The following is a 112,798-nucleotide window of genomic DNA, read 5'->3' as shown; positions in this document are numbered from 1 at the left end:
CGCAATACATAGGTGGAACAGAACTGATAAATCAACATATCTTTTCGCCTTTACGCAAATTTTTAGAAATTTATTCTCATTAACAAAAGCAGCCCCTGCTTTCTGAGCGAAAACAGGGGTTTTTCTACAGGCTGTCAGCTTGATTTTCATGATAAATCAAGCTGTTTTTTTATGCCCTTTCTCTCCATATTTCTTTTTTATTTCTCTTTTGTAACATTCCTTTTATTTCACCAAACCTTCTATTGTAACGCCGCCTTTTTCCTTGACAAATCAAAAATAGAATTGTATACTTTAAATTATGTATATCGAATGAACAGAAGCGTATTTTCGACAAATTTTTAACATATTACTTAGCGCTCCGTTCATTTTAAAAAGGAGGAAAAGGCATGAAAACATTTCGGGGCGGCATACACCCAGACGGACACAAAAATGCCACCTGCGCCAAACCCATAGTGGATCTTACCCCGCCAGAAGAGCTGATTTATCCGCTTTCCCAGCACATTGGTGCACCGGCAGTTCCTGTGGTAAAACCCGGCGAATCCGTCTTAATGGGACAAAAAATTGCGGAAGCCGGGGGCTTTGTATCCTGCGGTATTCACGCTTCCATATCCGGAACCGTAAAAGCAATTGAAAAAAGGCTGCATCCCAGCGGTACTGTCATGGATTGTATCATTATTACAAACGATGGTAAAGACACCCCTGACCCTGCACTTTTACAGCCCAAACGGGATTATAAATCCCTGTCATCCAAAGATATGATTACTATAATTCAAGAGGCCGGTATTGTAGGCATGGGCGGCGCCGCTTTTCCCACCCATGTAAAATTCTCACCGCCGCCAGAAGCACATATTGATTATGTTATCATCAACGGCGCAGAATGTGAACCTTATTTGACCTCAGATCATCGTGCCATGCTGGAGACCCCAGATGAAATTATAACAGGACTCTGCATCATTCTTCAAATTTTTGGTCTAGAAGAAGGCTATATCGGAATTGAAAATAACAAACCGGATGCCATTGCTGTTCTGAAGGAAAAAACCGCACAATGTACGGAAAAAACCATTCACGTTGTCCCGGTCAAAACCAAGTATCCCCAGGGGGCGGAAAAACAGCTGATCAACGCCATTACAGGCCGAAAGGTCAAGCCCGGTCAACTGCCATGGCAGGTAGGCTGTATTGTTTCCAATATTGACACCTGTGCTTCTGTTATGCGGGCAGTGGTTGACCATCAGCCGCTGATGCGCCGGATTGTTACCATAGGCGGCGATGCATTAAAAAATCCTATGAACTACCGGGTTCGCATTGGCACCCCATTTTCTTACATATTAAATCAGTCCGGCGGCTTCTCAGAAGAACCGCAGAAAATTATTATGGGTGGCCCCATGATGGGTATTGCGGTTCCCAACGCCGATGTACCCGTCATTAAGGGCACCTCGGGGATTTTAGCCTTTGGGGCGGAATCCGCACGGCTTGACAGCGAACTTCCCTGTGTCCGCTGTGCCAAATGCCTATATGCCTGTCCTATGAACCTTCAGCCTAATCTGCTGGATAAAATGGCACGGGCAGATAATTTTGCAGCCCTTGAAAAATTACATATCAATGACTGTATTGAATGTGGCAGCTGTGCTTATGTCTGTCCATCCAAACGGCGGCAGGTACAGCAAATTAAGGTCGCAAAAATCAAAATGAAAAATGCACAGAATAAAGCACAGTAAAACATGTGTTTTGCTCTGTATGAAAGCATTCCTGCATGATCCGCCCACGATCACGCAGAACGGCTTATGATTTGTGGGCAGAAAGGCGTAATGGAATATGGGAGAAAAACTAATTGTATCACACGCGCCGCATATTGCGGGAAAAGATTCCATCCAGCGAATTATGCTGAACGTAGTCATTGCCCTGCTGCCGGCTCTAATTGCAGGCTGTATCGTATTTGGATACCGCGCTTTGATTGTCACCTTAATCTGCGTTGCCTCCTGCGTGATTTTTGAAGCACTATGGCAAAAGCTTTTGAACAAGCCTGCAACCATTTCAGACTTCAGTGCCGTTGTTACCGGTATGCTTCTGGCTTTTAACCTGCCAGCTAGCATCCCCCTTTGGATACCGGTCATTGGTTCCTTTTTTGCAATTATTGTTGTCAAGCAATTCTTCGGCGGCCTGGGACACAACTTTATGAACCCTGCACTGGGAGCGCGGGCGTTCTTGCTGGCTTCCTGGGCACTCGCCATGACCACCTGGCCCCAGCCGGGAACCAGTATTCCCCTGTTTTACACCGCAGATGTTGTCACCGCGGCCACACCGTTGGTTACCGATAACCCGCCCTCATATCTGCAATTATTTTTAGGAAATGTAGGCGGCTGTATCGGTGAAACCTCCACGCTTGCTATTTTGATTGGCGCCGCCTATCTTCTGTTTCAGGGCGTTATTCGGCTTCGGGTTCCCGTGGCCTTCATTGCCACTGTGGCACTGGGCGCCTGGATTTTCGGCGGAGAAAATGGGTTTTTCACCGGCGATTGGCTCTATCAGATTTTATCCGGCGGACTGATGCTTGGCGCCTTTTTTATGGCAACAGATTACAGCACCACGCCTTTTACTCCAAAAGGACAGATTATATTTGGTATCGGCTGTGGCATTATCACGATCCTTATTCGATTCTGGGGCGGCTATCCGGAAGGCGTTTCCTATTCCATTCTTCTCATGAATGTTGCCACGCCGCTGATCGACAAACTGACGGCACCGCGCCGGTACGGTACGTCCAAACTGAAAAAGGAGGCGGCATGACATGAAAGAAGTTCTTACACTTACCACCAAGCTTTTATTGATCTGCGCCATTGTCGCTGCCCTTTTGGCTGGCGTCAACATGGTAACCGAGCCCATCATTGCCGCAAATAATCAAAAAACCTTTGAAGCCTCTATGGCAGAGGTTCTGCCAGGCTCCAAATCCTTTGAAGAAATTGACTGTTCTGCGTTTACCCCGTCTGAATCAGGTGTAAAAGTGGATTCCGTTTATGCATCAGACAGCGGCTTTGTGGTCACAGCAATATGCTCGGAAGGCTATGGCGGCGACATTAGCGTTATGACAGGTATTACCAAGGATCTGGAAATTAAACAGGTCAAAATCATGAGCATGAGCGAAACCCCCGGACTGGGCGCAAAATCCACCGAACCAGAATTCTTAGATCAATATAAAGATCTCACAAAGGGAATTCAAGTCATTAAAAACAGTACCCCTTCCGGCAATGAAGTGGAAGCCATTTCCGGCGCCACCATTACCTCAAAGGCAGTGACCAAAGCGGTCAATACCGCGCTGGAAGCCGCCGCGTTCGCAAATACGCAAAAAGGAGGCAGCGCATCATGAAAACCTCACCGTTTAAAACCTTTCTCAACGGACTGATTACCGAAAATCCGACTTTTGTTCTTTTGTTGGGAATGTGCCCGACACTGGCAGTCACCACCGGTGTGACCAATGCTGTAGGGATGGGACTTTCCACGACAGCAGTTCTGATCTGCTCCAATATGGTCATTTCCCTGCTTCGGAATTTTATTCCCAACAAAATCCGGATTGCCTCTTATATTGTCATTATAGCAGGATTTGTCACCATTGTACAAATGCTGATGAACGCTTATGTACCTGCATTATCCGGCAGTCTTGGCATCTATATTCCTCTGATTGTGGTAAACTGTATTATTCTTGGCCGTGCAGAGGCTTTTGCTTCTAAAAACAACGTCCTGCATTCCGCCTTTGACGGTTTGGGCATGGGATTGGGTTTTACCTGCGCTTTGATTTTGATTTCTTCTGTCCGGGAAATTCTCGGAGCAGGAACCTTTGCAGGCATTCCCTTGTTCGGAGACAGCTTTCAGCCGGTTTCTATCATGATTCTTCCGCCGGGCGCATTCCTGACGCTGGGGATTCTCTTAGCCATCATCAACAGCATTACCAAAAAAATAAAAAACGCAAAGGAGGACGCAAACCATGGTTCGTGATTTACTTATCATCAGCATCGGCGCTATTTTGATCAATAACTTTGTTCTGGTGCAGTTTCTTGGTATCTGCCCCTTTTTGGGTGTTTCCAAAAAGGTAGAAACCGCTGCCGGCATGGGTTTTGCCGTCATTTTCGTCATGCTTTGCGCCTCTGCCATTACCTGGGTAGTGCAGGAGTATTTGCTGGCGCAATTCCACATTGAATATCTCCAGACCATTGCTTTTATCCTGGTCATTGCGGTATTGGTTCAGTTTGTGGAGATGTTTCTGCAAAAAAGTATTCCTTCCCTTTATAATGCTCTTGGGGTATACCTTCCACTGATTACCACAAACTGCGCTGTGCTGGGCGTCGCCATTCAAAATATCTCCAAATTTGGCGGGACCGAAATGAGCTTTTTAAAATCCCTGACCTATGGCACCTCTGCGGCCATCGGTTTTACCGTTGCCATTGTTCTATTTGCCGGTGTCAGAGAGCGTCTGGAAGGCGCCGACATTCCTTCTTTCTTAAAAGGAATGCCTATCGTACTGATTACCGCCGCCCTGTTATCCATTGCGTTTTTGGGATTTTCCGGGCTCAGCTTTCAATAAGGGAGGCAAGAAACTATGAATCAGATTATCATTCCTATTCTTATTATCGGCGGCATGGGCCTGCTGTTTGGCGCACTCTTGGGCGTTGCCTCCAGAGTTTTTGCCGTAAAAACAGACGAGCGCGTTCCTAAAATTCTAGATGCGCTTCCCGGCGCCAACTGCGGCGGCTGCGGCTTTGCCGGCTGCAGTGCCTATGCAAATGCACTGGTGAAAGGCGGTGTTCGCCCCAACATGTGTCCGGTGGGCGGCGAAGCGACTGCCCAAAAAATTGCGGAAATCCTGGGCGTAGAAAATGAAACCAAAGAAAAAATGGTTGCCCGGGTTCTCTGTAATGGTACACCCGAGCGTGCTCTTCAAAAGTATACCTTTGATGGTCCGCGTGACTGCCACAGCGCCGCACGTTTGGGTGGCGGAGAAAAAATGTGCCCTCACGGCTGCCTGGGCCTTGGCTCCTGTGTAAAGGTATGCAAATTTGACGCCATCTCCGTAGAAACCGGAGTTGCCGTGGTTGACCCAGACAAATGTGTTGCCTGCGGCGCCTGTGCGGCAGAATGTCCTAAAAAAATCATTAAAATTTTACCGGCAAAAAGCAAATATACCATTACATGTAAATCGGTGGAAAAAGGCAAGCTGACACGGCATGACTGCCAAGTTGGCTGTATCGGCTGCGGCATCTGTGCAAAAAATTGTCCCAAGGAAGCCATCACGGTCAAAGACAATCTTGCGGCGATTGATCCCTTAAAATGCGTAAACTGTGGCATTTGTGCGAAGAAATGTCCTCAGCACGCCATTAACCACGTGGATCAGCTGGGTGTTCATTTTGTGATACCGCCCAATCCAGCCGCATAGACATCTCCCCGCGCTTAGCCGCGGGGATTCTAATTCTATATAATTCAAAAAGAAAGCAGGAAAAATTATGGACGCATTAAAAACCTATGAAAAATGGATTGCCTGCGCAGATGAAAAAACTGCCGCAGAGCTTTCCGCTCTTACAGATCAAAATGAAATAAAGGACCGCTTTTATCGCGAACTGGAATTTGGTACCGGGGGCTTGCGCGGTGTCATGGCCGCCGGTACCAACCGGATGAATTCCTATGTGATTGGAAAGGCTACGCAAGGTCTTGCAGAATATATTAAGGAACAGGGAATAGACGCCCGCCGGCGTGGCGTAGTGATTGCACACGATTCCCGCAATCACTCCCGGGAATTTGCAGAACATACAGCGGCTGTCCTGCAGGCCAACAGTATTACCGTTTATCTGTTTGACAGCCTGCGCCCTACGCCCATGCTCTCCTTTGCGGTACGGTATTTGCACGCCTTTGCTGGAATTGTCATTACCGCCTCTCATAATCCCGCAGAGTATAACGGTTATAAGGTCTATTTTGAAGACGGAGGCCAACTGCCCCCCAGCGTTTCTGACCGCATTATTCATTACATTGACCGCATTGATCCTTTTACCGTTTCAGTAGAGCCGCCAGAAACGCCGGAAGAAGGTATTAAATTTCAGCTGATTGGCAAAGAAGTAGATGATGCCTATATTGCAGAAGTAAAAAAACAGGCGGTACACCCTGAACTCAGCAAAACTGGATACCGTCTGATTTATACCCCACTCCACGGTTCCGGAAACATTCCGGTTCGCCGTATTTTAAAGGAAACAGGCTTTGATCAGGTATTATTGGTACAAGAACAGGTAGAACCGGACGGAAATTTCCCTACTGTCAAATCCCCGAACCCTGAAAACAAAGAATGCTTTACCCGCGCCATTGCTCTTGCAAAAGAAAACAGCTGTGATTTAATTATTGGCACCGATCCCGATTCTGACCGTGTAGGCATTGTGGTCAGAGACCAATCCGGAGATTACATCACTATGACCGGGAACCAGGTCGGCGCACTCCTGACCAATTATATGCTTTCTCAAAAGCAGGCCATGGGTACGCTACCGCCAAACGGCGCGGTGGTTTCTACCATTGTAACCACAGGAATGCTAAAATCCATCTGCCAAAAATACGGCGTCACCTTCTTCCAAACACTGACTGGTTTTAAATTTATTGGTGAGAAAATTCATGAATTTGAACAGGAAAATTCCTACACCTTTTTGCTGGGGCTGGAAGAGAGTTACGGCTATTTGGCAGGCACTTATGCCCGGGATAAGGATGCGGTGGTTGCCTCTATGCTAATTGCCGAGATGGCCGTTTACTATCATCAGCAAGGGAAAACGCTGTATGATGTGATGCAGGACCTCTATCAGGAATATGGATATTATCTGGAAGAAACGGTATCCATTACCTTAAAAGGAATGGACGGCGCAGAAAAAATACAAGCCTTGATGTCCCAATTCCGAAACGCTCCTTTCAATTCCCTGGGCGACTATGAAATATGTGGACACAATGATTATTTGACTGGAAAGGGAATTCAAAACGGCACATCTTATTCTCTCTCTCTGCCCCAATCGAATGTACTTGAATTTCTCTTTGCCAATGGTTCCACCTTTGTCATTCGACCCTCTGGCACGGAGCCAAAAATCAAATTATATTATATGATTCGAGACAAAGATGCCAATGCCGCACAAGCAATGCTGCACGCGGTGCAGGCAGAAATGCAAAGCATACTAGGGCAAGCATAAAAAAGCCGATGCAGAGCAAGCGCTCTGTGTCGGCCTTTTTTTGAGAAGAAACAGAACAAATTTTCCGTCTCTAAAATCTAAAATTAATATCAGCAAACCGTAAGCCGGGTTCTGTCGCGGATGGTCATCTATCTGGGACGCATGTCGCCACACGCCTCAAGCCGCCTTCTCGGGAGATGCCGGACCAGCTTAGCCTCCCATTCAAGCGTTGCTCCGAGTGGGGTTTACAGCGCCCGTATGTCACCATACGGGCGGGTGAGCTCTTACCTCGCCTTTCCACCCTTACCCGCCAAAAGCGGGCGGTATCTTTCTGTTGCACTTTCCTTAGAGTCGCCTCCACAAGCCGTTAGCTTGCACCCTGTCCTATGGAGCCCGGACTTTCCTCACATAACAGCGACGCCGCTATGCGCGACCATCTGGTTTACTGATCTTTCTTACAGCACTGTAATCTTAATAACACCGTCAATTTTTTCCATATCAGCGGCTACTGCCGGAGAACAGCTGCCTGCAATATCAATAATGGTATAGGCATTATCGCCCTTGCTCTTATTAAGCATATTCTCGATATTAACGCCCTTGCTGGCAAGTGCATCTGTCAACTGTTTCAGCATATTAGGTACATTCTTGTGAAGAATGGTAATTCGCGTTCCAACTGCTTTCCCCATGTCGCAAGCAGGAAAATTCACGCTGTTGGTAATGTTCCCGTTTTCCAGAAAGTCCTTAATCTCGTCTGCGGCCATGACTGCACAATTTTCTTCACTTTCCGGAGTAGATGCACCAAGATGCGGCATACAAATAACATTGTCATGGGCAAGAAGCGCTTCACTTGAAAAATCCGTAATATAACAAGCCAGTTTTCCGCTGTCCAGCGCCGCAATCACATCGCCTTCGTCCACCAAGGTATCCCGCGAGAAGTTCAGCAGACGCGCCCCCGGCTTCATAGCCGCAAAGGCTTCAGAATTAAACATCCCCTTCGTCTCCGGTGTTGCCGGCACATGAATGGTAATATAATCTGCCTTTTCCAACAAAGTTTGAAGGTCATTTGCTTTATGCGCAAATCTGGTTAAATGCCATGCAGCATCTACTGACAAATACGGATCAAAACCGATTACATCCATGCCGAGATGATGCGCCGCATTGGCTACCCGAACGCCAATAGCTCCAAGGCCAACCACACCGAGGGTTTTCCCCTCAATCTCCGGTCCTACGAAATTGGACTTTCCCTTCTCTACCAGACCGGAAATAGCATCGCCCTGGCCAATCAATGTTTTTGTCCATTCGATTCCCTGCACGATCTTTCTGGAAGAAAGCAGAAGCGCTGCAATAACCAATTCTTTTACCGCATTGGCATTTGCGCCCGGTGTGTTGAAAACAACAATCCCTTTTTCTGTACATTTGTCAATGGGGATATTGTTAACGCCTGCACCGGCACGTGCCACAGCCCGCAAGCTCTCTGGCAGCTCCATATCATGCATTTTAAAGCTTCTTAAGATAATTCCGTCCGGATTGGCAATTTCGTCAGCACAAGTATAATTATCACCCAGACGCGCCAAACCCTTTTTGGAAATTTTATTTAATGTTTGAATCTGATACATAGCACTCAAGCCCTTTCTTTTTCTTTATTTATTGTTGGCTTCAAATTCCTTCATAAACGCAACCAAAGCTTCTACGCCCTCCAGCGGCATTGCATTATAAATGCTGGCGCGCATTCCGCCGACGGTTCTGTGGCCTTTCAGGTTCACAAATCCCTTTGCCTTTGCCTCTGCAATAAATTTGGCATTGAGCTCATCTGAATCGGTCACAAACGGTACATTCATCAAAGAACGATCCTCCGGAACCACTGTGCCTTTAAACATGGAAGACTGGTCCAGAAAATCATACAACACCTTCGCTTTTTTCACATTCTTTTCGTGCATAACAGGAATACCGCCCATGTTTTTGATCCATTCAAAAACCAGCTTACAAATATAAATTGCATAGGTCGGAGGTGTGTTAAACATGGAACCGTTACTTGCATGCGTTTCGTAATTTAACATGGTAGGCGTAAACTCCATGGCATTACCAATCAAATCTTCACGGACAATCACTACTGTTACGCCGGCAGGTCCCATATTCTTCTGCGCGCCTGCATAGATCAGACCAAACTTGCTGACATCCACTTCTTCAGAAAGAATACAAGAAGACATGTCGCTGACTACCACGGCATCGCCGAAATCCGGCATGGTGTTAAAGTGAGTTCCGTATATGGTGTTGTTATAAGTGATATGTACAAAATCCGCACCTGGAGTCAACATGGATTTATCTACCTTGGGCAGATAGGAAAAAGTCTTATCCGCGCTGGATGCAATATCATGCGCTTCCAGATAACGTTTTCCTTCCGCAAAAGCTTTTTTTGCCCACTGACCAGTAATTACATAGTCTGCCTTTTTATTCTTATTTCCCAGATTCAAGGGAATCATTGCAAACTGTGTAGATGCGCCGCCCTGCAAAAACAGTACCTTGTAATTGTCCGGGATATTCATGATTTCCCGCAGCAAGGCTTCAGCGTCATCAATGATTGCCTGGTATTCTTTGGAACGGTGGCTCATCTCCATAACGGACTGGCCGCTGCCGTTACAGTCCAGCATCTCCTTTTGCGCCCTCTCCAGTACTTCAAGCGGAAGCATGGAAGGTCCTGCCGAAAAATTGTAAACTCTACTCATGATAAACTCCTCCATTTTATTTAAACTTTTTATAATACGCCCAACCATCCTCTTTGATTCCCTGCTTTATGCGGAAAATCCCACAGTTTGGGTACGTTCTGTATAAAAAACTATAGAATGAACCTTTATATTATATACTTAATTTTTAAAAACGTCAACTGCTTTCGTCAAAAACCTCCCTGGCTTTTCTTATTTTTTCTTTTGGCTGTTGAAATTTGACAAAAAAGTATTGTATCTGTAAAAACAAAATTTTATTAGTTGACATCACCGCATAACTGTTATACAATAAAATTTATGATAAAATATTTCGCGGTATGCGGAAGGAGAATGTATATGCGGATTTTAATGGCAACCATGCAGCTTGACATCGGCGGCGCGGAAACCCATATTGTTGAACTATCCAAAGCGCTGGCACGGCGCGGCGTAGAGGTAATTGTCGCCTCCAACGGCGGAGCCTATGAGCAAGAATTAAAAGAAGCCGGCATCCGCCATATCAAGGTGCCGTTTCACAGCAAAAGTCCTCTCTGTCTCCGCCGCGCTTATCAGCTGCTGAAACAAATTATTTTTGAAAACCATATTGATGTGGTGCATGCACACGCAAGAATTCCCGCATTTTTGTGCGGCTTGCTGCACAAACGGTACCATTTTCGGTTTGTTACCACCGCCCATTGGGTATTTTCCACCCGCTTTCCCTATAATCTCCTGACCCGCTGGGGCGACCGCTCTTTGGCTGTCAGTGATGATATCAAAGATTATTTAGTGGAAAACTACGGAATTGATCCGGAGCATATCCGGGTTACCATTAACGGCATTGATACCGAAAAATTTTCAAGGGATACGGACTATTCTGCCGTAGCGCAGGAGTTTGGGCTTCAGAAGGGACGGACGCGCATTGTCTATGTTAGCCGCATGGATATTGACCGCAGCTTTGCCGCCCATAAATTGATTGAAATCACTCCGACGCTAACGGAAAAAATACCGAATCTAGAGGTCGTTATTGTCGGCGGCGGCAATGATTATGAAGCCGTCAAAAATGAAAGTGAAGCGGTAAACCAGAGGCTTGGCCGGCGGGTCATTATTACCACCGGAAGCCGCACCGATATCAACCGTTTTGTAGCCAGCGGCGACCTTTTTATCGGTGTCAGTCGGGCGGCACTGGAAGCGATGGCATGTGAAAAGCCCGCCATTATTGCAGGAAATGAAGGATATATTGGAATCTTTGATAAGGACAAACTACAAATTTGTATTGATACAAACTTTTGCTGCCGCGGCTGCGAAGCAACCTCTGCCGCTAAGCTCCAGGAAGACGTCCTTGCTGTTTTAACTGCCTCTCCGGAGCAGCAGGCACAGCTGGGCGCTTACGCCCGCCAAACTGTAATAGAACGGTATTCGGTGGAGACTATGGCAGATGACGCCATGAAAATGTACATTTCCATCATCAAAAACAGTAAAATTAATGAGGTTTCCTCCCAGGAGTTTGAGGATATTGACTCTTATTTGATTACAAATCCGATCCGGGAATCCAAAGGGAAAATCGACATTATGATTTCCGGCTATTACGGCTTTCACAACAGCGGCGATGACTCTATATTAAAGGCTATGGTAGACAGTCTCAGTGCCAACCGGCCTGAACTGCGAATCCTCGCGCTTTCCAATGACCCGGCAGAAACCCGAACCATTTACGGCATCGATGCCATTCACCGGTTTAACCTGCCGCGGATTTTATGGAACATGCGCAAAACCCGCCTGCTGATCAGCGGCGGCGGTAGTCTGATTCAAGACATTACCTCCGATAAATCACTGACTTATTATCTCAGCATCATTTATCTGGCCAAAAAGCTGGGAGCCAAAGTCATGCTCTATGCCAATGGTATCGGTCCCATCCGGCACGAAAGCAACCACAAACGAATCCGTAATGTGTTAAACCGGGTGGATCTCATTACACTGCGCGAGCCTTCTTCCCTGGAGGAATTAAAACGCTTTGGTGTCACTAAACCCAAAATCCTGGTAACTGCTGACCCAGCTTTTAATTTGGTAGCAGCTAGTCCTGAGGAATCGGCGGTTCTGACAGAAAAAGCAGGTCTTCCTTCTGGCAGTCGGTATTGCGGAATCGCTGTTCGGCCCTGGAAATACGCCGATCCCGATCTTGAAAAATACATTGCCCAGATTGCTGATTATATTAAAGAAAAACATCAATTGGAAATCTTGTTTATTCCCATGCAGGAAGCCAAGGATCTTCCCATTTCCCAAAGGATCTGTAATCTCATGAAAGAGAAGGGATATATTCTCAAAGGCCATCCCACGCCCTCACAGCAGCTGGGTGTTGTGGGCGGCGCCAGCCTGATTCTTGGCATGCGTTTGCATACTCTTATTTATGCGGCCAAAATGGGAACACCGGTCATTGGGCTAACTTATGACCCCAAAATCCAGGCAACCATGCATTATATCGGACAAGAATATACTGCATCGGTGGAGCACGTCAATCCACTGACCGTTTGCCGTTATGTCGATAAAATTACAAAAGAATATGAAGAACTTACTGCCAAGCTGAAGGAAGCCGGAAAAATATCCGGGGAAAAAGCGGTCGAAAACACACAGCTTGCTTTAAACCTTCTTGACAGCTGTAAATCATAAATTAATTTAGACTATAAAAAGAAAGGTATGACCATTTTATGAATCTTTTTATTTTTGACAACCTGACCCGTGATAGCATTATCCAATCCCTGCTCACCTTTCGCGAAACCGGAAGCCAGGAGGCTTATTATACCGCAGCACGGGGGTTAATTTCTTATGCCAGTCACAGAATTACTAAGCAAAGTATTATCCGTGAATATGTTCTGCGCACTATGCTGGAACAGGATGGGCTTCCGGACATTGTTCATTTGAGGGACTTTCTTCGCCAGGATATTAAAACCATTTACACCGAGCTTCTTGACATTGATTGGGATGCCTTATTCCATCGGCAAGGCCTTGTTTCACTGGACAATATTTGTACCCAAACCTTGCACACCGGTTTAAAAAGCTATGTTCTCTCGCTGCAAAGCATGATTGAATGCCAGTCCAACGAAGCGCTGGGCGGCGCTATCCTTGCCCACGCAGAAAGCTTTGGAACTGGAAAGGCCACTGCATATGCGGCACTGGAATGGGATGGCTCCGGGTTGATTGGCATCAACCGTCCCGATCCCATTCAGTTTGAGGATTTGACCGGTCTCCAGCATCAAAAGAAGGTGTTGATTGCCAATACCGAAAGCTTCCTCTGTGGGCAAAGCGCCAACGATGTTCTTCTGACAGGAAGCAGCGGAACAGGAAAATCTTCTTGTGTGAAAGCCTGCCTGAATATGTTTAAAGACCGTGGTCTTCGCTTGATTGAACTAAAAAAATCATACTTAAATGATCTCCCTCAGTTATTTACCACCATTAAAAATAACATATTAAAATATATTATTTTTATCGATGATCTCTCCTTTGAACCAGACGATATGAGCTATAAACTTTTAAAATCTGCTTTGGACGGCCAAGCGGAAATGCGCGGCAGCAACGTCTTGATCTATGCTACCTCCAACCGCAGGAGCCTAATCAAAGAAACCTGGTCCGAACGCGAGGGTTATCTCAGTGATGAAGTCCACCGCAATGAAGGCCTCAGCGAGCGCAAATCTCTGGCGTCACGATTTGGCATTAATCTCAGCTTTTTAACACCGACACAAAACGAATATTTACAAATTGTGGAAAATATGTTAATGAGCCGCGGAATTGAAATGACAGAGGAAATTCGTTCTAAGGCTTTGACATGGGAAATTAATTACAATGGTTTTTCGGGAAGAACAGCAAAACAATTTGTTGCCAGCATTTTAAGCAACCAATAAACATATACTACAATTGTATATCATTATTTTGCTGCCATTTCGAAAAAGCTTTTCTGCAAATTACATCCTCTCCTGACATTATTTTCAATTTTTCGGCATGAAAAAAGAAAGGATAGCAATATTTTGTAATTTTTAATTGCTTTTTCACAAAATATGTGGTATGCTGTAAGAGTTGATGAATGAATCGGAGGAGTGAATGTATGGACGCGCAAAAAGAAACTAAGCGCTCATCTACCAATGCACAAGCACCACCGCCGGATATGGGGAATTCCGGCCAGGATGCTGAGAAAGAGGCGCTTTCTAATATTAAGCAAAACACCGGCGACACTGCTAAAGCAGATGCGTCTGCCACATATGACGGTCATACTGACATCAGCAACAAAATTGACAAAAAGTCTGCTCCAAAGAAAACTGTTGGAACAAAGCGTAAAACCTATGGTATTATAATTACTGTGTGCGTTTTGATTGTGCTCCTGCTTCCTCTCTCCCTATTTGCCGCATATATTAAAAATTATGACCGCATTTTTCCAAATGTTTATGTAGGGACCGTTGCATTGGAGGGCAAAACGGCAGAGGAAGCCCTTTCGCTCCTCAATGACCAATATTATTCCGAAAAAATCAAAGATTTGACGATTCCTTTTATATGTGAAGATTCCAGGGAAGAAATTCCGGTCAATGATTTGGAAGTGGTATATAACAACAAAGAAACCGCGGCAAATGCACTAAGCGAAGGAAATTATACCAATTTATTTGCAAAAATGGGCGCGTATCTGTTTCACGCAGCCCATCGAACCGATCTGGATCCGGTCATCCAATATCATACGGTTGCTCTCAATCAGGCGATTGATGCCATTACTGCCCCTTATGAAATCGAACCGGTAGGTTATACCTTTAAACTGGAGCCAAATCAGGTTACTCTTTATGGGGAAGTGGATGGAATCAAGGTAGATCGTCAGCCAGTCATTGAGGAAGTGGAACGGCAGATCAAGGCCATGCAGTTTTCTGATGTGGTTATGGTTCCAAAAGATACTCCGCCAGCTCCTTTGGATTTCGATACCTTTTATGCCTGGCTGACCAATGAAGCCCAGAATGCATATTATGTAAAAGGAGAAGACGGGAAAATTACCGTTGCTCCGGAAAAATTGAAATGTACCGTCGATAAAGAAACGGTACAGAACGCCATTGATGCAGTAAAAACGGCGCCGAACAATACCGTCGTTTTTCCGGTCACTACTACGGAGCCCGAAATTACTTCGGCGTTTTTACAGGAAGTTTTATATAAAGATAAATTGGGAAGTTATAGCACAAACTTTTCAGGATCAGCGGCGCGGATCAACAATGTCCGGCTTGCCACCAGCAGAATTAACGGCTATGAACTCATGCCAGATGAAGAGTTTTCTTATGACAAAACCATTCTTCCCCGGACCTACGCCAACGGCTATCAAGCTGCGCCGGTTTATGTGGGAAATAAAGTAGAAAGTGGTCTTGGCGGCGGTATCTGCCAACCTTCTTCTACCTTATACTGTGCAGCGCTGTATGCCAATCTAGAGATTGTGGAGCGTCATAATCACAGTCTAAAAGTTGGCTATATGCCGCCCGGACTGGATGCAACCATTGCCCAGGGGGTTTTGGATCTTCGGATTAAAAATAACACCGGATATCCAGTTAAAATTGCGGCAGATGCCTCTGGCGGCGTGGTTACCTTCAGTATATGGGGATATAACCCGGAAAACTATTCCGTAGATATTCTGCGAAGCGGCGGAGGCAACACCTTTCATGTTACCCGGGTTGTCAAAAAGGACGGCGTAGAAGTACGGCGGGAAAAAATGCCTTCCAGCCAGTATCAAACACCTGCTCCTAAGGAAACTGACAAACCATCTGAATAACCAATTGAAAAAAAATAAAATGAAATATATCACTTCAGGGATCGGTGAAATTCCGTACCGGCGGTACAGCCCGCGAGCGAGAAATGTTCCCGCAGATTCGGTGAAATTCCGAAGCCGACAGTATAGTCTGGATGAAAGAAGTTTTTGTGTTTTTTGGTATGCATCCCTGAAGCAAATGCTTCAGGGATTTTTTATCCAAAAAAATCTTACTTCCTCCATCATCTTGAAGCGCTTCCCTAAAAGCTTTTATGCACCATGGGAAGAAACCACCATGGGAAACCATTGGTGGTAAAAATCTTTTATCCTATTTTTCTGTGTAGATAAGAGATTTCCTTCAAAATTATTTTATGCCGAACACAGCGGCGGATAGGAGCTTTTTATGAAAACATCAACAACTACCAATCAACTTGCAGCACCCTCAAACACACGGCGGCTGGTAACCATAGCAGTTGCCTCCGCAGTCTCTTTTGTACTGATGCTTTTGGAATTTCACCTTCCCATTGCGCCAGATTTTATCAAACTAGATTTTTCAGACCTTCCATCGGTCATTCTGGCTTTTACTTTTGGTCCTCTTGCCGGCGCCTGCACAGAGCTGATTAAAAACCTGCTGCATCTGTTTATCACCAAAACCGGCGGCGTAGGTGAACTTTCCAACTTTCTGCTGGGGTGTGCTTTTGTCATTCCCGCAGGCTTGATCTACAAAAAACATAAGACCCGGAAAACAGCACTACTCGCCATGCTTGTGGGCACCCTTTGTTTTTCAATCATGGGGATTCTCTCTAATTACTACATAATGTTCCCTTTTTATACTAAGGTATCCGGTATACCCATGGAAGCAATTATTGGTATGTGCCAAAAGATCCTTCCCTTTGTGGACAACCAATGGAAGGTCATTTTACTCAGTGTAACGCCATTTAATCTACTCAAAGGCATACTGGTATCCGTTGTCACTTTTCTGCTTTACAAACGGCTTTCGCCCATTCTTCACGGTATATCCAAACACGCTTAAGAACCAAAAATGGCCTCTTTTCAGCGTTGCTGAAAAGAGGCCTTTTTCATTCCTTTAAAATTTCGGCCGTGCATGATAATGCGTATGCAGCAATTCATGTGCTTTATGACTTCCGGGTTCGCCCAAGAATTCTTCATATAATTTTTTAATATCCGGATTTTCATGACTCTTCCGAATCGGCGCATTTTTATCTTCCTGATAAAGCGCCTTTGCCCGCTCTGCCTTCAGGTTCACATCCATCTGTACCCGGGCGGATACAATCGGCTGCCCACCGCCGGTCACACAACCGCCCGGACATGCCATGATTTCAATAAAGTCATATTCAGCTTCACCGTTACGAATGCTATTGAGCAAAGCCCGTGCATTGCCAAGGCCATGCGCAACAGCGACACGGACATTCATATCACCTACTGGTACGACTGCCGTTTTAATGCCTTCGGTGCCCCTTACCTGTTCAAAATCAATCGATGGAAGTTCTTTTCCGGTAACAACCTCTGCCACTGTGCGCAGAGCAGCCTCCATAACACCGCCAGTTGTACCAAATATAACGCCTGCGCCGGTTGCTTCTTCAAACGGATTGTCAAATTTCTCATCTGGAAGCTCGGTAAATTTGATACCAGCCTGCTTAATCATCCGCGCCAGTTCACGAGTGGAAATAACAATGTCCACATCTCTAAGACCAGCGTTTTCCATTTCTTCCCGGCCGGACTCAAATTTCTTTGCAACGCACGGCATAACAGACACGTTAACAATTTTTGCAGGGTCTATACCGTTCTTTTCCGCATAATAACTCTTCAAAATAGCGCCAAACATCTGATGCGGCGATTTACAGCTGGATAAATTATCCAGGAAATCCGGGAAATTATGCTCACAGAATTTAATCCAGCCTGGACTACAAGAAGTAATCATCGGCAGTTTACCGCCGTTTTTAATCCGGCTAAGCAGCTCGGTTCCTTCCTCCATAATGGTCAGATCCGCACCGGTATCCGTATCAAACGTTTTGTCAAATCCAAGACGGCGCAGTGCTGCTGCCATCTTGCCAGTAACAGGCGTGCCAATAGGCAAGCCAAATTCCTCACCCAAAGCTGCACGGACAGCCGGGGCCGTCTGCACAATCACTATTTTATCCGGATCTGCCAAAGCATCCCAAACCTCATCTGTATTATCTTTTTCACGCAGAGCGCCTACCGGACAAACAGCAATACACTGGCCACAATTAACACACGGAACCTCTGCCAGTGACTTTTCAAACGGGGAAGCAATGGTTGTTTTAAATCCACGCTGTGTCGCATCAATAACCGCGACCGTTTGAACATTCTTACAAACACTGACACAGCGGCGGCACAAAACACATTTGTTGTTATCCCGAATAATCGAAGGAGAAAGATCGTCTACCTCATACTGATTCCGCTCTCCTTCATAACTAATATTATCAATACCCAGTTCCTCTGCCAAAGTCTGCAATTCACAATTACGGTTTCTGACACAGGTCAGACACTTCCGTTCATGATTAGACAGCAGCAATTCCAGCGTTACCTTACGGGAACGGCGAACTTTTGGGGTATTGGTAAACACCTCCAAGCCTTCGGACACCGGATAAACACAGGCTGCCTGTAAATTTCTAGCGCCCTTTACCTCCACAACACACATCCGGCAAGAACCGGTCTGACTGATATCTTTTAAGTAGCACAGAGTCGGAATATCAATTCCAGCCTGCCGCGCCGCCTGCAAAACCGTATAATCCGCAGGAACGGTGACCTCTATGCCGTTAATTTTTAATGTTACATTTTCCATGTCAATCGCTCCTCCTTCCTATTTCTTAATGGCGCCAAACGGACATTTTGCGATACATGCGCCGCATTTGATACACTTATCCGGGTCAATATGGAACGGCTTTTTAATTTCACCGGAAATGGCTCCCACAGGACATTCCTTGGAACACAGGCTGCAGCCACGGCATTTGTCCGCCATAATCTCATAATGTGAAAGCGCTTTACATACACCCGCAGGACATTTCTTATCCCGAACATGTGCAATATATTCATCACGGAAATACCGCAGAGTAGAAAGCACCGGATTAGGCGCTGTCTGTCCCAAACCGCAAAGCGAACCTTCTTTAATACTATGGCACAGCTCTTCCAAACGATCAAGATCCTCCATGGTTCCCTGTCCCTTGGTAATCTTGTCCAGAATTTCATAAAGCCGTTTGGTACCAACCCGGCACGGTGTACATTTACCACAAGATTCATCTACCGTAAACTCCAGAAAGAATTTTGCGATATCCACCATACAGTTGTCTTCGTCCATAACAATAAGACCGCCGGAACCCATCATGGAACCAATCGCCATCAGGGAATCATAATCAATCGGCGTATCAATCAGGCTTGCAGGAATACATCCGCCGGACGGGCCGCCGGTTTGTGCCGCCTTAAACTTTTTACCGTTGGGAATTCCGCCGCCGATTTCCTCAATGATTTCACGCAGAGTGGTACCCATGGGAATCTCCACCAGACCGGTATTATTAATTTTTCCGCCGAGCGCAAACACCTTCGTACCCTTGCTCTTTTCCGTACCAATGCTCTTAAACCAGTCCGCACCCTTTAAGATGATTTGACAGATATTCGCATAGGTTTCCACGTTGTTTAACAGGGTGGGTTTTGCCCAAAGCCCCTTATTGGCCGGGAACGGAGGCCGGGGACGCGGCTCGCCGCGTTTTCCCTCGATCGAAGTCATCAAAGCGGTTTCCTCGCCGCAGACAAAAGCGCCTGCACCCAAACGTAGTTCCAAATTGAAATGAAATCCGGTATCTAAAATATTTTCGCCAAGCAACCCATATTCTTTTGCCTGGTCAATGGCAATTTGCAGCCGCTGAACAGCAATCGGGTATTCAGCGCGGATATAAATATAACCCTGATCCGCTCCTACTGCATAAGCAGCAATGGCCATTGCTTCGATAATACTATGGGGATCGCCTTCCAGAATACTTCTGTCCATGAACGCACCCGGATCCCCTTCATCGGCGTTACAGGCCACATATTTTTGATCGCCTTTTGCCTGGGCAGTAAACTGCCATTTCATACCGGTGGAAAAACCTGCGCCACCGCGGCCGCGCAGTCCGGATTCCTTGATTTCCGCAATGACCTGTTCCGGTGTCATTTCTGTCAAAACTTTTCCCAAAGCCCGGTAACCGTCAAAGGCTATGTATTCATCAATGTTTTCCGGATTGATGACACCGCAATTACGCAGCGCAATACGCATTTGCTTTTGATAAAATTGTACTTCATTCAGGCTCTTGATATTATCCGTGCCTTCATGAACCGTTTCATCGTATAATAAGCGCCGGACAATACGGCCTTTGAGCAAATGCTCTTCTACAATTTCCTTAACATCTTCCACTTTGACCCGGCTGTAAAAAGCTCCCTCCGGATACACAATCATAATCGGCCCCAAAGCACACAAGCCAAAACATCCGGTTTTGACAACCTTAATTTCTTTTTCCAGCCCGTTGGCTTTTAACTGGGCTTCCATTTCTTTGATAATCTGTTCACTTCCTGAAGAGGTACACCCGGTACCGCCGCAAATCAGGACGTGCCCTCTGGCAAACTCCATGCTATTCAATCCTTTCTTCACAATCATCTGCTCTTAAAACACGTGCCGCAATCTTTTATTCTGCCGCACCTATGGTATATTCCGCAACGGGATTTCCGTTGACAATATGTTCATTAACAACCCGAACGGCTTTTTCCGGACTCATTTTTACATAAGTCACTTTTTCCTTTCCGGGTACAAAAACCTCAACAATCGGTTCCAAACGGCACATACCAATACACCCTGTCTGGGTAATAGTTACATGCTCCAAACCACGTTTTGCAATCTCTTCCATAAACGCATTCATCACTGGCCGTGCTCCCGCCGCAATACCACAAGTAGCCATACCAACTACAATTCGGGTACCTTCGCTGTCTTTGCGCAGAATAACTTGATCCAGTGTTTTCTTTCTGATTGCTTCCAAATCCGCTAAACTTTTCATTATCCTTACTCCTTTCGGGTATTCATTTCTTCACCGTAAAGAGCCGCTTCGTTTTCTTTCAAAAAATCAGACAGCCATAGCATGACCTCCGGCTCCTTTAAAGATACTTCCCCTAAAATTGATTTTATTTCCCGGGTATCCATTGTAAATTCTTTTTCATTCACCTTATGATGATATACAAAATCTATGCTGTCATAGCCGGTAACCAATCCCAGCATGGTTTCTGCCATATTCCCCAGCGGCTGGCGGTCAATATGACTATAACCGAACCGTGCCTCAAGCACCGTCCCCCTGCCGGGTTCAGACGAAATGCAGATACCACCGCCAGTATGCTCTGCCGCCGCCTTTAAAAGCGGAATGCCCAGCCCCACCTTCCGGGTTTTCCGGCTTGTGGTAAAAGGATCCATCACCTGCCTGACCATTTCCGGCGGCATGCCGCAGCCGTTATCCGTAATCCGAAACATCAGAAGATCTGAATTGCTGTCCTCGGTTAAATCCAGCTGAATCAATGCGGCACCTGCCGCAATGGAATTTTGTATAATATCCAGAATATGCAGTGATAATTCTTTCATATGGACTCTCGCTCCATTTCCGGCATTGGAAAAATATTATTCATACTTTTTCAAAATATCTTCTACCTGATCCACCGTCAGCCGACCATAAACATCATCATTGATGGTCATAACCGGCGCAAGGCCGCAAGCCCCAATACAGCGGGTTGCATCCAAAGAAAATTTCCCATCGGCAGAACATTCGCCCACATCAATATTTAATAATTCCTTTACTTTTTCCAAAATATCGCCGCTGCCCTTAACATAGCAGGCAGTCCCCAGACAGACACCTATCTGGTACCGGCCCTTGGGATTCAGGGAAAATTGGGCATAAAACGTGACAATACCATAAATTTCTGCCAGCGGAACATCCAGTCCCTCTGAAATCATTTCCTGGACCTCTATCGGCAGGTATCCGTAAATATCCTGGGCTTCGTGAAGAACAGGAATCACCGCGCCTTTTTGGCCTTGATGATTTGCAATCACCTTTTTCAGCTGCGCTTCCTGCTCCGGCGTTCCCTGAAAGGGGAGCGTATTGTGTTTCATCTGCTGTTACCTCCTAAACAATATGCATTTTAGCGGAAAACCCGCCGTTTCATTTGAAACTATATGCCTGACTTTGTTATATTTCTAACATAACCCATATATTATATCATGAAAACCATCAAAAAACCAGAGAAATCAACAAATTTTCTTCGTCAGTTTTTCCAAAATTTCTTTTTCGGATTTAGTCGTTATGTCCATATACCAGACCGGTTCGGAAATATCTCCCAAATAATGTGCGTCTGAACTGGTCAATATATACTGCTCCTGATAGTCCTTCTCCATTGTTTTCCGGTTCACTGCCGTAATCTCTACCGCACTCGTTTGCAGTTCCGGGGGCAGAAACCCCAGATTAGATAATACGCTGTAGCTGGTTCGGTCAATATGCGCTGGCACCGGAATACCTCCGATTTTGCGGGCATAGGAAAATACTTGCTCAATGCTGAGTCCCGAAGACGCAACCAGAAGTGTTTCTTCCTCGCCAACAATGCGGTCCTGCGTATCAAAATAAAGCTGACGGCCGAAAATATCCGGCCGATTCTTGATCACCGGCCGGTTTTCCCGAATCATCTTCTCCATTTGTTCCGCCTGCTTTATGGATGGAAAATAGCAAAGAATATGTACTTCTTCCGTCGTTTCCACCTCCATACCTGGAAGCACCAAAATCCTGCCAGCTGCCGCTCCCATCACAGCGCGCACATTACCACAGGAATTATGGTCTGTAACCGCAATCACATCGAGTCCTTTTAACAAGGACATATTTACAATATTATTGGGTGTCATATCCTCATCGCCGCAGGGAGAAAGAGCAGAATGAATATGCAGATCATAAAATACCTTCATATTCCCAATTCTCCAAGCTTTTTGGCCAGTGTGTAAGCGGAAGCTTCGGATGACAAAATCGGTATCCCTTCCGCATTTGCTTTTACGGCAGTGTTTTCATCCGGTAAAAAACCGTCCGCCAAAATGACACAGCTTGCTTCGGTCAACGCTGCAACTGCAACTACATTTAAATTAGTCTGAATGGTAATCCAGATACTTCCCTCTTCAATTTTGGCCATTGCCAAGCTCATCAAATCACCAATATAGCAGCCTTTTGCCTGTTTTTCCATTCCTGCCGCCCCAGCTGTTACTTTTAATTCCAGTTTCTCAGCTATTTCCTTTATTTTCATGATTCTGCACCTCGCTTTTTTGCGGTTTCTCTTTTCGGTCCGAAGGTCGCTTCCACCCTTTTAAAACCTCCGGCGGAAGCTGTATATTATTTTCCGAAACATGCCGCAGTAATTCCCGCAATCTTTCCCGCATGACAAAAATACAATCTGTCTCCTGGGCATAACCCCGCACAATATCTTCTGCCAGTGCACGGCAGCTGGGGGAACCGCAAGAACCACAGTCAAGCCCCGGAAAATGTTCCAGGATCTCTTCTATCTTCATCGCCATCTGCATTGCAGTACCCAGATCATCATTCAGCTTTAAAATCGGCCGATATACCGGAGCTTCATCCCATGTCCGCCGAATGGAATCGGGAATACTGCCCTGTTCCTCCGGCAGGCTTTTGCTCATCCGCTTGATCCTGGATCTTGCCACAAAATTATTTTCTGCCGCCAGGGGGCCTCCCACGCAGCCGCCCGGGCATGCCAATGCCTCTACATAGTCAATGTCGATCAATTTATCATCTTCAATGTCCTCCAATACTTTGATGACATTGTGGATACCGTCCACTGAAATCCGGCGTTCCGCCCGGGTAGCATTGGCCTCACCGCCGCTGGTTGCCCATAACGCCCCTAAACTTCCAGCGCAAGATAAATGCTTGACTTCCTTTATATTTCCTATTTTCTGTGCCAAACGCAGATATACATCCTTAATAGAAATCACACCATCTACTTCCGATTTTTTCACAGTCAGCCCGTCTTTGACTGCCGTTGCCTTTGCCGCACATGGACTGATAAAAAACAGTCCGATTTCCTCCGGTAAGAGGCCCGTCTTCTCTACCGCCTCCTTGCGGGCGGCCTCCGCTGAAAGCTCCATGGGTGACCGCAGCGGAATAATATGATTGATCAGGTTAGGGAAGCGTACCGCAATTAATCTGCTAACTGCCGGACATGCAGAAGAAATGGCTGGTTTCATCAATTCGCCGCTTTTTAAAAATTCTCTGGTCGCGGCGCTGATTTCCTGCGCTCCCCGTGCCACCTCATAAACATCATCAAAACCCAGCTGCAAGAGGGAGGTAAGTATCAAATTGCAGTCCTCTGTCCGCGAAAATTGTCCATAAAAAGCCGGCGCCACCAGCGCTACCGTATACTGGTATTCCTCCAGCCGTTCAAAGCCATCGGTGACCGCCTTTTTCGCATGATAGGGGCAGACACGGATGCATTCCCCACAATCAATACACCGTTCTTTTAAAATTTTAGCTTTCCCGTTCTGAATCCGAATTGCCTGTGTGGGACACTGCTTCAAGCAATTTGTACACCCTTTGCAGGTATCCCGATCCAGGGTAACCGAATGCCAATAAGGTTCCTTTTCCATTCCCATGCCTCCTATGCAATTCTGATGATTAGATCAATGGTTGTACCAACTCCCACCTTGGTGTCTATTTTCATCTCATCGGAATTCTTCTTAATATTGGGAAGACCCATTCCGGCGCCAAATCCCAGTTCACGTACCTCGTTCGATGCTGTGGAATATCCTTCCTGCATAGCTTTTTCTATATCCGGAATACCGGGGCCGGTATCCGCAAAAACAATATGTATCTCCTGAGGGCTGATTTCCACATCAATGGTGCCGCCGTTAGCATGAATCACCATATTGATTTCCGCCTCATACATGGCGATGGCCACCCGGCGAATCACCTCTGGCGGCAACCCAAGCTGTTTTAAATGTTTTTTCACCTTGCTGGAATTTTCCCCGGCCAAGGTAAAATCATTTCCATCCACCTGGTAGTGAAAGGTCATACCATTACTCACCAAAATCCCCCGCCTTTCCGCCCGCAAGCCCATTTTGATATAAAGTCCCGCAGGCCGTAAACATAGGCAATCCCGTGGACATCAGTACGATTCCTTTTTTTTCCGCAATCTGAATCATCTCTTCTGTAGGCATCTTACCCCGGACAAAGACGATCGCTTCCATATCCATCATTTCTGCCGTGCGAACTACCTGTAGATTCTGAAGCCCGGTGAGAAGCAGCCCCTGTTCTTTTACAAACGCCAAAACATCACTCATTAAGTCGCTTCCGCAGGCTTCTTTCACTTCCAATTCCTGCATTCTGCCTTCTCCGGCGCAAACCTTTGCATCTAAAAGCTCCCGCACTTTTGATAATTTCATATCTTATCTCTCCTTGCACTGGATTTCCTCTATTATGATTGAATATATCATATTTCTATTTATTTTGCAACCAAAAATATAGTACTTTTGCATAAAAATATTTGGATATTTTCTCATGCTGATTTCTCAATACCCTATTGCAGAATCAAAAGAATATGTTATACTGAAACCATAACACAAGGAAAGGGGAATTTGTATGCTTCAGCAAGCAAAACAACCTGCTTTTTGGAATAAAGTACGCACCGCAAAAGATTATCAAATGTTTCGTGATGATCTTCTGGCTATGTATAAAAAAACACACAAAAATACTACTCCAGCTGTATCGTACCAGAAGTACACCCGCTACTACCGTGACGGCAACAGGCTGGAATTTGAAAAAGCCTATTTCAGCAAGCGTATCCGAATGAACATATTGGCACTGCTGGCGCTGATTTATCCGCAAGAATCGGTCTATATGGATGAGCTCAAAGAAGTGATTTGGGCTGTGTGTGATGAATACACATGGGCGCTTCCCGCCCATGTTCCCTATGATATGTGGGATCACAGTATCCAAATTGATCTTTTTTCCTCTGAAACGGGCTTTGCCCTCAGTGAGATCCGTGAACTTTTGGGGAACAGGTTTGATCCCCTCATTTATCGCCGTATTGGCTATGAGGTAGAACGCCGGATTATTGAGCCGTTTTTAACCCGAACCTTTTTTTGGGAACAGGTAGAAAACAACTGGTGCGCCGTATGTACCTGCGGTGTCGCCGCCGCTTTTTTCTATATTCGGCCAGATCTGGCAAAAACCCAAATACCCAGATTTAACAACAATCTACCGTCTTTTTTCCACAGCTTTCAGGCCGATGGCGTTTGCCGAGAAGGGGTCGCTTACTGGAACTACGGCTTTGGATTCTTTGTTTCCTACGCCTCCATGCTGAAAGAGTTCACCAATGGAGAAATCGATCTGTTTGCCAATGACAAAGTAAAGCGCATCGCGGCCTTTCAGCACAAAGCCTATCTTCGGGCGGACATTACCGCCAGCTTTGCGGACGGTAACGTTCGAGGTCGCCACATTATCGGCATCACACACTTTCTCAAGCACCTGTATCCGGATGATATTCAAGTTCTGCCTACAAAATTCCGGGATAACCAGCCGCTTGACATCAGTGATGTCGCGTTTCGAGCAAGATGGACCTTTGAGCTTCGTTCCATCCTATGGTATGACCCGGTGCTTTCTACGGAAAAAACAGAGATCGCTGCGGAATATTATCTCTCAGATTCGGCATGGTATATTAAAAAAAATCCAGACTATTCCTTTGCCGCCAAAGCCGGCAATAACGATGAACCCCATAATCACAATGATGTCGGCAGCTTCATTTTTGCCACCGACCAGGGACAGCTGTTATGCGATTTGGGCTGCGGCGAATATACGCGGGATTATTTTCAGCCAGACACCCGCTATCGCATCCTCTGCAACCGCTCCGGCGGACATAGCGTTCCTCTCATAGACGGTCAGGAGCAAAAGCCCGGTGTAGAATTTAACGGGACAATGTCATTGCAAAACGGTAGCCTACTCCTTGAAATCGGCAGTGCTTACGGTATCGATGAACTGCTTTCTCTTCAACGTCAGTTTTCTTTCCAAGACGATGGCATAACGTTGTGGGATAAATTTTCCTTCCGGAATGCCCCTCTTTCGGTCATTGAACGCTTTATCACCCAGGTCTGTCCCGAAGAAGAGGGCGGCGGACTGCGCATCGGCCAGGCATTTCTTTCCTGTAACGATGGATGGATGCCGACGGTAACACCTGCCGTTTGGGCAAATCATGCCGGCCAGAACGAAACAGTTTATTTAATTGACTTTCTTGCAAAAAAACCGGCAGATGAATTTCGGCTGTCTATTCAGCTTCAACCTTAATCTCCGGATAAAATCACAGTCCCCGAAACATGGTCTATCATGTTTCGGGGACTGATTTTTATTTTTTTTCTTCTTTTTTCGTTTTACTATCTTTCTCTTTCGTCGAAGAGGGTTTTGAATCCTTCTCCTTGTTTTCTTCGGTTTCGTCCTGAAGATCCCGCTTCAAGCAAACCACCGCTTCTTCAATCCTATGTTCTGCCACGGAGGTAACTTTGATTTGCATGGGACCAATTTCCGTTTCCACCGTTGCTCCATCTTTTGGCAAGGTCTCAATAGCATCCAAAACCAGTCCTGCAAATGTATTGTAATCCCCCTCCGGCAGAGTAATGTTTAACGCTTTTTCCACGTCCTCTATTTCCGCAGAGCCTTTGATCCGCCAGGTATTTTCATCCAGATAGGTAATTTCCTGATCAGGATCCGGCTCGTCATATTCACTGTACAGTTCTCCAACAATTTCTTCTAACAGATCCTCTAAGGTCACCAATCCCTGGAAACCGCCGTATTCATCCATCACAACCACAATATGGGTATGTTTCTGCTGCATTCGGGAAAACAATTCATCTGCCTTCATGCTATCCGGGATAAAATACGGTTCGCGCAAAATAGAACGCAATGTATTTTTCTGCCCGCCGTCCAACAGGAATTTATAAAAATCCCGCGTATTCACTACACCAATCACATTATCCACGTCTTCATCACAGACAGGATACCGGGTATGCCGTGTTTCATCGATAAAGCGCTTCCATTCCTCTATGCTATCTTCCATCCAAAGAATACACGCTTCGGTCCGATGGGTCATAATATCCGCTACCGGCTTATCATCCAGCTCAAAAATATTATGTATCATTTCTTTTTCATCATCATCAATGGTACCATTTTCCGAACCGATATCTACCATCATCCGAATTTCTTCTTCGGTGACTTCTTCTTCCAAATCATGCGGGCGAACACCAAACAGTCTTGCAATCAGATTGGAGATCCGTGTAGGCAGCCATAAGAAAGGTCTTCCTATGACCGTCACCGCTTTGGTATAACCAGATAATCCAACTGCTGCAGATTCAGCGTATTTCGCCGCCAGCCGACCCGGAAGCAAATCCCAAAACACCTGATATAAAAACACCAGAATCACAGTTAAAATCAACAGTGTCAGTATATGTACCAACTTACCGTTTTCTTTGACCCCTGCCAAAACCAGCACATCACCCAGCCGGCCCGAAAAGCCAAATACGGTCAGTACGGCGAACAAAATTGCCAGCACATATCCAAACATCTCCATAGCGCCAACAACAGCTGAAGGCTCCTGCTCCAGCATCTTAAACAAACGCTTTGCTTTTTCGTTTTCCTCCGACAAAGTGGCAAGCCGGGTATCGCTGATATCAACACTTGCAGCTTTGGCAAAAGCAGTTAAAAATCCAAGTAACAATATAACGCCAAGTGAAAATAACAACAGTTGCGGGGGCAACGTGTCCAAAATACCATCATCCTTTCAGAAAAGCATATATTTTTTACCAGAATAAGTATAACAGATTTTTTGTCCTTTGTCAAAGTATTCTTTTTACAACAAAAATTTTACTTTATTTTCACCTTATTCCAAATAATCTTTCAGCTTTCTGCTCCTGCTGGGATGACGAAGCTTGCGCAGCGCCTTTGCTTCAATCTGCCGAATGCGCTCACGGGTTACGTTAAATTCCTTGCCTACTTCTTCCAAGGTCCGGGCACGTCCGTCATCCAGCCCAAACCGCAGCCGTAACACCTTTTCCTCTCTGGGAGTTAAGGTACTTAAAACATCAACCAGCTGTTCCTTTAAAAGGGTAAAGGTAGCCGCATCAGAAGGCGCCGGAGCATCATCATCCTGAATAAAATCTCCCAAATGGCTGTCTTCTTCTTCTCCAATAGGCGTTTCAAGGGAAACCGGCTCCTGGGCAATCTTCATGATCTCTCCCACTTTATCCACCGGCATATTCAATTCTTTGGCAATTTCCTCTGGCAGAGGATCTCTTCCCAGTTCCTGCACCAGCTGACGGGAAACCCGCACCAGCTTATTGATCGTTTCCACCATATGCACTGGAATCCGGATGGTTCTGGCCTGATCCGCAATCGCCCGGGTAATTGCCTGACGAATCCACCATGTGGCATAGGTGCTGAATTTATAACCTTTGGTATAATCAAACTTTTCTACCGCCTTGATTAACCCCAGATTTCCTTCCTGAATCAAATCCAAAAACAACATTCCCCGTCCTACATACCGTTTCGCAATGCTGACCACCAGCCGAAGATTGGCTTCTGCCAATTTCTTTTTTGCTTCCTTGTCGCCGTTTGCCATTCGCCGCGCAAGCTCCGTTTCTTCGGCGCCACTTAAAAGGTCTACTTTTCCAATTTCTTTCAGGTACATGCGCACAGGATCGTCAATGCTTACTCCGTCCGGCACGGACATATCGTCCAAATCTTCCTGGGTGATATGCAGATCATCGTCCAGAATTTCCAGCTCATCATCCAAACTCCCCACAATCTCTATGCCCTGTTTTTCCAAGTATTCATAAATTTTGTCAATCTGATCGGGATCTAATGCCATTTCTTCCAGTTTATCACTGATATCTTTATAATCTAATACACCCTTCTTCTTTCCCTGCTCCAAAAGCTGCTGAAGCACCAATTTTTTGTTGACGGGTTTCTTTTCGTTATCCACGCCGGTTCCTCCTCTTATCCTGTTTTTTTTCTTTCAGCATTTTGTCAAGGGCGTTTAAATCACCCTGTTCAAGTAACTTTGCTTCTGCATTGCGGCGTTTTACCTCCAGCATAATCGCAAGAGGCTGAAGATACGCCTGTTCTTTATGCGCGGTATTTTTATCATCCAGCAAAATGGCGGCCACAGCACCCACCTTTGCGTCCGGAAAACGTGCAAGCAGCGCATGAATATCCGCTGTGCCGTCTTTTGCGGCCTCATACATCTCCTGCGCCAAAGTCCGGTATAATCCATCATAAAAATCCTCAGGCACAATACCAGCTTCCTGCACTTTTTTCAACACCACAGGTTCACTCATAAAATTCAGCAGCAGCCGCTGTGCATTTTTCAGTTTCATCTCTTCAAGATCTCTGCGGCCGCCGGTTCGCTGTTCAAACTCTCTCCTCTCCCGGCGCTCTTCTCTCTGCATCTCGGTTTTGACCTGCTTTCGCTGCAAAACCTTTACTCTTGCCGCCAGCGTATCCGGCGCAAGTCCAGATTCCTGCGCCACGCGTTTGATATAGAGCTCCTGCTCTACCGGATTTTTCACATCCGCCAAAAGTGTGGCAGCCTCTTCCGAAAATTCCAGTATCTGTTCCGTATCTTCTAAATCATATTTCTTTTTAATCTCGTCAATTCGGAAAGTCAAAAGCGGTTTGGCTGATTCTACCAAAATCTGAAACATCTCTGGTCCCCGGGCCTTAATAAACTCATCCGGATCCTTTCCGTCCGTAATCGTCAGTACCCGTGTTTTCATATCCTCATCCGTAAGAATCGCGCCGGCACGAACTGCCGCTTTGCGCCCGGCCTGGTCGGCATCATAGCAAAGCACCACCTTATTGGCATACCGCTTGATCAGCCGCGCCTGCTCCGGCGTAAACGCCGTCCCCAAAGAAGCGACCGCATTCCCTATTCCTGCCTGATGCAGGGAAATCACATCCATATATCCTTCCATTAGCAGCAGCTTACCCGAATTGTCATTCTTAGCAAAATTCAGGCCAAACAGGTTTTCTTTTTTCTTAAACACCAATGTTTCCGGTGTGTTTAAATATTTGCCCGTATTGCTGTTTTCCGTAATAATTCTGCCGCCAAAGCCAATAATATTTCCCTGCACATTGATAATGGGAAACATGACACGTCCATCATAAAAGGCGTCATAATACGTTCCGTTGTCGCGCGCCTTTGCAAGCCCCGCTTCATATATATCATGTTCTTTATACCCTTTTTGTGTCAGATACTGCAAAAGGCCTGTCCAGCCTTCCGGCGCAAACCCTAAACCAAATTTTTTGATGGTAGCATTGCTAATGCCCCGCTCCTTTAAATAGGCATAAGCAACTTTGCCGCCTTCACCTGCCAGACAACGATAAAAATACCTTCCAGCCTCTGCATTGATTTCATATATCCGCTTCTTTTTATCCGCCGTTTCCTCTCGTTTTTGTCGGTCTGCGGGAGACCCCGGCTCCGGCATGGAAAGATGCGCCCGCTCTGCCAGATATTTTAATGCATCCATAAAATCCAAATGCTCGATGGCCATGATAAAATGTATGGCATTTCCGCCAGCCCCGCATCCGAAACAGTGAAACAACTGCTTGTCCGGCGCAACGGACAAAGACGGGGACTTTTTATCATTGTGCAAAGGGCAAAGCGCCGCATAACGGTTTCCCACACGCTTGAGGCGGGTATATCCGGAAATGATTTCCACAATATCATTACGCTGAAGGACTTCATCAATAAAATCCTGAAAATCCTGGGATGCCATCGCTTCGCCCCTTTCTTTTTATGTACTTATTGTTCCGCTTTATAAATATTCGACATTTCCCGTCGATTTCCTTTTTTATTTTGTAATTTACCGCTGCCAAAAAGTTGGTATGTATAATTCTGTAAACTTTGCCACAGCATACCGATCGCTCATGCCGGCAATATAATCCCGGGTCAAGACATGCACGTCCTCAGATGAACGCAAGCTCTTGCTGCTCTCTGGAATCCGCTCCGGATGGCAACTATACATCCGGTACAGTCCCTCAATAATCCCTTCTGCTTTTTTCTCTTCTTTTTGAGGTTCTGACGCCACATACACATGTTCAAACATATACTGCCGCAGTCCCATCATTGCCTCATATACCGGCTCTGTCATTTGAATATCTTCCTGATCCATGCTGGCCTCAATCACCGCACGGATCATGGTATTGATCCTCTGCGAATGCTTATGCCCCAAAACTTCGGCATACTTTGAAGGAATATCCGTTTCAGTCAAAATTCCGCCGCGAATGGCATCATCAATATCGTGATTGATATATGCCACTTTATCCGCAAGGGCGACAATCTTTCCTTCCAGAGTAACCGGCCGCACCGCCCCCGTATGGTGCAAAATGCCGTCACGCACCTCAAACGTGAGATTCAATCCTCCCGGCCGCTCCAGAATATCCACCACCCGCAGGCTCTGCTCATTATGTTTAAATCCCAAAGGGCAGATACGGTCAAGCACCTTTTCCCCCATATGTCCAAACGGCGTATGACCCAAATCATGTCCCAGCGAGATGGCCTCCGTTAAATCCTCGTTCAGCCGAAGCGCCCGGGCAATGGTACGGGCAATCTGAGATACCTCCAGCGTATGGGTCAGCCGGGTACGGTAATGATCTCCCTCCGGTGACAAAAACACCTGTGTCTTGTGTTTCAACCGGCGGAAGGCCTTGGAATGCACGATCCTATCCCGATCCCGCTGAAAATCCGTCCGAATTTCACAAGGTTCTTCCTGTCTCTGCCTTCCTCGGCTTTGTGCGCTTCGTGCCGCCGCTGGGGCAAGCAACAACTCTTCTCTCTTTTCAGTAAACTGACGCAGATTCACAATGATCAGCTCCTTTAAAAAGCTACGAAATTAACATTCATTATATTTATTTCTACAAAAACATTTTCCTTCCTCTTTTATATTGACAAAATTTCTTTTTTATTATAACCTATTCTTGTCACAAATATCAACAAAAGACATCATGTCTTTAGAAAGGACCAGTTATGAGTGTCTTAACGCTATCACCGCGTCTTACACAAATTGCGGCATGTATTTCTCCCTGCCGCTGCGTTGCAGATATTGGGACCGATCACGCCTATCTGCCCGCCGCGCTTTGCCTTGACGACATCTGTCAAACAGCAATCGCCGCAGATGTCCGGCCCGGTCCTCTGCGGCGCGCCGCCGCTACTGTAAAGCGTTACGAACTGGAAAGCAGGATTTCTTTGCGGCTGGGAAATGGCACAGCGCCCCTTTCACCCGGTGAAGCCGATACGATTGTCATTGCCGGCATGGGCGGGCTAATGATTGCGCAAATTATCAGACAAGGTCTTCCCGTCATCCGCTCTGCCAGCAAGCTTATTCTTCAGCCTATGACAGCGGTTACGGAGCTTCGGGAATTCCTATCTGTATCCGGCTTTACCATAACTGGAGAATATCTTGCCAAAGAAGATACCAAAATATACAACATTCTTACCGCCGATAACACCCCAGCTTCACGCCCTCTGACACCGGCGGAGTGTTATCTCGGCCGAGAACTGATCAAAACACGTCCGCCGCTTTTTGATACCTATTTTCAGCTTCGCCGGCGAAAGCTTTTAAAAATGCTCGCCGGACTAAAAAAAGCGTCTGATGCCGCATCTGTAGAAAAATACAAAGAATGTGAAAAACTTCTCAAATCCATAGACGAAATCTGTCCGCCCGCAGCAGAATAAACCCCATGCGGGCAGAAAGGTGGAATTTTTATATGCTGAAAGTCAAAGATATTGTTTCTGCAATTGAACAACTGGCACCGCCGGAACTGGCAGAAAGTTGGGATAATGTTGGTCTGATGACCGGCGATCTGGATCAGCGTGTCACCACAGTGTTTTTGTGTCTGGATGTCACCTCTGACAACGTTCAGCAGGCGATTGCCTGCGGCGCCGACCTTATTGTTTCTCATCATCCTCTTATCTTTTCACCTGTAAAACGGATCATTGAGCAGGATGTATCAGGCAGTATTCTCCGCAACCTGATCCGCCATGATATTTCCGTTTACAGTGCGCACACCAACTTAGACCATGCAGACGGCGGCATGAATGATATGCTGGCAAAACGTCTTAGTCTCCAGCAAATCCGTCACTTTTCAGACGAAGAATGCACCGACGGCACCGGCCGCCCCCTTGATGCCATTGGCCGTGTAGGAGTCCTGCCCGCTCCCATGGAAATGGGCGATTTTGTGGAATTAGTCAAAGATTCTCTGGGCTGTCAAACCATCCGCTCTGTCGGGAATCCAGAAGAAGTCATAAAAATTGCCGCCCTGTGCAGCGGCGCGGGCGGCGATGGCATATATGCGGCCTATCATGCAGGTGCGGACGTTTATGTCACTGCAGACGTCAAACATCACGAAGCCCAGCTGGCTTTTGAGCTGGGTATGAACCTGATTGATGCCGGGCACTTTGAAACCGAAAATATTATTTGCTCTTTTATGGCAGACTTTTTAGAATCCCGGTTTCAGTCTCTTAACATTATTGCTTCAGACGCCCAGCCTTATTTTAAATAGCGTTTAAAACGGAAGATCAATATAATCAGAAAGCAATACATAGAGCAAAGCATAAATCAGCATATTGTTTTCACTGTCCTCCTGTTCCATCAAAAGAAGAATCAGCGCCACAAGAAGCATATCTTCTGCCGAAAAAAAGCCCAGCACCTTTTTGGTTTTGGGGTCATATACCGAAGAAGGAATCAGTCCCAACAGTGGATTTTGAGGCAGTTTCAGCTTTTTTGAATGGTTTGATTGATTTTTTTCAGCCGCCGGCTGTACCGGCGGCCGATTTTTATTTTCATTTCTTCTAAAATCTCGGGAACCATTCCTGCCGCTTTGATTCGGGGATTGCGGGGTATGTACATTGGTTCTCTGCCGTTCCGGTAAAACCGGCGGCTTTCCGGAAACCCCCTGAACAGCAGGCGTCCGGGGTTTTGGATCATAACGCCGATACATTCTTATTCCTCCCCGTTTTCCCGCATAACAGCAAAGACACGGGTTAAATTCAGCAGCTTCACAGCGCTGTCTACCTTCTCTCTTCGGGCAGGCTTTAAAAATGGCTTTAGCGCCATGAGAAGCTGTGACTGACTGCTATTCCTGCCGCTGTTCATGGCGGACATAGCTTTCTGAATCTTCAGCATCATTGCTACGCTTTCCGGATCGATCCCGCCTGTGGCCTCCCCAGGAGATTCTGAAGTATCCGGCGCACTACCGCCGAACATATTGAGGATATTCTGTATCTGCTGCTGCCCTTCTTCATTATCCAGCATATTTTTTAACATATCCACCGCACCGGATAAATCTACAGATTCTTCCACAGGCCTTCCCCCTTTCTAAAGCTTATATTCTGCCCCCCTATTTCTTCCCCAAAATACGGTTTAGCTGATTCATAATTTCCGGATTGGCCGCCAGCTGCCGAGCCAGTGCAGGATTTTTTTCAAGTTCACGCTTTAGATCCTCTGCACTGCACTGCTTCATTTTCTGCTGCACCGCCGCAGGATTCCCTCCCTGCACCGTCTGCCGCACCTGCTTCATCTGCTGCGGGGTCAATACCCCTTCCAGCTTCTGCAGCATGCTGTTTAGTTTATTCGGATCCACATTTTTCAGCATTTCTTCCATATTCATGAAAATCCCCTCCTGTTACAGTCTGCTACTTATACTTTATGCAAGGAAAAGAAAATTCGTGACAAATTTTTCATATTATGCTATAATGTTTCATACAAATTTTTTATCTTGGGAAAGAAGGTCTGCAATGAAAGCGATTGTACTGAGTGATTCCCACAAGAATTTTAACAGTATCCGCCGTGCCATAGAAAAAGAACCGGATATTAACCTGATCATTCACGCAGGCGACGTACAGCGGGACGTAGACGATATTCTTGACGCATGGCCCGAACTGCCCTGCGAATTTGTGCTGGGAAACAATGATTTTAATGTATTTAACGTGCCAACGCAGCGGGTATTCGTCTTCGGCGGCAAAAAAATTTTTTTAACGCACGGACACCTATACGGCGTCCGCCATTCCACTTTCCGGCTGGTACAGGAGGCGAAAAAACATCATGCCGATATTTGTATTTTCGGCCACACCCACCTTCCTTTGCTAACCGAACAGGACGGCATCCAGATTCTCAATCCCGGCAGCAGCTGGCAAAGCTACGGAATCATTGAAATCACAGACGGGAAAGTAAAAATCTGTCTGAAAGAAAATCAATAAAAGAAATAAGGTGAAAATATGCTGATGGCCATTGATGTAGGCAACACCAATACTGTAGTTGCCTTATATAATGAAACAAAAATGCTCCGGCACTGGCGGATGGCAACCGACAAAAACCGTGCTTCGGATGAAATCGGAATGCTCCTGCTGCAATTTCTGGGAACGGAGCAGATTACAGCCAAAGACATAGAGGCCGTGATCATTTCCTCCGTTGTTCCACCAATTATGCACGCTTTAAATAACGCTGTCCGGCGGTACGTAGAATGCGAGCCTATGATTGTTGGTCCGGGAACCAAAACCGATATGCAGATTCTCTACGACAATCCCAAAGAGGTGGGCGCCGATCGGATTGTGAATGCGGTGGCAGCCATACACAAATACGGGAAACCGTTGATTATTGTTGATTTTGGAACCGCCACCACCTTCTGTGCCATTGACCGGCAAGGTGATTACTTGGGCGGCGTCATTACTCCGGGCGTGAAAATCGCCATGGACGCCCTGTTTGAACAGGCCGCCAAACTGCCACGGGTGGAGATTAAAAAACCGCCTCGAGTCATTGGGAAAAATACCGTAGCTTCTATGCAATCCGGCGCGGTCTTTGGCCAGGTTGCCCAGGTCGATGGTATTGTCGGCCGAATGAAAGCGGAACTGAATGCACCAGACTGCAAAGTCATTGCTACCGGCGGCCTTGCAGGAACCATTGCGGAAGAATCCCAAACCATTGACGTGGTTGACCGTATGCTGACACTGGATGGGCTCAGAATCTTATACGAAAAAAATTGCTGATGAAGGAGAGATAACAAATGAATTACAACGAACAGGCACTGAAGCTGCACAAAGAACTGCGGGGAAAAATTGAAGTATCTGCACGGGCACAGACCCAGACCACGGACCAGCTTTCTGTTGCCTATACCCCCGGCGTAGCAGAACCCTGCCGAGAAATTGCCAAAGACAAAGGGAAAGTATATGACTATACCAGAAAAGGGAATCTGGTTGCCGTAGTCACCGACGGCTCTGCCGTTCTGGGGCTGGGCAACATCGGTCCTGAAGCAGCCATGCCCGTCATGGAAGGGAAATGCGTGCTGTTTAAAAACTTTGCAGACGTAGACGCTTTTCCCATATGTCTTGCCACCCAAGACGTGGACGAAATTGTAAATACCGTAAAAAATATTGCCCCGGGTTTTGGAGGGATTAATCTTGAGGATATTTCCGCCCCCCGGTGCTTTGAAGTGGAACGCCGCCTGCAAGAAGCACTGGATATCCCGGTCTTTCATGACGACCAGCACGGCACCGCTATTGTGGTCTGTGCAGGTATACTCAATGCCCTCCGTGTGGTAAACAAACAGATCGAAAACGTGAAAATCATCGTTAACGGCGCCGGGAGCGCGGGAATTGCCATTGCTAAAATGCTTCTAGCCATCGGCGCAAAAAATCTGACGCTGGTAGACAAAGCCGGTGCCATTTTCCGGGGAATGGATGGGGTCAACCCGGAACAAGCCAAAATGGCTGAAATCACCAATCCGGAACTGCAAAAAGGCAATCTTTCTGATGTTCTCAAAGGCGCCGATGTACTGATCGGCGTTTCAGCCCCCAATATTGTTTCGGAAGAAATGGTGCGTTCCATGGCAAAGGATCCCGTTGTCTTTGCCATGGCAAACCCCATACCCGAAATTATGCCCGAAAAAGCCCTTGCCGCCGGTGCGGCCGTCGTCGGCAGCGGCAGAAGCGATTATCCCAACCAGATCAATAACGTTCTGGTCTTTCCAGGGCTGTTCCGGGGTGCACTGGACGCCGGTGCCAAACGGATCACAGAAGAAATGAAAGCCGCCGCTGTTTATGCCCTGGCGGCGCTGATTCCACCGGAAGAACTCTCGCCCCAAAATATTATTCCCAAAGCGTTTGATCCCCGGGTTTCTCAAGCGGTTGCCAAAGCCGCCGCAGACGCCTGGAAGGCGCAAAACTAAAACCAAAAAGCAAAGGCTGTACGCAATCTTAAATGCGTACAGCCTGCAGCGTGTCGATAAAGTATCGACACGCTGACAGATGTTGAAAAAAGAAGTTAGATTTTCCGCAATCGCTTTCGTCGGCGTACAAAGGTACGGTAGAGAGCGATTGCGGGAAAAGCAAGCAATGACGCCGGTTTCTCGATGAATCCGGCGTCATTTTTTCGCAAAAGTTTAAGTTTTGATGAAAAAGAAAGGTATGTTATTTTTCATTCCGCTTGCGGTATAACGACTTTTTCGACAGTCTGAAGGCTGTACGCATTTAAGATTGCGTACAGCCTGTCTTATTTCTCAATTCTGTAAAACCGCAGAGCATTTTCGGTGGTGATCCGCACCATTTCTTCATAAGACACTCCTTTGATTTCCGCCATTTTTTGGGCTACATATTTCACATATCCGCTATAATTCCGCTCTCCCCTGTGGGGCTCCGGCGCCATATACGGACAGTCCGTTTCTATCATCAGCCGGTCTATGGGAACTGCCGCACAGGCTTCCACAGCTTTTCGGGCATTTTTAAAGGTCAAAACCCCGGTAAAGGAAATCATGAAACCCATTTTTACCAGTTCCTTGGCCGTCTGCGCACTGCCGGAAAAACAGTGCATGACCCCTTTGGAGATTTTCATCTGACGTAGGATTTCAATACACTGTCCCTTTGACTCCCGATCGTGGATGACCACCGGCATGTCCAATTCCTGTGCCAGCTGAAGCTGGCGGATCAACCATTTTTTCTGCACTTCCGGTTCTGGTGTATCGTAGTGATAATCAAGGCCGATTTCTCCAATGGCACGCACCTTTGGATTTTCCATAGCCATACGTTTTAATGTTTCCATATCCTGCTGGGTTAAATTTTCAACATCGCTGGGATGCACCCCCACGGAGGCATAAAAAAAATCATACCGATCGGCAAGGTCAACCGCCCGGCGTGAGGTTTCCATATCCGCACCAATATTCATAACGTATCCCACTCCGCAATCTGCAAGACTGGCAATGACCTGTTCCCTATCTTCATCAAAACGCGCATCATCATAATGCGCATGGGTATCAAACAACATGATTTTCGCTCCTGTCTTTTCCAAGTTACTGCTTGATTATACCATAAAAATATGCTATAATCAACCCAAAATCAATTTTCAGGGGGAGATGACCCATATGAACGCAGTAGAAGAATTAAACAGAAAAGGACGTCAGGCAAAAGAAGCCTCCTATCAGCTTGCCGCGCTTTCCACCAGGGTAAAAAACAAGGCTCTCTTGGCCATGGCCGCAGCTCTGCGGGAGCAGACCAGTTTTTTGCTGCAGGAAAACGCCCGCGATCTGGAGCAGGGGAAACAAAACGGCATGCGCCAGGGGCTTCTGGATCGGCTGATGCTGAATCAACAACGGATTTCGGGTATGGCAGAAGGTATTGAACAGATTGCCGCACTGCCGGATCCCATTGGGGAAATGATCTCCCAGGTCAAACGGCCCAACGGATTGAAAATAGGCAAGGTACGAGTTCCTCTGGGTGTAATCGGTATTATTTATGAAGCTCGGCCTAACGTGACGGCAGATGCGGCAGGGCTATGTATCAAGGCCGGAAATGCAGTGATTCTCCGAGGCGGAAAGGAAGCCGCTTTCTCCAACCGGGCGATTGTAAAGGTTATGCAGGAAGCCGCATACGCCGCAGGGCTTCCGGAAGGCAGCATCCATCTGGTAGAAGATACCAGCCGGGAAAGCGCCACCGCCTTGATGCGGCTAAACGAATACCTTGATGTCATCATCCCCCGGGGCGGTGCGGGATTGATCCGCGCCGTAGTAGAAAACGCCACGGTACCCGCCATTGAAACCGGAACCGGAAACTGTCATGTTTATGTAGATTCTTCCGCAGATCTGGAAATGGCAAAAAGGATTGTCATCAATGCCAAAACCCAGCGGCCATCCGTCTGCAATGCGGAAGAAAAACTTTTGGTGCACCAGGCCGCAGCCGGGGCATTTCTGCCCATGATTCTACCTGAATTGGCAAAGCGCGGCGTGGAAATTATTGGTGACCAGCGTGTCTGCTCTCTCTATCCAGATGCGATTCCCGCCAGTGAAGATGACTGGGGACAGGAATATCTCGACCTTAAGCTCGCTGTCAAAATTGTAGACAGTCTGGAAGAAGCCATTTCCCACATCAACCGTTATAACAGCCGACACAGTGAAGCTATCGTCACCCGGGACTATGCGGCGTCCCAGAAATTCCTGGACGAAATTGATGCGGCAGCCGTATATGTAAACGCTTCCACACGGTTTACGGACGGTTTTGAATTCGGCTTTGGTGCAGAAATCGGCATCAGCACCCAGAAAATTCACGCCCGCGGCCCCATGGGTCTTGCCGAGCTCACCACCACCAAATATATTATTTTTGGAAACGGACAAATTCGAGAATAGACATAAAAAAAGCCGCTGACGGTGTTTTGCACCGCCGCGGCTCTTTTTATTTATCCCTTTACAATAATATCTCTAAACTCCGCGCCAATCAAATCGGTCAAAAGCCGAGGATCCATGGCGATCTGCGCCCCAAGCCGGCCGCCGCTGAACATAATTTCCTCATGAGCGAGCGCGCTTTGATCAATTACGGTCGGAAACTGCTTTTTCATTCCCAAAGGACTGCATCCTCCCCGGACATATCCGGTCACTGCCGTAATCTCCTTCACATGAATCATTTCCACCGCTTTTTCTCCCACTGCTGCGGCCGCTTTCTTCAAATCCAGTTCCTCAGCTACCGGCACTACAAACACATAATGATTCCTGCTCTTTCCCACCGTAACCAAAGTTTTAAAAGTCTTTTCCATTGGTTGTCCCAGTTTTTTAGCAATGGATACACCGTCCATAAAACCGTCGCTCTCATATAACAGCTCCCGATGGGCCACCTTATGCTTTTCCAAATATCGCATGGCGTTGGTTTTGGGTGCTTTTTTCAATTTCAGCCACTCCTTTTCTGCCTTAAATGGAATTAAAAAACTTCAATCAAATCGGCGTCTTCTTTCCGCAAGGTCAATGCATATCCCCGCAGGGTGATTTCCAAGGGATCTCCCAGGGGCGCCACCTTCCGCACCTGGATTTCCGTCCCCTTGGTAATACCCATATCCATGATCCGCCGCCGTAAAGCGCCGCTCCCCCAAAGTTTTTTTACTACTGCTGACTGACCACAGGGTACATTTTTCAGGGTTTTCATCATTTTCGCCTCCGCCTGTTTTTATTTATTCTATCATCTTGCCGCCGCTTTGTCAACTGCAGCATCATCTTCCTATTAGGTTAAAATATTCATATATTTGTTAAAAACCTTTCGTTTACATTCGAAGATTTTCTTTTATAATGAACTTAATTAGGCGGCAAAAAGCAAGCCGCTTTACCATTTTAAAGGAGGTCTCTATTGATGCGTGAATATGAAAATCTTTCCACGTTACATACAAACCGGGAACCGGCGCGAACACACTATATCCCCTATGACAGCTTCGAAAAAGCAGTTGCCGGCAATCCTGCAGATTCCGCTTATTACCAGCTTCTAAACGGTGTCTGGGACTTTGCCTATTACGCCCGTGATATTGACGAAAACGAATCAGCACCTTTTACCGAAAGCATTCCTGTTCCTTCCTGCTGGCAATGCTATGGCTATGAAGATCCCAATTATACCAATGTAAACTATCCTTATCCGGTAGACCCGCCTTTTGTACCTGATGACAATCCAATGGGGGTATATCACCGAAACATTACTATTTCTGAATCTTGGGCACAGCGGCGCACCTATATTGTTTTTGAAGGCGTTAGTTCTCACCTTAGCGTATTTGTCAACGGGACCAAGGTAGGAACCAGCATGGGCTCACATCTACCTGCAGAATTCGAGCTGACCCCGTACCTTCATCAGGGAGAAAACGACCTGACGGTAAAGGTACGCAAATGGTGTCTTGGCAGTTATCTTGAGGATCAGGACTTTTTCCGTTTTAACGGAATTTTCCGCGATGTGTACCTGCTCTCCCGGGATCAGGACCGTCTATGGGATATTGAAATCAATGCCGATGACAAAAATATTGTTTATACCGGCGAAGGGACCTGCACGATTCTCAACCAGAATGGCACAGAAGATGACCTTTCTTCTCCCATCCTCTGGAATGCGGAAAAGCCCTATCTATATACCGCTATCATTCACCACGGCAGTGAATTTATTGCACAAAAAATAGGCCTGCGGAAAATTTCCGTCTCTCCTTTAGGGGAACTGCTGATCAACGGTGTTGCGGTGAAATTAAAAGGGGTCAACCATCATGATACCCATCCAGAACACGGCTATTATGAAACAAACGACGAACTGTTGCAAGAATTAAAATTAATGAAATCCCTGAATATGAACTGCATCCGCACCTCCCATTATCCGCCTACGCCTTATTTCCTGGAGATGTGTGACCAGCTAGGTTTTTATGTTGTAGATGAAACCGATATTGAAACCCACGGCTTCTGCACCAGATTTCCCGGCTACGTTGGTTATGACACAGAAAATATGGATTGGATCTGCCGTAGACCGGAGTGGCAGAATGCCTATGTAGAACGAGCAGTGCGCATGGTGGAGCGGGACAAAAATCACCCCTGCGTCATCTTCTGGTCTTTGGGCAATGAAAGCGGCTATGGTGAAAATTTTGCCGCAATGAGCCAATGGATCCATAACCGGGATAACAGCCGGCTGGTACATTACGAAAGCGCAAACACAGTCGGTAATCCAGATACCGTAGATGTGGTTAGTTATATGTACCCGGATCTCAGCCGTACCGATGGATTTGCCCAGTCCGATGATATGCGGCCTGTCTTTCTCTGCGAATACAGTCATGCAATGGGCAATGGGCCCGGCGATCTGATGGATTATTGGCGGCTGATTTACAGCCGGCCCAAGCTCATCGGCGGCTGTATCTGGGAATGGGCTGACCATACCGTGCTGCGAAACGGAGTGGGCCTTTACGGCGGTGACTTTAATGAAATGACCCATGACGGAAACTTCTGCTGTGACGGATTGGTCTTTCATGACCGCAGTTTCAAAGCCGGTACGCTAGAAGCCAAACATGCTTACCAGCCCATGTGGTCCAAAATGGAAAACGGCCAGCTGAAAATACAAAACTGCTACGATTTTACCAATCTTAATGAATTTACACTGTTTTGGGAGATTGAAACAGATGGGAAAATAACAGACAGCGGCAGTCTGATTGTGGATATTCCTCCACATACTGCAAAAACCGTTGCACTCGATTATCAGCTTCCAGAGCAATGCGCCCTTGGCTGTTTCCTAAATCTGCGTCTTGTCAAAGGAGAAACGGAATTTGCATCCGATCAGCATGACCTGGAGATTCGCCGCGTTTCCTCCCCGCTCTGTGACTCCAGCAACACGCTTACTTTGACGCAGGAAGCAGAATACATTCTGATTCACGGCAACGGCTTTACCCATAAATTCAACACCCACTACGGTTTACTAGAAGACGTCAACGGCCTCACCTGTGGCATGACACAGCTTTCCGTATGGCGTGCTCCCACTGATAATGATCGACGCATCAAAAGCCAGTGGGGCTATCTCAACAACGATAACCAGTCTGGTGAAAACTTTAACCGGCTTTTCAACAAGGTCTATGACTGCAAACTTGAGGGAAATAGCATTACCGTAACCGGCAGTCTGGCAGGAGTATCCAGACTTCCATTCTTCCGCTATACCTGTGTTTACCGGTTCTTTGACGATGGCTCTATTGATGTAAACCTGTCCGGAACCGTAAGGGAAAACTGCATTTGGCTGCCCCGACTGGGCTTTGAATTCAAACTTCCAAAGTCCGCACAGCATTTTTCCTATTTTGGTATGGGTCCCGGTGAAACCTATTGCGATATGCACCATTACGCCAACACGGGAATGTATCAAAGCTCGGCAGAAGTCGAATATGTTCCGTATATCGTACCGCAGGAACACGGTAACCACTATGATACCCGCCTGCTGAAAATGGACAACGGACTTACCTTTGCCTCGGACACCCCCTTTGAAATCAATGTTTCAGAATACACTTCTGAAATGCTGACTGAGGCAATGCATACCAACGAACTTGTCAAAGCAGATTATATCACCGTGCGAATCGATTATAAAGTATCTGGCATTGGCTCTGCCAGCTGTGGACCGGAGCTTATCGAAACATACCGCTTTAGCGAAAAAGAAATCCAATATGGATTCCGTATTTCTATTGATTAAATATGCAAAAAGCTCCCAGCCCTGCAAAAAGCAGTGCTGGGAGCTCTTTTTCATTCTTTTGTTTCTTCTTCCATAGGGGCAAGCGTAAATCCCATCTGCTCGATTCCCTTATCCTCTTGCCGGATAACAGATCCCGCAGCCGGGATATTCCGGCTCCTGTAATGCTCATAATTCAAAAGCCCACAGTTTTCAGCAAGTTTTGCTTCTTTCACCACAGCATTCTTCCGCAAGGTCATGGTCTGTACACCCTGGCTGGTTCGAGTCGTTTTTACTGGAATTTTTTCCGTCTTGACCGTAAGCGCCTTATCCGCTGTACTCTTTAGCACAATCTCCATATCCTCCGGCAGGAAGATCATGCTGACCAGCGGTGATTGTACCGCAAATCCGCCGGTAAGCCTGCGCCGGTTTGACTTGGTTTCATAACTTTTAAGCGGAATCTTGGCACATTTTCCGTTTGCAAAGCAAAACAGAATATGACCGCTATAATCGCCGCTGAGCACCATTCCCACGATATTTTCCTTGCCGTCGATTCCCAAAAGGTTGGGAATAAACTCTCCCAACTGGCTAGCCTTACCGTCAGGGATTTCATGGGCACGGAGCTTATATACATCCCCGCTGCTGACAAAAAACAAAATTTCTGCTCGATTGGTTGTCTCTTCTTCTTGAAGGATCACATCATCCTCCTTCAGCCGTTGTTCTCCGCTGGAACGCAGTGAAACCAGAGAAATTTTCTTAATATAATTTTGTTCGGTCCGAAACAACCGGACAGCATAATCTTCTATCATCTGCTCCGGTTCCACCTCCTGCACACTATCCGGTGAAATCAGTTCCGTCCGGCGGTCAGTACCGTATTTTTTTGCCGCTTCTTTTAACTGTTTTTCAATTACCTTATTAATGCGGGCTTTGCTGTTTTGAATATTCTGAAGTTCTTCAATTTCCTCTTTCAGCTGCTCGATTTCAGCCGTACGCTTTAAGATATAGTCCTTGTTCAGATTCCGCAGTTTGATTTCTGCCACAAACTCTGCCTGAACCTCATCGATTCCAAAGCCATCCATTAAATTGGGAACGACCATGGCATCTTCTTCCGTCTCCCGCACAATTTTGATCGCCTTGTCAATGTCAAGCAGTATCAGCTCAAGCCCTTCCAGCAAATGCAGTTTTTCCTGTTTTTTTCCAATATCAAAAGCAATACCTCGAAGCACACAGCTCCTGCGGAATCTCAGCCACTCACAAAGCAGATCATTGACGCCCAAAACCATGGGGGATCCTTCTACCAAAACATTAAAATTGCAGCCAAAGCTATCCTGCAAAGGCGTCATACGGAACAGCCGTGCCATCAGCTTGTCCGGATCGGTACCCCGCTTTAGGTCAATGGTCAGCTTCAAACCCGTTTTATCGGTTTCGTCTCGAATATCGGAAATTTCTTTCAGCTTTCCGGCTTTCACCAGATCTACGATCTTCTCCACGATTGCTTCTACCGTTGTGGTATAGGGAATTTCTTTGATATCAATACAATTCTGTTTTTTGTCATACGTATATTTTGCCCGAATCTTGATACTGCCGCGCCCTGTCTGATAAATCTCCCGCATTTCATTGGGGTCATAAATAATTGCGCCGCCCAGCGGAAAATCCGGTGCCGGCATAACTTCCAGCAAATCCGCCTGCGGATCCTTCATTACCAAAATGGTCGCTTCGCACAGCTCTCTGAGATTAAAACTACAAATATTGGACGCCATTCCCACAGCAATCCCCTGATTCGGGTTTGCCAATATATTGGGGAACGTGGTGGGAAGCAAAACGGGTTCCTTCATAGTGCCATCGTAATTATCCACAAAATCAATGGTATTTTTGTCCATATCCCGGAAAATTTCACTACAAACCTTGGCAAGCTTCACCTCGGTGTATCTTGAGGCGGCATAAGCCATATCTCTGGAATACTGCCGGCCAAAATTTCCCTTAGAATCCACCAACGGCAAAAGCAATGCTCCATTACCTTCTGTCAGACGCACCATGGTTTCGTATATCGCCTGATCACCATGAGGGTTCAGCCGCATGGTCTGCCCCACCACATTCGCGGACTTGGTACGGCCGCCGCTGAGTAATCCCATTTTGTACATGGTGTACAACAGTTTACGGTGAGAAGGCTTAAAACCATCTATTTCCGGTATGGCACGGGAAATAATAACACTCATGGCATAAGGCATATAATTCTGCTCCAGTGTATCCGTAATCTGCTGTTCTTCTATAATCGGTTTTTTCATCTATTTTTCTCCTTCAGTATTCCATCATTACATTACATCGGTCAGCGCAAGAAATTCATGTCCAAAATTAGCAATGTGTTCTTTCCGCCCAGACAGGTTATCCCCCAGCAGTAAATCAAACATTTCTCTGGTCTTTTCCATGTCATCCGGCATCACCTTAATCAGCCTACGGGTTTCAGGGTTCATAGTGGTTTCCCACATCATTTCTGGCTGGTTTTCACCCAACCCCTTGCTTCGCTGCAGCGTATATTTTTTTCCTTCCAGCTTTTTTATAATTTCTGCCTTTTCCGCCTCGTTAAATGCAAAATAACTCTTATCCCGACAGGTAATTTCATATAGCGGAGATTCAGCAATATAAACATATCCCTTCTCAATCAACGTAGGCGCCAACCGGTAAATCATGGTCAAAACAAGGGTGCGTATCTGATATCCATCCACATCGGCATCGGTACATATAATCACCTTGCTCCAACGCAGATTTTCCAAATTAAAGGAATTAAGGTCCTTATTATGTTTGCTGTTAATTTCTACACCGCAACCCAAAACCTTCAATAAATCAATAATGACATCGCTCTTAAATATTTTGTCATACTCGGCTTTTAAACAATTTAAAATCTTTCCACGAATAGGAATAATTGCCTGAAATTCACTGTCCCGACCCAGTTTACAAGCCCCCAGTGCAGAGTCACCCTCCACAATATACACCTCGCGGCGGCTGACATCCTTGCTGCGGCAATCCACAAACTTTTTTACCCTGTTTGCGACATCCAGATTACCACCCAATTTCTTTTTCACATTAATACGGGTTTTCTCCGCCGTTTCCCGGCTTCGCTTATTCACTAAAACCTGCTCACAAATCTTTTCCGCATCCATCTTGTTTTCAATAAAATAAATGCCCAGCTGTTCCCGTAAAAATTCCGTCATGGCTTCCTGGATAAATTTATTGGTAATGGCCTTTTTCGTCTGGTTTTCATAGCTGGTCATAGTGGAAAGGGAATTGCTGACCAGAATTAAACTGTCTTCAATATCGGAAAACTGAATTTTGCTTTCATTTTTGGTATACTTTCCGTTCTGCTTCAAATACTGGTCTATAGCATAAACAAAGGCATTGCGCACCGCTTTGTCCGGAGAGCCGCCATATTCCAAAAAGCTTGAATTATGATAATACTCTAAGGCATTATACTCGTTGTTAAAACAAAAAGCAAAACTCATCTTAACCTTATATTCGTCCAAATCCTCCCGGTCCCGGCCCTTACGTTCCGCTTCCATAAAATGTATAGCTGTCAGTTCCTTTCCATGGGAAAGCTCTTTCACATAATCCACAATGCCGTTTTCGTAATAATATTCAAAGGTTTCAAATTCTCCCGGCGATGTCTCGTTTTTCAGCACGAACCGTAGGCCGGAATTGACCACGGCTTGCCGCTTCAAAATACTCTGATAGAGCTCCAGGGACAGATTGATGTCCGTAAACACCTCAAGATCCGGCTTCCAGTGAATTTTACTTCCCGTATGCCGGTGCCGGAACTTGGTTTTCATCAAACCGCCAATATTTTCTCCTTTTTCAAAGTGCAGATTAAACTTATAGCCGTCCCGGAGAATTTCTACGTCCATATACTCCGAACTATACTGCGTAGCACAGGCGCCAAGCCCGTTCAGTCCCAAAGAGTATTCATAGTTTCCGCCGGCATTGTTATGATATTTTCCGCCGGCATACAGTTCGCAGAAAACCAATTCCCAATTATATTTTTTCTCCCGTTCATTATATTCTACCGGAATGCCCCGGCCAAAATCCTCAATCTCAATGGATTGGTCCATATAACGGGTCACATAAACTACGGTTCCAAATCCTTCCCGCGCTTCATCAATGGAATTTGAGAGAATTTCAAACATAGAATGTTCGCAGCCTTCAATCCCATCAGAGCCAAAAATAACCGCCGGCCGTTTACGCACTCGGTCTGCACCCTTTAGGGACGAAATGCTGGAATTATCATATGTGCTTGCAGACATTTGCCTACCTCCAAATCAGTAACATATTGCGGGCAAGGCACAATAAACACCATACCTACCCAGCATAATTTTTATTGTACCACAAAATATTGCGGTTGTCAAAACAAAACATCCGTCATTTTCCGCTTTTACACCACAACACAAAAAACCCGGCAGATTGTTCTGCCGGGTCATGTTTTCTGTTTTACTGCTTGTTGTTATTATTCCGATTGCGCAAAAATACCGGAACATCAATGCCGTCATCTTCACCAAATTTGCTAAACAAATTGGTAGAGGAAGGTACTTTTTCCACCGGCCGCGAGGACGCAGAAGAAGGAGAGGCGGTTGCTCCGCCACGGTTCATATTGCCGCCGTTGCCAAACCGGCTGAGAAAGCTATCAAAAGGATTTTCCTGTTCCGCCTGCTGCTGGGGAACATTTCCTTTGAACCCAGTTGCAATCACTGTGATCTGAATCTCATCGCCCATATCTTCATCAATAATAGCACCAATGATAATATTAGCATCCCTGTCTGCTGCTTCTTCTACCAACTCCGCAGCAGTCTTGACCTCCAGAATACCCAAATCACTTCCGCCGGTAACATTGAGAATAACGCCTTTGGCGCCTTCAATGGTGGTCTCCAGAAGAGGGCTATGTATCGCCTTCTTGGCAGCCTCTTCTGCACGGGTCTCACCGCTGGCACGGCCAATACCCATGTGTGCAAAACCAGTATCTTTCATAATCGTCTTAATATCCGCAAAATCCAGACTGATCAAGCCAGGACGGGAAATCAAATCAGAAATACCCTGAACGCCCTGCCGCAGAATATCATCCGCCATACGGAAAGACTCCACCAGCGGTGTACGGTTTTCCGCAATCTCCAAAAGCTTGTCATTGGGAATTACCACCAAGGTATCAACAGCATCCATCAAATTTTTAATACCTTCATCGCTGTTTCTCTGACGGGTCTTTCCTTCAAACCAAAACGGCTTTGTCACAATACCAACGGTCAAAACGCCCATTTCTTTGGCAACCTCAGCCACAATCGGCGCCGCACCAGTGCCGGTCCCGCCGCCCATGCCAGCAGTGACAAATACCATATCCGCACCCTTGATCGACTGGGCAATCTCATCACGGCTCTCTTCTGCCGCCTTTTTCCCAATTTCCGGGTCTGCACCCGCGCCTAAACCTTTGGTAATCTTTTCACCAATCTGTATTTTCTGAGAAGCCGCAGATAAGGTCAGATCCTGCTTGTCCGTATTTACGGCAACAAATTCCACACACTTAACCTGCGCTTCAATCATTCTATTTACTGCATTGTTACCGCCGCCGCCAACGCCAATCACCTTAATCTGGGCAGGGTTAACATTTTCTGTATCAAACTGAAACACGCTCTTTTCCTCCTTACTTCCTCTGGTCGCTCTTCCAAATACTTGTTTAGCATAGTTAAGTATATTATACCATGTATTTTTATTTTGTAAAGATAATTTTTCAAATTTTTTAAAACAATATTACATTTTTGTTACAAACACCAAACATTTTTTTATCAAAATAATTTCGTTTCCTTTATCTGACATTCTTTACTAATTTTATAATTCTAGTCAATTAGACTCATTTTCACTTTGTTTTGCGTCCACAGAAATATTGGGTGAGGCACTGGATTTTGCCGATGCAGATGCTGTGCTTTCAGGCTTTGCAGAAGCCGATGCGGTACTATCCGGTTTTGTGGAAGCCGATGGCTTCGGAGAAGCGCTCGGCTTTGCCACCATCCGTGCCTGCCCATCTTCCGGCTGACGTACATAAATATCTTCACCGCGGTAATCCATGATAACCTGTTCCGTAGCGGAAATCTTTTCATTAATTACCTTTGCCAGAAATGCACTGCGATATTCCATATTCTCCAGATTTCCCAGTTCTACTTCCAGACGATTCTCTATCACAAGGATAACATCATGGATACTAGTAACATCGAAATAGGTAGCGCGCTCCAATAATCCTACTTTTTCCAAACAGCGCAAAGTTTCCAGCGTACTCGATAGCTTTTCATTTTCCTTGCTTTCTGCATTTTTTCCAGCGGTCGGCTTTTCCAGCTTCAACCCCACAATCAGCGGCGCCTGATAAGGCAAAGCAGTAGTTTCTTCCTGCTGGGTATTGGCATTTTCCATATTTTCCTGTTTGTCGTCCTCCGGCACAGCAGAACCAGTCGGCTTAGCCGAATTTGTCGGTTGGGCCGAACCAGTAGGCTTCGCGGAAGACGTCGGTTTGGCTGAACTCCCAGGCTTAGCCGATGCGGTTGGTTTGGCCGAACCGGTAGGTTTGGCTGCGCTATCCGGATCCTCTGCTTCATCCTTTTCCGCATTTTCCTCTGCCTGCTGTGTATGAACCGGCGTATAGGTTTTGACCCATTCTTCTACACGGCCGTCCGTAATCATTTCCAGAATTTTTCCATCCAGATCCACAATGGCACACTGGTTGTCTGTATAAATATAAGCAGCGGGAATGCGTTCTCGCACCCATATTTTAATTTTATTCGGGAAAACTCTCCGCACTCCTGCTTCCTCTACCATAGGCAGTTCCAAAACCCGCTTTTTAATTTGGGAAAGGTTTTCCGTCAGAATATTTTTTCCTGTCTGCACCTGCGCCGCCGCAATGATATCCTCAGAAGCAAGCCGGCTGTTTCCCTCACAGTATACCTCCTGAATATGAAAAACCGGTGTAAACAACATTCCGGCTGCTACACCGGCACATACAATTAAAGTAAACAAGATAATCAATTTCAGCTTTGGATTCATCCAGCTTTTTCTGCGACGCCGCATATCACCACTCCTCTAAGGTCCAAATAGCTTGTCCATTGCGGCGGGTGTAAACACACCGCCGTTATTCCTGATAACAAATATTTCCTCCCAGACTCTGAAATGCACCAGCAATATCTTCATATCCACGGTCAATATAGCAGGTCTGGCGCACCACCGTTTTACCCTCCGCACTAAGGCCGGCAATCACCAACGCGGCTCCGCCGCGCAAATCTGCAGCATTCACCTCTGCACCGTGCAAGCGGTCTACCCCCCGCACGATTGCATTCAGTCCTTCAATTTGAATATTGGCCCCCATGCGCAGGAATTCACCCACATGCTTAAAGCGGTTTTCAAAAATGGTTTCACTGATCACCGAACTCCCCTCTGCTTTTAACAAAGCTGCCATCAATGGCGCCTGATCATCAGTAGGAAAGCCGGGATACGGCAAAGTTTTTACCGAAGACACCGCGAGGGGACGCCGGTGCATCCGCATCCATATTTGCTCGCCTTCTTCTGTAATCTCTGCGCCCATATCCCGCAATACCGACAGTAAAATACGCATATGTACCGGTTCCACTCCGGTCAGCAAAATTTCTCCGCCGCAAGCCGCAGCTGCACAGGCATACGTCGCCGCCGCAATTCGATCGGGAATCACCGCATAACTGCATCCATGCAGGCGGGTTACTCCGCGGATACGGATACAGTCTGTTCCTGCCCCCACAATATCAGCGCCCATACAGTTTAAAAAATTCTGCAAATCCACAATTTCCGGCTCCCGTGCCGGGTTGACCAGTATCGTTTCTCCTTCGGAAACCGCACAGAGCATCATAATATTCTCTGTGGCCCCAACACTGGGGAACATAAAGGTAATCGTCCGAGGGACAAACTGTTCCAGACAGCAATGGATATATCCACCTTCCTCCAAAAGCCTGACTCCCAGGCTCCTCAAAGCACGCAGATGAATATCAATCGGTCTGGCTCCCAATTCACAGCCGCCCGGATAGCTGATGCATGCTTTGCGGCATCGGCCTAAAACAGCACCCAAAAACATCACAGAAGACCGCATCCGCCGCATCAAGTCATCCGGTATGGCAGTTCCCTGCGCACCGGAAGGGTGAATCACAGCGGTGTGCCCGTCATAATCCGCACGGCAGCCAAGACTTTTTAAAATATCCAGTGCCGCATGAACATCAGTAAGATCCGGACAATTTCTGATTTCACAGGGTTCGTCAGTAAGGAGGGTTGCCGCCAGAATCGGCAGAACAGCATTTTTGGAGCCTTGAACCCTTAGCTGCCCCGCAAGCGGCTTCCCGCCGTATATAGTAAGCTCACGCAAGGTCAGCACCTCCCAATTCTACACCTTATTGTATGTCATTGGGCCAAAGCTGTGCATGACCGCGCCTGTCCATATTATTTCCGGGACGCTTCCCGGGCACGGACCAGCTTTATAATTTCCTGATACAGAACTTCCGTTGCATTGATATGTCCAAGTGCACGGGAAGCTTTTTTCATTTCTATCAATATTTTTTTATCTGATGTAAGCTGTGATACAGTTTCTTCCAAAACATCCGGCGTAAAGTCTTTTTCCAATATCACCTTTGCGCCGCCGCCGCGTTCTACTGCCCGGGCATTGTGTTCCTGATGGTTTCCTGTCACATAGGGAGATGGGACCAAAACCGCTGGCTTTCCCAATGCCGTTAATTCACAGAGCGTACTTGCGCCGGCACGGCTGATAACCAAATCCGCTGCCCGCATCACCACATCCATATCATAAATATATTCACAAATTTTAACCTGCTTCCATGCCGAGGGGTCCACGCCGTTTTGATGGAATCGTTCCATCACATCATCATACTGATGCAGTTTTCCTGTACCCATCAAGATCTGATATTTTTCAAGCGGTGCAGTCTGGCATATCCAATCCACTACGGTACGGTTAAAGTCCCTGGCACCCAAGCTGCCGCCAAAAATCACCAAAAACGGTCTGTCGTCTAATTCCAGCTTTCGCCGGGCCTCAAACTCTCCTGCCGCCAGCAGCGATGGCCGCAGCGGTGTGCCCGTTACCACCAGATTTTTGGCTTTGCTTAAATATTTGCCGGCATCTTCCACACCCAGCGCCACGGTGTCCACATACCGGGATAAAATACGGGTCGTAATCCCAGGAAAGGCATTGGATTCGTGAATCAGCGTAGGGATATGCCGCCTTGCCGCGGCATACAGCACCGGTCCGGCCACATAGCCACCGGTTCCCACAACAACATCCGGCCGAAATTTTTTTATAATTTTCCCAGCATGAATCACCGCTCCCGGAAGTTCACACACATTTTTGAGATTTTGCAGGGTCAAACTCCGGTCAAATCCGTGTACACGAATCAAATCCAGCGGGTAACCGCTTCGGGGTACCAGTCCCGTTTCCAATCCTTCTGCCGTACCTACAAACCGCACCTGCGTATCAGCAGCGTGCTGGCAAAAATAATTTGCAACCGCCAATGCCGGATTGATATGTCCGGCAGTTCCGCCGCCCGCAAAGAGCAAACGCATATATCTCACTGCCTTTCTGGCTGAATTTTAATACTTTTCTGCCTGCCGCAGAGATTCCCTGCCCCGATCAAAGCGGGGCATGCGATTGTCTGGAAACGTTAAGCACAATTCCCATTTCTGCCATAGTAATACAAAGGGCGGTACTTCCATAACTGAAAAACGGGAGCGGCATACCGGTAACCGGAACAGACGAGGTTACCACCGCAATATTGATCAAGGCCTGAAAGGCCACAATGCCTACAATTCCTGTCACCAGCAGGGTACCAAATAGATCAGGAGCCTTGGCCGCAATTTTAATTCCCCGTACAATAAGAAAAATAAAAAGCGCAATCAAAATAATTGCTCCCAAAAGCCCCAGTTCTTCCGCAAGAACCGAAAAAATAAAATCATTATGGGGCTCCGGCAAAGACTGATATTTCTGCCTGCTCTGTCCCAAGCCCACACCAAAAATGCCGCCGGAACCAATCGCATACAAAGATTGCACAATCTGCCATCCGTCTCCCTGCGCATCCGCAAAGGGATCTAAGAACGAGACCACTCTGGCCATACGGTACGGTTCTTTAACAACCATAAACACGGCCCCAATGACCGCCGGAAACCCGACAATCAAGAAATGCTTGATTTTCGCTCCTGCCACATACAAAATAAGGCAAGAAGAAAGACCCATCAATACAATACAGGAAAAATGCGGCTCCAGCGCCAACAAAATGACAAACACACCCAATACCGCCAGATATGGACAAAATCCCCGAAGAAAATCTGGAAGCATTTTCTGATTTTTGGATAAACTGAAGGCAAAAAAGAGAATTACCGCAAATTTAGCAATTTCAGAAGGCTGAAAGCCAAACAGCCAGCGGGTAGATCCATTGGTGGTTGTTCCTAATCCCGGAATCAAAACCATGACCAGCAAAATTCCGCTTAGAAGGAGCAGACCAAAAGAAAACTTTCCCAAACGATGGTAATCAAACCGTGCCAGAACAATCATACCCACAACACCAAGCACTGCTCCAAACAGCTGCTTCTTAAAATACCACAAGCTGTCCCCAAAATTAGAAAACGCTTTTGCACTTCCCGCACTGAACAGCATGACAAGGCCAAAGGCCAAAAGCAGAATCACCGCCATCAAAAAAGGGTAATCCACATCGCCCATGCCGGGGCGTAAAAGCTCTGCCAGCCAGCTGCGCTGCTGATTCCGCGGCCGCCGTCCTGCACCTGCCGGAGCATTTGGCACCGCTCTGCCGGAATAGCGGCTTCTGGAATATTTATTTTGATAAGCCACGCCATTTCCTCCAATCCAAATACCGCTGTTATCCAAAGAAATACATCAGCGCACACAGCGCCGCTGTAATCAGGGTGAATACAGCAACTATCTTCTTTTCGCTCCAGCCGCACATCTCAAAATGATGGTGGATGGGGCTCATCTTAAATATTCTTTTTCCTGTCAATTTATAGGAAGTAACCTGCATAATTACCGATAACGACTCGATTACATAAATAAAACCAACAATCAACAGCGCCAGCGGTTCTTCCAGAAGAATTGCCATCCCGCAGACAGCACCGCCCAGGCACAAGGAACCGGTATCTCCCATAAATACCTTGGCAGGGAATTTGTTATAAATCAAAAATCCGGCCAGTCCTCCCAGCAAAACCGCAGCAAACAAAGCAACTGCCGGATTGGGAAACTTTCCGATTGTAGTAATCAAAAGATAAAAAACTGCCACCGTCATAGTTACACAGGTTGCCAGTCCATCCAAACCGTCCGTCAAATTTACGCTGTTTACCGTCGCCAAAATCACAAGAACCGCAAAGGGAATAAAAAACCAACCCAGGTCCCAGGCAAGCTGTGTGAACGGAATCCGAATCCATGTAGTAATATACCCTCCAAAGACAGCCCAGCTGACAAAGGCCAGCGCAACCAGAAACTGAAGGCCAAATTTCTGACTTGCCGTCAGTCCTAAATTCCGTTTTAATATTACCTTGATATAGTCATCTACAAAACCAATGGCAGCATAGGCCAGCATCACCACAGTCAGCATACCAATTTCTAATATGGACGGTGCTTCTATGTTTAAAATGCCACTTAAGGCATAAACCAGAATCAGTCCTGCAAGAATGCCTACAATAAAAATAAATCCGCCCATAGTAGGTGTTCCTGACTTTTTTTCATGCCATTTAGGGCCTTCTTCCCGTATTTCCTGCCCAAACTTCAGCCGGTGTAAAACCGGGATAAAAAATTTTCCGCAAACAGCGGCAACTACAAACGCTGCAATGCCGCCGATGAGTAACTGCTGCATATGTATATCTCCCCTCCGCCGTCCTTAGGACAGCTCCGCAATGGCGTCTGCAATTTCTTCCATACGCATCCCCCGCGAACCTTTTACCAAAATCACATCGTTTTTCTTCAACAAGTCCGGCAAACGCTCTATCAATTCCTCGTTGTTATCAAATTCATAAATATCTGCCGGATTCATTCCTTCCTCTTCTGCGCCCTGGGCAATGTAGTGCGCATCCTTTCCTACGGTAATCAGACAGTCTACACCATAATCCACCACGAGGCGTCCTACGCTGCGGTGTGCTTCCGGAGAAATGTCTCCCAATTCCAGCATATCCGCCAGACAAGCTACCCGCCGCCCTTTTACCTGCGCCAGAGACAATACTTCTAGACCGGATTTCATGGATGCAGGGCTTGCATTATAGCAATCCCGAATAATTTTATAGTTAGGTAGTTCTACAAAATTCTGCCGCAGCCCGCTGGGGACAAAGCTGCGAATTCCTTTTCGAATATCATCAATTTCCACATCGTATTTGAGTCCCGTCAGAATGGCTGCCAGTGCATTATAAATGTGATGTTCACCGGGAGCACTTACAAAAAATTTATACGGTTCACCATCAATTTTGCAGGTAAATTCACTTCCATCTGAATAGGTGCGTACATCGTATGCCGTCAAATCACAGTTTTTATTTCTGATACCGTAATACAGGGTTTCAAAATTAATCTCCCCCCGGGCACTCCACAGTAAATCGTCATCCCCGTTTAAAATGACTGTACCGTCCATAGGCAGTCCTTCCAAAATCTCAAACTTCGCCTTTTTGATTCCCTCCCGGCTGCCCAAATGCTCAATGTGGGAAAGACCAATGTTGGTAATCACTGCTGTGTCAGGCCTGGCTATCCGTGTCAAATTGGAGATTTCCCCCCGGCTGCTCATACCCATTTCCAAAACCATGATTTCATCTTCTTTCATCAGGTCAAAAACAGTCAGCGGCAAACCAATTTCATTATTAAAATTTCCCTGCGTCATATGGGTCTTGTAGCTCCTGCGGAGCACCGAAGCAATCATTTCTTTGGTAGAGGTTTTTCCCACACTTCCGGTAATGCCCACTACCGGGATCTGAAAATTCATTCGGTAAAATGCCGCCAAATCCCTCAAGGCTTTATGGGTATCTTCAACCGCAATAACTGGAAATCCGTTAAACGGCCCCTCTTCTTTATTTACGACACAGCACACAGCACCGCCTTCTACCGCCGCGGGTACAAATTTATGCCCGTCAAACCGGTCGCCCTGCAGTGCAAAGAACACAGCGCCATCCTTAATCGTCCGTGTATCTGTTGAAACAGACCGTATCAGCTCATCACCGTCACATCCGCAAATCTCCCCATTCATCGCATTTGCAGCACAGCTGATATTAAGTATCCATTCCACAATGCATCACCCCATTACTCTCTTTCCGTTTGTTCAATTACCAGAAGGCGCATCCAGCAGTTTCCTGACGATCTCCCGTTCATCAAACGCAATAGTCCGATCTGCTAAAATCTGATAGGTTTCATGCCCCTTTCCGGCAAGTAATATTATATCATCTTTTTCCGCGTGGTCAAGTGCATATTCAATCGCTTCGAACCGGTTTGGAATGACGATATAATTCCCGCCGCCTTCTTTTACACCCACCAGCACATCTTCAATAATTGCCTCCGGGTCTTCGGTCCGCGGATTATCGCTGGTTAGTACAGAAAAATCTGACATTTCCGATGCAATTTTCCCCATTTTGGGACGCTTGGTTTTATCTCTGTCTCCGCCGCAGCCAAAGACAGTGATAATGCGCCTTTTTGCAAAACCACGTATGGTCTGAATGACATTTTTTAGTCCGTCCGGTGTATGAGCATAGTCAATGATGACGCCAAAATCCCTGCCAGTTTCCACAACCTCAATTCTGCCCTTCACGCCACGGGCGACCTTCAATCCTGCCACAGCCTGATCCATAGGGATTCCTGCCGCCGCAAGGCAAGATAATGCCGTCATTGCATTATATACAGAAAACTTGCCCGGTATTCCCAATTCCACCGGATAGGTTTTTCCTTCATAGGTCAAGGTAAAGAAAACGCCATTTTCGTTTAGTTCTACCTCAGATGCCTTTAAATCACAGTCGGCGTCAATCCCGTAAGTCAACATTTTTTCACAGGAAGCATGCTGCATCAAATATTCTGCTCCCTTATCATCAGCATTCACCGCCCCAACTTTGGAAATCTGAAACAAAATTGCTTTTGCTGCCAAATACTCTTCCATTGTTTTGTGAAAATCCAGGTGATCCTGGGTGATGTTGGTAAACGCACCCACATCAAACGTACAGGCCGTAACCCGATCAAGTGCCAGGGAATGAGAGGAAACCTCCATGACCACATAATCTACCCCTTTGTCCGCCATTCGGGTAAACAGCCGCATCAGCTCCAATGAATCCGGCGTCGTATGTTTGGAAGGAATAATCTCAGTTCCAATCATATTTTGATTCGTCCCAATCAGCCCAACCTTCTTACCCATAGCCTCTAGCACCGACTTTACCAAATAGGTTGTGGTTGTTTTCCCGTTGGTACCTGTAATACCGATCAGACAAAAACGCCTGTCAGGGTGCTGATAAAACGCGGCAGAAACCTGCGCCAAAGCCCGGCGGGTATTTTCTACTATAATACATGTCACGCCCAATTCATGCAGATCCTGCTCTGCAATAATAGCAGCTGCCCCTTTTTCAATGGCATCCGGTGCAAACCGGTGACCGTCTGTCTGGAAACCGCTGATACAAACAAACAAATTTCCCGGTTTTACCGCCCTTGAATCAAAAGCGATTCCGGTAATCCCCACCTGCACGCTTCCCAGCACCTGTTTTATTTCAATTTCTTTAAGTAGTTCGGAAAGATTCATTCTGCTTCCTCCTTAGTCATTTGCTCCCTGATATTGAAAATCAATTGTCACCACGGTTCCCGGTTCCACAATGGTTCTGGCCTCCGGCGACTGTGATGCACATACGGCGCTACCTTCTCCCGGGATTCCCCGGATACGGGCATTGAGTCCTTCACTTACCAGCATGGCCGACGCATTTGCCGCGCTTTCTCCAATCACGTCAGGAACTTCTATACTACGTTCCGCCTTTGTGCCATCCATATAGGCCACCACCGTAGAACCACTGGATAGTCTGGTATGTGCTTTGGGTATCTGGTCTGTCACTGTGCCGCCCTCGCCCTTGACCCGAATTTCAAAGCCAGCTTCCTTCAGAACCTGTGTTGCTTCTTCCACCGATTTGCCGGACAAGTCCGGCACCTCAATATCCACATATTCTTTCTCATTTTCGTTATACCGAGGCTCTACACCCAGGTACTGAAGCGTTTCTTCCATAATATTTTTTACTACGGGGGCTGCAATTGTACCGCCGTAATACGGCATACCCACAGGCGGCTGATCCAAAATCACCAGGCATGCTACCTGCGGATCGTCTGCCGGCGCAAAAGCCAGGAAAGACGCAATATAATGCCCGTTTCCACGAGGCAATTTTTCAGACGTACCTGTTTTTCCTGCGATACGGTAACCAGCCAGATAAGCATTCTTTCCGCCGCCTTCCGAAACCACCGATTCCAAAATACCACACATGGTGTTGCTGGTTTCTTCCGAAATAACCTGACGCACCAATTCCGGCTCATTTTTTTCTACCACAATGTTATCTGAATTAATGATTTCCTTTACCAGGTGTGGCTTATATAACTTTCCGCCGTTAGCCACAGCGCTGACCGCCGTAATCATCTGCAGTGGCGTTACCGTTACCGACTGTCCAAAGGACGATGTGGCAAGGTCTACGTCTGTAAAATTATTCAAAGTAAAACCAACGCCCGCCGTCTCTCCGGGAAGCTCAATGCCGGTTTCCTCAAAAAAGCCAAAAGCACGCAGCCCCTCTAAAAACCTTTCTTTTCCAATCTTTTGACCAATTTGAATAAATGCCGGGTTACAGGAATTCCGCACTGCTTCCGCAAAGGTTTGCGTACCATGTCCATTTCTGTTGGCACAGTGAATGCTCTCAGTGAGCACCTGTTGAACACCGGTACAGGTAAAGGTATCTTCCAGCTTAACGGCGCCGGTCTCAAGCCCCAAAGACGCCACCATGGCCTTAAAGGTAGACCCGGGTTCATAAGAATCGACTACCGCCTTGTTCCGCCGCACTGTCTGGATGACTTCATTTAATCTCTCTGTATATTCTGTACCTTCCAGCTGTTTTAATTCCTCATCGATTCCGTCATATTTTTCACGAATCGCATCCGTGATCTCAAACGGCGCATTTAAATCATAATCTGGCTTGGAACTCATGGCCAGAATATCTCCGGTATTCACATCCATTACAATCGCCGCGGCACCTGCTTCCAGCTGACTGGCTATCCGTGCATTTTCCAGATGTTTTTCCACATATCCTTGAATGACCTCGTCAATCGTCAAAACCACGCTACAGCCATCCTGCGCCTCAATATAATTTTCATAGCTGGTACCAGAGTCCAGGCCAGTGGTCTGCTGGGTCGTTACCACCCGGCCGGGAATCCCGCTGAGTTCCTCATCGTAAATACTTTCAATTCCTTCCAGGCCCTGATTGTCACTCCCCACAAAACCAATCACATGAGATGCCAGATTATTATAGGGATAAAAACGCTTGACATCTTCCACAAAATTAATTCCTTTCAGGTTTTTTTCCTCAATGTATTCCCGCACAGAATCCGCTGTCTCTTTTTCTACTTTCTTTTTCAAATATTCAAAGCTGCTCTGCTTATTAATGATAGTTTCTATATTCTCCGCGTCCATTGACAACCGGTTTCCCAGTTCCTCTGCTACCTTTGCAGCAGTAAGTTGATTTTTCTCAATGCTTCCCCGCAATTCCGCAGGCGCAATACTAATAGTTTCTACCGTGGTATTACTGGCCAGCACCTTATAATTCCGGTCATAGATCTTGCCTCGCTTTGCACTTACGGTATTATCACTGGTCTGTTGCTGCAGTGCCTCCCGGGATAGCTTTTCCCCTTGCACAATCTGCAGCCATGCGGTTTTCCCCGCAAGCAGGCCAAACCCTATAATAAATACCGTCAAAATGATCATGATACGTTTATTTTGCTGCAAACGACTCTTTTTCATTCCTTTTTTGCCTCCATCCTTTCTCTGGTGTCTGAAAATACGTAAATAGCGGAGCTTCTCCCTGAGAAATCCCCGCTATCTGTTTCCCAAACAGCACACATTTTTTCTATGTCCTATTTGGAGTATATTCAACATTACGTCAGTTTAAAACCTGGATTGCATGCACCAACGCTCCCGGTGTTCCCTGCAGCACAGGCTTCTCTTCCGAATCTCCCTCATTTTTTTCATTCGCTGATACATCATCCATCTGCATATCAATATAAAAAATCTGTGAGCTGTCAGGCCGGATCATTCCTAGCTGTGTGGTGGCATATTCCTCCAGTGCTCCCAGTTCCAGTCCCCTGTCGATCTTGGCTTGAATCGCCTGGTTATTGGCTTCTATCTCGGCGCATTCCTCTTTTAGCTTGGCAATCTGATCATTGGTTTCTAAAATCACTGCATACCGGTAAATCATCAAACAGCAAAGGATAAACACACCCGCAAGCTTCAGACAATTCCGGATAAAAACAGCTTGTCCACGAGACCGCACAGCTGTACGGGTCCCTTTTTCTTTCCGGGCTTCCTGGTGCTGCCGCAAATCTGGCATTGGCTGAATACCAGGAACCGGACGAACCGCCGAACGGGAATATCCCGCAGAAAGCCGAGAGGGGCCTCCGGAAACAGGCTGGCTCTGCCGCAAATTAGCATATCTATTTTGCGTCCTGTACGCAGAAGTTTTTCTGCGGGCTGTACTCATTTGTCTTTGCGGTGTTGATGTAGCCACAGCCTGTCATCCTTTCTCTATTTTTTCTATCACTCTCAGCTTTGCACTGTGAGCCCTAAAATTCTTATTCAGTTCCTCCGCCGAAGCGGTAATCGGTTTTCGATTAACCAGCCTTCCGGCAGGCTTTCGTCCACAGACACAAACCGGAAAATCAGGAGGACACACACAACCTTTTGCAAGGTCAGCAAATGTATTTTTTACAATCCTGTCTTCCAGGGAATGAAACGTAATGACCGCCAAGCGTCCGCCAGGCCTGAGTACTTGTACAAAATCCCGAATTGCCTTTTCCAGTCCATCCAGTTCCCCATTCACTTCAATTCGTATCGCCTGAAATGTCCTCTTGGCAGGATGCTTGTCCCCATACCTTGCAGACGGCGGAAACGCCTGCTTGATAATCTCTGCCAACTGGGTCGTTGTTTCAATGGGTTTCTTTTCCCGCTCCCGGCTGATAGCCGCCGCAATTTTGCGGCTAAAGCGCTCTTCTCCATAACGGTATATCAAGTCCGCTAATCGTTGTTCATCATATGTATTTACTACTGTATAGGCATTTAGCTCCGCCCCTTGGTCCATACGCATATCCAGAGGGGCCTCCTGATGATAGCTGAAGCCACGTTCCCCTTCATCCAATTGCGGCGAAGACACACCCAAATCCAATATAGCACCATTCAATTCTTCTACTCCGGCTTCCTGAAGGATTTGCCGAATGGAGAAAAAATTCCGGTGAAAAAACAGCTTTCGGCATGCAAACGGCTGCAACCGTTTCTGCGCCGCGCACAGTGCCTCCTGATCCCGGTCAATACCAATCAGCATTCCGTCCTTTGACAGCTGATCGCAAATCAACGCAGAATGTCCTCCTCCTCCCAAAGTCCCGTCTGCGTAAATGCCGGACGGCATTATTTGGAGCAAGTCAATACTTTCCTTCAGCAAAACCGAAATATGATGAAACGCCATTTTCTTCTCCCGGACAAAACCTAAATTCCTAAATTCTCCATAACCTTTGCAATTTCTTCTGCATCAAAGGCTGGATTTTCCATATACTCTTCCCAGCGGCCCCGATCCCAAATCTCCGCTTTATCCGAAACGCCGATTACAACTATTTCTTTGGTCAGGCCGGCATATTCTCGAATTTTGGGCGGAATGACCACGCGCCCCTGGCTGTCCGTACTGCATTCTTCTGCACCGCTGAAAAAGAACCGGTGCAGCATTCTTCTCTGGGTGGGCTGCACAGAACATAATTCCTGTTCAAACCGTTTCCACTCTTCCTTCGGATAGATGTAAACACAGTTATCCAGCCCTTTGGACACGACAAAAGACTCACCCAAATCTTCCCGGAACTTGGCCGGAACGTTAATGCGCCCTTTGGCATCCAAATTCTGATGATATTCTCCGATAAGCATTTTGCCGCCTCCTTTCGCTCCCGTTTTAAAAAACACATTGCGTGGATTTCCCGAATCATTTCATCCATTTCAAACCACTTCAATCCACTTTGTGCCACTTCTTTTATATTCTAATCTATTTATCTAAATATTGCAAGTCTTTTTTTGAAAAATTTTAAAGATTTTTTTACAAAAATATGAGTTATTTTTTACCAATTTGTAAATTTCGATTTTCTTCGACACAAACGCAGGTGCAATTTCTATTTTTTTCCTTATTTTTCACCCTTTGACCTTTCCCGTGTCAATGGCCGGAGGTTTTACAGATTTCTCCGAAAAAAAACAGCGGTTTTCTCAAGGGAACATGATTTCCCCTTAGAAAATCCGCTGTTTCGCCAATTCTAACACAAAAAAAGCTTCTTCGGATTTCACAGGCCGAAGAAACTTTTTTTAAAGAATTCGCTCTGCAACAAACACCACAAGGCACGCAGCCGCTGCCACAGTTAAAAGGCTGCGCTCCATATACGCCAGCGCTGCGGCTGCAATCAACCCCACCACTGCCGACCCCATACTGCCAGTCGAATACAATACATCAGGCAAAGTCATGGTTCCCAATACAGCATACGGAATATATTCAAGAAAAGAACGGATATACACATTGGTAATCTCGCGCCGAAACAAGGTAAGCGGCAGGCACCGGACCGCATAGGTCACCAAAGCCATTACCGCAATATAACAAGTCATCTGTATCCAATCCATCACAGCCCACGCTCCTCTCGTTTCGGAAACAGTACGGCTCCCACTATAGCTGCGGTAACGGAGCATATAATAATCACAAAACCACTGGAGACCTGGTTTAAAACCGGAGCCCACCGGAACACACAACTCATCGCTACCGCAATCAAAATCACCACGAACACCGGAAAACTCTTCTTCGCCGCTGGAACAATGATAGCAAGAAACATTCCGTAAATAGCAATGCCCAGAGCGGAACGGATCGCCTCCGGCAGAAAAGTCCCCGCCGCGGCACCTAGCAACGTCCCAACCGTCCAGCCGATATATGGTACAAAAATTAACCCTGCCATATATCGCTTACCCACCTTGCTTTCTTTGGTGGAAGCCACTGCAAAAATTTCATCTGTAATCCCGAAGGAAATTCCCATTCTCCCCATGGTTTTTACCGTTTTTTCCAACCTTTGAGACAAGGATAACGACATCAATGCATAGCGGATATTGATTACCAGCTGGGTTAATGCTACCTCCAGAAAAGAAGCCGAAGCCGCTATCATTGAAATACCCGCAAATTGTCCCGCAGAGGTCAAATTCGTCATAGATATGGCCACCGCCGCCCACACCGGAATACCGCAGGACACCGCCATCATGCCAAATGTAAAAGAAACAGACAAATACCCCAGACCAATCGGGATCCCATCCCGGATGCCGTCCGCCCAGCGGTTCATCACCGCTTTTTCCATTTTCATCTCTCCTTATCAAAAACAAAACGTTTTTCTAAAAAATATTATTATTTTGCACCAAAATATGTACGATTCAGCGTTTTTACTGTAATATCCTGTCGTTATTGCTTCAATTGTAACAAATTTGTGAATCCTTCGTAAAATCTTGTATTTTTCTATTTACAAAATCGTAAAATTATGTTATACTAAAGTAAAGATTTTATAAAGGGGTGTTTGGGTTGTTTATTCAAAAAGATTTAACCAAAATCAAGTCCAGCCTTTCTGATAATGTGGGGCATAAAGTGAGGCTTACCGCAAAAAAAGGCAGAAAGCAGACAGTAACCCGCGAAGGTGTGATTGAAAGCACCTACCCCAGTATTTTCATTATCAAGCTGAATACACCCAACGATTCCGGCTCCAGCGAACGCCGGGTTTCTTACAGCTATACCGATGTGTTGACCCGTACAGTGGAGTTGATTATCTGCGACCCCGATGACACAGAAAAAGATGCATAGTTTTCTTTTTCTATTTTCCGGGACAAGCTGTCTATACAGGTAATTGATATCTGACACAAAAAACTAGGATACTTTGAAAGCCTAAAACTGTTTTTGTTTTTGGCTTTTTTTATGCCTAAAATCGCATCAAGTACGCTCAGCGACTTTCATTATACAACCCATAACCGTAAAATGCAAGCCGCAATCCTAAATTTTCGTCTTCCGGCAGACATATTGTTGATTCCATAAAAATTTTTTAATATTGAAAAAAATTTTTTGTCAAAAATATTGAAACCTTTGTCATATTATGGTACAATCAAAAAATGAGAGGCTTTTTCCTTTTATCATTTATAAATTGTTTCAGCCCTTTTGCATTGGGTCTGAACATACGGGGAGTTTTTCGGCGGACTGTAACATCTGTCGTAAAAAAATAAATTTAATATAATATTTTAATTTTTCCGGGAGGGAAACAAATTGGAAAAGCTGTTTAAACTAAAGCAAAACGGCACAACCGTAAAAACCGAGATGCTGGCCGGGTTGACCACCTTTTTATCCATGGTGTACATTCTGGCCGTCAATCCCAACATTCTGTCTGCTGCCGGCATGGAAGCCGCTGGGGTATTTACCGCCACCGCAGTTTCCGCAGCCATTGCCTGTCTGTGCATGGCGCTGTTTGCCAACTATCCGGTAGCCCTTGCCTCCGGTATGGGTCTTAACGCATACTTTGCCTATTCGGTCTGCGTTCCCATGGCTGAGGCCGGAATCCAAAACCCTTATCAAATCGCGCTGACCGCTGTTTTGGTTGAGGGTATCATTTTCATTATCCTGTCACTTTTTAAATTCCGTGAAACGTTGGTAAACAAGGTTCCTGCCAACCTGAAACTTGGCATTACCGCCGGAATTGGCCTGTTTATCACGATTGTTGGCCTCAAAGGCGCCGGCATCGTCATCAGCAGCGAATCCACACTGGTTGACCTGGGTAAAGTTGTTTCGCCCCAGTTTGCCTTGGCGTTTATCGGACTGATTATCATCGGAATCCTTCATCATTATAAGATTACCGGCTCCATTCTGTGGGGTATTCTGGCAACATGGGTGCTGGGTATGATCGCCGAAGCAATCGGCTGGTATCAGGTTGACGCCGCGGCCGGCGTATATTCCACCTTCCCCAGCTTTGCCGGAAATAACTGGATTCCTGCAGGACCCTACCTGTTTGATTTTGACTTTAGTTATGTTACCAACCATATCATGGAATTTGCTGTGATTGTCTTTTCCTTCCTGTTTGTCGATTTATTTGATACGGTAGGAACTTTGATCGGCGTGGCGGACAAAGGCGGCCTGCTGGATAAAGACGGCAATCTCCCCCGTGCCGGCGGTGCCTTGATGGCAGATGCAGTTGGTACTGTAGTGGGCGCCTGCCTGGGTACTTCTACCGTTACCAGCTATGTAGAATCCAGTACCGGTGTTATGGCTGGTGGCAGAACCGGACTCACTGCAGTAACCACCGGAGTACTCTTTATCGTAGCACTCTTCTTGTCGCCTATTTTCCTGGCCATTCCCGGATTTGCGACCACACCTGCCCTGGTGTTTGTAGGACTGCTGATGCTGACCTCCGTTCAGAAAATGGACTTCACATCAGATATTGCTGATACCATCGGCGGTTTTACGGCACTGGTCATGATGCCATTTACCTATTCCATCGCAAACGGCATTATGTTCGGTATTTTGACCTGGATCATTTTGAAAATATGCACTGGTAAGATCAAGGATATTCACCCTGTTATGTGGGTCTCGGGTGCACTGTTTGTTCTTCGTATCATCACCATGGCAATTCAGTAATCAGGAGGACGTTTTATGTCTATGACCTATGAACTGCAGGTTGCGGGTTTAACCCGCAACCTGCCCCTTTGCAAAGTAAACAATCAATTATATATTGCGGCTTTCGTCATGTTTGGAGATGTGGAAATGACTGTGACCGCCGCAAAAGAACTCTTAAAAATAGCACCGCCTTATGATATTATGATTACTGCGGAAAGCAAGGGCATCCCTCTTCTGCATGAAATGGCGCGCCAGTCCGGTGCGGATAATTATATTGTGGCCCGCAAAGGTCCAAAACTTTATATGCAGGATCTACACACGACATATGTTAATTCCATCACAACAGAAAGCCGTCAGATGCTCTGCATCAGCGGCAAGGACAGCCAAGCCATGAAGGGAAAACGTGTTCTGATTGTGGATGATGTAATCAGTACAGGTGAATCCGTAAATGCGCTTGAAACACTTGTTAGCGAAGTAGGCGGCATGATTGCCGGGAGAATGGCTGTCCTAGCCGAAGGCGAAGCAGCCGCGCGAGATGACATCCGATTTCTCGCCCCGCTTCCCCTCTTCCATCCAGATGGAACACCTATTCTTTAACGATAAAAAAGACAGGAGAAAGGCTTTGCCAATGCTCCTGTCTTTTTTGTTTCGCGGCAGTCACCGCTGTCTGCTTCTTTCATTGATATGACACGTCCGGCGCTGTGCTAGGACTTTTTCTTATTTTACTGGGCCGCTTCCTCGCTGGGCATGGTCATGCCAAAATGAGCAAAACCTGCTTTCAGCTGATCATCAATTTCAATTTTGGCTTTACTCAGGAAATTGTGCAGCTGCAGCTGCGTGGTCAGATCCAGCACTCCGTAAGGAAAAATCTGCGCCTGCGTCTGGAATGCATAAACTGCATAGTAAAGATCCTGGTCAAAAACATCATTCATTTCACCCTGATAGATATTAAAAAGTTTTAAAATCTCTTTGGCCAGTCTTACTTCCTCTCCTGTATCTCCCACTTGATAGGTACGGGTATATTCAAAACTCCCAAATTCCTCTTCATTTATAGGCTGAAGCTGGTTTTCTACATAGGCATCCGGCACAAGTCCCACGCCATTAATATTATTTCCGCTGGGTGTAAGATAAAAACCGCTGGTGTATTTTATCATGCCGCCAGTTTGCAGTCCATTAATCGACTGAATGGTACCCTTGCCGTAAGACCGGGTGCCAATCAATGTGGCAGCACCATTTTCATGCAGGGCGGCCGCAAAAACCTCGGATGCGCTTGCGGAATTTTCATTAATCAAAACAACTGTGTTATATTTAGATTTTACCACCTTAGTTCCTTTATACACCTTATTAAATATCTCGTTCTTATGATCTTCGGTGGTAATAATGCTGTCTTTGGGCACAAAATTATTCGCCATTTCCACTGCTTGATCTAAAATACCGCCGCCATTATCCCGCACGTCAATAATCAGATTTTCGATTCCTGCAAGGTCTGCTTCTTTCAAAGCTTCCTCAAATTTTTCAGCTGTATTTTTTACAAATCCGTATACTCTGATATACATCAGCTTTTCGCCGCTGTCCTCAAATATTTTTGACGTTACAGAAGTTCCAATAATAGCATCACGAACAATATCAAAACCCATCACTGCGCCGTTTCGTTCTACATCAATATGAACGGTAGTCCCAACAGCGCCTCGAATCAAGCTTAAAATAGATTCGGACTGCATCCCCCGAAGATCAACTCCATCAGCGCCTACCAGGAGGTCGCCTACTTGTATGCCCGCCTTGTCTGCGGGTGTATCCGGAATTACAGAAACAATCCGGGCTGCTTCCGGATTGGTAAAATCAATACTGACACCGATACCGTTGACCTCGCCGTTCACCGTCTGCATCAGTTTTTCGGCTTCCTCTGCCGTATAATACTCCGAATGCTCATCCACCGATTCCAGCATCGCCTTGAGCACTTCGTGATACAAATCTGGATTCTCTTCTACCAACCGCTCTACTGCAGTTTTGTAAAGACTGCGCTCTGAAATATCCTCATAACGCGCATAAATACCCAACTGCATAGCCACTGCCTGGATTAAATCCTGTGCGTCCTCCGCGCTCAGTACCTCCGGATCCGCTGCTGCCTCTGTTGCCTGTACATCGGTATCCGCTGCCGCCTCTTCCGCCGCCGCAGGAACTGCAAACGAAAGTACTACCATTACAAAACAAAGAAATCCTGCCAATCTGCGAAACTTCATCTTTCCTACCTTCATTTATAGATTCCTCCTTTTCGCCTTTCCCGTTTTCGGAAAATTTTCTGCACGCGGTCCCCCAAACGCCCCGTTTTTTATAAAAATTTCAAAGTCACTACACGAATGCCTTCTGCCGCACTGCGGGTGATGATTACCCGCACATTACTGTCAGCATAGCGATTTAAATCCTCCATGGGCACCAAACTCCCGTCTCCCAATGTTCCACCGCCGGAAACCCATATCTCATTGTATTCCGCTTCAGCTGCTGTAGCTGTATTTTTTTCATCAATGCTTCCTACCGGTTGGACGTTTTTCAGGACAATTTTGTTCCGTGCCGCGTCACAATAATAAAGGGTGCCGGTATAAACATAGGCCTCTGTCACCAGCTGTTCGGGTGCCTGAGCGAAACAAGTCAGCTGTACCATCACGGCACAGCATATCAAAGCCGAAAGAATGATTTTTCTCATATAGCCTCCTTACATCTTTTCCGGTGCCGTAATTTTCAGCATAGTCAATACGCCTTTAATCACGATCCGGGTACTGTCAATCAGTTTCAGCCGCGCATTCATCAAATCGGTATCCTCTACCTTAACCCGGCAGGCAGTATAAAAAGTATGAAATGCTGCCGCCAAGTCCATAACATATCTGGTAATCTTTGCCGGCTCTAATGCTTTTGCCGCCGCTTCAATCTCTTCAGGAAGTTCACCCAACTTTTTCAAAAGATCAAGTTCCGCCTCTTCCTTCAAAAGCTCCGGATGCATCTCGCTGTATGGCAAAACCTTCACGCCTTCCTCTTCCAAAAGCCGCAGAATACTACAAATCCTTGCATGGGCATACTGGACATAAAATACAGGATTATCATTGCTTTGTTCCGCCGCCAGCGTCAAATCAAAATCAAGATGGCTGCCAGCACTGCGCATATTGAAGAAGAACCGCGCCGCATCCACACTGATGTCCTCTAAAAGATCGGAAAGCGTGATTGCTTTACCGGTACGCTTTGACATACGCACTACCTCGCCGTCACGCATCAGCCGAACCAGCTGCATTAACACCACATCCAGCCGGTTTCCGTCCAGGCCAACGGCATCCAGCGCTTTTTTCATCCGGGCTACATGTCCATGATGATCAGCGCCCCAAACATTGATTGCCCAGTCATAGCCGCGGGTTTTTAATTTGTTAATGTGATAAGCAATATCTGCTGCAAAATAAGTAGGGATGCCATTTTTTCGAACCAAGACCTCATTTTTTTCAAGACCCATTTTTTCACAGTTGAGCCATACCGCTCCATCTTCTTGATACGTAAATCCATTCTGGGTGAGCAGGTCAATGGCTTCCTGTACCGCTCCTGACTCATGCAGGGTACTTTCCCGGAACCACACATCATACACAATCCGGTATTGCTCAAGATCCCGTTTCAGCGCCGCAATATTCTTTTCCAGTGCATAATCTACCAACGCCGCCTTGCGCTCCTCCTCCGTGCAGGAAAGATGCTTGTCCCCGTAAAGGGCAATGAAATCCTTGGCATGCTCGGTTATATCTTCGCCATGATAGCCGTCCTCCGGAAAAGCAATGGCATCTTCCCCCTTTAACTGCTGGATATACCGGGCATTTAAGGAATTTCCAAACTTCTCAATCTGATTTCCAGCATCATTAATATAAAATTCTCTGGTCACATCAAAGCCTGCGTACTCCAGCACCGACGCAAGGCAATCCCCCAGCGCGCCGCCACGGGCATTGCCCATGTGCATAGGGCCGGTAGGATTGGCAGATACAAACTCTACCATGACCTTTTTCCCTTTTCCCATATCAATTTTACCATAATGCTCTCCCTGCTGTTCAATATTCAAAAGAATTTCATACAGCCAGTTAGCGCTAAGATAAAAATTAATAAACCCGGCTCCTGCCACTTCAATTTTCTCTATATCCCGGTCTGGCGCAATTTCTGCGGCAATGGCTTCCGCTATTTTCCGCGGCGCAGTACGCAGCGGCTTTGCCAGCACCATGGCAATATTGCAGGCAAAATCCCCATGCTGTTTGTCTCTGGGCACCTCCAGCCGAATCATTTCCGATACGCCTTCCACTTCTGTATCCGGCAGTGTTTCCTTTTGCCGTGCCGCCTGCAAAGCGTTCATTACCACGCCGGCAATTTTATCTTTCATCTTTTCCTGTATGCTCATCTACCTCTATCCTTTCTTCTACTTTGAATAGGCCACAATCGGCCGAATCTCCACATGCAATGAATTTTGTATGAAATTTTCGTTATCCGCATCCAAAGTATAATCCACCTTCAGCTTTCCTTCCAATCCGGAAAAAGCATAATCAATTTCCGAAGTATAAATTGCCGCGCCAATATCACCATAGGGCGTTGGATACAGACACAAATTACATTCCCCGGCTTCATAATGCATTTTCATATTAAATTTACCCCGTCGGGTCACCACAACATTTCCCGGCCAAATCTTAATGGTGGTAGTGGTGTCTGCAAAACCGGTCATTTCACTTTCCTTATACATAATATAATATTTCTGATTCAAAATCCCGAATTTACCGGGAGTTTGCAGTTCAATCGGCTCCAATATCTCACCATCGGTCTCCTGAATGGTCTTTATACTGATCAATACATTTGCATCCATGCTTTACTCCGTTTCTGCCGCTTAGTAATTTTCAATATTCACAAGGTGTACACTTCCGTCAACGCTTTTTTCCAAAAACATGCCGGCGATTTCCGTAAAATTATCCACTGCATCACTGACATAATACTGCGCTGCGCCGTAGCCTCTGCTGCAAAGCAAATCCTTTTCCTCCAGCTTTTGCTTGGCATACACAGCCGCCTCTGCCCCAGCATCCACCAACTGTACTTGTTCCCCCATGATGTCATGGATCACACCCCGGAGCAACGGATAATGCGTACAGCCCAGAATCAGAGTGTCCACACCAGCATCCTTTAACGGCTGCAAATATTCTGCGGCGATCAGCCGGGCAACCTCTCCGTCAGTATATCCATTTTCCACCAGGGGCACAAACATGGGACAGGCTTTGCTGTACACTTCCAGTCCAGAATCTATCCTCTTCAATGTCTGTAAATATTTCCCGCTCCGCACCGTTCCATGGGTACCGATCACCCCAATTTTTCCACTTTGGGTCAGAGCCGCCGCCTTTTTACAGGCAGGATCCAAAACACCTTCGATGTCCATATCAAATTCACTGCGGATAAAGGGCAGCGCCGCACTGCTGGCCGTGCCGCAGGCAATAATAATAAATTTAATATCAAAAGTCTCCAAAAACCGAATGTCCTGCCGCGTATATTTTAAGATGGTATCGGCGCTTCGACTTCCATAGGGAACACGGCCCGTATCGCCGAAATATATAATATCCTCGCCGGGCATGATCTCCATCACTTTTTTCACACAGGTCAATCCGCCCAGTCCGGAATCAAAAATTCCAATGGGTCTATTGTCCATAGATCCCCCGCCTCCTCTCAGCGATTATCAAGGGCCAGTGCAATCAGACGGTCAATCAGTTCGCTATAACTTACACCACTGGCTTCCCACAGTTTGGCATACATGCTGATAGAAGTAAATCCAGGCATAGTATTGATTTCATTAAGGAAAACCTTTCCAGTTTCCTTTTCCACGAAAAAGTCTACCCTTGAAAGGCCGCGGCACTCGCAGGCACGGTATGCCTTCACCGCGTTCTCCCGCAGTTTTTCAACAATCTCCGGCTGAAGCTTTGCAGGAATCGTCAAAACAGATGCCGCATTATTATATTTGGCATCATAGTCATAAAACTCTGCCGCCGGCGCAATTTCTCCTACCACGGGGGCACAAACTGGATCCAGATTTCCCATCACACTGCTCTCAACTTCGGTTCCGGTCATCATTTCTTCCACCAAAAGCTTTTCATCATGCAAGAAAGCCAGCGCAATTCCCTCTTCCAGTTCGCTCCGGTTATGCGCCTTAGTAATTCCCACCGACGACCCTGCGTTCGCAGGTTTTACAAAACAGGGATATCCCAATTTTTCCTCTACTTCATCGATCTTTTTCTCGCCTTTCTTCATTTCTACCCAGGCAGCCTGCGCAATACCGGCGCGTTCAAATAAAGCCTTTGCAATACATTTATCCATACAAGCCGCACTGCCAATTACGCCAGAACCTACATATGGAATACCCGCCAGTTCCAACAGGCCCTGAACAGTGCCATCCTCACCGTTCTTGCCATGAAGCACAGGAAAGACCACATCAACAGGATAGGTCTTCAACCCCTCTGCTCCGAAACGCAAAATGGTCTTCTGCGTCCGATCAGGAGAGATACAGGCACGGTCAAAATTCCACTGCGCAGGATCGTTAAGGTTCGAAAGTCCCTCTGCATCCCCGTCGTAGTAGTACCAGCCTCCCTCTTTGGATATAGCCAGTTTATGTACTTCATATTTATCCGGGTCAATATTGCGAAGCACCGAAGCCGCAGAAAGCAAAGATACTTCATGCTCACTGGATGCACCGCCAAAAATGACACACAGGTTGATTTTTGCCATAACTATTTACACTGCCTTTCTGCCCGCAAAGCTATCTCTGTCCGCTCAGCCCTGCCTGCGGGCAGACAAGGCTTTTTTCTGCATAGAAAAATACAATTATACATTGTACCTCAAACCCAATAAAAAATCAAGATGTATAAAGCACAAAAATCCGGCAAGAATATAACTGATATTAAGTTGTCCCGTAGCAAGTTCTCTTGTGCGGGGCGGAAGGAGCAAAATCAAATGAACAAAACTTTCTTTTTCAGATACATAATCCCCGGGCTTTTCTGCCTTTTCAGCATCGCCCTTATAGCTGGCATCCTGCTATGCAGTTCTGTCCTACAAAATCAAAAAGAGATTGCCTCCCACGTCCTGCGTCTTCACATCATAGCAAATAGTGACCAAGCACAAGATCAGAGAATCAAACTTCAAGTAAGGGACCGGATTTTGTCCGATTGCGGCTTTTTGTTTCAGAATTGTACCAACGCGCAGGAAGCAGCAAAGCGAGCCAAAACCTATGCGCCGCTGCTGCAGAGGACAGCGCAGGCAGAATTAAAAAAGCAAGGTTTTTTGGGTCGGGCTTCCGTCACCATAGAACCCTGCCGGTTCCCCACCCGGGATTACGGAGGGGTCCGTCTTCCGGCTGGAACTTATACCGCTGTTAATATCCGTATTGGTGCTGCCGCAGGTCATAACTGGTGGTGTGTCATGTATCCGCCTCTCTGCCTGACCGGAGATGCTGTAAAAGCAGATGATGAAACGCTTCAAGATCTCCGCCAGGAACTTTCTGCCGAAGAATATGCCATGGTAACCCAGACAGGAGAAATTCGGATTCAAATGAAATTGAAAATTGCGGAAATTTTGAGTCAATATTTTCCTATCTTTAAATAAATTTTAGATATTTTTACCAAAAATTTCTGGACAAATCTTTCGCAATATGGTATAATAAGCACAAACAAAAAAAGTATTTTGTCATTTTATGTTGTTTTGGTTTCCCTAACGGGAAAGCTGATTCTTTTTCATCCGGGGACGACAACTTCTGCCAGAGAATAAAATAACTCTGCCGTGGATTATTCCGGGATTCTTTTGATTTGTGCATACTTTGCTTTCTGCGGCGGCTTGATCCAGCCCGATATGACCCTGTATAAAAATTCATTTTTAAAATAAACACAAAGAAAGGAGCCTTTCCATGAAAGATAAGATTTTCGGTGTACTGCAGCGTGTCGGACGTTCCTTTATGCTACCCATTGCCATCCTGCCGGTAGCCGGGCTATTTCTGGGGATCGGCGGCGCATTTACCAATGAAACCATGCTGAAAACCTACAACCTAATGAGCGTAATGGGGCCTGGAACTCCCATTCATGCGGTATTGCAGGTCTTAAACAGCTGCGGCGATATTGTATTTTCTAACCTGCCGCTGATTTTTGCCATTGGTATTTCCATCGGCATGGCAAAAAAAGAAAAAGAGGTTGCAGCCCTGGCGGGCGCGATTGCATTTTTCGTCATGCACGCTGCCATTGGTGCTATGGCGCTTAACGCCTATGGGGCGGACGGTGTTGCCGAACACATAAAAGAGGGTGCCATGGCGTCCGTGCTAGGTATTAATTCCCTGCAAATGGGCGTTTTCGGCGGAATCATTGTAGGCCTTGGCGTTGCGGCATTGCATAACCGCTTTTATAAAATCCAGCTGCCGCAGGTACTTTCCTTCTTCGGCGGCACACGGTTCGTACCTATTATCTCCTCCGCCGTATATCTCGTGGTCGGTATTCTGATGTTTTTTATCTGGCCACCCATTCAAACCGGCATTACCTATATCGGCAAATTGGTACAAAATTCGGGATACTTCGGCACATGGGTATACGGGCTGACCGAACGGGCACTGATTCCCTTCGGACTGCATCATGTCTTCTATCTGCCTTTCTGGCAGACCAATGTAGGCGGAACCATGGAAATTATGGGAAAAACCTGGGAAGGAGCCCAGAATATCTTTTTTGCCCAGCTTTCTGACCCCTCTGTAAAACACTTTGCGGTTTCTGCCACCCGGTTCATGTCCGGCAAATTCCCACTAATGATTTTCGGCTTGCCTGGCGCGGCCCTTGCCATGTATCAGTGTGCCCGCCCAGAAAAACGCAAAATCGTAGGCGGCCTTCTGCTTTCCGCGGCACTAACCTCTATGCTGACCGGAATTACCGAACCGCTTGAATTTACCTTTTTATTTGTTGCGCCCATGCTCTATGCGATTCACTGTGTATTTGCCGGCCTTGCCTATATGCTGATGCATATACTAAATGTGGGAGTTGGCATGACCTTCTCCGGCGGTCTTATCGACCTGTTTTTGTTTGGTATTTTGCAGGGCAACGCCAAAACCAGCTGGATCTATATTGTTATTGTCGGTATCGGTTATTTTATCGTTTATTACTTCCTGTTCCGGTTCCTGATTCGCAAATTTAACCTGAAAACACCGGGACGCGAGGCAGACTCGGAAGAAACCAAGCTCTATACCCGGGCGGACGTCAATGCGAGAAAACAAGAAAGATCTGGAAAAGGACAAGACGCTCAAAATACCGATTCCCGTTCCGCTTTGATTACAAAAGGCCTGGGTGGAAAAACCAACATCAGCGATGTGGACTGCTGTGCTACCCGACTCCGAATTACAGTGCATGACAGCAGCAAAGTAGATGATGGCTTACTGAAATCCAGCGGTGCAGCAGGAGTTATCCGCAAAGGCAACGGCGTGCAGGTCATTTATGGCCCCAGTGTCACCGTAGTAAAATCGAATCTAGAAGACTATTTATCCTCTGCACCGGATATTCCGGAAGATAACATTACCATACCAGAATCTGCTGGAGAAACGCCAAAGCCCGCGACAGCGCCGGAGGGGAAAACTGTTCCCTTATACGCGCCTCTGTCTGGAAAGGTAATTCCACTTGAAAAGGTACCGGATGAAGTATTCTCGCAGGGCATATTGGGGCAGGGCATTGCCATAGAACCAGAAGAAGGTAAACTTTACGCCCCAGCCGATGCCACGATTGAAAATGTTTTTGACACCAAACACGCCATCGGGTTGTTAACCAAAGACGGAATTGATCTTCTGCTCCATGTGGGGCTGGATACAGTCAAGCTGAACGGAAAACACTTTACAGTGCATGTGCAAAACGGTGATACCGTCCGGCGGGGAGACTTGCTGGCCGAATTTGACATCGCAGGCATTCAAAATGATGGCTACCCCACCATAACACCAATGATTATTTGCAACACGGACGAATGCGGCGAAATTGTTCCCGCCTACGCCAGTGACCAGGTTCAGCACGGCGATCTCTTGCTTACCATTCAAAAATAAGTAAAAAACGGCCGCGGCTTCTTGTTTGAAGAAGCCGCGGCCGTTTCCTAATTATACGCCAGAATAAGCGGAAAAACCTCCATCTACCGGAATGACAATTCCATTGACAAACCCAGACGCCTCTTTGGACACCAAAAACAGCAGAGCGCCCAATAATTCCTGGGCTTCCCCAAATCGGTTCATAGGCGTGCTATTTAAGATTTTCCCAGTACGCGGTGTGGGCGTACCGTCATCATGAAACAGCAGCTTTTCATTCTGCTTGGTCACAAAAAAACCGGGAGCAATGGCGTTGCAGCGAATTCCCGTCCGCGAAAAATGCACTGCCAGCCACTGGGTAAAGTTGGATATGGCCGCTTTGGCACCGCTGTATGCCGGAATTTTGGTCAGCGGCGTGTAAGCATTCATGCTGGAAATATTGATGATGCTTGCGTCTTCTTTTTCCAGCATATCCTTGGCAAACACCTGCGTAGGCAGCAAGGTTCCCAAAAAATTCAGATTAAATACAAATTCAACGCCAGACTTGTCCAGATCAAAAAAGGTTTTCACCTTTCCCAAATCTTCCGGCTCAAAATATTCATCATCCGTGGTGGCTTTTGGATTATTGCCCCCCGCACCGTTAATAAGAATATCACAGCTTCCGAAATCCTCCAAAACCTGGGCATGCGCCTTTTCCAGACTATCCTTGTCCAGTACATTGCAGCAATAGCCTTTGGCAATGCCGCCGTTCTTTACGATTTCCTGTGCAAATGCGTTGGCAGCCTCTTCGTTTAAATCCAGCAGTGCCACCTTCGCGCCGGTCTGCGCCAATGCTTCAGCAAACATGGAACACAATACGCCGCCAGCGCCGGTCACCACTGCCACCTTTCCTGTTAAATCAATTTGAAACGGCAGTTTCATTTCTGTATCTCTCCTTTCAGTTTATCCAGGGTTTCCCAGATTCCAGTCATATACATAGCGCCCAAAGCCCGGTCATATAATCCATAGCCGGGTTTTCCGGTCTCGCCCCATATCATCCGTCCATGATCGGGACGCAAATATCCTTTAAAATTTACCTCATGATATGCCTTTAAAATCTCCACAATATCCAAAGAACCACAGGGAGAATAATGGGCGCTTTCCTCAAAGGAACCATCCTCTAAAATTTTTACATTCCGCACATGGGCAAAGTGGATCCTTCCAGCTTTGCCATATTTTTTCACCATATGTACATAGTCATTGGCTTTGGTACACCCAAGGCTGCCGCTGCATAATGTCAGGCCATGATGGGAATCATTATACAAAGCCAAAAACCTGTCAATATTTTCCTCAGAAGTGATAATCCGGGGAATACCAAAAATGGACCAGGGCGGGTCATCGGGATGAATCGCCATATTCACATCGCACTCTGCCGCCACAGGCATGATCTCTTGGATAAAATATGCCAAACTTTCCCATAGGCCCTCTTCTCCCTGCTTTTGATACGCCTCAATTAATCCGGCAATTTCCTTGGGTGAATAGGATGCGTCCCATCCCGGCAAAGTCAAACGGGTTGGATCCATCTTCCCCACATCTTCCTTATAATAGACAAGCGCATTGGATCCGTCCGGCAAAGGTTGATCCAAACGGGAACGGGTCCAGTCAAAGACCGGCATAAAATTATAGCATATGCATTTCACTCCCGCTTCAGCCAAAGAACGGATATTCTCTTTATAATTTTCGATATACCTTTTATAGTCCCCTCGGCGCAGCTTAATATCCTCATGCACCGGAACGCTTTCAATGACCTCCATCTCAAGTCCTTTGGCTTGGACCAGCTCCTTCATATGGGCAATTTCCTTCCGCGGCCAAATCTCTCCCGCCGGCACAGAATATACCGCCGTAACCACTCCGGTCATACCTGGTATTTGCCGAATATGATCCAGTGTTACCGGATCCTCTTCTCCGTACCACCGAAATGTCATTTTCATCTTTGTGCACATCCTTTCTGTTTTCCTAAGATAAAACAGCACTTTGTTACCATTATATCACGTTAAAACAGAAAAACATTTCATATCTTGCTCAATTATATAGCAAAGATTGCCCCTCCACGCACAAAAAATCAGGATTTTACCTTAGGTTTAAAAATCAGCGCCGCTAAAAAGCCAAACACAATGGATGCGGTGATTCCTCCGGCGGCAGCCTCTGCACCTCCGGTCAAGATCCCCAAAATACCGTGTTCCTGCACCCCTTTAATCACGCCCTGCGCCAGTACATTTCCAAATCCCACAATGGGAATGGATGCCCCGGCCCCCGCGAATCGCACCAAAGGATCATACAGGCCAAGCCCGCCAAGCACGGTTCCAGTTACCACAAACAAAACCAAAATTCTGGCTGGCGTCAATTTTGTTTTATCAATCAAAACCTGAGCAATGGCACAAATCAATCCACCTACCCAGAATGCATTTACATACTGCATGCTTTCTCCTTTCTTCACTCTGCCGATAAAACAGCCGCATGGGCAATGCCCGGTACCGATTCGCCCTGTAAACTCGAGGTAGTACTGAGCATGGCGCCCGTTCCAATTACAAGAACCTTTTTCCATTCTTTCTGCCGCAGTCCCTCTAAAATTCTGCCGCAAAGCACGGATGCGACACAGCCGCAGCCGCTTCCGCCCGCATGGACATCTACCTTTTCCCGATCATAAATCATACATCCGCAGTCCTGATAATTTTTAGAGATATCATAACCTTCCTTTTCCATCATTTCAATCAGAATTTCACGGCCTATCACGCCCAAATCTCCAGTTAAAATCAGATCATAATCCGCCGGGCCTCTGCCCAAATCCCTAAAATGCGCGCAAAGAGTATCAAATGCCGCCGGCGCCATAGCGCCCCCCATATTGTTAGCATCCTTCACTCCCATATCCATAATCTTACCAGTGGTGATGTGCGTCACCTTAGGTCCAGCCCCTTGCTTTGCCAGAATCACTGCTCCAGCGCCAGTCACTGTCCACTGAGCGGTGGGCGTCCGTTGCCCGCCGTATTCCAGGGGCATTCGATACTGCCGCTCTGCGGTACAAAAATGGCTGGAAGTCACCGCCGCCGCATACTCGGCAAATCCGCCATCTATCAGCATAGCTCCTAAACTCAGTCCCTCGATCATAGTGGAACACGCCCCGTAAATCCCCAGAAAAGGAACTTCCATTTCCCGAAGGCCAAATCCAGCGCCAATGCACTGATTGAGCAGATCTCCTGCCAAAATGTAGTGAAGATCTTCCGACTTTAATTCCGCTTTCCGCAATGCAGCCTTTAAAACTTCTTTCTGCATTTTACTCTCTGTTTTTTCCCATGTCTCCTCATTCCATTCCGCATCCGGCATAACAATATCAAAGCACTCCCCCAGCGGGCCTTCTTTTTCCTTTTGCCCTGCCACCGATGCATAAGCACAGATTCTGACATCTCCTTGAAAACCAACTGTCTGCCTGCCATGTCTTTTTTCCATGTCCTATCCCCCTATAAACCGTATAATATAATATATTATTCCAACACCCACCGAAGCCGTAATTCCATATACCAAAACCGGCCCCGCTATGACAAACATTTTTGACGCAAGCCCCAGCACCAATCCTTCTTTTTTAAACTCCATGGCAGGAGATACAATGGAATTGGCAAAACCAGTAATGGGTACCAGCGTTCCTGCTCCAGCATACTTTCCAATTTTGCAGTACACATCCATTCCGGTAAGCAATGCTCCAAAAAAAATCATGGTAATGCTCGCCGCAGTCCGTGCCGTAGACTCCTCCAACCCGGCAATGGTTTGATAAAAATCCGTCACTGCCTGACCTATGGTGCAAATTGCCCCGCCAATTACAAAAGCAAATAAAACATTTTTTAACAGCGGACTGTTCGGCGATTTCTTTTCTAAATATTTCTGATATTCCTGTTGATTATACTGCATGATTATCACCTCTTCCTTGCACTTTAGTATTTGCCATATTGCGGATTTTATGCCGAAACTATCTTTTTATAAAAATAATAACTTTATAATTCGACTTTTAAATGTCAAAAAATAAAAAATATACGTTTTTTATTTATTTTTTTGAAAAATTTTACCTGGTGTCCCAATTATAGGACACCTGTCGTGCTATAATGAAAACAGCGAAACATTCAAGAGTAATTCTTAGTGTTCCGCATAAATTCTTCTCGATCCCCGTTGCGAAGATCCGCGCAATGGGGGCTTTTTTTGTATAATTTTTAAAACAAAAGCACAAACTGTTTTCGGATATACTACAGCATATTTTCCTTTACTTATTAGAAAAAATAGATTATACTGAAAGAAAAAAAGGATTGGGGGACACAGGTATGAAAAAAGAAGCAAACAACGAAAAAAAAATCATGTGGTACACACTTGCATTGATGGCCTTTTCCACCGTCTGGGGATTTGGAAATGTGATTAACGGCTTTGCCGTTTACGGAGGGCTTCGCTCTATTGTTCCGTGGATTATGGTATTTGTCCTGTACTTTGTCCCCTATGCCTTGATGGTTGGCGAACTTGGTTCTGCCTTTCGCAATGCGGAGGGGGGCGTCAGCTCCTGGGTACACGAAACCATCGGTCCGCGCATGGCTTTTTATGCCGGCTGGACATACTGGATCGTGCATATGCCGTATATTTCCCAAAAACCTACCACTGCACTGATCGCGGCAGGCTGGGTTATTTTTGGCGACGGCAGGGTCAGTCAAATCAGCGCCGCCACGCTGCATTTAGGTGGGCTTGTGCTATTTTCTCTCTGCCTTTACATGGCCAGCCGGGGGCTTTCCTGGATTAAAAAAATTGCTTCCGCGGCCGGCACTTCCATGTTTGTCATGTCCATTTTATTTATCTTGATGATGCTTGCCGCCCCGGCAGTAACCAGCGGACAGGGAATACAGCCCATCACCTGGTCATGGGACAGCTTCCGGCCCAGTTTTGACCTGAAATTCTGGATGAATATGTCTATCCTGATTTTAGCTGTTGGCGGATGTGAAAAAATTTCTCCCTATGTCAATAAAATGAAAGATCCAGGACACGGGTTTCCCAAAGGAATGATTGCCCTTGCAGTGATGGTAATGATCTGTGCTGTTTTGGGCACGCTTGCCCTTGGCATGATCGTCGATTCTTCCAATATTCCCGATGACTTTATGACCAACGGCGCATACTTCGCATTTCAGAAGGTAGGAGAGTTTTACGGCGTAGGTAATTTGCTGATGATCATTTACGCAATTGCCTATTTCATCGGTCAGGTTTCGGTTATCATTGTATCCATTGATGCACCGCTGCGCATTCTGCTTGACAGTGCAGACAGCAGCTATATTCCACCGGTTTTGATGAAAAAAAATAAATACGGGGTGTACATCAACGGCTATTGGCTGATTGCTATTATTGTAAGCATTCTGCTGATTCTTCCCGTATTTGGCATTGGCAGTGTCAATCAGATTGTGAAATACCTGATCCGGCTCAATGCCATCTGTATGCCTCTGCGTTATCTCTGGGTTTTTGCCGCATATGTGGCAATGCGCCGCCGGGATTGCTGGGATCCTGCTTACCGGTTTGTCAAAAATCGCTGGCTTGGCATGGCAGCCGGCGCCTGGTGTTTCGTCTTAACTGCCTATTCCTGCATCAGCGGAATACTCAACGCCGAATCCGCGTTTGAGCTTTTTATGAATATTTTAACCCCGTTTATTTTGCTGGGGCTGGGATTTCTTCTGCCTCTGGCCGCACGGCGAAAACAGCAACAATCAATAAAATAACAGAAGGGCTGTGATTTTATGTCTCAAGAACAAACCAAAGAATTGCTGGAATTTATCAAACAATGTCCCAGCAGCTATCATACCATCTCGGCGGCAGGGAAACAGCTGTCCGATGCAGGGTATATCCATCTTTCCGAAGGAGAGGAATGGAACATAGAAAAAGGCGGACGATATTTTGTGACCCGCAACCTATCTTCGATCATTGCCTTTCGGATTCCAGAAAATGATTTTTCCGGCTTTATGCTGACAGCAAGCCATAGCGAATCCCCTGCCTTTAAAATCAAGCCAGATCCAGAAATGAATGCGGAAAACACTTATATCAAGTTAAACACTGAAAAATACGGCGGTATGATTCTCTCCTCCTGGCTGGACCGTCCTTTATCTATTGCCGGACGGGTCATCATAAATACTGGAAAAGGCGTTGCCACAAAACTGGTTCATATTGACCGGGATCTTCTTTTGATTCCCAGCCTTGCCATTCACATGAACCGGAGCATCAACGAAAACGGTGCCCTCAATCCTCAAAAAGATATGCTGCCCCTGTTTGGCGACCAAACTGCAGAAAAACAATTTTGGCCCATGATCGCCAAGGCAGCTGGTACACAGCCAGAGAATATCCTAGGGTCTGACCTGTTCGTCTATTGCCGAAATGAAGGTACCCTATGGGGACATCAAAACGAGTTTGTCTCCGCACCGCGGCTTGATGACCTGCAATGTGTGTTTGGCACCCTAAAAGGATTTCTTGCTGGAGAAAATCCTCGTTCTTTACCGGTATTTTGCGTATTTGACAATGAAGAGGTAGGATCTGGCACCAAACAGGGCGCCGCCTCCACCTTTCTTCAGGATATTCTTCAGCGAATTTGTGCCGCTCTGTCACTAGACCACACTGAATATTTGCGGCGGCTTTCCTCCAGCTTCATGCTGTCCGCGGACAATGGCCATGCCGTCCACCCCAACCAGCCGGACAAGGCAGATCCGGGACATCGTCCCAGGCTGAACGGCGGTGTTGTCATCAAATATAACGCCGCGCAAAAATATACGACAGACGGCGTCTCGGAAGCAATTTTCCAGAAAATCTGCAAAACCGCAAATGTGCCGGTTCAAAAATACGTCAACCGCAGTGACATCCCCGGCGGTTCTACTTTAGGCAATTTATCCGCCGGAAAGGTTTCGGTTAATTCCGCAGATATTGGCCTTGCTCAATTGGCCATGCACTCCGCCTTTGAAACAGCCGGCGCTATGGATACCCTCTATCTGATTGAGGCCGTAACTGCTTTTTACAAAACCGCGCTTTTCTCTGATGCCGACGGAAATTATTCTTTTGTTTAAGTTTTATGGACTGCCGATTTTTGCGGCAGTCCATGAATTTTTCGTGAATTTTGACGTAAATTGTTTACAACCTATGCAAGGTGTGATAAGATAATAGTTACTGACACGAACGAGGAGGGTTTTGTATGAAAACGGATATCGAGATTGCCCAGTCGGCCGTTATGAAACCGATTGGTGAAATCGCAGCAAAGCTGCAGATTCCGGAAGATGATTTAGAATATTATGGTAAATACAAGGCCAAATTAGGGGATGATGTCTGGAACACCGTCAAAACACGTCCAGACGGAAAACTGATTCTGGTCACCGCCATCAATCCCACGCCCGCAGGGGAGGGAAAAACCACTACTACGGTGGGTCTGGGTCAAGCTATGGCCAAAATTGGAAAAAATGCGATTATTGCCTTGCGGGAACCGTCCATGGGTCCCGTCATGGGAGTGAAAGGCGGCGCAGCAGGCGGCGGCTATGCGCAAGTTGTTCCTATGGAGGACATCAATCTACATTTTACTGGGGATATGCATGCAATTACCGCTGCCAATAATCTTCTTTCTGCCGCCATTGACAACCACATACACCAGGGCAACACTCTTGGACTGGATCCCCGGCGGATTACCTGGAAACGCTGTCTGGATATGAACGACCGTGCACTGCGGCAAGTGGTGGTCGGACTGGGGGGAAAAACAAACGGATTCCCCCGGGAGGACGGTTTTATGATTACCGTTGCCAGTGAGATTATGGCAATTTTATGTCTTGCTGATAACATGGAGGACTTAAAGCTGCGTCTTGGAAGAATTGTCATCGGCTATAATTATGACAATCAGCCAGTAACTGCAAAACAGCTGCAAGTGGACGGCGCCATGGCACTGCTGCTTAAAGACGCCTTAAAGCCCAATCTGGTTCAAACACTGGAAAATACCCCTTGTCTGATGCACGGCGGTCCCTTTGCCAACATTGCCCACGGCTGCAATTCCATTCAGGCAACCCGGCTGGGACTTAAGCTGGCTGACTACTGCATTACAGAGGCCGGCTTTGGCTCTGATCTGGGAGCGGAAAAATTCTTTGACATCAAATGCCGGTTCGGCGGATTAAAGCCTTCTCTTGTGGTACTGGTGGCTACTATCCGCGCTTTAAAATATAACGGCGGTGTTCCCAAAGCAGAGCTTGGTACAGAAAACCTTGCTGCGCTGCAAAAAGGAATTGTCAATCTGGGCGCGCATATTGAAAATATGCAGAAGTATGGTCTGCCCGTAGTGGTCGCTCTTAATCGTTTTGCAACCGATACCGATGCCGAACTTGCTTTTGCAGAAAACTACTGCAAAGAAAAGAATGTCCCCGTTTCTTTATGTGAGGTCTTTTCTAAAGGTGGCGACGGCGGCACTGACCTTGCCCGCAAGGTAACCGAAATGATAGAAACCAACGACGGCAGCCAGCGCTTTGCGCCCATTTATGACGCACAGCTTCCCATCAAAGAAAAAATTGCTGCTATTGCTGAAAAAATTTACGGTGCTTCCGGCGTGGTTTACACCGGCAAAGCAGAAAAGGAAATTGCCCAGCTGACCCAGCTTGGCTTTGATACCATTCCGGTATGTATGGCCAAAACCCAATATTCCCTTTCAGACGATCCCAAACTTTTGGGACGGCCCTCGGATTTCTCTATTACCGTCCGTGAGGTTCGGGTTTCTGCCGGCGCCGGGTTTGTCGTCGCTTTGACCGGCGATGTCATGACCATGCCAGGCCTTCCCAAAGAACCTGCGGCAAACCGGATGGATATTGACGCAAACGGAAAAATTACCGGTCTTTTTTGACATAGCTTCCGATTTTTTTCGGAAAAAGGAGTGAAAGGTTTGTTTATTGCAGATACTTATGATATCGCCGTTGTAGGCGGCGGTCACGCTGGAATTGAAGCGGCCTTTGCGGCTGCACGGCTGGGAATGAAGACCTGCCTGTTTTCGATTTCTCTTGACAGTGTGGCCAACCTTCCCTGCAATCCCAGCATCGGCGGAACCGCAAAAGGACATCTTGTGCGGGAAATTGACGCGCTGGGCGGCGAAATGGGAAAGGCAGCGGATGCCACTTTTATTCAGTCACGGATGTTGAACCGTGGAAAAGGTCCCGCAGTGCATTCCCTGCGTGCGCAAATTGACCGGCGGCATTATCAGACAGAAATGAAACACCGGCTGGAATTGGAACCAAACTTAGATGTACGGCAGGCAGAAATTGTCGATGTGACACTGAACGAAAACGGTTCTATTCGGTCTGTCATTGCCAGAAGCGGTGCCGAATACCTGTGCCGCGCCGCAATTATTTGTACTGGCACATATCTGAAATCACGAATTATTATCGGCGAATTCAGCATGGAAAGTGGTCCCGACGGCGTTTTCCCCGCCAACGGCCTATCTGGGAACCTGCAAAAAATTGGCGTAGAATTGGTACGCTTTAAAACCGGAACTCCCCCCAGAATCAATCGGCGAAGCATTGACTTTTCCAAACTGGAAGAACAACCCGGCGATGCGGAGATTACACCCTTTTCCTTTGAGACAGAACAAACACTGGAAAACCAGGTATCCTGCTATATTACCTACACCAATGCAAAAACCCATGAGATCATCCTAAACAATCTGCACCGTTCCCCCCTTTACGGCGGCGATATTAAAGGAATTGGGCCAAGATACTGTCCTTCCATTGAAGATAAAATTGTGCGTTTTAAAGACAAGGAACGACATCAGCTGTTTGTAGAACCCATGGGGCTTGATACCGAAGAAATGTATTTGCAGGGCTTTTCCAGCAGTATGCCGGAAGATGTGCAGATTCAAATGATTCACTCTCTGCCGGGCTTTGAGCACGCACAGGTTATGCGCAATGCCTATGCCATTGAATATGACTGTGCCAATCCGCTCCAGCTGCAACCTACGCTGGAATTTAAAAAAATTCCGGGGCTATACGGAGCGGGTCAGTTTAATGGTACCTCTGGATATGAAGAAGCGGCGGCACAGGGACTGATGGCCGGCATCAACGCTGCCCGGAAGCTTTCCGGGAAGTCCCCGGTGGTGCTGGACCGTTCTGAAGCCTATATTGGAACCTTGATTGACGACCTGGTCACCAAAGGCACCAATGAGCCCTACCGCATGATGACCTCCCGGTCTGAATACAGGCTCTTGCTCCGGCAGGATAACGCGGATCTGCGGCTTACCCCCTTAGGCTATGAAATTGGCTTAATCTCTAAGGAACGGTATGCCGCCTTTCTGCAAAAAAAGCAACAAATCGAAGAGGAAACCCAGCGGCTTGCAACGCTTAGTTTTTCTCCTTCGCCTGCATTGCAGGCCTATTTGCAGGAAATAGGCAGTACGCCGCTGAAATCGGGAATACGGGCATGTGAACTGCTTAAACGCCCCCAAGTCACCTATGAAGGGTTACTGCCCTTTGATTCCCAGCGGCCAAGTCTTCCCCGCCCAGTATGGGAACAGGCAGAAATTTCCATTAAATATGCAGGTTATATCAAACGGCAAATGGCACAGGCCGAACAATTCAAAAAACTGGAATCCAAAATGATTCCTGAAAACATTGATTATCTGCACATGGACGGACTGCGGATTGAAGCACGGCAGAAACTGGATAAAATACGACCCCGCTCTTTGGGCCAGGCATCACGGATCTCCGGCGTTTCACCAGCGGATATTGCCGTATTAATGATATTTTTAAAAACAACACAACAAAGTAAGGAGGAATCCCAATGAAGGAAAAACAAATCTGTGTTCTTCTGTTAGCAGCGGCAGTGCTTGCCGCATCCTTAACCGGCTGCGGAAAAGAAAAAACCCTAAGTTCTACCGGAGATAACATTGTTCCAAAAGCCTCTGCCCAAGCAGATTCCCAACAAGAAGAAAACAGCGAAGATTCCACTACCTCCCCTGATGCCAATTATGAGGTTCAGCTGGACGAACGCAGTGAGGAAACCAAATATCAGTATGGTATGGACGATCTTTCTTTGGTAGACACCGTCAGCGGACAGAAAATTTCTATCGGTATGAACGAAGTAGAAGTGGAAGCCATTGCAGGCACACCGATTTCCACCGACCGAAATTACCGTGTCTATGAAGGTGTGGTGGTTTCCTACACAGATGATTTAAAGGTAAATGCTCTGATTGTATCCAGCGGCCAGTTCACTGACGCCAGCCAGGCTGTACGTTATAAATCCAGCCGCGGTGTGGGTTTGAATACCAGCTTTGATGATTTTGTCAAAGCATACGGTGATCAATACAACCAGCGCACAGAGGGCAGCACAGAAGACGGTACGCCTTCTGAAACGCCGGCCAACGCAATCCGGTATTTTAAACTGGATGGAAAAAAAGTGGAGTATCTTGGCACTTCTTTGACAGATGATATGAAAAAAGACGGTACAGAAAATATTTACATGCAGGACTTTATGTTTGATAAAGAAAACAATCAAGTAACCACCATGCGTGTCAGCGCGCTTGATGCCGTCGGAAGATAAAAAAAGTAAAATAATCCAATGAAAAACAGCGGAGCAAATACACACTCCGCTGTTTTTTATGCATATTTTTTTCAGATTGACAGAACCTATTATTTAACGATAATAATCGTTGCCTCAAAAATACCATTGTTTTCTGCACCGGTAATGGATACCGTTGCGCCTTTTTCAATGGATTTGGCTGTTGTGGTATCGCCGGAACTCTTTAAGAACGTGGTTTTCGTATTATAATAAATACTCTGAGAATTGCCGTTGCTGTCTTCTACCGTGATCACTTTGTAACTGGTATTGATGCCTGTCACCGTTCCGGTTACTTCCCCTTTTTCATTGGTAGAAACGGAAGACGCCATCAAGGTTCTGATTTCTGAACTGTCCAGCGTACCGGAAACCGTAATATTCGGCCGCAGGTCATAAATAGTAGCTTCTTCTCCCGAAATCAAGATCCGGGCATCGGAACGCAGCTTAAAGTTCTCGGCTTTACCATCGATCAAAATAGTAACCGAAGGCTGGGTGGCAATAACAATCTCACTCAAAACGCCGGTAAAACTTTCTGTGCTGCTGGTTGCCTTCACCTTGGTTATTTTCCCCTTATACAGCTCCATTGTCACCTTATCACCGGCAGAAAGCTCTCTGTATTCCGCACTGCTTCCATCCCGTGTCACCGTGGCACCTTTGCTGGAAACCACATACTGCTGTTCATCGCCTTCACTGTCTTCTACATAAAGGTAAACGTGATCATCTTCATCAAATTCCACTTCTGTCAATGTACCAGAAATGGTCAAATCCGTATCTTCAACAGAGATGGCCACAATTTTTCCACCAGAAATCGTTGCCTTAACAAAATCATTCTTCTTTAAACTGCTGAAATTGCCCTTGGTGCCGTTGATGGTGTAAGTACAATTAGAAGCCGCCGTATAAGTAGCATTATTGGAGCTATCCTCGGAATCCGCCAAAGTAATCCGCTGTCCATCAGCAGATTCTGTTAAGGAAGAAATCAATGCATAAACAACCGTGCCCTTCTTATCCGATACACTACCGCTGCCCTCAGAGACGACTTCAATCAACTGAATATGGCCATTAATTTCTACTGCAGCAATTTCACTGCCTTCCGCCAAAGTATTCAGCTGAATGCTCTTGCCATCCTGACGAGCGACCGTATCATCATTCACGTTCCGCTCACTGACGTCACCGTTCCTGTCAATGGCAATAACATCATTATTCAAATCCAGCGTATCAATGGTGCCGGTATAGGTCATCTTGTCCAGCTTATCAATCATCCGGGCAAGCAAGGTTGCCATCTGTGCACGAGTCAATGAAGTGGTCGGAGAAAACTGCGGATTGCCGTTTGCATCCTTGTCCATACCGTTCATGATTCCTTCCTCAGTCACATATTCTACATACGGCTTTGCGCTGGAAGGAATTTTAGCATCATCTGCATAAGTTGCCGGAGATACAGAAAACGCCTTTGCCTCACTGTCCGCACCCATCAGCTTTGCCATAAGCATTGCCGCCTGGTATCTGAGAAGCTCCGTATTTGCGTTGGCGGTAGAGGCATAGTCCACCAAATCGCTTTCTGTCAAAATCCCCATATACAGCAGGAAACACAGCTCATCCGGATAGGTGGTATTATATTTGGCAACAGTAGTTCCATACATTGCCTTTGCATTCGCCGTAAAATCCGCATATTCTTCCTCTTCCACACCCAACATTCTGGACATTAAAAGCAGGCACTCTATTTTGGAAATTGCCCGGTACGGTTTAAAGGTTCCTTCTTCATAGCCTTTAATGTACCCTGCCTCTGTCATTTGCGTAATGGAATCTTTTGCCCATGCAACTGTGGGATCATTGTCTACATCATTGAAACTGAGCGCAAAAACTGACGCCGAAAGAGTAGAAAGCGCCATACTCAGACATACTGCACATGAAAGGATCCTATGTTTTTTCATAATTGTTCCTCCTGTAATTCATATTTATCTTTTTCGTTTTGCAGAGAAATTCCTGCCGCAAAACCACATCATGTTCTAATCCTCTACACTAAATATACCATATCTGCTTTTATAATTCAACTGGTTCTGAAAAAAAATTGTAATAAATTTATTACAATATCGTTACAAAAATACCGTTTAAACACATTTTGCCATTACTGCCATAATGTTAACGGTGTAATTTTTCTTCCTCCGCACAAAATAAATGCGTAAATAAACAAAAAACAACAAACACAATAGCAATTCACATGAGGAGGAAAATAGTATGTTAAAAAGATGCATCTCCCTGCTTATCGCTGTTTGTCTGATTTCAGGCTTTGGCATATCTGCGGCCTTTGCAGAAGAACCCGTAGATGAAGCTTCTGTTTATTTAGAAGAAAGCCAGTCTGTTTCAGGCGACGGCGAAGGCTATGGTCCTGCTGCACCGGAAGCCGTTACGGTTCCCGAACCCACCAGCAGTACCGGAAAATCCGCCGGAACTAATACGGCGTCACCATCTACAGCAGGCACAGTTTCGCCGGCATCATCCGATGCCAATACAGGCAGTCTGCCCCAGGTAAACCGTCAATCCTTTGACGGTACCAATGCAGACGGAACTCTGAACGCCGCAGATGGGATTAACACCAATTTAATTGAAAACAGTTCTAAGTATAACGGCATGGCTTCACTTCCGATTCCGGAACAGCCCGCCCTTTCCCGCTACAGCACCAGCCGCATCACTGTGGCGCCGGACATTGCCGGCACACAATATGAAGAGGCCGCTGAACTGCTGGGCGCTTTAGGAATTATGGTAGGTGACGCAGAAGACGGCGCATTCCGCCCCAGCGATCCCATTATCCGAAGTGAAATGGCAAAGGTTGCCGTCTACTCTGTTGGACTGGAAGACATTGCAAAAAGTTCCATGGGTACCACCCGTTTCCCCGATGTTCCTGTTGATCACTGGGCAACCGGCGCTATCAACGTAGCGGATCAGCAAGGCATGGTCATCGGTGATGATGTAGGAACTTTCCGCCCCAACGACAACGTGCTTCTGCAGGAAGCCGTAACCATCATTGTACGCGCTATGGGCTATGAACCCGCCGCTGAAGATAAAGGCGGATATCCTTCTGGATATATGTATATTGCATCCAGCAACCAGCTGCTGCGCGGTCTGTCCGGCTCTGCCGCAGAACCCGCCACCAGAGGAGATATTGCACAGCTTGTTTTTAACGCTCTGACAGTAAACTTGATGGAGCAGGTAGGATTTGGAACTAACGTTTCCTATGAGGTTGTAGACAAAACCCTGCTTTATGATAAATTAAATGTAGAAAAAGGCTATGGTCAGATCACAGGTACTGCCGAAACCGCTCTTGACGGCGGAAGCACAACCGATGAAGACCGCATTGTGATTGACAAAAAACAATTCCTCGAAGGCGATACCAATGCAAAACAGTATTTAGGCTATAACGTACTGTACTATGCACGCATTGATAAAACCACCGATGAAAAAACCTTAATTGACGTTCGCCCGCAGTCTAATAAAAATAAAACCATCACGGCAAATTCTGATGACATTGTTAACGTAACCGGCGACAGCGGACAAAACAAATCCTTTGAATACTGGGCAAACCGGGATGACAGAACCACCAAAACTGCCACTATTGCTGCTGATGCAGTTTATATCTACAACGGCAAATATAAGACAGGCGTTACCAACGAGGCGTTAAAGCCCACTTCCGGAAATGTGATTCTGCTGGATGCAGATACCAATGGTATTTACGAGATCGTATTTGTTAACCACTTCACCAACCTGGTTGTTGATACCGTATCTACCGTAACCGGACGTGTCACCGACAAATATATGAACGGCTCTCTTGTTTTTGATGAAGAAAGTACCGATGTGATGTACAGTCTTGTAAAAGACGGCGCTGAAATCGGCATTGAGGATCTGAAGGAATGGAATGTCATTTCTTATACTATCAGCGATGATAAGACTTTGATCAAAGGATATGTTTCTGACGCTTCCATTAACGGTATGGTGACAGAAGCTACTGAAGAAGGTTTCCGCATCGGAAACAGCAAAGAACTTCACAAGAAAGCAGACAGCTATCCTAATGAAATTCAGCTGAGAGACAAAGGAACCTTCTATCTGGATATCGAAGGGAAAATTGCGGCCGTTGATACCAACGCAAACGTTAATAACGGTGAAAACCTGAACAAAAAATACGCTTACCTGGTAGGGGCAGCAATGAACGACGGTTTTGACACCACTGCACAATTCAAGATCTTCACCATGTCTGGTGAAACGCAAATTTTAAATAGCGGAACCAAAATGCGTCTGAATGACAAATATGGTATGGAGCCTAAAACCGTAGTAGACACCTTAGGCGGCGCAGGTCTCACCCCGCAGTTGATTGTTTATGAAACCAATAGTTCTGATAACATTACTGCAATTGAGACCGCTAAGGATAACACCAGCACAGGAGCGCCCAATGTAGGCGAATTCACTATGAATATAAAGAAAGACGCCATGGTTTATAAGAGCGCATCTGGTAAACTGGACAACGTAGCTATTACCGATGATACGGTTATCTTTGACATTCCAAAAGATGCCGCAACAGACACCGATAAGTATTCCATTCGAAACAAGGCAACCCTTTCTAACGATTCCGAATACAATGCTATCGTTTATGACTTGCAGGAAAATTATACCGCAAACGTTGTCATTATTACCAGCTCTGCCGGTGTAACTGCTCCTGAATCTTCGATTTTAGTGGTTGATTATATCAGCGCCACACAAAATGAGGAATATGAGGATACCGACCGGCTGTACGGCTGGCAAGACGGCAAGGAAATCAATCTTTTAGCGGCCGACAAATCCATTTTGCTGAAAGGTGAAGGAAATGACACACCGCTTGCAAAGGGTGACATTATCCAATACCGCACTAACATCAAAGGTGAAATCGACGGCATCAACGTACTGTTTGATATCAGCGAGAAAGAAACCGAATTCATCGAAGACGTTACAACCGAACTGACTACCGTCTATGGTAAAGTAACCAAGAAGTTCAGCGGAAGCGTTAACATGAGTGTAAACGATGCCGTGCACAACTATGCTACCGGCGATGCAACCGTTTACCTGTATGATTCCGCCCGAAACAAGGGCAGCATTCAGGTTGTTTCCCCCGCAGACATCGAAATCTATGAGGAGGGCAATGAAGCGAGACTGTTCCTGAAGATTTATGATGATGTGGTACAGGAAATGGTAATCATCAAATAACCTGAACACGAAAAAAAGCAAAAATGAGGACTTCTGCAAATGCAGTTGTCCTCGTTTTTCGCCGAAATTTTCTAAAAAGAGTTTCTTGCCAGAACGCCGCTTGTGTGATATAATGAATGTAATTGTACTTTAGCTATAAAAAACACCGCACCGGCCATGCCGGCCATGCGGTGTTCTGGCGTCCCCGAGAGGATTTGAACCTCCGGCCTACCGCTTAGGAGGCGGTCGCTCTATCCAACTGAGCTACGAGGACAAATTGATGCCTGTATCGTATCTTCAAGCTTTTTTATCATACGACATTTCTGTTATTTTGTCAAGGGAAAACTTGGATGTTTCCCTTTTTGCCCAGAGGAGCAGGCATCTTTTAATATAAATTTTGATTGCCCTTTTCAAGCGGCAGAACGGAGTTTTCCTATGAACTTGTCACATCCATCTGAATTAAAAGAACTGCTGGCCCGGCATGGGTTTGCTTTTTCCAAATCACTGGGACAGAATTTTTTAATTGATGAAAAGATTCTAAAACAGATCGCCGCGGCGGCCGCAGACAACAAAAACGCTTGTGTGCTGGAAATCGGTCCCGGGGCGGGCACCTTAACACAGCAGCTGGCAAAAAACGCGGAAAAAGTATTGGCTGTAGAAATTGACAGCGCCCTGATTCCCATCTTGCAGGAAACCATGGCAGACGCAGATAATTTCACTTTGGTTCACGCCGACATTATGAAAACCGACATCCAAAGTCTGACCCAATCAGTGTTTGGCAGCAGTCCTTTTTGTGTTGCCGCCAATCTGCCTTATTACATAACCACTCCTATTATTATGCACCTTCTGGAAAGTCATCTTCCGGTCACTGCAATGACCTTTATGGTGCAAAAAGAGGTGGCCGCCCGTATGTGTGCCCGGGAAGGTACGCCAGATTACGGTGCGCTTTCTGTCGCTGTTCAATACTACACACAACCCCACCCTGTCTGTACGGCAGAGCCCCACTGCTTTATGCCCCAACCTAAAGTTGCATCTGCCGTCATTCATCTTAAGGTACTTCCCACTCCTTCTGTGCAGGTTTCGGATGAAAAATTATTTTTTAAAATTGTTCGTTCCGCTTTTGGCCAACGACGCAAGACCCTTTGCAACGCCCTCTCCAAAAGCCCCTATCTATCCATTGAAAAAAGCCGGATTGAAACTGCACTTTTGCAAATGAACTTAGACCCGTCTGTACGCGGCGAACGTCTCAGCCCCGCACAGTTTGCTCAGCTCAGTGATTTACTTTCCTAAAAAGGAGGTTATCTTATGTATTGTCCCAAATGCAAAGCCGAATACAGAGAAGGCTATACCCACTGTACCGAATGTGGATGTCCGCTTACCGACACACCGCCTTCTTCAGAGGAATCACTCCAATCCCACCCGGAACCTGCTTTTTTATGCGATGCGGCTAACGAATTTGAAGCTGATATTATTGTGTCTAAGCTGGCCGCAGAAGGAATTCGGGCATTTAAACGCTATCGCGGCGCTGACAGCTATAACCGGATTCTGCTGGGCCGTACCATTTTAGGCGTAGAAATCTTGGTGGCAGCAGATGATTTTGAGGAAGCACAAAATATTCTCTCCCCATTTGGCCATTCTGAAACCGACAAATAGAAAAATCTGTCCAAGTTATGATTACAGATTTTTCCGCCATTGTCAACTCTAACAAACCAAAGATGGAGATTGTTAAAAAATTGTCCAAATTAGATATTGTCAAAAATTCATTTTTGCGGTATATTATATTTTAGTTGTATTATGTTTAAAATGAATTATTTAAATACAGGAGGAATGATCATGACTGAAAACAAGTTTGTTTTAAACTGGCTTGAAGAGATGAAAGCTATGTGCCAGCCCGATGAGGTTGTTTGGATTGACGGCAGCGAAGACCAGTTGGAAGCGCTTCGTGCAGAAGCGGTTTCCACCGGCGAAATGATTAAACTGAATCAGGAAAAGCTTCCCGGATGCTATTATCATAGAACCGCAGAAAACGATGTTGCCCGTGTGGAAGACAGAACCTTTATCTGTACCCCCACACAGGAAGAAGCCGGTCCTATCAACAACTGGATGGCTCCTGATGAAATGTATGCAAAACTGAAAGCACTCTATACCGGTTCCATGAAAGGACGTACCATGTATGTCATTCCTTACTCCATGGGTCCTGTTGGGTCTCCTTTCTCTAAAATTGGTATTGAATTGACCGACAGCATCTATGTAGTATTGAATATGGCGATTATGACCAGAGTGGGACAGGCTGTTCTTGATATTATTGATGGTGATGATTTTACCAAATGTTTGCATGCGAAAAAAGACGTTGATCCGGAAGAACGTTATATTGTTCACTTCCCGCAAGACAACACAATTATGTCTGTCAACTCTGCTTACGGCGGAAATGTTTTGCTGGGTAAAAAATGTTTTGCGCTGCGTATTGCCTCTTACCTTGGAAAACAAGAGGGCTGGATGGCTGAGCACATGCTGATCTTAGGCCTGGAAAATCCTCAGGGCGAAGTAAAATATATTGCAGCGGCATTCCCCAGCGCCTGTGGTAAAACCAATCTGGCAATGCTGATTCCGCCCAAATATTTACAGGAAAAAGGCTATAAAGTTTGGACCGTAGGCGATGATATTGCATGGCTGCGGATTGGACCGGACGGACGTCTGTATGCAATCAATCCAGAAGCAGGTTTCTTCGGCGTAGCACCAGGCACCAGTGAAAAGACCAACTTTAACGCTCTGGAATCCACCAAGAAGAACACCATCTTCACCAATGTTGCAATCAACAATGATGATATGACCGTTTGGTGGGAAGGGCTTGACAACAACCCGCCTGAGAACTGCACCGAGTGGACCGGTAAAAAGGTAAACGGTAAGACCTATGAAGGCAAACTGGCACACCCCAACTCCAGATTTACTGCTCCGGCCATCAACTGCCCCTGCATTTCTCCTGAGTTTGAGAATCCCCAGGGTGTTCCGATTTCCGCTATCGTATTCGGCGGCCGTCGTGCAAAGACCGCTCCGCTGGTATACCAAGCAAGAGATTGGGAGCATGGTGTATTTGTTGGTGCAACCATGGCTTCTGAAACCACCGCCGCTGCAGCTGGTGCTGTTGGTGTGGTAAGACGTGACCCCATGGCAATGAAGCCTTTTGTTGGTTACAATATGGCAGACTACTTTGGCCACTGGCTGGAAATGGGAGAAAAGATGGATGCAGACAAAGCCCCGAAGATCTTCCATGTAAACTGGTTCAGAAAAGATGAAGACGGCAACTTCCTGTGGCCGGGATTTGGCGACAACATGAGAGTTCTGCTTTGGATTCTTGACCGTTGTGAAGGCAAAGCAGAAGCGGTAGAAAGCCCCATTGGTCTGCTGCCAAAAGCGGATGCCATTGATACAACAGATCTTGATATTACACCAGAACAGCTCAATGAACTGCTCAGCGTAGACAAAAAGGTCTGGATGGAAGACGTAGAAAATCAGAAAGAGTATTTTGCTCAGTTTGGTGACCGTCTCCCTGCCGCTATTACAAAACAGTTGGAAACCTTGGAAAACAACTTGAAATAATTGATATTTTGCCGTCCGGCTTTTTGCCGGGCGGTTTTTCTTTAAAAATTTTCAAATGAATTGCTTTTCTCTTTGCTTTATGCTATACTTTTTAAAACTACAGGATATAGGAGATTGATGAATATGATAGAACAAAAAATGCATCAAGGCGATCTTTATCTGCCCAATGATAAAAAACTGATGGAAATGCAGATGCGGTGTCTTGACAAGCTATATGATTACAATGCCACCCGTCCTACCGAAGAGGAAAAACGGACAGCCCTGCTTCAAGAAATGTTTGCCCAAATTGGGGAAGGCTGTTATATTGAACCTCCGTTTCACGCAAACTGGGGTGGCCGCCATGTTCATTTTGGCAAATATGTTTATGCAAACTTTAACCTTACACTGGTGGATGACACACATATCTATGTGGGGGATTACACCATGTTTGGTCCCGGTGTTATTATTGCTTCTGCTGGGCATCCCGTGCTGCCGGAACTGCGGGAAAAAATTTATCAGTACAATATGCCGGTACATATTGGAAAAAACTGCTGGCTGGGAGCAGGAGTAATTGTGCTTCCCGGCATTACCATCGGCGATAATACTGTGGTTGGCGCCGGCAGTGTCGTAACCAAAGACCTTCCCGCCAACACCGTGGCAGTTGGCAATCCGTGCCGGGTTCTGCGCCCCATTACCGAACATGACCGGGAATATTATTTTAAAGACAGAAAGATTGACTGGTCTTCCATAAAATAAAACCAAACACCATATCACAAAGAACCGTGCAGCAATGAATCTGCACGGTTCTTATATTTTCTATAGCATATCTGGTTTTGTATCTCCTGGATTTTGACCAGCATCCAGTACATGCTCTGCCTTCGCAGCAGCATCGGGAACAGGCACCGGATCCATATGAATGACAATGTCTACATTTAACTCATTGAGAATTTGATGTTCAATTTTATCAATGACCGAATGCACCTCAACCAGTGTCAAATTCTCCGGGACCTCTGCATGAACAGAGGCAATGGTTCTTCCAGGACCATAATCATGCACCATCAACCCGTGCATGCCCAAAACGATAGGATTGCTTAAAATCCTCTTCTCCAACTGCCGGCGCAGCGTCTCTTCCGGCTTTCTTCCCAGAAGTTTATCAATGGTATCCCGTGCCACACCATATCCGGTCCAGATAACCAGACAGGATACCACAAGTCCCATAAATCCATCCAGAGAAAAGGGAACAAATGGGGATAAAAAGGTAGAAACAATGACCGCTGAAGTAGCAATCACGTCATTTAAACTGTCCCGTGCCGCCGCCAAAAGGATCGGCGAATCAATGGTTTTTCCCATAAACCGGTTATAACTCCACATCCAAAGCTTCACTAGCACCGATAAAACCAAAATCCCCACCGTCATCGGACTGATTGACAACGCTTCCGGGCGAAAAATCTTTTCCGCAGAAGACTTAAGCAGCTCCAAACCAAACAGTATAATTAAAAATGCCACAATCAATGCGGAAACATATTCTGCACGGCCATGCCCATATGGATGCCCCGAATCCGGACGGCGGCTGCTGAGTTTAGCGCCTACTACCGATACCACCGAGGAACCCAGATCGGACAAATTATTAAAAGCATCCGAAACAACAGCAATACTGCCCGCTGCCAAACCAGCCAAAAGCTTAAGCAGGAATAAGAGACTATTACAGAGGATTCCCAATACACCGCCCAGCACACCATATTGTTTTCGCACCTGAGCATCCTTGGTCTGCATATAATTTGGAATAAATTTATGAACCAAAAGCTGTATCATATTGTCACCACCAGATCAAAAATTAATCATCCTGCATCGGTACCGGACATTTAATACCAATCCAATTGCCAACATAGTAGTTACCAGCGAGGATCCGCCATAGCTGAAAAACGGAAGGGTAATTCCGGTTACCGGAAACAATCCCAAGCACATTCCTATATTTTCAAATACCTGGAAAATCAACATAGCTGCCACACCGGTACAAATATAAGTACCCAAACTGTTGCGGGCATTCATTCCAATATAAATGCACCGCAGAATAATCAAGGTAAGCAGCAAAATCACCAGAACTGCTCCTATCATGCCAAGCTCTTCACATACCACCGAATAAATAAAATCCGTATGTCGCTCCGGGAGCAGATTGTTTACCTGGCTGGAGCCTTTATATAAGCCTGTTCCAAAGATTTTGCCTGAGCCTACCGCAATTTTGGATTGAATCACATGGTAACCCGTACCCATAGGATCCTGTTCCGGGTTAAACACACTGATGATTCGGCTTTTTTGATAATCCTGAAGCACAAAAAACCACAGCAGCGGACAGGCTGCGGCCACAACCGCCGCACCGCCTGCTACATATTTCCAGCTAATTTTTGCAGTAAACAGCATGACAAGCGCAATACAAATAAATACAGACGCCGTACCAAAATCCGGCTGCAATAAAATCAGAACACATAATATTCCCAAGTGAGCAAGCAGCTTCAGCAAGGTCTTTGGCTGGTTAATCGTACTGTCATTTTCTGAAAGTTGCTTGGCAAAGGTAATGATAAATGCAATTTTAATCACCTCTGCCGGCTGAAAATTCACCGGGCCAAGCACAAACCAGCTTCTTGCTCCGTTTCTGACCGCTCCCAATCCGGGAATCAGTACCAAAATCAGCAAAAGCACACTGGCCGCATATAAATACAGTGATATTTGTGCCAAATATTCATAATCCAAAATCATCAGCGCCACTATGCCGCAAATTCCAATGAAAAAAGCCGCGGACTGTATGATAACATACCGGGTTCCGCCGGCACTTGAAATCATTAAAATTCCGAATAGCGCAGTAATCACTGTTAAAAACACCAGCGGAATATCCATGTTCCGGAGGACACCCCGCAGCCGGTTAGAATCATTGAACATGTTTCTATCTCCTATTTTGATAAAATATCTTTAAGAAAGATTTTCGTGTGGTTCTTCCGCGCATTTCACACTTAGCGCAACACCGTCACCCACTGGAAGTACCGATGTTTGAAGATATGGCAGCGAGGACAGCATATCAAGATACCTTCGCAGCCGCCGAACTATGGTAATTTTCCGGTGCTGAAGCAATTCATCCGTTGCGGTCATGCCCTTATAGAGTACATTGTCAGACACCAGCAAGCCACCTATTTTCAGCATACGCATACAATGAGGAAAAAATTCATGATACTGCGCTTTTGCCGCATCAATAAAAATCATATCATAGCTTCCCCGCATCCGTGCCAGCACCTGCTTTGCATCCCCTTCATAAAGGTGAATTCTTTTGGAAAGCCCTGCCCGCTCAAAATTTTCCCGTGCAATTTTCGCCGCTTCCGGGGAAATTTCTATGGTATCAACGTGGTTGCAGCCTGCCTGTGCCATACAGATCGCACTATAACCAATAGCCGTTCCCACTTCCAATACAGTCTGTATCTTTCCCAGGGCAATCAAAACCTCCAGCAGTTTCATGGTCTCCGGCTGAGAGATGGGCACATCGTGCTCCGCCGCATACAGCTCCATCTCCCGGGGAAGGCCGCTGCGCACCGGCAGCAAATCCCGCAAATAACGGATGATATATTCATGATTAATATTATCGTCAATCAACCAAAGCGCTCCTTCCGGCTCAGTTTCCCTGAACCTCCTGAATTTTTTGATTGTGTTCCTCAAAAGTCTCCGAAAACAGGTTCTGACTCCCGTCTGCTGTAGCAACAAAATACAAGTAATCTGTATCCGCAGGCTCTAACACCGCTTCCACCGATTTTAAGCCCGGAGAAGCAATGGGTCCAACTGGAAGCCCTTTATATTTATAAGTATTATAGTTAGAATCAATAGCAATATCCTCATTGCTTAAAATTTCTTTCCGCTCTTTAAGGATATACTGCACTGTTGCACAGGATTCTAGCTTCATACCCCGGTCAATCCGGTTATAAAACACGGATGCAACAATCGGCCGTTCCTCATCATTTGCCGCTTCCCTCTCTACGACAGATGCAAAAATAATAACCTGATCTAAAGAATACGGTGTTCTGACCGCCTCATAGGCAGGCACTACATTTTCCTGAAATGCATTTAGCATTTTCTGGATAATATCATGGGGGGAATCCTCCACGGAAAAGAGATAAGTGTCGGGATACAAATATCCTTCCAGCCTGTTTTCCTTCCGCGGTATTTTCTTAATGAAGTCAAAATCAAAATTGCCATTTTCAATCTCGTCCATAAACTCCTCATGCGTTCCAAGGCCTTTTTCCACCAGCAAATCCACGATCTGCCGCAGCTCATAACCCTCCGGAATTGCCACCCGTTTTGTTCCGGCATCTTCCTGATCCGGAGCGCCCGATAATTTCTCGCACAGCTGCGCATAACTCATTGTCGGATTGAGCGTATGCCTGCCCTTTTGATACGCAGGCTCTCCTGTCATCCTGGTATACAACTTAAACGCAAATGCATACTGAATAATCCCCCGGTTACGAAGAATATTCGCTATGCTGGAAGATCCTGCACCTTCCGGGATTTCAATGACATAATTCTTATTATCCCCATTTGCACCAGTCATGTCCCGGTACACCAAAACACCGGTTACCGATCCTCCGGCTACAATGACCACCAACAAAAAAATTAAAAAATAAAATCCGCAACCCCGTCGCTTTTTCCTTTGACGTTTTTCCCTTTCCATTTCGGTATCCTTTCTTTCTCTGTTTTTGCTCAGAGAATATAAAATTTAGGCATTACCATCCGTTCAACTAAAATACCAAACCGCAATAATTCCTGCCAGACAAAGCAAAACGGGTAAATTAATAAAGCTTTGTCCCAAAAAATCCACCGTTTTAATCTGACGGATCTGCGCAGGACGCCGGGTAGCCAGCAACAATCCCATCACACCCAAAATGAATATCAGAATTCCTGCCACAAATATCCAAATTGTAGCGGCGGGTGTTTCAAACAGCCCACTGCTGAAATAGGAAAGCAACAACGCCGTTATGTTATTTACCATATGGAAAATCATACATGCATACAAAGAGCCGGTTCTCTGGAGAACTATCACCAACACAGCCCCCAGAAATAAATATCCCAAAAGTCCAGGAATGCTTCCGTGCATCAGCGCAAACATCACAGTACTGAAAATCCACGCCGCTTTTGTATTCAGCTCAGCCATAACACCATAAACAATACCGCGAAGCAAAAATTCTTCAAATACCGCAGGAATGACCGCAATCACTATGATGGCCGCAGCCAGCTCCATGGGCGTCTTAGGAATGTACCCATCACTTTGTCCCATCAACAGACTGATTGGAAGATCCAGAATAATCATAAAAAACTGACAGCCGATCCCCGCAAGCAGGATCAGCGGCAAAAGTGCCGGCCGGAACGATTTTAGTCCCAATTTCTGCTGGGCATCCCGCACTGTCAGCACTCGGTTTTCCCGGGCATACAGTGAAAGCGGCAAAAGATATGCAAATAGCTCAATCACAAGCATTTGCAGATAAACCGGCGGCGGTTCCGGCAAAAAACTTGCGGCAATCTTTGCCGCTACCGTCACCGCAGTCTGCACAATCACCACAAAAAACAGCATCCAGCGAATACTGTACAGTTGGTGCTTTCCCTCCCGATAAGAAGACCGGTGTGTAGATTCTTCTACAGTCATAGGCAACTCCTTCCTGTCTGAACCACTGCACGGTTGGTAACCACACAATCCACCGGCAGGTCAAACTCCTCCCTGGGCAGTCTCCATACCATACAGTTTTCAAACGCCATCCCCATTTTATAGCCCAGATAACCCTTCAGATATCGGTCATAATATCCTGCACCATATCCCAATCGATACCCATCCGCATCAAAAGCAAGTCCAGGCACCAAAACCAGGTCAATTTCTTCTTTTGGTATGGTTAGCACGTCGCTCTGCTCTGTCTTTGGTTCCAAAATACCATAGCTGCCCGGCACCAGGCAGGAGAAATCCTTGATTTCCACAGCCTTCATGGTGTGACTCGCTTTATCGCATACCGGAACCGTCACCCGCTTTTTCCGGGCAAAAAGTTCTTGAATCAACTCTTTGGTTTCCGGCTCGCTGCGAAAAGCTAAATAGACAAAAATAGTTTCTGCAGCTTGTAACGCCGGATATGCCAAAACATTACGGCATATCTCCCTACTCATTTCTTGCCGCAAAAGCAATGGAATCTGATTTCTACGCTCTTGCCAGCGGCGCCGTAGTCTGTTTTTTTCCTGTTTCTTCATAAGCCCGGTGTCTGCATCTGGGCAAGAATTTCCTGACCTTTACCGCTTTCCGTCTCCCCGGCAAAATAATTCACAATCTCTGCTCCAAACGCCAAGGCCGCTCCTGCTCCTTTGGCCGTAATAAACTGGCCGTCCCGAACCACAAATTTTTCAGAAAGGATTGCGCCTTCCAGCTTCTCCTCAAATCCCGGGAAGCAGGTTGCCTGCCGCCCTTTCAGCAGCCCCATGCCACCCAAAACCATCGGCGCAGCACAAATGGCAGCAATCATCCGCTCCCGTTTATAACAACGCTGCAAAATAGCTGCAACTTTCAGGCTTTTCTGCAAATGCAAAGTCCCCGGCATACCGCCAGGCAGAATGACCCCGTCCATATCCTTTCCAAAAATATCATCAATCTGCAAGTCCGCATGTACCGCTATTCCATGGGATCCCGTCACCACTTCACCGGTAACGCCAACCGTTTTAATCTCCATCCCCGCTCTGCGGATAACATCAAGAGGCGCAATGGCCTCTGTTTCTTCAAATCCGTCAGCAAGCAATAAATACAGCATATATTATCCTCTCCTGTCTTTTTTACCGCTGCTCCCGACGCACCGTCAGCATAAACTTCGGCAGCGCAGCAAATCTGCCCAGCCGGCTGGGCTGTTTGCAAAAGCGGTAGAACCATTCCAAATTACATTTAATAAAAAACTCCGGCGCACGTTTCACATTGCCGGCAAACACATCCAGCGCACCGCCTATACCCATGCACAGGTTTACCCGCAAACGTTCCCGATTCCGGTGGATCCATTTTTCCTGCTTAGGCGCACCCAGGCAAACAAACAGCAGACTGGCACCGGAAGCATTGATTTCTTCCACAATTTCTGCTTCCTCCTCCGGCTTGAAATACCCATGATGCGTCCCTGCCACCTTAAGGCCCGGATACTTTTCTTCTAGCCTCGCCTTAGCTGTTTCAGCCACGCCCGGCGCCGCGCCAAACAGGAAAACGCTCTCTCCTGTCTTGCTGATACTCTCCAGCAGGCCGCAGGCCAAATCAAAACCTGCCACACGCTCCGGCACAGGATTATGAATCATCCGCGAAGCATATACCACACCGATACCATCCGGCGTGCACATGTCAGCCTCATTCAGCACTTTACGAAATTCCGGATTCTCATACGCCGCCATCACAATTTCCGGATTTGGGGTATAAATTACCGAAACCCCGGGGGTACGCACATAGCGCTCTGCCTTTTTCAGCGCATATTCTGCAGTAATTTTATCAATATTTACACCAAGTATGTCAACCGTTTCACGCATCGTTCTGACTCCTTTTTTATCGTTCTGCACATACGCTTTTTATTTTAACATATTTCGCTTTTTTTTGCAACTGCTATATTCCATCATACGCCCACTAGAATATAAACTTTTCGTAAATTTTTCCGCCCTTGCAATAAAAGAAAAAACATGCTATGATACCAATATACATAGAGGAATTAAAAATGGGTACAAATCGTGTCCGCTTTGATATATATCAAAAAGATTTTCTCCGGTTTGATTATCAGTGAGCCTCATTCACACGAACAGAAAAATGTATATTAGCATGAGCAATTTAAAAGATTGCATGATGAAGAAGGGGAAGGAAACCATGTGGATTTTTATGGCCGTTTTGTCTGCTTTTTTTGCAGGGATAACAGCAGTTCTTGCCAAATGTGGCATTAAAAAAACAGATTCTGATTTTGCAACTGCGCTGCGAACAGGTGTTGTCTTACTTTTTTCTTGGATCATGGTTTTGATTGCAGGATCACAAAACACCTTGACACACATAAGTCCCAAATCTCTTCTTTTCCTAATTCTCTCTGGTTTGGCAACAGGAGGTTCCTGGCTTTGTTACTTTAAGGCACTATCTTTAGGAGATGTAAACAAAGTCGCTCCCATTGATAAATCAAGTACCATCTTATCTGTTTTAATCGCCATGATTTGTTTTTCCGAAACAGATCATCTGGTTTTCAAATTAACCGGTACAACCCTGCTTGCAATTGGCATTTTCCTCATGACAGAAAAAAAAGATGTCACAACTGAATCTCAAACACATAACAATTGGTTTATTTACGCAGTTGGTTCTGCCATATTTGCAGCACTTACCTCTATACTCGCAAAAATAGGAATCTCTAACATAGAATCTAATTTAGGCACAGCAATTCGTACCGCTGTAGTCCTTATTATGGCATGGGCCGTTGTATTTGCAAAAGGTAAGCAAAAACAATGCAAACATCTTGAAACAAGTGAAATTATTTTTATTATTTTATCCGGCATTGCAACAGGCGCTTCCTGGTTATGCTACTATTATGCAATTCAAAAAGGGATTGTCAGTGTAGTTGTTCCTATTGATAAGATGAGTATTCTTGTCACAGTTGCATTTTCTTATTTCTTTTTAAAGGAAACACTTAGCAAAAAAGCCATTGCAGGTCTAGGATTGATGCTGATTGGCACATTGATTATGGCAATATGGCATTAAATAAAATTTTTTTCTATTCATCACATTATCTATTTTTCCCGTTCTATCGCTTTCTATTTTCATATATTTTGTATTTTTATCCTTGCAATTTCAATTTCCCTTGCAATACTGAAAAAAACATGCTATGATATCCGTACATAAAGGAGGACAAAGCATATGGGAAAAACTTTAGTCCTGGCAGAAAAGCCATCTGTAGGCAGGGAACTTGCCCGCGTATTGGGCTGCAAACAAAAAGGCAATGGCTTTCTTGCCGGGAATCAATATATTGTTACCTGGGCGCTGGGGCATCTTGTTACCCTTGCAGATCCAGAGTGTTACGGTAAACAGTATAAAACCTGGAGCCTTGATACCCTACCCATGCTCCTGGACAAAATGGAGCTGGAAGTAATTCCTCAAACTGCGCACCAGTACAGCATCGTGAAAAAACTTCTGCACAGCAAAGAGGTCAGCGAATTGATCATTGCCACTGATGCGGGGCGGGAAGGGGAACTGGTTGCGCGATGGATTTTGGAAAAAGCCGGCTTTCATAAACCAATCCGGCGGCTGTGGATTTCTTCCCAGACTGATAAAGCAATTCGGGAGGGCTTTAGACATCTGCGTCCTGGAAAAGACTATGAAAACCTTTACCACTCTGCCCAGGCACGGGCTGAAGCTGACTGGCTAGTGGGGCTGAACGTTACCCGCGCCATGACCTGTAAATTTAACGCCCAGCTATCCGCCGGTCGGGTGCAGACACCCACACTGGCCCTGCTGGTAGCCCGGGAAGAGGAAATCAAGCGATTCGTCCCCAAAGATTTTTATACCCTCCGTGCCGATTTAGGAAATCTCTCTGCCCTGTGGACCGGAAAGAACGGAAGCTCTATTTTTGACCGCGACCGAGCCGAAAGTCTTGCCGCTCAAGTCAAAGGCAAACCATTCCGCCTGGTTTCTCTGCGTACGGCAGAAAAGCGGACGCCGCCTCCACTTCTTTACGATCTGACTGAATTACAGCGTGATGCCAACAAACGTTTTGGCTATTCTCCTAAACAGACCCTTAACATTATGCAAAAGCTGTACGAACAACACAAGGTACTGACCTATCCACGCACAGACTCCCGATACCTTACCGGGGACATTGTCCCTACCTTAGCAGAACGTATCCGTGCCTGTTCCGCCGGAGAAAGCGCAGAAGCAGCCAGCACCGTCCTCAAGCACGGCTGGAAAATCACCTCTTCCTGCATCAACAACGCAAAGGTCAGCGACCACCATGCTATTATTCCTACAGAAGAAAAGATTCGCTTTTCTGTTTTAACCTCGGAGGAAAAGAATATTTATCAACTAGTAGTAAATCGGTTTTTAGCCTGCTTTTATCCCCCGTTTATCGCCAAATACATCAAAGCAGAGTTTGAAGCGGAGGGTCAGCGGTTTTTGGCCTCTGGTCAGGAAATTGTTCAAAAAGGCTGGCGGCAGATTGAACTCCCGCCAGATGACGAAACGGAGGAAGAAACGCAAAACCTTTCCGGCCTGAAGCAGGGAACGGAATATCTCTGCCGTGGGGTACAAATCAAACAGTCCAAAACCAGCCCTCCGCCCCGGTACACCGAAGCCACCCTGCTCTCTGCCATGGAAAATCCTGGCCGGTTTGTACAAGACAAAGCCATGCGCGAATATTTGGGCGGCGGACTTGGTACACCAGCCACCCGGGCAGATATTATAGATAAACTCTACTCTGCTTTTTATGTGGAAAAACACGGTAACAGTATGGTGCCCACCTCCCGGGGAAGACAGATTATCCAGCTGGTTCCGCCCGAATTGAAAGAACCGGTCCTCACAGCAAAATGGGAACAGCGTCTGACGGCTATCAGTCTCGGAAAGGAGAGTAAAGAAAAATTTGTTCGGGAAATCCGCAGCTACGCTGCCGGATTAGTAAAAGAAGTAGTCGCCAGCACGGCACAGTATACCCATGATAATATTACAGGTAATATTTGTCCAGAATGCGGCAAATTTCTACTGGAGGTCAACGGCAAACACGGCAAAATGCTGATCTGCCAGGATAGGGAATGCGGTTACCGCAAAAACGTCAGCATCAAAACCAACGTTCGATGCCCCAACTGCCACAAGAAAATGGATCTATACGGAGAAGGAGATAAAAAAACCTATATCTGCCCTTGCGGTTACCGTGAAAAACTAGACGCATTTAAGAAGCGTATGAACGGAAACCAAAAAGGAGCTTCCAAACAAGATGTGCGTAGTTACCTGAAAAAACAAGCACAGCAGGACGCTGTCAACGATATTTTTGCTGCTGCCTTAGAAAAAGCTTTGGAAAAAAAGAAAAAATCTTGAAAAACACTTGCTTTTTTTGAAAGATCGTGGTATAATAGTTTGCGTTCCGGTTAAAACAGGAGCAAAAACTTGCCGGTGTGATGGAATTGGCAGACGTGACGGACTCAAAATCCGTTGGTAGCGATACCGTGTCGGTTCGAGTCCGACCACCGGCACCACTTTGGAACAAGCAAAGCTTGTTCCTTTTTTTTGCTCACAAATGAGTTCTTCTCTTGCTTTTCCCAAATTTCAGGAGCCTTAAAGAAAAGCACGAATGCAAAGAAGCCGACAAACAGATAAAACCTCTTTCGGTCTTTCTGTTTGCCGGCTTCTTCGATCTTATTTTATGCACTAGTCGCTGATTTTAACCAACTTTCCCTGCAGCTCATCTACCTTTGCCAGTTCCTCGTCTGTTAATTCCCGTGAACGCAAAGCCCTCAGTATCATATTGGCATCATCATACATGCCTTCCTCAATCAAATCTTCCGCATCCTTAAGGCTCTGCTGGATTTCTGCACGCACCGCGTCTTCATCATCCCGCGGATCCGGAGTCTGCACAGGTGCAGTCGTTGCGGGCGCCGCTGTTTTTTCAGACGATGACGTAGCTGATGCTGACGGAACAGGAGAAGCTGTAGCCGAAGCAGCAGGTGTCGATGTCGGCTTCAGCGTAGCTGAGGTTTCTGCAGGCTCATCCCCGCTGCATCCCGCTAAAAGCATTGATACTGTCAATAAACCGGCGAAAAGCATAATCTTGGTTTTCAAAACACATTCTTCCTTTCCAATCGAAAGCTGATAAAATACGCTTACACAGCTTTTTTCTTATCTTAAGTATCTTTCAGAGGATTCTATTTCAATACCCCTGTGTCTGTATCGTATGCTTCGAACACAGCTTTTTCCAAATGCTATATAAAATCTCATAAACTGCACTGTACTTATCCACCAGAGATACCACATAAGATTCCGGATAACGCGGAATTGCTTTTCCGCAAAGCCACATGTGCTTTACGATAATATCTTTTTCCAGCTCCGAAAGTTTTGTCAACCGTTCTGCGTTCCGCAAAGCCAGCTTTGGATGAATGGCCGCATGACGCAGAATGCCAAATTTCTTTTTGGAACACTCATAGTGAAAAAGATCGTGCAGCAACCCCGCCCGGGCAACTGCACGGTAATCCATATGCAGTTTTTTGCATATAATAAAGCTGTAATAAGAAACATTAATAGAATGCCGCATTCTTGAAACCCCATAATGATGACGGCACCAATCCAACCGGCGAACCGCCGGTGCGTCCAGCAAATCCTGTACAAGCAATACATACTCCGCATACTTTTTACTGGATTTATTTACCATATTTTTACCACCTTATGCTTTATGTGCGGTTTTTCCATTCTATCTCAGTCACATCGACAGCTTTCAAAACCGCCTTATATATTATACGATATATATTTTAAAAAATCAAGATGAAATATTTATCAGATTTACCCTTTACTACAGAAGAAAAATAGGTTATAATAATAGCATTCCTACCATTTTGTAATAAAGGAAAGTTGCTTATGGGCATTATATCAGAAATTAAACAAGATGTTAATGTGGTTTTTGAACGTGATCCGGCTGCCCGTTCCAGGGCGCAGGTCTTTTTTCTGTATCCGGGCGTTCGAGCCATTATTAACCACCGGATTGCACACCGGCTGAACCAAAGCGGGCATCATTTTTTGGCTGACTGGGTATCCAAGCGCACCCGAAAAAAAACAGGCATCGAAATTCATCCCGCTGCTAAAATCGGCAAAGGAGTCTTTATTGATCACGGCATGGGTGTTGTCATTGGGGAAACTGCCGTAGTAGGTGATTACTGCACCATTTATCAAGGTGTGACTTTGGGCGGTACAGGAAAAGACAAAGGCAAACGCCATCCTACCATTGGGCAGAATGTTACCATTGGCAGCGGCGCAAAAATCCTGGGACCGTTTACCGTAGGAGATAATAGCAAGGTTGCCGCAAACGCCGTAGTACTGAATGAAATTCCACCCAACAGTACCTGCGTAGGCGTACCTGCACATATTGTAAAACGGGATAACAAACGGATTGCTCCCGCAGCACCGCTTCTCCACCCCGTAGCGGATTTGGATCAAATTCACATTCCAGATCCAGTTTCCATGGAGCTTTGCACGCTTCGCACCGAAATAGACCGAATTAAGAAAAAACTGGAGGAATCAGAGCATGATTGATACAAAATTATACCTGTATAATACCCTGACCCGAAAAAAGCAGGAATTTATACCCATAGAACCGGGAAAAGTGAAAATGTATTCCTGCGGGCCTACCGTATATAATTTTTTTCATATTGGCAACGCACGCCCATTTATTCTGTTTGATACGCTTCGCCGTTACCTGGAATATAAAGGCTATACAGTAACTTTTGTACAGAACTTTACGGATATTGATGATAAAATGATTAACAAGGCAAACGAACTTGGAATCAGTGTCAAAGAACTGGCAGATCAGTATATTGCAGAATATTTCACCGATGCCAAAGGACTTGGAATCCGTCCGGCCTCCGTTCATCCCCGTGCCACAGAAAACATTGACGCCATTATTGAAATCATTCAGACATTGGTGGATAACGGCTACGCCTATAACGTAAACGGTGACGTCTATTACAGTACGAAAAAATTTGATCAATATGGCAAGCTGTCTCATCAGCCTTTGGAAGAGCTGGAAAGCGGCGCACGCATTGATGTCAATGAGGATAAAAAAGATCCCATGGATTTTGCGCTCTGGAAAAAACAAAAACCCGGGGAACCGGCATGGGAAAGTCCATGGGGTATGGGTCGACCCGGCTGGCATATTGAATGCAGCGCTATGGCCAACACCTATCTTGGCAAAACCATTGATATTCACAGTGGCGGTCAAGATCTAATCTTTCCCCATCATGAAAACGAAATTGCACAGAGCGAAGCGGCTAACCATTGTGTTTTTGCCAATTATTGGGTGCATAACGGATATATTAACGTAGATAACCGGAAAATGTCAAAATCACTGGGAAATTTCTTTACCGTCCGGGACGTTGCAAAGGAATTTGATTATGAAGTGATCCGGTTCTTTATGCTCTCCGCCCACTACAGAAGCCCCATTAATTTCAGCAAGGATTTGATGGAAGCGGCCAAATCCAGTCTGGAGCGGATTTATAACTGCCTGGATGCAATGACCTTTTTCGCCAAAAATGCGCCTGCACGGGAAGCGTCAAAAGATGAACAGGATTTTTTGCAAAAACTTAAAGGTTATAAAAATAAATTTATCAGCGCCATGGATGATGACCTAAATACCGCAGATGCCATTTCGGTTATTTTTGAAATTGTGGCGGATGCCAACAAAACCATTACTGCCGAAAGCCAAACCGCACAGTCTGTTATACATTCGGTCATTAGCCTGATCCGGGAACTGGGCGGCGTTTTGGGCTTGCTCACCCGCAGCGAAGAACAATCCATTCCCGCAGAAGTGCAGGCACTGCTGGATCAACGCGCCGATGCCCGCAAGGCCAAAAACTGGGCAGAATCAGATAAAATCAGGGAACAACTAAAAGACCTGGGCTACGCTGTAAAGGATACGCCCCAAGGACAACAGCTAACACAAATATAACCAAAAGAGGATTGCTATGCTGGAAGAAATTAGAAAAAGCTTTGCCGGCCGGTTTTTAAAGCCCAGCCAGTACAGTGCGCTGACGCTGGCATATATCGGAGATTGCGTCTATGAACTGTATGTTCGCAGTTATCTGATTCGTCAAACCGATTACAAAGTCAATATGCTGCACAAAAAAGCTACAAAATTTGTCTGTGCAAAGGCGCAGGCAGAATTTTATCATAAAATTGAGGGAATGCTAACCGAAGAGGAATCCGCCGTCTTTCACCGTGGCAGAAACACCAAGTCCCAGCCGCCGAAAAATGCCAATGTTTCCGACTACCGCATTGCAACTGGTGTAGAAGCCCTAATCGGCTATCTCTACTTAAAACAGGAAGATAGCCGTCTATCACAGCTGATGGAGTACTTATTTGTTTGAGGTTTTTCCGTACATAAATAAAATAGGAGCATTCCTGTTAAGTAACAAAAATGAGGTTTGACAAAAAGGAGTTCACTCCCTTAGAATGTAACACAGGGTCAAAGCCCTAATAAAAAGAAATCCACTAAGGGAGGAACTCTAAGATGAGTAT

Annotated in this window: 99 protein-coding genes, 2 tRNA genes, 1 other RNA gene and 1 riboswitch; of the genes, 40 read left to right on the top strand and 62 right to left on the bottom strand. The window is 46.3% G+C overall.

Annotated elements, in window-relative coordinates:
- The first annotated feature begins 386 nt into the window (after nt 1-386).
- The 7 genes from rsxC to INF28_RS05950 all read left to right on the top strand — a co-directional run bounded on the left by rsxC (nt 387) and on the right by INF28_RS05950 (nt 7,193).
- On the top strand, nt 387-1,715 hold the full coding sequence (gene rsxC, locus INF28_RS05980; protein WP_226392555.1) for an electron transport complex subunit RsxC: 1,329 nt from the start codon (nt 387-389) through the stop codon (nt 1,713-1,715).
- Between the two features lie 97 nt (nt 1,716-1,812).
- On the top strand, nt 1,813-2,781 hold the full coding sequence (locus INF28_RS05975) for an RnfABCDGE type electron transport complex subunit D (protein ID WP_226392554.1): 969 nt from the start codon (nt 1,813-1,815) through the stop codon (nt 2,779-2,781).
- A 1-nt stretch (nt 2,782) separates the two neighbouring features.
- Nucleotides 2,783-3,358, top strand: coding sequence for an RnfABCDGE type electron transport complex subunit G (locus INF28_RS05970; protein WP_226392553.1), 576 nt, complete (start codon nt 2,783-2,785; stop codon nt 3,356-3,358).
- A complete protein-coding gene (gene rsxE, locus INF28_RS05965) occupies nt 3,355-3,984 on the top strand; it encodes an electron transport complex subunit RsxE (RefSeq protein ID WP_226392552.1) in 630 nt (209 codons plus the stop codon). The genes INF28_RS05970 and rsxE overlap by 4 nt, the downstream gene beginning before the upstream one ends.
- Nucleotides 3,974-4,570 (top strand): electron transport complex subunit RsxA, encoded by a 597-nt coding sequence (gene rsxA, locus INF28_RS05960; protein WP_226392551.1) that lies wholly within the window; start codon nt 3,974-3,976, stop codon nt 4,568-4,570. Before rsxE ends, rsxA begins: the two co-directional genes overlap by 11 nt.
- 15 nt (nt 4,571-4,585) lie before the next feature.
- Nucleotides 4,586-5,419: an RnfABCDGE type electron transport complex subunit B gene (locus INF28_RS05955; protein ID WP_226392550.1), complete on the top strand. Its 834-nt coding sequence runs from the start codon at nt 4,586-4,588 to the stop codon at nt 5,417-5,419.
- 67 nt (nt 5,420-5,486) lie between these two features.
- Nucleotides 5,487-7,193 carry a phospho-sugar mutase gene (locus INF28_RS05950; protein WP_226392549.1) on the top strand — a complete coding sequence of 569 codons (1,707 nt, stop codon included), beginning with the start codon at nt 5,487-5,489 and terminating at the stop codon, nt 7,191-7,193.
- Nucleotides 7,194-7,278: 85 nt separating this feature from the next.
- On the opposite strand, the gene rnpB is transcribed toward INF28_RS05950, so the two are convergent.
- The 3 genes from rnpB to serC form a co-directional block, all read right to left on the bottom strand.
- Nucleotides 7,279-7,621: RNase P RNA component class A (gene rnpB / locus INF28_RS05945), an RNA gene on the bottom strand.
- Between the two features lie 6 nt (nt 7,622-7,627).
- Nucleotides 7,628-8,788, bottom strand: coding sequence for a phosphoglycerate dehydrogenase (locus INF28_RS05940; protein ID WP_226392548.1), 1,161 nt, complete (start codon nt 8,786-8,788; stop codon nt 7,628-7,630).
- Between the two features lie 24 nt (nt 8,789-8,812).
- Nucleotides 8,813-9,895, bottom strand: coding sequence for a 3-phosphoserine/phosphohydroxythreonine transaminase (gene serC, locus INF28_RS05935; RefSeq protein ID WP_226392547.1), 1,083 nt, complete (start codon nt 9,893-9,895; stop codon nt 8,813-8,815).
- 333 nt (nt 9,896-10,228) lie between these two features.
- Between serC and csaB the strand changes: the two genes are divergently transcribed.
- From csaB to INF28_RS05915, 4 genes are all read left to right on the top strand, one after another.
- The gene (gene csaB / locus INF28_RS05930; RefSeq protein WP_226392546.1) at nt 10,229-12,529 is read left to right on the top strand and encodes a polysaccharide pyruvyl transferase CsaB; all 2,301 of its coding nucleotides are present in this window, start codon (nt 10,229-10,231) and stop codon (nt 12,527-12,529) included.
- A gap of 38 nt (nt 12,530-12,567) precedes the next feature.
- Nucleotides 12,568-13,758 (top strand): ATP-binding protein, encoded by a 1,191-nt coding sequence (locus INF28_RS05925; protein WP_226392545.1) that lies wholly within the window; start codon nt 12,568-12,570, stop codon nt 13,756-13,758.
- Nucleotides 13,759-13,958: 200 nt separating this feature from the next.
- A complete protein-coding gene (locus INF28_RS05920) occupies nt 13,959-15,644 on the top strand; it encodes a VanW family protein (protein WP_226392544.1) in 1,686 nt (561 codons plus the stop codon).
- A gap of 26 nt (nt 15,645-15,670) precedes the next feature.
- A riboswitch (FMN riboswitch) is annotated at nt 15,671-15,791 on the top strand.
- 232 nt (nt 15,792-16,023) lie between these two features.
- Nucleotides 16,024-16,653, top strand: coding sequence for an ECF transporter S component (locus INF28_RS05915; RefSeq protein WP_226392543.1), 630 nt, complete (start codon nt 16,024-16,026; stop codon nt 16,651-16,653).
- A gap of 54 nt (nt 16,654-16,707) precedes the next feature.
- On the opposite strand, the gene INF28_RS05910 is transcribed toward INF28_RS05915, so the two are convergent.
- From INF28_RS05910 to INF28_RS05865, 10 genes are all read right to left on the bottom strand, one after another.
- Entirely contained in the window at nt 16,708-18,447 is a 1,740-nt protein-coding gene (locus INF28_RS05910) for an NADH-dependent [FeFe] hydrogenase, group A6 (protein WP_226392542.1), read from the bottom strand.
- An 18-nt stretch (nt 18,448-18,465) separates the two neighbouring features.
- Nucleotides 18,466-20,262, bottom strand: a complete 1,797-nt coding sequence (nuoF, locus tag INF28_RS05905; RefSeq protein ID WP_226392560.1) for an NADH-quinone oxidoreductase subunit NuoF — start codon at nt 20,260-20,262, stop codon at nt 18,466-18,468.
- Between the two features lie 55 nt (nt 20,263-20,317).
- Nucleotides 20,318-20,683, bottom strand: coding sequence for a (2Fe-2S) ferredoxin domain-containing protein (locus INF28_RS05900; RefSeq protein WP_226392541.1), 366 nt, complete (start codon nt 20,681-20,683; stop codon nt 20,318-20,320).
- A gap of 5 nt (nt 20,684-20,688) precedes the next feature.
- Nucleotides 20,689-21,255, bottom strand: a complete 567-nt coding sequence (locus tag INF28_RS05895) for an ATP-binding protein (RefSeq protein ID WP_226392540.1) — start codon at nt 21,253-21,255, stop codon at nt 20,689-20,691.
- Nucleotides 21,256-21,291: 36 nt separating this feature from the next.
- Nucleotides 21,292-21,780, bottom strand: a complete 489-nt coding sequence (locus INF28_RS05890; RefSeq protein ID WP_226392539.1) for an NADH-quinone oxidoreductase subunit NuoE family protein — start codon at nt 21,778-21,780, stop codon at nt 21,292-21,294.
- A 135-nt stretch (nt 21,781-21,915) separates the two neighbouring features.
- Nucleotides 21,916-22,620: a PHP domain-containing protein gene (locus INF28_RS05885; protein ID WP_226392538.1), complete on the bottom strand. Its 705-nt coding sequence runs from the start codon at nt 22,618-22,620 to the stop codon at nt 21,916-21,918.
- The gene (locus tag INF28_RS05880) at nt 22,617-22,949 is read right to left on the bottom strand and encodes a DRTGG domain-containing protein (RefSeq protein WP_226392537.1); all 333 of its coding nucleotides are present in this window, start codon (nt 22,947-22,949) and stop codon (nt 22,617-22,619) included. Before INF28_RS05880 ends, INF28_RS05885 begins: the two co-directional genes overlap by 4 nt.
- On the bottom strand, nt 22,927-24,303 hold the full coding sequence (locus INF28_RS05875; protein ID WP_226392536.1) for a [Fe-Fe] hydrogenase large subunit C-terminal domain-containing protein: 1,377 nt from the start codon (nt 24,301-24,303) through the stop codon (nt 22,927-22,929). Before INF28_RS05875 ends, INF28_RS05880 begins: the two co-directional genes overlap by 23 nt.
- An 11-nt stretch (nt 24,304-24,314) precedes the next feature.
- Nucleotides 24,315-24,728, bottom strand: coding sequence for an ATP-binding protein (locus INF28_RS05870; protein ID WP_226392559.1), 414 nt, complete (start codon nt 24,726-24,728; stop codon nt 24,315-24,317).
- Between the two features lie 4 nt (nt 24,729-24,732).
- Nucleotides 24,733-25,098, bottom strand: coding sequence for a hypothetical protein (locus INF28_RS05865; RefSeq protein WP_226392535.1), 366 nt, complete (start codon nt 25,096-25,098; stop codon nt 24,733-24,735).
- A 196-nt stretch (nt 25,099-25,294) separates the two neighbouring features.
- On the opposite strand from INF28_RS05865, the gene INF28_RS05860 reads away from it, so the two are divergent.
- Nucleotides 25,295-26,995, top strand: coding sequence for a heparinase II/III family protein (locus INF28_RS05860; protein ID WP_226392534.1), 1,701 nt, complete (start codon nt 25,295-25,297; stop codon nt 26,993-26,995).
- A gap of 58 nt (nt 26,996-27,053) precedes the next feature.
- Here INF28_RS05860 and INF28_RS05855 read toward each other — a convergent pair whose 3' ends face one another.
- The 4 genes from INF28_RS05855 to INF28_RS05840 form a co-directional block, all read right to left on the bottom strand.
- Nucleotides 27,054-28,466 carry a hemolysin family protein gene (locus INF28_RS05855; RefSeq protein WP_226392533.1) on the bottom strand — a complete coding sequence of 471 codons (1,413 nt, stop codon included), beginning with the start codon at nt 28,464-28,466 and terminating at the stop codon, nt 27,054-27,056.
- A gap of 114 nt (nt 28,467-28,580) precedes the next feature.
- Entirely contained in the window at nt 28,581-29,681 is a 1,101-nt protein-coding gene (rpoD, locus tag INF28_RS05850; protein ID WP_226392532.1) for an RNA polymerase sigma factor RpoD, read from the bottom strand.
- Complete coding sequence (dnaG, locus tag INF28_RS05845; RefSeq protein WP_226392531.1) at nt 29,674-31,476, bottom strand: DNA primase; 1,803 nt, start codon at nt 31,474-31,476, stop codon at nt 29,674-29,676. Before dnaG ends, rpoD begins: the two co-directional genes overlap by 8 nt.
- An 87-nt stretch (nt 31,477-31,563) precedes the next feature.
- Nucleotides 31,564-32,562 carry a deoxyguanosinetriphosphate triphosphohydrolase gene (locus tag INF28_RS05840; RefSeq protein ID WP_226392530.1) on the bottom strand — a complete coding sequence of 333 codons (999 nt, stop codon included), beginning with the start codon at nt 32,560-32,562 and terminating at the stop codon, nt 31,564-31,566.
- A 164-nt stretch (nt 32,563-32,726) separates the two neighbouring features.
- Between INF28_RS05840 and INF28_RS05835 the strand changes: the two genes are divergently transcribed.
- Both INF28_RS05835 and INF28_RS05830 read left to right on the top strand, forming a co-directional pair.
- The gene (locus INF28_RS05835; protein ID WP_226392529.1) at nt 32,727-33,434 is read left to right on the top strand and encodes a tRNA (adenine(22)-N(1))-methyltransferase; all 708 of its coding nucleotides are present in this window, start codon (nt 32,727-32,729) and stop codon (nt 33,432-33,434) included.
- A 32-nt stretch (nt 33,435-33,466) separates the two neighbouring features.
- Nucleotides 33,467-34,261, top strand: coding sequence for a Nif3-like dinuclear metal center hexameric protein (locus tag INF28_RS05830; RefSeq protein ID WP_226392528.1), 795 nt, complete (start codon nt 33,467-33,469; stop codon nt 34,259-34,261).
- Between the two features lie 3 nt (nt 34,262-34,264).
- On the opposite strand, the gene INF28_RS05825 is transcribed toward INF28_RS05830, so the two are convergent.
- Genes INF28_RS05825 through INF28_RS05815 form a run of 3 tightly spaced genes read right to left on the bottom strand, consistent with a single transcriptional unit; the run spans nt 34,265 to nt 35,368 of the window.
- Nucleotides 34,265-34,699, bottom strand: a complete 435-nt coding sequence (locus INF28_RS05825; RefSeq protein WP_226392527.1) for a hypothetical protein — start codon at nt 34,697-34,699, stop codon at nt 34,265-34,267.
- Nucleotides 34,700-34,701: 2 nt separating this feature from the next.
- Entirely contained in the window at nt 34,702-35,061 is a 360-nt protein-coding gene (locus INF28_RS05820; protein WP_226392526.1) for a hypothetical protein, read from the bottom strand.
- A 37-nt stretch (nt 35,062-35,098) separates the two neighbouring features.
- Nucleotides 35,099-35,368 (bottom strand): hypothetical protein, encoded by a 270-nt coding sequence (locus INF28_RS05815; protein ID WP_226392525.1) that lies wholly within the window; start codon nt 35,366-35,368, stop codon nt 35,099-35,101.
- Nucleotides 35,369-35,495: 127 nt separating this feature from the next.
- Between INF28_RS05815 and INF28_RS05810 the strand changes: the two genes are divergently transcribed.
- From INF28_RS05810 to INF28_RS05800, 3 genes are read left to right on the top strand one after another with little or no spacing between them, the layout of a single operon-like run.
- On the top strand, nt 35,496-35,957 hold the full coding sequence (locus INF28_RS05810; protein WP_226392524.1) for a metallophosphoesterase family protein: 462 nt from the start codon (nt 35,496-35,498) through the stop codon (nt 35,955-35,957).
- An 18-nt stretch (nt 35,958-35,975) separates the two neighbouring features.
- Nucleotides 35,976-36,743: a type III pantothenate kinase gene (locus INF28_RS05805; RefSeq protein ID WP_226392523.1), complete on the top strand. Its 768-nt coding sequence runs from the start codon at nt 35,976-35,978 to the stop codon at nt 36,741-36,743.
- Between the two features lie 17 nt (nt 36,744-36,760).
- Entirely contained in the window at nt 36,761-37,921 is a 1,161-nt protein-coding gene (locus tag INF28_RS05800) for an NAD(P)-dependent malic enzyme (RefSeq protein ID WP_226392522.1), read from the top strand.
- Nucleotides 37,922-38,244: 323 nt separating this feature from the next.
- Here the strand turns inward: INF28_RS05800 and INF28_RS05795 are convergent, their stop codons facing one another.
- Nucleotides 38,245-39,012 (bottom strand): TatD family hydrolase, encoded by a 768-nt coding sequence (locus INF28_RS05795; protein ID WP_226392521.1) that lies wholly within the window; start codon nt 39,010-39,012, stop codon nt 38,245-38,247.
- Nucleotides 39,013-39,109: 97 nt separating this feature from the next.
- Between INF28_RS05795 and INF28_RS05790 the strand changes: the two genes are divergently transcribed.
- Nucleotides 39,110-40,366 (top strand): glutamate-5-semialdehyde dehydrogenase, encoded by a 1,257-nt coding sequence (locus tag INF28_RS05790; protein WP_226392520.1) that lies wholly within the window; start codon nt 39,110-39,112, stop codon nt 40,364-40,366.
- A 50-nt stretch (nt 40,367-40,416) separates the two neighbouring features.
- Here the strand turns inward: INF28_RS05790 and ybaK are convergent, their stop codons facing one another.
- Nucleotides 40,417-40,905 (bottom strand): Cys-tRNA(Pro) deacylase, encoded by a 489-nt coding sequence (gene ybaK, locus INF28_RS05785; RefSeq protein WP_404815148.1) that lies wholly within the window; start codon nt 40,903-40,905, stop codon nt 40,417-40,419.
- Between the two features lie 26 nt (nt 40,906-40,931).
- A complete protein-coding gene (locus INF28_RS05780) occupies nt 40,932-41,153 on the bottom strand; it encodes a FeoA family protein (protein WP_226392558.1) in 222 nt (73 codons plus the stop codon).
- A gap of 201 nt (nt 41,154-41,354) precedes the next feature.
- On the opposite strand from INF28_RS05780, the gene INF28_RS05775 reads away from it, so the two are divergent.
- Complete coding sequence (locus tag INF28_RS05775; RefSeq protein WP_226392518.1) at nt 41,355-44,183, top strand: glycoside hydrolase family 2 TIM barrel-domain containing protein; 2,829 nt, start codon at nt 41,355-41,357, stop codon at nt 44,181-44,183.
- Between the two features lie 50 nt (nt 44,184-44,233).
- Here the strand turns inward: INF28_RS05775 and INF28_RS05770 are convergent, their stop codons facing one another.
- From INF28_RS05770 to INF28_RS05695, 16 genes are all read right to left on the bottom strand, one after another.
- Entirely contained in the window at nt 44,234-46,444 is a 2,211-nt protein-coding gene (locus INF28_RS05770) for a DNA gyrase/topoisomerase IV subunit A (RefSeq protein WP_226392517.1), read from the bottom strand.
- 27 nt (nt 46,445-46,471) lie between these two features.
- The gene (locus INF28_RS05765) at nt 46,472-48,451 is read right to left on the bottom strand and encodes a DNA gyrase/topoisomerase IV subunit B (protein ID WP_226392516.1); all 1,980 of its coding nucleotides are present in this window, start codon (nt 48,449-48,451) and stop codon (nt 46,472-46,474) included.
- A 184-nt stretch (nt 48,452-48,635) separates the two neighbouring features.
- Nucleotides 48,636-49,820, bottom strand: a complete 1,185-nt coding sequence (ftsZ, locus tag INF28_RS05760) for a cell division protein FtsZ (protein ID WP_226392515.1) — start codon at nt 49,818-49,820, stop codon at nt 48,636-48,638.
- A 210-nt stretch (nt 49,821-50,030) separates the two neighbouring features.
- Entirely contained in the window at nt 50,031-51,245 is a 1,215-nt protein-coding gene (locus INF28_RS05755; protein ID WP_226392514.1) for a cell division protein FtsQ/DivIB, read from the bottom strand.
- Nucleotides 51,246-51,306: 61 nt separating this feature from the next.
- Entirely contained in the window at nt 51,307-52,560 is a 1,254-nt protein-coding gene (gene murA, locus INF28_RS05750) for a UDP-N-acetylglucosamine 1-carboxyvinyltransferase (RefSeq protein ID WP_226392513.1), read from the bottom strand.
- A gap of 74 nt (nt 52,561-52,634) precedes the next feature.
- Nucleotides 52,635-53,765 (bottom strand): undecaprenyldiphospho-muramoylpentapeptide beta-N-acetylglucosaminyltransferase, encoded by a 1,131-nt coding sequence (gene murG / locus INF28_RS05745; protein ID WP_226392512.1) that lies wholly within the window; start codon nt 53,763-53,765, stop codon nt 52,635-52,637.
- A 67-nt stretch (nt 53,766-53,832) separates the two neighbouring features.
- Entirely contained in the window at nt 53,833-55,044 is a 1,212-nt protein-coding gene (gene ftsW, locus INF28_RS05740) for a putative lipid II flippase FtsW (RefSeq protein WP_226392511.1), read from the bottom strand.
- 28 nt (nt 55,045-55,072) lie between these two features.
- Entirely contained in the window at nt 55,073-56,059 is a 987-nt protein-coding gene (gene mraY / locus INF28_RS05735; RefSeq protein ID WP_226392510.1) for a phospho-N-acetylmuramoyl-pentapeptide-transferase, read from the bottom strand.
- Between the two features lie 24 nt (nt 56,060-56,083).
- Nucleotides 56,084-57,466 (bottom strand): UDP-N-acetylmuramoyl-tripeptide--D-alanyl-D-alanine ligase, encoded by a 1,383-nt coding sequence (locus INF28_RS05730; protein WP_226392509.1) that lies wholly within the window; start codon nt 57,464-57,466, stop codon nt 56,084-56,086.
- Between the two features lie 33 nt (nt 57,467-57,499).
- The gene (locus INF28_RS05725; RefSeq protein WP_226392508.1) at nt 57,500-58,954 is read right to left on the bottom strand and encodes a UDP-N-acetylmuramoyl-L-alanyl-D-glutamate--2,6-diaminopimelate ligase; all 1,455 of its coding nucleotides are present in this window, start codon (nt 58,952-58,954) and stop codon (nt 57,500-57,502) included.
- A gap of 12 nt (nt 58,955-58,966) precedes the next feature.
- The gene (locus tag INF28_RS05720) at nt 58,967-61,195 is read right to left on the bottom strand and encodes a penicillin-binding transpeptidase domain-containing protein (protein WP_226392507.1); all 2,229 of its coding nucleotides are present in this window, start codon (nt 61,193-61,195) and stop codon (nt 58,967-58,969) included.
- A gap of 139 nt (nt 61,196-61,334) precedes the next feature.
- Nucleotides 61,335-61,958, bottom strand: a complete 624-nt coding sequence (locus INF28_RS05715) for an FtsB family cell division protein (protein ID WP_226392506.1) — start codon at nt 61,956-61,958, stop codon at nt 61,335-61,337.
- A 6-nt stretch (nt 61,959-61,964) separates the two neighbouring features.
- A complete protein-coding gene (rsmH, locus tag INF28_RS05710) occupies nt 61,965-62,909 on the bottom strand; it encodes a 16S rRNA (cytosine(1402)-N(4))-methyltransferase RsmH (RefSeq protein WP_226392505.1) in 945 nt (314 codons plus the stop codon).
- Between the two features lie 20 nt (nt 62,910-62,929).
- Nucleotides 62,930-63,355: a division/cell wall cluster transcriptional repressor MraZ gene (gene mraZ, locus INF28_RS05705; protein ID WP_226392504.1), complete on the bottom strand. Its 426-nt coding sequence runs from the start codon at nt 63,353-63,355 to the stop codon at nt 62,930-62,932.
- 426 nt (nt 63,356-63,781) lie between these two features.
- On the bottom strand, nt 63,782-64,090 hold the full coding sequence (locus INF28_RS05700) for an AzlD domain-containing protein (RefSeq protein ID WP_226392557.1): 309 nt from the start codon (nt 64,088-64,090) through the stop codon (nt 63,782-63,784).
- The gene (locus INF28_RS05695) at nt 64,090-64,812 is read right to left on the bottom strand and encodes an AzlC family ABC transporter permease (protein WP_226392503.1); all 723 of its coding nucleotides are present in this window, start codon (nt 64,810-64,812) and stop codon (nt 64,090-64,092) included. The genes INF28_RS05700 and INF28_RS05695 overlap by 1 nt, the downstream gene beginning before the upstream one ends.
- Nucleotides 64,813-65,024: 212 nt before the next feature.
- Between INF28_RS05695 and INF28_RS05690 the strand changes: the two genes are divergently transcribed.
- The 3 genes from INF28_RS05690 (at nt 65,025) to INF28_RS05680 (ending at nt 67,691) form a co-directional block, all read left to right on the top strand.
- The gene (locus INF28_RS05690) at nt 65,025-65,300 is read left to right on the top strand and encodes a Veg family protein (RefSeq protein ID WP_226392502.1); all 276 of its coding nucleotides are present in this window, start codon (nt 65,025-65,027) and stop codon (nt 65,298-65,300) included.
- 453 nt (nt 65,301-65,753) lie between these two features.
- On the top strand, nt 65,754-67,115 hold the full coding sequence (locus INF28_RS05685) for an NCS2 family permease (protein ID WP_226392501.1): 1,362 nt from the start codon (nt 65,754-65,756) through the stop codon (nt 67,113-67,115).
- A gap of 15 nt (nt 67,116-67,130) precedes the next feature.
- Nucleotides 67,131-67,691 carry a phosphoribosyltransferase family protein gene (locus tag INF28_RS05680; RefSeq protein WP_226392500.1) on the top strand — a complete coding sequence of 187 codons (561 nt, stop codon included), beginning with the start codon at nt 67,131-67,133 and terminating at the stop codon, nt 67,689-67,691.
- 125 nt (nt 67,692-67,816) lie between these two features.
- Here the strand turns inward: INF28_RS05680 and INF28_RS05675 are convergent, their stop codons facing one another.
- The 6 genes from INF28_RS05675 to INF28_RS05650 all read right to left on the bottom strand — a co-directional run bounded on the left by INF28_RS05675 (nt 67,817) and on the right by INF28_RS05650 (nt 73,859).
- Entirely contained in the window at nt 67,817-69,349 is a 1,533-nt protein-coding gene (locus INF28_RS05675; RefSeq protein ID WP_226392499.1) for a S41 family peptidase, read from the bottom strand.
- Between the two features lie 74 nt (nt 69,350-69,423).
- On the bottom strand, nt 69,424-69,795 hold the full coding sequence (locus INF28_RS05670; protein ID WP_226392498.1) for a hypothetical protein: 372 nt from the start codon (nt 69,793-69,795) through the stop codon (nt 69,424-69,426).
- A gap of 9 nt (nt 69,796-69,804) precedes the next feature.
- Nucleotides 69,805-71,505 (bottom strand): arginine--tRNA ligase, encoded by a 1,701-nt coding sequence (gene argS, locus INF28_RS05665; protein ID WP_226392497.1) that lies wholly within the window; start codon nt 71,503-71,505, stop codon nt 69,805-69,807.
- Nucleotides 71,506-71,523: 18 nt separating this feature from the next.
- On the bottom strand, nt 71,524-71,961 hold the full coding sequence (locus INF28_RS05660) for a DUF1934 domain-containing protein (protein ID WP_226392496.1): 438 nt from the start codon (nt 71,959-71,961) through the stop codon (nt 71,524-71,526).
- A 21-nt stretch (nt 71,962-71,982) separates the two neighbouring features.
- A complete protein-coding gene (gene murI / locus INF28_RS05655) occupies nt 71,983-72,789 on the bottom strand; it encodes a glutamate racemase (protein WP_226392495.1) in 807 nt (268 codons plus the stop codon).
- A 17-nt stretch (nt 72,790-72,806) separates the two neighbouring features.
- Complete coding sequence (locus INF28_RS05650) at nt 72,807-73,859, bottom strand: D-alanine--D-alanine ligase family protein (protein WP_226392494.1); 1,053 nt, start codon at nt 73,857-73,859, stop codon at nt 72,807-72,809.
- Nucleotides 73,860-74,084: 225 nt separating this feature from the next.
- Between INF28_RS05650 and INF28_RS05645 the strand changes: the two genes are divergently transcribed.
- Both INF28_RS05645 and INF28_RS05640 read left to right on the top strand, forming a co-directional pair.
- Nucleotides 74,085-74,732, top strand: coding sequence for a stage II sporulation protein R (locus INF28_RS05645; protein ID WP_226392493.1), 648 nt, complete (start codon nt 74,085-74,087; stop codon nt 74,730-74,732).
- Between the two features lie 298 nt (nt 74,733-75,030).
- Nucleotides 75,031-77,181, top strand: coding sequence for a PTS transporter subunit IIABC (locus INF28_RS05640; RefSeq protein ID WP_226392492.1), 2,151 nt, complete (start codon nt 75,031-75,033; stop codon nt 77,179-77,181).
- 51 nt (nt 77,182-77,232) lie between these two features.
- On the opposite strand, the gene INF28_RS05635 is transcribed toward INF28_RS05640, so the two are convergent.
- From INF28_RS05635 to spoVAC, 5 genes are all read right to left on the bottom strand, one after another.
- The gene (locus INF28_RS05635; RefSeq protein WP_226392491.1) at nt 77,233-78,078 is read right to left on the bottom strand and encodes an SDR family oxidoreductase; all 846 of its coding nucleotides are present in this window, start codon (nt 78,076-78,078) and stop codon (nt 77,233-77,235) included.
- Nucleotides 78,075-79,127 (bottom strand): mannonate dehydratase, encoded by a 1,053-nt coding sequence (locus INF28_RS05630; protein WP_226392490.1) that lies wholly within the window; start codon nt 79,125-79,127, stop codon nt 78,075-78,077. Before INF28_RS05630 ends, INF28_RS05635 begins: the two co-directional genes overlap by 4 nt.
- Nucleotides 79,128-79,258: 131 nt before the next feature.
- Complete coding sequence (gene spoVAE / locus INF28_RS05625; RefSeq protein ID WP_226392489.1) at nt 79,259-79,615, bottom strand: stage V sporulation protein AE; 357 nt, start codon at nt 79,613-79,615, stop codon at nt 79,259-79,261.
- Nucleotides 79,616-79,629: 14 nt separating this feature from the next.
- Nucleotides 79,630-80,640 carry a stage V sporulation protein AD gene (gene spoVAD, locus INF28_RS05620; protein WP_226392488.1) on the bottom strand — a complete coding sequence of 337 codons (1,011 nt, stop codon included), beginning with the start codon at nt 80,638-80,640 and terminating at the stop codon, nt 79,630-79,632.
- Nucleotides 80,641-80,643: 3 nt separating this feature from the next.
- Nucleotides 80,644-81,096 carry a stage V sporulation protein AC gene (gene spoVAC, locus INF28_RS05615; RefSeq protein ID WP_226392487.1) on the bottom strand — a complete coding sequence of 151 codons (453 nt, stop codon included), beginning with the start codon at nt 81,094-81,096 and terminating at the stop codon, nt 80,644-80,646.
- A gap of 404 nt (nt 81,097-81,500) precedes the next feature.
- Here spoVAC and INF28_RS05610 point away from each other — a divergent pair, with 404 nt between their 5' ends.
- From INF28_RS05610 to INF28_RS05590, 5 genes are all read left to right on the top strand, one after another.
- Nucleotides 81,501-82,925: an amino acid permease gene (locus INF28_RS05610; RefSeq protein WP_226392486.1), complete on the top strand. Its 1,425-nt coding sequence runs from the start codon at nt 81,501-81,503 to the stop codon at nt 82,923-82,925.
- An 18-nt stretch (nt 82,926-82,943) separates the two neighbouring features.
- A complete protein-coding gene (locus INF28_RS05605; RefSeq protein ID WP_226392485.1) occupies nt 82,944-84,254 on the top strand; it encodes a M18 family aminopeptidase in 1,311 nt (436 codons plus the stop codon).
- Between the two features lie 125 nt (nt 84,255-84,379).
- Entirely contained in the window at nt 84,380-86,056 is a 1,677-nt protein-coding gene (locus tag INF28_RS05600; protein WP_226392484.1) for a formate--tetrahydrofolate ligase, read from the top strand.
- A gap of 39 nt (nt 86,057-86,095) precedes the next feature.
- Nucleotides 86,096-87,985, top strand: a complete 1,890-nt coding sequence (gene mnmG, locus INF28_RS05595) for a tRNA uridine-5-carboxymethylaminomethyl(34) synthesis enzyme MnmG (protein WP_264175703.1) — start codon at nt 86,096-86,098, stop codon at nt 87,983-87,985.
- On the top strand, nt 87,982-88,740 hold the full coding sequence (locus tag INF28_RS05590; protein ID WP_226392482.1) for a hypothetical protein: 759 nt from the start codon (nt 87,982-87,984) through the stop codon (nt 88,738-88,740). Before mnmG ends, INF28_RS05590 begins: the two co-directional genes overlap by 4 nt.
- 89 nt (nt 88,741-88,829) lie before the next feature.
- Here the strand turns inward: INF28_RS05590 and INF28_RS05585 are convergent, their stop codons facing one another.
- Entirely contained in the window at nt 88,830-90,683 is a 1,854-nt protein-coding gene (locus INF28_RS05585) for an S-layer homology domain-containing protein (protein ID WP_226392481.1), read from the bottom strand.
- 304 nt (nt 90,684-90,987) lie between these two features.
- On the opposite strand from INF28_RS05585, the gene INF28_RS05580 reads away from it, so the two are divergent.
- Nucleotides 90,988-93,981 carry an S-layer homology domain-containing protein gene (locus INF28_RS05580; protein WP_226392480.1) on the top strand — a complete coding sequence of 998 codons (2,994 nt, stop codon included), beginning with the start codon at nt 90,988-90,990 and terminating at the stop codon, nt 93,979-93,981.
- A 176-nt stretch (nt 93,982-94,157) separates the two neighbouring features.
- On the opposite strand, the gene INF28_RS05575 is transcribed toward INF28_RS05580, so the two are convergent.
- A tRNA-Arg gene (locus INF28_RS05575) sits at nt 94,158-94,234 on the bottom strand.
- Between the two features lie 161 nt (nt 94,235-94,395).
- Between INF28_RS05575 and rsmA the strand changes: the two genes are divergently transcribed.
- From rsmA to INF28_RS05555, 4 genes are all read left to right on the top strand, one after another.
- Nucleotides 94,396-95,250, top strand: coding sequence for a 16S rRNA (adenine(1518)-N(6)/adenine(1519)-N(6))-dimethyltransferase RsmA (gene rsmA, locus INF28_RS05570; RefSeq protein ID WP_226392479.1), 855 nt, complete (start codon nt 94,396-94,398; stop codon nt 95,248-95,250).
- A 15-nt stretch (nt 95,251-95,265) separates the two neighbouring features.
- Nucleotides 95,266-95,613: a putative signal transducing protein gene (locus INF28_RS05565; RefSeq protein WP_226392478.1), complete on the top strand. Its 348-nt coding sequence runs from the start codon at nt 95,266-95,268 to the stop codon at nt 95,611-95,613.
- Between the two features lie 180 nt (nt 95,614-95,793).
- Complete coding sequence (locus tag INF28_RS05560) at nt 95,794-97,557, top strand: phosphoenolpyruvate carboxykinase (GTP) (protein ID WP_226392477.1); 1,764 nt, start codon at nt 95,794-95,796, stop codon at nt 97,555-97,557.
- Nucleotides 97,558-97,695: 138 nt separating this feature from the next.
- Nucleotides 97,696-98,292, top strand: a complete 597-nt coding sequence (locus tag INF28_RS05555) for a sugar O-acetyltransferase (protein ID WP_404815147.1) — start codon at nt 97,696-97,698, stop codon at nt 98,290-98,292.
- 60 nt (nt 98,293-98,352) lie between these two features.
- On the opposite strand, the gene INF28_RS05550 is transcribed toward INF28_RS05555, so the two are convergent.
- The 8 genes from INF28_RS05550 to INF28_RS05515 form a co-directional block, all read right to left on the bottom strand.
- Nucleotides 98,353-99,348 carry a cation diffusion facilitator family transporter gene (locus tag INF28_RS05550; protein ID WP_226392475.1) on the bottom strand — a complete coding sequence of 332 codons (996 nt, stop codon included), beginning with the start codon at nt 99,346-99,348 and terminating at the stop codon, nt 98,353-98,355.
- Nucleotides 99,349-99,363: 15 nt separating this feature from the next.
- Entirely contained in the window at nt 99,364-100,470 is a 1,107-nt protein-coding gene (gene rodA / locus INF28_RS05545) for a rod shape-determining protein RodA (protein ID WP_226392474.1), read from the bottom strand.
- Between the two features lie 30 nt (nt 100,471-100,500).
- Nucleotides 100,501-101,172 carry an O-methyltransferase gene (locus INF28_RS05540; RefSeq protein ID WP_226392473.1) on the bottom strand — a complete coding sequence of 224 codons (672 nt, stop codon included), beginning with the start codon at nt 101,170-101,172 and terminating at the stop codon, nt 100,501-100,503.
- A gap of 19 nt (nt 101,173-101,191) precedes the next feature.
- Nucleotides 101,192-102,241, bottom strand: a complete 1,050-nt coding sequence (gene mltG, locus INF28_RS05535) for an endolytic transglycosylase MltG (protein WP_226392472.1) — start codon at nt 102,239-102,241, stop codon at nt 101,192-101,194.
- Between the two features lie 63 nt (nt 102,242-102,304).
- Nucleotides 102,305-103,210, bottom strand: a complete 906-nt coding sequence (locus INF28_RS05530; RefSeq protein WP_226392471.1) for a CPBP family intramembrane glutamic endopeptidase — start codon at nt 103,208-103,210, stop codon at nt 102,305-102,307.
- Nucleotides 103,207-103,797 (bottom strand): 5-formyltetrahydrofolate cyclo-ligase, encoded by a 591-nt coding sequence (locus INF28_RS05525; RefSeq protein WP_226392470.1) that lies wholly within the window; start codon nt 103,795-103,797, stop codon nt 103,207-103,209. The genes INF28_RS05530 and INF28_RS05525 overlap by 4 nt, the downstream gene beginning before the upstream one ends.
- Entirely contained in the window at nt 103,794-104,348 is a 555-nt protein-coding gene (locus INF28_RS05520; protein ID WP_226392469.1) for a DJ-1 family glyoxalase III, read from the bottom strand. The genes INF28_RS05525 and INF28_RS05520 overlap by 4 nt, the downstream gene beginning before the upstream one ends.
- 22 nt (nt 104,349-104,370) lie before the next feature.
- The gene (locus tag INF28_RS05515; protein WP_226392468.1) at nt 104,371-105,096 is read right to left on the bottom strand and encodes a WecB/TagA/CpsF family glycosyltransferase; all 726 of its coding nucleotides are present in this window, start codon (nt 105,094-105,096) and stop codon (nt 104,371-104,373) included.
- Between the two features lie 328 nt (nt 105,097-105,424).
- Here INF28_RS05515 and INF28_RS05510 point away from each other — a divergent pair, with 328 nt between their 5' ends.
- The 3 genes from INF28_RS05510 (at nt 105,425) to INF28_RS05500 (ending at nt 108,774) form a co-directional block, all read left to right on the top strand.
- Nucleotides 105,425-106,294 (top strand): EamA family transporter, encoded by an 870-nt coding sequence (locus tag INF28_RS05510; protein WP_226392556.1) that lies wholly within the window; start codon nt 105,425-105,427, stop codon nt 106,292-106,294.
- Between the two features lie 156 nt (nt 106,295-106,450).
- Nucleotides 106,451-108,616: a DNA topoisomerase III gene (locus INF28_RS05505; protein WP_226392467.1), complete on the top strand. Its 2,166-nt coding sequence runs from the start codon at nt 106,451-106,453 to the stop codon at nt 108,614-108,616.
- A gap of 71 nt (nt 108,617-108,687) precedes the next feature.
- Nucleotides 108,688-108,774: transfer RNA gene (locus INF28_RS05500), tRNA-Leu, on the top strand.
- A 172-nt stretch (nt 108,775-108,946) separates the two neighbouring features.
- Here the strand turns inward: INF28_RS05500 and INF28_RS05495 are convergent.
- Both INF28_RS05495 and INF28_RS05490 read right to left on the bottom strand, forming a co-directional pair.
- Complete coding sequence (locus INF28_RS05495) at nt 108,947-109,357, bottom strand: hypothetical protein (RefSeq protein WP_226392466.1); 411 nt, start codon at nt 109,355-109,357, stop codon at nt 108,947-108,949.
- 88 nt (nt 109,358-109,445) lie between these two features.
- Nucleotides 109,446-109,943, bottom strand: a complete 498-nt coding sequence (locus INF28_RS05490; protein ID WP_226392465.1) for an HD domain-containing protein — start codon at nt 109,941-109,943, stop codon at nt 109,446-109,448.
- 209 nt (nt 109,944-110,152) lie between these two features.
- On the opposite strand from INF28_RS05490, the gene cysE reads away from it, so the two are divergent.
- Genes cysE through INF28_RS05475 form a run of 3 tightly spaced genes read left to right on the top strand, consistent with a single transcriptional unit; the run spans nt 110,153 to nt 112,647 of the window.
- Entirely contained in the window at nt 110,153-110,818 is a 666-nt protein-coding gene (gene cysE / locus INF28_RS05485; RefSeq protein WP_404815146.1) for a serine O-acetyltransferase, read from the top strand.
- Complete coding sequence (cysS, locus tag INF28_RS05480) at nt 110,811-112,229, top strand: cysteine--tRNA ligase (protein WP_226392463.1); 1,419 nt, start codon at nt 110,811-110,813, stop codon at nt 112,227-112,229. The genes cysE and cysS overlap by 8 nt, the downstream gene beginning before the upstream one ends.
- A 16-nt stretch (nt 112,230-112,245) precedes the next feature.
- Nucleotides 112,246-112,647, top strand: a complete 402-nt coding sequence (locus tag INF28_RS05475) for a Mini-ribonuclease 3 (protein WP_226392462.1) — start codon at nt 112,246-112,248, stop codon at nt 112,645-112,647.
- The last annotated feature ends 151 nt before the right edge of the window (nt 112,648-112,798 follow it).

It is taken from the genome of Ructibacterium gallinarum, assembly GCF_014982785.1.
Taxonomy (GTDB): Bacteria; Bacillota; Clostridia; order Monoglobales; family Monoglobaceae; genus Ructibacterium; species Ructibacterium gallinarum.
This window is presented reverse-complemented; position numbering and strand designations above follow the sequence as displayed.

Coding starts and splice junctions, on each gene's coding strand:
- INF28_RS05885 (WP_226392538.1), bottom strand. CDS start 22,620: ATGAAGGTATTTTATGATCTGCATATTCATTCTGCTCTTTCTCCCTGC.
- INF28_RS05475 (WP_226392462.1), top strand. CDS start 112,246: ATGCTGGAAGAAATTAGAAAAAGCTTTGCCGGCCGGTTTTTAAAGCCC.
- INF28_RS05860 (WP_226392534.1), top strand. CDS start 25,295: ATGCTTCAGCAAGCAAAACAACCTGCTTTTTGGAATAAAGTACGCACC.
- INF28_RS05650 (WP_226392494.1), bottom strand. CDS start 73,859: ATGGCAAAAATCAACCTGTGTGTCATTTTTGGCGGTGCATCCAGTGAG.
- nuoF (WP_226392560.1), bottom strand. CDS start 20,262: ATGGAGTTTGCCAGAGGGCACGTCCTGATTTGCGGCGGTACCGGGTGT.
- INF28_RS05910 (WP_226392542.1), bottom strand. CDS start 18,447: ATGGAAAATGTAACATTAAAAATTAACGGCATAGAGGTCACCGTTCCT.
- INF28_RS05955 (WP_226392550.1), top strand. CDS start 4,586: ATGAATCAGATTATCATTCCTATTCTTATTATCGGCGGCATGGGCCTG.
- dnaG (WP_226392531.1), bottom strand. CDS start 31,476: ATGGCATCCCAGGATTTTCAGGATTTTATTGATGAAGTCCTTCAGCGT.
- INF28_RS05975 (WP_226392554.1), top strand. CDS start 1,813: ATGGGAGAAAAACTAATTGTATCACACGCGCCGCATATTGCGGGAAAA.
- rsmA (WP_226392479.1), top strand. CDS start 94,396: ATGAACTTGTCACATCCATCTGAATTAAAAGAACTGCTGGCCCGGCAT.
- INF28_RS05795 (WP_226392521.1), bottom strand. CDS start 39,012: ATGTTGTTTGATACCCATGCGCATTATGATGATGCGCGTTTTGATGAA.
- INF28_RS05940 (WP_226392548.1), bottom strand. CDS start 8,788: ATGTATCAGATTCAAACATTAAATAAAATTTCCAAAAAGGGTTTGGCG.
- INF28_RS05680 (WP_226392500.1), top strand. CDS start 67,131: ATGTCTATGACCTATGAACTGCAGGTTGCGGGTTTAACCCGCAACCTG.
- INF28_RS05865 (WP_226392535.1), bottom strand. CDS start 25,098: ATGAAATTATCAAAAGTGCGGGAGCTTTTAGATGCAAAGGTTTGCGCC.
- INF28_RS05880 (WP_226392537.1), bottom strand. CDS start 22,949: ATGAAAATAAAGGAAATAGCTGAGAAACTGGAATTAAAAGTAACAGCT.
- INF28_RS05600 (WP_226392484.1), top strand. CDS start 84,380: ATGAAAACGGATATCGAGATTGCCCAGTCGGCCGTTATGAAACCGATT.
- INF28_RS05560 (WP_226392477.1), top strand. CDS start 95,794: ATGACTGAAAACAAGTTTGTTTTAAACTGGCTTGAAGAGATGAAAGCT.
- INF28_RS05725 (WP_226392508.1), bottom strand. CDS start 58,954: ATGAATCTTTCCGAACTACTTAAAGAAATTGAAATAAAACAGGTGCTG.
- INF28_RS05970 (WP_226392553.1), top strand. CDS start 2,783: ATGAAAGAAGTTCTTACACTTACCACCAAGCTTTTATTGATCTGCGCC.
- INF28_RS05775 (WP_226392518.1), top strand. CDS start 41,355: ATGCGTGAATATGAAAATCTTTCCACGTTACATACAAACCGGGAACCG.
- INF28_RS05780 (WP_226392558.1), bottom strand. CDS start 41,153: ATGAAAACCCTGAAAAATGTACCCTGTGGTCAGTCAGCAGTAGTAAAA.
- INF28_RS05770 (WP_226392517.1), bottom strand. CDS start 46,444: ATGAAAAAACCGATTATAGAAGAACAGCAGATTACGGATACACTGGAG.
- INF28_RS05790 (WP_226392520.1), top strand. CDS start 39,110: ATGAACGCAGTAGAAGAATTAAACAGAAAAGGACGTCAGGCAAAAGAA.
- INF28_RS05640 (WP_226392492.1), top strand. CDS start 75,031: ATGAAAGATAAGATTTTCGGTGTACTGCAGCGTGTCGGACGTTCCTTT.
- INF28_RS05510 (WP_226392556.1), top strand. CDS start 105,425: ATGTGGATTTTTATGGCCGTTTTGTCTGCTTTTTTTGCAGGGATAACA.
- mltG (WP_226392472.1), bottom strand. CDS start 102,241: ATGGAAAGGGAAAAACGTCAAAGGAAAAAGCGACGGGGTTGCGGATTT.
- argS (WP_226392497.1), bottom strand. CDS start 71,505: ATGAGCATACAGGAAAAGATGAAAGATAAAATTGCCGGCGTGGTAATG.
- rsmH (WP_226392505.1), bottom strand. CDS start 62,909: ATGGCGTTTCATCATATTTCGGTTTTGCTGAAGGAAAGTATTGACTTG.
- murG (WP_226392512.1), bottom strand. CDS start 53,765: ATGCGTTTGCTCTTTGCGGGCGGCGGAACTGCCGGACATATCAATCCG.
- INF28_RS05525 (WP_226392470.1), bottom strand. CDS start 103,797: ATGAAGAAACAGGAAAAAAACAGACTACGGCGCCGCTGGCAAGAGCGT.
- INF28_RS05895 (WP_226392540.1), bottom strand. CDS start 21,255: ATGAAAGAATTATCACTGCATATTCTGGATATTATACAAAATTCCATT.
- INF28_RS05765 (WP_226392516.1), bottom strand. CDS start 48,451: ATGTCTGCAAGCACATATGATAATTCCAGCATTTCGTCCCTAAAGGGT.
- INF28_RS05915 (WP_226392543.1), top strand. CDS start 16,024: ATGAAAACATCAACAACTACCAATCAACTTGCAGCACCCTCAAACACA.
- INF28_RS05925 (WP_226392545.1), top strand. CDS start 12,568: ATGAATCTTTTTATTTTTGACAACCTGACCCGTGATAGCATTATCCAA.
- INF28_RS05490 (WP_226392465.1), bottom strand. CDS start 109,943: ATGGTAAATAAATCCAGTAAAAAGTATGCGGAGTATGTATTGCTTGTA.
- INF28_RS05580 (WP_226392480.1), top strand. CDS start 90,988: ATGTTAAAAAGATGCATCTCCCTGCTTATCGCTGTTTGTCTGATTTCA.
- INF28_RS05815 (WP_226392525.1), bottom strand. CDS start 35,368: ATGAATATGGAAGAAATGCTGAAAAATGTGGATCCGAATAAACTAAAC.
- INF28_RS05515 (WP_226392468.1), bottom strand. CDS start 105,096: ATGCGTGAAACGGTTGACATACTTGGTGTAAATATTGATAAAATTACT.
- INF28_RS05805 (WP_226392523.1), top strand. CDS start 35,976: ATGCTGATGGCCATTGATGTAGGCAACACCAATACTGTAGTTGCCTTA.
- INF28_RS05660 (WP_226392496.1), bottom strand. CDS start 71,961: ATGGATGCAAATGTATTGATCAGTATAAAGACCATTCAGGAGACCGAT.
- INF28_RS05900 (WP_226392541.1), bottom strand. CDS start 20,683: ATGAAAAGTTTAGCGGATTTGGAAGCAATCAGAAAGAAAACACTGGAT.
- INF28_RS05720 (WP_226392507.1), bottom strand. CDS start 61,195: ATGAAAAAGAGTCGTTTGCAGCAAAATAAACGTATCATGATCATTTTG.
- INF28_RS05670 (WP_226392498.1), bottom strand. CDS start 69,795: ATGAGAAAAATCATTCTTTCGGCTTTGATATGCTGTGCCGTGATGGTA.
- mraY (WP_226392510.1), bottom strand. CDS start 56,059: ATGCAGCAGTTACTCATCGGCGGCATTGCAGCGTTTGTAGTTGCCGCT.
- INF28_RS05920 (WP_226392544.1), top strand. CDS start 13,959: ATGGACGCGCAAAAAGAAACTAAGCGCTCATCTACCAATGCACAAGCA.
- INF28_RS05825 (WP_226392527.1), bottom strand. CDS start 34,699: ATGTATCGGCGTTATGATCCAAAACCCCGGACGCCTGCTGTTCAGGGG.
- INF28_RS05700 (WP_226392557.1), bottom strand. CDS start 64,090: ATGGATTGGATACAGATGACTTGTTATATTGCGGTAATGGCTTTGGTG.
- csaB (WP_226392546.1), top strand. CDS start 10,229: ATGCGGATTTTAATGGCAACCATGCAGCTTGACATCGGCGGCGCGGAA.
- INF28_RS05585 (WP_226392481.1), bottom strand. CDS start 90,683: ATGAAAAAACATAGGATCCTTTCATGTGCAGTATGTCTGAGTATGGCG.
- INF28_RS05755 (WP_226392514.1), bottom strand. CDS start 51,245: ATGCGGCGTCGCAGAAAAAGCTGGATGAATCCAAAGCTGAAATTGATT.
- INF28_RS05605 (WP_226392485.1), top strand. CDS start 82,944: ATGTCTCAAGAACAAACCAAAGAATTGCTGGAATTTATCAAACAATGT.
- spoVAC (WP_226392487.1), bottom strand. CDS start 81,096: ATGCAGTATAATCAACAGGAATATCAGAAATATTTAGAAAAGAAATCG.
- INF28_RS05695 (WP_226392503.1), bottom strand. CDS start 64,812: ATGAAAATGGAAAAAGCGGTGATGAACCGCTGGGCGGACGGCATCCGG.
- mraZ (WP_226392504.1), bottom strand. CDS start 63,355: ATGCTTATCGGAGAATATCATCAGAATTTGGATGCCAAAGGGCGCATT.
- INF28_RS05875 (WP_226392536.1), bottom strand. CDS start 24,303: ATGGAAAAGGAACCTTATTGGCATTCGGTTACCCTGGATCGGGATACC.
- INF28_RS05555 (WP_404815147.1), top strand. CDS start 97,696: ATGCATCAAGGCGATCTTTATCTGCCCAATGATAAAAAACTGATGGAA.
- INF28_RS05810 (WP_226392524.1), top strand. CDS start 35,496: ATGAAAGCGATTGTACTGAGTGATTCCCACAAGAATTTTAACAGTATC.
- INF28_RS05890 (WP_226392539.1), bottom strand. CDS start 21,780: ATGAAACACAATACGCTCCCCTTTCAGGGAACGCCGGAGCAGGAAGCG.
- INF28_RS05800 (WP_226392522.1), top strand. CDS start 36,761: ATGAATTACAACGAACAGGCACTGAAGCTGCACAAAGAACTGCGGGGA.
- INF28_RS05550 (WP_226392475.1), bottom strand. CDS start 99,348: ATGATACAGCTTTTGGTTCATAAATTTATTCCAAATTATATGCAGACC.
- INF28_RS05835 (WP_226392529.1), top strand. CDS start 32,727: ATGAGTGTCTTAACGCTATCACCGCGTCTTACACAAATTGCGGCATGT.
- INF28_RS05830 (WP_226392528.1), top strand. CDS start 33,467: ATGCTGAAAGTCAAAGATATTGTTTCTGCAATTGAACAACTGGCACCG.
- INF28_RS05610 (WP_226392486.1), top strand. CDS start 81,501: ATGAAAAAAGAAGCAAACAACGAAAAAAAAATCATGTGGTACACACTT.
- INF28_RS05675 (WP_226392499.1), bottom strand. CDS start 69,349: ATGAAGGTAGGAAAGATGAAGTTTCGCAGATTGGCAGGATTTCTTTGT.
- INF28_RS05635 (WP_226392491.1), bottom strand. CDS start 78,078: ATGAAACTGCCGTTTCAAATTGATTTAACAGGAAAGGTGGCAGTGGTG.
- spoVAE (WP_226392489.1), bottom strand. CDS start 79,615: ATGCAGTATGTAAATGCATTCTGGGTAGGTGGATTGATTTGTGCCATT.
- INF28_RS05630 (WP_226392490.1), bottom strand. CDS start 79,127: ATGAAAATGACATTTCGGTGGTACGGAGAAGAGGATCCGGTAACACTG.
- INF28_RS05950 (WP_226392549.1), top strand. CDS start 5,487: ATGGACGCATTAAAAACCTATGAAAAATGGATTGCCTGCGCAGATGAA.
- INF28_RS05590 (WP_226392482.1), top strand. CDS start 87,982: ATGAAGGAAAAACAAATCTGTGTTCTTCTGTTAGCAGCGGCAGTGCTT.
- spoVAD (WP_226392488.1), bottom strand. CDS start 80,640: ATGGAAAAAAGACATGGCAGGCAGACAGTTGGTTTTCAAGGAGATGTC.
- INF28_RS05565 (WP_226392478.1), top strand. CDS start 95,266: ATGTATTGTCCCAAATGCAAAGCCGAATACAGAGAAGGCTATACCCAC.
- INF28_RS05530 (WP_226392471.1), bottom strand. CDS start 103,210: ATGACTGTAGAAGAATCTACACACCGGTCTTCTTATCGGGAGGGAAAG.
- murI (WP_226392495.1), bottom strand. CDS start 72,789: ATGGACAATAGACCCATTGGAATTTTTGATTCCGGACTGGGCGGATTG.
- rodA (WP_226392474.1), bottom strand. CDS start 100,470: ATGTTCAATGATTCTAACCGGCTGCGGGGTGTCCTCCGGAACATGGAT.
- rsxC (WP_226392555.1), top strand. CDS start 387: ATGAAAACATTTCGGGGCGGCATACACCCAGACGGACACAAAAATGCC.
- cysS (WP_226392463.1), top strand. CDS start 110,811: ATGATTGATACAAAATTATACCTGTATAATACCCTGACCCGAAAAAAG.
- rsxE (WP_226392552.1), top strand. CDS start 3,355: ATGAAAACCTCACCGTTTAAAACCTTTCTCAACGGACTGATTACCGAA.
- INF28_RS05505 (WP_226392467.1), top strand. CDS start 106,451: ATGGGAAAAACTTTAGTCCTGGCAGAAAAGCCATCTGTAGGCAGGGAA.
- INF28_RS05645 (WP_226392493.1), top strand. CDS start 74,085: ATGAACAAAACTTTCTTTTTCAGATACATAATCCCCGGGCTTTTCTGC.
- INF28_RS05870 (WP_226392559.1), bottom strand. CDS start 24,728: ATGACCTTTCACTACCAGGTGGATGGAAATGATTTTACCTTGGCCGGG.
- serC (WP_226392547.1), bottom strand. CDS start 9,895: ATGAGTAGAGTTTACAATTTTTCGGCAGGACCTTCCATGCTTCCGCTT.
- rsxA (WP_226392551.1), top strand. CDS start 3,974: ATGGTTCGTGATTTACTTATCATCAGCATCGGCGCTATTTTGATCAAT.
- INF28_RS05520 (WP_226392469.1), bottom strand. CDS start 104,348: ATGCTGTATTTATTGCTTGCTGACGGATTTGAAGAAACAGAGGCCATT.